Source organism: Bradyrhizobium sp. USDA 4011, from assembly GCF_054063415.1.
This window is the reverse complement of the sequence record NZ_JBSSGG010000002.1, coordinates 172,036-253,032: the sequence shown is the minus strand read 5'-3', so window position 1 is coordinate 253,032 and position 80,997 is coordinate 172,036. Positions and strand designations below refer to the sequence as shown.

The window sequence follows — 80,997 nt, the reverse complement described above, 5'->3', positions numbered from 1 at the left end:
AGCCAATCGCCAAGAAAAACTTTTTGCTCAGATCGGCGTAATGAATCGACACGTCGTTCGTCGCAAACGATGCTGAGCTGAGTGAAAAAGAATTTGAACGAACTCTGTAAGAATACATCGTCTCTTGCGTCGCGTCTCCGCGCCTTCAATTTGTGCATCGACTACATCATCCACACGACGATTATTGATCTCGCTCAACTACTCCGACCGATGTTCGCGCTGCATTGTCTCCGCTTCAGACATCTGGTTTGATCGCTTGCGATCATCATCAAGACCGAACAGGAGAATCATATGAACGCGCGCAAGTTGCTCGTGGCCACCACCGTTTTGTCCTTCGCCATCGCCCCCGCCATGGCACAAACGACTCCATCGAACGATGGTGGTCACCACTATTCGGGCGGGCCGAAGACGGAATCGCATCACATGGGCAAGAAGAAAAGCACGGGGTCGAAGAGCGGATCGGGCGGCAGCCATCACTACGGCGGAGGTCCCAAGACGGATGTGCCGCATCACATGGGCCCCAAGAAGGATCAGTGATCGCAGGGCAGTGATCCTTCGGTCCGAACGCGTCGGATCACTGCCGTCGGTCGGGATTGGTTCAAGCCAACAGAGCTTCCTGACCCTGCTCCGGAACGAGACTGGTCCAACCGAGTTCGGCCGAAACTCGCGCCTGTAGCGCCTTCGAGGCTCGCAGCTCACCGTGAGTGATGAACGTCGTCTTTGGAGCGCCTCCGATGCTCTTTAGCCACGTCAGGATCTCATTGGCGTCGGCGTGCGCTGACAGAGCTTCTATGTTCCGGACCTCCGCAGCGACAGGTACATCCTCGCCATGAATACGGACTGACTTCGCTCCCGACGTCATCGCGGCCCCCCGAGTGCCCTCGGCCTGGTAGCCTACGAAGAGGATCGTATTTTTCTGATACGGCGCGAAACGCTTCAAGTGATGAAGCACCCGGCCGCCGGTAGCCATTCCGCTCGCGGAAATGATGACCTTGGGAATCGGGCTGCCGCCAAGACGCTTCGAATCCTCGACCGAGCGGATATAGGTCGCGACGGCGCATGTCCTGCGGCATTCCTCATGCGTGAGCTTGTGATCCGATTTGAACCTGCAGAAGATATCGCTGGCGTCGACCGCCATCGGACTATCCAGGAAGATCGGCACGTTGGTAAGCCCTCCGGCCGATTTGATGCGTTCGAAGTAGTGGAGGAGCACCTGGACCCGACCGACCGCGAAGGCCGGAATGACCACCGTGCCGCCTCGTTTGGTCGTCGTTGCGACGATTTCCTCAAGTTCGCGCTGCGGATCGATGGTCGGATGAGAGCGGTCTCCGTATGTCGATTCGACGATAAGGTAGTCGGACTGCGTAGGGGCTTCCGGCCGCAACATGATAGGATCGTCTTGCCGCCCCAGATCCCCCGAGAAGACGATCGACGTTAGATTCCACTCCAGCTCGACCGATGCTGCACCAAGGATGTGCCCAGCGTGTCGGAGCACTGTGTGTCCTCCGCCAGGCAGGGCATGTTCGCGGCGAAACGAGATCGGCCTCAGTAGCCGCAGCGCAGCTTCGGCATCCTTCACGCCGTAGAGAGGAAGGGCCGGCTTGTGTCTCGAGAACCCATGCTTGTTGGCAAACAGTGCGTCCTGCTCCTGGATGTGGCCCGAATCGCGCAGCAGTACCTCGCAGAGTGCGGCGGTCGCCTCCGAACAGACGATAGGACCCGCGAAGCCCTGCTTCACCAGCAGCGGCAGTGCGCCCGAATGATCCAGGTGGGCATGAGTAAGGACGACGGCCGAAATGCTCGCTGGGTGGACGGGGAAGCTTGTCCAATTCATTTCCCGGAGAGTCCGCTTTCCTTGAAAGAGGCCGCAATCGACAAGAATGCGATGCGATCCGGAGTCCAGAAGATACTTGGAGCCTGTAACGGTCCCTGCCCCACCCAAGAAAGACAATCTTAGAGTCATTCGGTCCCCCCTTCGTTTCCTTGCCCTTGGCCCATTCGCGGGCTCGACCGCAGTTTCGTTCGTGCCTTGGCGGCTCGAACACCTACGACCGCGTTTGCGGGAATATACGAACGGATTCCGCGAGTTCGTTGACGTAACTCAAGAATTGCGATTGGAGGACGGAATAGAAGGCAACGAGCAGTGGCATAGGTGCAGCGATGGAAGACAAGCCGACAAGGTCGACTGAGAACTCGTCGACTTCCAACGCGGAGCAGATCCGTTCGCCGGCCTATTCGCTGGCTGCGCTCGATCAGGATTTTCTGCTCGGCGATTCCATGCGCGGCATGCGTTTCATGCTGGAGTACGCCAAGGCTGAGGAATACCTGAGGTCGTGGGGGGTGCGCTCCACCATCGTCGTCTTTGGTTCTGCGCGGGTGCGAGAGGACGGACCTGAACCGCACTCGCGATGGTATCGAGAAGCGCGCGCCTTCGCGCGCCTGGCTTCCGAGCGTGGTGGCGCCTTGACCTCGAACGGCGGCATCCGAGACAACGTGATCGCGACCGGCGGCGGTCCCGGCGTCATGGAAGCCGCAAACCGCGGTGCATCGGATGCGGGAGCGCCTTCCATCGGGTTCAACATCACGCTTCCCAAGGAGCAGCAGCCCAATCCCTACTCCACGCCCGCCCTGACGCTCCGATTTCACTACTTCGCGATGAGAAAGATGCACCTCGCCATGCGCGCCAATGCGCTCGTCGCATTCCCCGGCGGTTTCGGCACGCTCGATGAGCTGTTCGAGATCCTTACGCTGAGACAGACGGAGAAGTCGCCCGCCATTCCCATCGTGCTGTTCGACGAGCACTACTGGCGGTCCGCCGTCAACTTCGAGGCGCTGATCGAAAGCGGCACGATCGACAGATCCGACTGCGACCTTTTCAAGTTCGCGGAAACAGCGGAGGAAGTCTGGTCGAAATTGCTTTCGTGCGGTCTCGGCGTTCCGGGTCTTACCTGTGAGAGGTCGCAATTCACTCGCGTCAGGTCATCTCTATAGGTCAAGCGGAAGGCACAGCGGCTCAGCGAAGCCGGTAATTGACTTGGATCAATGATCGATCGGGGCAGGTCCCTATGTCCCGGGACAGTAAGGGGCCGCCAATGACGGAGCAACAAGCGCAATTTCCCGGCGTTCATCTGCCTTGGTTCGTTGCTGGGGCCGAGCAGCGGGATCCGTTGATGATCGCCATGGGAATATTCCTGGTGCTGTTCGTCTTCATGTTCGGCGTCTTGATGTTACGTCTGCACCATCTACCGGAGCACATCGCTCACACGGAACAGAAGGTGCAATATCAGATTGTCGCCACCCTGGGGCTTTTAGGGATGTTCACCCACGAGAACCTGTTCTGGATTGCTGGGCTGCTACTGGCTATGGTCGATATCCCCGATTTTACGACCTCGCTCACGCAAATCTCTAAGTCCGTCGAGCGCGTTGCTCGGCGGGGACGATCGGCTCGGTAAAGGAGAGCGCGATATTTTTCCCTCCCCGGGCGGAGTCAACTGCTCGGTCTTGCCGACTGGCGCCATCCTGGGTCTTCGTAACGTACACCTGACATCGCTTTCGCATGCGATAGAAGTGAAGTCGTGGCGAGTTCATCCAGGGCGTCGCTTCGTTCGCGATCAGTCAATCACCTGCTTGCCGACGAAGCGCATGAAAGGCTTTTGGCCATCCGCCCCGAACAGTATGACCGTATAGGGTTGCGGCGGATGTCCACTTTCCATACCGGGCGATCCCACCGGCATGCCCGGCACGGCGATGCCCTTCGCATCGGGAGTCTCCGAGAGGAGGCGCCGAATGGCATCCGCCGGCACATGGCCCTCAACGAGATAGCCACCGACCTCCGCCGTGTGACACCCAGCCAACCTCGGCGGAATGCCGAGACGAGCCCGAACCGACGCAATATCCGCGGTTTCCTCGACCCGAACGGAGAATCCGGCGTCGCGCATATGCTGCACCCAAAAAGTACAGCATCCACAGTTCGGGTCCTTGTGCACCGTGATTGCGGTTCCTTGTGCGATCGCCTCGGCGGGCTTGATCAGGGCCGCCGCGGCCAACAGTGTCACAAGCGATCGCCGGGTCATAATAGAGGTTCGTTCTTTCACGTTTCGCTCCGTTTTGTTTTGCCACTCTTCTGCCAAAGCCGGTTCGGACCATGATCGTGCGCTCGGGCGAACGCATACGCCGCCGTCCGCCTCGATCGTTGCAAGCCCATTCATGTGCCCTCGCGATGCCGTTCTGTCCAAATTCCCGATTCACGCAGCCCTTGGCACATCCTGCGGGTCGTCAGTAGCAAGCCCGGTCGTTGCGTCGCCCTCCGGAAGCCCGCGTCCCTTCACCAGGCCGAAGATCGCCGGAATCACGATCAACGTCAGCAACGTGGAGGACGTCATCCCGCCGATCATCGGCACGGCAATGCGCTGCATGATCTCCGATCCCGTTCCCGTGCTCCACATGATGGGCAGTAGTCCCGCCATGATTGCCACTACGGTCATCATCTTGGGGCGGACGCGCTCGACCGCCCCCTCCATGATGGCAGCATGGACATCACGTCGGCTGAAGGCTCGGCCCTCCGCGCTGCGCCTGGCCTTCATCTCGGCCAGTGCATGATCCAGATAGATCAGCATCACCACGCCCGTCTCTGCGGCGACTCCCGCCAGTGCGATGAACCCGACGGCGACGGCGACGGAGAGATTGAAGCCGAGCCACCACATCATCCAGATTCCGCCCACCAGCGCGAACGGCAGCGAGAGCATCACGATCAGGGTTTCAGTCAATGCCTTGAAGTTCAAATATAGCAGCAGGAAGATGATCGTGAGCGTCACCGGAACCACGATCCTTAAACGGGCAGCCGCGCGCTGCATGTATTCGTATTGACCGCTCCAGACCACATAATAGCCGGCTGGGAATTGGATACTGTCGGTGACGGCGCGCTGCGCGTCCGTCACGTAGCTTCCGATGTCGCGATCCCGAATGTCCACGTAGATGTAGGTCGCAAGCTGCCCGTTCTCCGTCCGGATCGACGTCGGCCCGCGGGCCGGTTCGACTTTGGCGACTTCGCCCAGCGGCACGGCGCCGCCCGCCGGCATCGGAACCAGGATGTCATTGGCAATGGCCTTCGGATTGTCGCGGAGATCGCGCGGGTAGCGCATGTTCACCGTGAAGCGCTGCCTGCCCTCCACCGTGGTGGTGACGGTCTGACCTCCCAACGCGGCCGCGATGGTGTCCTGCAAGTCTTGGATCAGGATCCCGTAGCGAGCCAGCGCCTCGCGATCCGGAACGATCTCCAGATAGTAACCGCCGATGCCCCGCTCGGCGTACGCCGACGAAGTGCCGGGCACGGCTTTGATCACGCGTTCGATCTGTTTGGCGAGCCGATCGATCTCGACCAGGTCGGTGCCCATCACCTTGACTCCGATCGGAGTGCGGATGCCTGTCGACAGCATGTCGATGCGCGCCTTGATCGGCATGGTCCAGGCGTTGGAGACGCCCGGGAATTGCAATGCCTTGTCCATTTCCGCAATCAGGCCGTCGACGGTCATCCCGGGCCGCCACTGTTCCTTTGGTTTGAGATTCACGACCGTTTCGAACATCTCGGTCGGCGCCGGGTCCGTCGCTGTGGCCGCCCTTCCCGCCTTGCCGTAGACGGACGCGACTTCCGGGAACGACTTTATGATCCGATCCTGCATCTGCATCAGTTCGGCGGCCTTCGTGACCGAGATTCCCGGCAGCGTGGTAGGCATGTAAAGAAGGGTCCCCTCGTTGAGCGACGGCATGAACTCGGTACCGAGCTGTCGCGCGGGCCAGACCGAAGCTGCAAGGACTCCCACCGAAGCGAGGATGACCAGCGTCTTGGCTCGCAGGACGCCCTTGATTACCGGCCGGTAGATCCAAATCAGGAAGCGGTTGATGACATTTCTGCTCTCGGGGACGATCCGGCCGCGCACGAAGATCACCATGAGAGCCGGCACCAAGGTGACGGATAGCAGAGCCGCGGCCGCCATCGAGAAGGTCTTTGTGAATGCCAGCGGACTGAACAGCCGTCCCTCCTGCGATTCCAGCGTGAAGATCGGCATGAAAGACACCGTGATGATCAGCAGGCTAAAGAACAGCGCCGGCCCGACTTCGGAGGCAGCGTCGATCAAAATCTGAACCCGTGACTGATCCGGCTTCGCACGTTCGAGGTGCTTGTGAGCGTTTTCTATCATGACGATCGCGGCGTCCACCATGGCTCCGATCGCTATCGCGATGCCGCCGAGACTCATGATGTTTGAGCCCAACCCCAGCAGCATCATGGCGCCGAACGCCATTAAAACGCCGACCGGCAGCATAAGGATCGCGACCAATGCGCTGCGGACGTGCAGCAGGAACACGATGCAGACCAGCGCGACGACGATGCTCTCCTCGAAGAGCGTGTGCTTGAGGGTATCGATAGCGGCGAAGATAAGGTTGGACCGATCGTAGACCGGCACGATCTCGACCGAATTCGGCAGGCTGCTCGCGATCTCCTTGAACCGCTTCTTGACGTTCTCGATGACGTCCAGAGCGTTGACGCCGAAGCGCTGCAGCACGATACCGCTCGCGACCTCTCCCTCGCCGTTCAGCTCGGCGATACCACGCCGCTCGTCCGGCCCAAGCTCGACGTTGGCGACGTCCCGGAGCAGCACCGGGGTGCCTCCGGAGGTCTTCAGCACGATGTTGCCGAGATCGTTGATGTTCTTGACGTAGCCCTTGCCGCGGATGACGTACTCGAACTCGGACAGTTCGACAGTGCGGCCTCCGACGTCGGCGTTACTGGCGCGGATGGCCTCTCGGACCTTTTGCATGCTGATGCCACGGTCCCGCATCCGCTGCGGATCGAGCACGACGTTGTACTGTTTGACGAACCCGCCGATGCTGGCGACCTCGGCGACGCCCTCGGCCTTGGCCAGTGCGAACTTGAGGTTCCAATCCTGGATCGTGCGGGTGTCCGCGAGATTCAATTCCTTGGACATGACGGCGTACTGGTAGACCCAGCCGACCCCCGTGGCGTCAGGACCGATGGTCGGAGTGATACCTGCGGGCAATCTCGACGTCGCGCTGTTCAGAAACTCCATCACGCGCGATCGCGCCCAGTAGATGTCGGTGCCGTCCTCGAAGATCACGTAGACGAACGATACCCCGAAGAACGAAAAGCCGCGCACGACCTTCGATTTCGGTACCGTCAGCATCGCCGTCGTCAACGGATAGGTGACCTGGTCCTCGATTACCTGCGGCGCTTGGCCGGGATACTCGGTGTAGACGATGACCTGCGTGTCAGAGAGGTCCGGAATCGCATCCAGTGGAAGGTGGACGAGCGCGTATAGTCCGGCCGCGGCCGCGAAGCCGGTGCCGAACAGTACAAGCAGCAGGTTGCGGGCGGACCAGGCGATGATGCGGGTGATCATTTGTGCTCTCCCATTGCGTGGTCGCCGGCGGCACTGGGATCTTGTGGCGCAGCTTCTGCGAACCCCTTAAGCGCCGCTTTCAGGTTGCTTTCCGCATCGATCAGGAAGTTGGCCGAGGTAACCACCGCCTCGCCGTCGGCAAGGCCGTTCCGCACCTCGATGTAGCCGCCGCCGCGGCGGCCGAGCTGCACCTCCCTCGGCTCGAAGCGCCCTTCTCCCTTGTCAACCAGAACCGCCTGCCGGCTGCCGGTGTCGAGCACCGAGCTGTCCGGCACGGCCAGAACTGGCGCGGCATCCGCGGTGTCGATCGTGGCATCGACATACATATCGGGCAGCAGCGCGAAGTCCGGGTTGGTGAGTTCGATCCGGACGCGTGCGGTCCGCGTGTCGCGGTTCACCTGCGGGTAGATGACCGAGATCTTTCCGGCGAAGCTCCGCCCGGGGAAACTCCGGGCGCGGACCTCGACCGGCTGACCGACCGCGATGTTCCCGAGATCGCGTTCGGCCACGTCGACCAGGGCCCAGACCACCGAGATGTCGGCGATCCGGAACAGCACGTCGCCTGGGTTGGCCCGCATACCCTCGATGGCGTTGCGCTCGAGCACGATGCCGTCCCGCGGAGCCAACCACTGCACGTTGACGGGCGCGACGTGAGATTTCTCTATCTCGGCGATGAATTGGTCGGGCACATCAAGGTTCGTAAGTCGCTGGCGCGACCCACGGCCATACACTTCGACGCCCCCTACCGTCTTGGAAGTGACCGTCGCAAAGTATTCCGCGGCCGCGGAAGCCACCGCCGAACTGTAGATCTGCATCAGCGGCTGGCCCGCCCGGACGCGCGTTCCGGTGGTCACGTCCGCGACCTTCTGGAGGAAGCTTTCGGCTCGCATGGCGATTACGGACACCCGACGCTCGTCCAGCTGGATCGTACCGGGCACCTTCACCGAGACTCGGATCGCGCGCCGCTCGACCGGCTCCGACTTGACGCCGGTGCGCTGAATCTTGCCGGGCGACAGCTTCACGGACCCGTCGTCGGCGTCATCGCCTTCGTAAACGGGGACGTAGTCCATCCCCATCGGATCCTTCTTCGGCACGGCCGAGGTGTCCGGGAGACCCATCGGATTACGATAGTAGAGGATCCTGCGGGAAGAATTCGCCTGCTGCCTTGGCTTTGCCGGCTCGTCGACCGTCTGGCCGTCATCGTAGACGGGCAGATAATCCCGTCCGTGGTCGTCCTTTTTCGGTCCGGCAGACCAAAACGGCTCTCCGCCCGGATCACGATAGAAGAGCGGCGTTCGGTCTGCCGCTGCGGCAACCGCAGCCATGTCGGTACGGACGGGCCAGCGCCCATCGTTCAAGTACCAGTAGGCCCCCAAGCTCAAGCCGCCGCCCACCGCGAGAGTAGTCAGAAAACGAAAGGTATTCATGGCGTGTTGTCCTCGCGCGCAGCAGCGCGCATCCGAACGACTGAAAAACGGGATGTCGGGCGCCGGCGAGCGGCACCCGATGGGTGCTACTTGATCGCCTTGACGATCAGCTTGCCGGTGACGGTCTCCGCCTCACCCTGAACCTTCGCCGAGAGCGTGACCTGGTAGCGGCCGGCCATCGGCAGATCGGTCTTGAAAGCGTAGACGCCGGGCTCCTTTGACGGCAGCGGCTCGACCGGCGATTCCATTTCGGCCATCCCGTCCGGAGCCATGTCGACCCGTGTCCTGAAGATCACGGCGTCCGATACCGGCTTGCCGGTCTGCTTGTTGGTCAAGCGAACGGCGAGCGTGACATCGTCGCCCTTCTTCATCTCCGGATTGACGGGTTCGAAGGCGTAGTCGCCGGCGCCCGCCATGGCGGCCGACGCGGCGAGCGAAATCGTGGCGGCCAAAGCCGCGGTGCTGAACTTGGAAAGCATTGTCCTGTCCTCATGATGTGATCTCGGTCGTGGCGCTAGGAGCGCGCACGTCAGTCGTCGCAGGCTGCTGCGCGACGTCGGGCTTTGTGAGATCAGATTCGAGGAGGTCGAAAAGGAGGATTGCCTGCCTGGACCGTGACGATCTGGTCCGCCGGGATGGCTGCTTTACGTTCCGCGGCAGGGTCGAAACGGAACGCGATGCTTCGCACGTCTCCAAGCGCGGTCAGGCTGCCTACGCAGCAAAATCCCGAACCGCACTTGTGGTGTTCGCTGTGGATGGGCGTGCCTGTCGTGTCGTCCGGGCAGCAATCCATCGACATGTCGGCCGACGCTTCCATTTGCATCGTGGAAGTGCTGTCCGACGCGGTCATAGCCAAGCCCGTCGCGGACGCGCCGAGCGGCGCCAGCGCCAAGGAGGCGGCAATCGCGAATGCCAGAATCGTTCGGACGAACCGCATCGTTGTTACTTGCTCGCCATCACTTCCTTAGCCGGACAACACCTTATCAGCCCGGAGGATACCATAGCCCAGGGACATGCAGAATCTTTGATCCAGCTCAATCATTGGTGATCCCATCGGCGCTACCTGTTCGCTCGGCCCACGACGTCCATCAGCTCGGCGATCTTTCGCCTTTGATCCGCCTTGTCGCCGCTGCGGATCGCATGTTCCACGCAATGGGACACGTGATCCCGCAGGATCTCTTCCTCGACGCGGCGAAGCGCCGCCCTGACCGCCGAGATCTGGGTGACGATGTCGATGCAATACCGATCCTCTCCGACCATCTTCGCCAGGCCGCGAACCTGACCTTCGATGCGGTTCAAACGTTTCTGGCACGTAGCCTTGATGTCGTTTCTCATGCCACGTATATACCCCCCTAGGGTACATTCCGCAAGATGGAGCTGACGATGGCTCGGCCAGACACGCCGAATTCCGAGAAGACCGACAAGAACTGCTGCGGACACTGCCAGTCCACCGCATCGGCTTCCGAGCACCATGCTCACCACCATCATCATGGTGGCGCGCAGGGGACCACGGTGGATCCCGTTTGCGGAATGGAGGTGGACCCGGACACGGCTCGTCACAAGGCCGAGCACGGAGGTCGGAGCTTCTACTTCTGTTCGGACCGTTGCAGGACGAAGTTCGCGGAAGATCCGGCGAAATATCTACACGGAGAGATGAAGAAAACGCAGGCTGACGTGCCCGAAGGCACGATCTACACCTGCCCGATGCATCCGCAGGTCCGCCAGGTTGGACCAGGCAATTGCCCCATCTGCGGCATGGCGCTCGAACCCGAGCTCGCCACCGCGGACGCGGGGCCCAATCCCGAGCTGGTCGATATGACCCGTCGGTTTTGGGTGGGTCTCGCCCTCTCCGTTCCGGTCGTGGTCCTCGAGATGGGCGCTCACCTCGTCGGTGCTCACGGTTGGATCGACCAGTCGCTTTCCAATTGGATCCAGTTCGTTCTCGCGACGCCGGTCGTCCTATGGGCAGGGTGGCCGTTCTTCGTCCGCGGCTGGCAGTCGGTCGTGACGCGCAATCTGAACATGTTCACGCTGATCGCGATGGGTACGGGAGTCGCCTGGGTCTACAGCGTGGTGGCGACGGTTCTTCCCGCTGCGTTTCCTTCGACGTTCCGGGGTCATGACGGCGCAGTGGCCGTGTATTTCGAAGCGGCCGCGGTCATCACGGTACTGGTGCTTCTCGGGCAGGTGCTCGAGTTGCGCGCGCGAGAAGCCACTTCCGGAGCGATCAAGGCGCTATTGGACCTCGCGCCGAAAACGGCACGCCGCATCCGGGAGAACGGCTCTGACGAGGAAGTCCAGATCGCGGAGCTCCGGCCGGGCGATCGTTTGCGCGTCCGCCCGGGGGAAAAGGTGCCAGTCGACGGCGAGATCGTCGAGGGCCGATCTTCGCTCGACGAGTCGATGGTGACTGGCGAATCCATGCCGGTCAGCAAGGAGGTCGGCGGCAAGGTGATCGCCGGCACGCTCAACCGCTCCGGCGGATTCGTCATGCGGGCCGAAAAGGTCGGCAGCGATACGATGTTGTCTCAGATCGTGCAGATGGTGGCGCAGGCGCAGCGCTCGCGCGCGCCCATCCAGCGTTTGGCGGATCAGGTCGCGGGTTGGTTCGTTCCGGCGGTCATCGTGATCGCTGTCGCGGCTTTCGCCGCTTGGGCCGTCTACGGTCCAGAGCCCCGCCTCGCCTTCGGTCTCGTCGCGGCGGTCAGTGTTCTCATCATCGCCTGCCCGTGCGCGCTCGGCCTGGCGACCCCGATGTCCATCATGGTCGGGGTCGGGCGCGGCGCACAAGCGGGCGTGCTCATCAAGAACGCCGAGGCGCTTGAGCATATGGAGAAGATAGACACTCTTGTCGTCGACAAGACCGGCACTTTGACCGAAGGCAAACCGAAGGTCGTCGCGATCGTACCGGTCAGTGGATATTCGGAGGCGGACGTGCTGCGGCTCGCCGCCAGCGTCGAACGCGCCAGCGAACATCCGCTGGCGGATGCCATCGTCAATGCGGCCAAGGATCGCGGAATTCAGACGGCCGACGTCAAGGACTTCGACTCGCCGGTCGGCAGAGGCGCCCTCGGAACGGTAGAGGGCAAGAAAATCCTCCTCGGCAACGCGACTTTCCTGCGTTCGGAGGGTGTCGATACATCTGCCCTCGAAAGCGAAGCCGAGCGTCAGCGCGGTGAAGGTGCAACCGTCATCAACATGGCCGCCGACGGCAGGCTCGCGGGCATTTTGGCCATCGCCGATCCCGTGAAGCAGTCGACGCCCGAGGCGCTGCGCGACCTGGCCGCCGAGGGCGTGAGGGTCATCATGCTGACGGGCGACAACCGGACCACGGCCGAGGCGGTCGCCCGGAGACTCGGCATTGCGGATGTCGAAGCCGAGGTACTGCCCGATCAGAAGAGTGCGGTCGTCGCAAAGCTGCAGAAGGACGGACGAAGCGTCGCCATGGCGGGCGACGGCGTCAACGACGCGCCGGCTTTGGCGGCGGCCGAAGTGGGCATCGCCATGGGCACGGGAACGGACGTGGCGATGGAGAGCGCGGGCGTCACTCTTCTCAAGGGAGATCTCAACGGCATCGTCCGTGCGCGGCGGTTGTCACGCGCCACCATGAGGAACATCAGGCAGAACCTCTTCTTTGCTTTCGCCTACAACGCCGCAGGTATCCCTATTGCGGCCGGAGTCCTGTATCCGACGCTGGGACTGCTGCTGTCGCCGATCGTCGCTGCGGCCGCGATGGCGCTGTCCTCCGTCAGCGTGGTCGGCAACGCGCTGCGACTGCGGACGACGCGGGTCTGACGGGTCAAAGAAGTCGCGCGATCGCCTGAATGCCTTTCATGCCTGTCCCGAAGCGGGCGATCGCATCCTTGTTCCGCTCCAGCTCGCCATACGGCAGGTAGCGTACCTGCAAGTCAGCGACGCGACTGAACGCCGGCCGACGAAGTTGATTACGCACCTCGTCCTCCCTGCCGTCCGGAGCGACCAGAAACAGTCCGCCCGCGGTATGCAGGTCGCCGCTTAGCGCCAGATCGAGCATGCGGACGATCCCGGAATAAATCGAGGTCGTGTGTTCGACCTCGAAAGCAGCGACCACGCGATCGCTCGCGGCATCCAACCAGAGCACATCGATGAGCCGGATCGATTCTGCGCCCGCGGCATCTTCGATTGATGAGGGCAGACGGTCGATGCAACCGGATGCCAACATGGCGCCATTGTATGAGCGTCCCCGATCGTTCGAAGCGATCCATATCCGATAACCGAGCGCCAGGCCCAGGTCGCGGAGCCAGGCTTGGACTTCCGTATGGGTAAGATCGTTCTCGCGCGCCGCCGCAATGGGAGCTTCGAGCCTTTTTGCGGTCTCGCGCGCCTTCGACAACTCGGATAGCCAAGCGTCTCTTGCTGTCTCGCCATTGCCGACAGGAGGCGCGCTGAAGCGCCCGGTACCGACATCGAACAGAAATCCCGCGATTGCGCCGAGATCGTTGGAGAGAATATCCCGATAAGCGCGGTTCAGCTCCAGGATGCCGCTTCGCATCCCAAGATATTGATCCCATCGGCCGAGCTTCACCTTGGCGCCCGTGATCGCATTGAAGCCGTTCACGATCGCGGTGTTGAATGGCGGCATCAGCGTCGGGTGCAGGAAGTACAGGAGATTGGCGACAGCGGGCCCGAGACCCTTGATCTTCAGTCGATCGATCGTGTCGATTCCTTCGACGAGCTCCTGCTCGGTACTGCAGCAAGAACAGTGATGCAGGAGTTGACCGAAAGCCCGCTGATTTCCGGCATCCTCATAGATGTCCGGGATCCGAAGCTTCGGTTTCCATAGGAAGGCGTGATCGGCTCCTTTGAAGATCTGCCTCTGCTCCGCGATCGACCCCACGATCGTTTCGAGGGAGGAGCCCCTGTACACGTTGCCGAACGTTCCGCCCCCGATCTCCTCGACCACCTGAGCGATGCCGCGCCGAATCGACCGGAAGTTCTTCAGGCGCTCATCCCACAAGAACCACGTGCGATAGGTCGACCCAGGGTCCTGTCGCCATCGCTCGATCAACACGCGCAATAGGTCCGTCGAGCCCGGATACAGCATCGTTTCAATCATGCTTGTCGATCCACATCGCGCATATCCGAGCGCCCGCGACGTTCGCGGGTCAAAAATATTACAGCAAAACCCAACATTTTCTCACTTCGAGTCAGAAAGGAACGAAGACCCTATGCGACGGTTTCGTCACGAACAACGCATTGGAGCAGCCGTGATCGCCCTTCCCTACGATTATTTTCTGCTCGGCTGGTTCGTTATAGCAGTCATCTCGACCGCCTACGTCGCGTACGACCAGTTCGCCGGAAATCCCGAGCCTGCCGTGATGAAATGGGCGTTCGTCCTCATCACGCTCTACATGGGGCCGTTCGGCCTGCTCCTCTACGTACTCGCCGACAAAGAGCCGCGGCCAGGAGAACACGAACGATTCACTTCCCCGCTGTGGAAGCAGGGGTCGGCAGCACAATCCACTGCGTGGCCGGAGACGCGACCGGCATCATCTTTGCCGCAGCGACGACGGCCTTCCTCGGATTGCCGATGTGGATCGATCTGATCGTGGAATATCTGGCGGGATTCTCGTTCGGGCTCTTCATCTTCCAGTCGCTGTTCATGAAGCGGATGATGGGCGGTTCGTACTGGCAGAACGTGAAAATGAGCTTCATGCCGGAATTCATCAGCATGAATGCGATGATGGCGGGAATGGCGCCGACGATGAGCTTCCTGATGATGGGGCGTGATATGCGCGCCATGGATCCCCTCGAACTGACGTTTTGGGGCGTGATGTCCCTTGGCGTGATCGTCGGGTTCATCACGGCCTATCCGTTCAACGTTTGGATGGTACACGCCGGCATCAAGCATGGGCTCATGACCGAACGGTCCGACGCACACGGCGGACATCACGATCGGCACGGTGATGATCATGGGCGCGCCGGGATGAGGAGCCAGGCGACCGTTCCGCAACTGGCCGCTTTGGCGGGGGTGACAGCATTGCTGCTTGTCACCGGAATGGTATGGCCGGGCTTCTACGTGAACCTCACCCTGAGCGCGCACGATGTGGACGGCCCGATCATGCCGCCCGGAATGATCAACACGTTCGACCTGCCGGCCGCTGCCATGCGGGATATGGCAGCGGTGAAGCCGCGACAGGTCGGCTACGAAGCGCCGCCGACGGCGCGCGGCGACCAGGTGCTTCAGCCAAGGCTGGAGAATGGCGTCAAGGTGTTCGATATCGAGGCTTCCGCGATCCGCTGGAATATCTTACCGGACGTTGCGGTTCAGGCTTACGCGTATAACCATCAAATTCCGGGGCCTCGGCTGGAATTGACGGAAGGCGATCACGTCCGGATCAACTTTCACAACGCGCTGCCCGAGAGCACGACGGTGCATTGGCACGGACTAATCGTACCAAATGAGATGGACGGGCCGGCAAAGATCACCCAGCCGCCCGTCCCGCCCGGCGGTTCACACAGCTACGAATACACCGTCGGACAGCACGGCACATACTTCTATCACAGCCACGATCATCCCGACCGTCAGCAGGCACTCGGTCTCTACGGTGCGCTCATTATCCAGCCGGCGGACCCCTCGTCCGAGGTCAAAGCGGACCTTGAATACACGATACAACTTCAGGAGTGGCTGAAGCGCGAATGGCTCACCTATCCCGCGATGCTGATGGAGGGCGCGCTCCCCAACTACTTCACCATCAATGGAAAGGCCTTTCCTGCGACCGACACCGTGCAGATGAGGGTTGGCCAGACGATAAAGTTGCGTTTCATCGGCACCAACAACAACTTCGTCCACCCCATGCATGTGCACGGCGGCCCTTTTGAGATCGTGGCGGTGGATGGCGTCACGCTCGCCGAAAGCGCCCGTTATCAGGCGGACACCGTGAACGTTGGTCCGGGCCAACGGTACGACGTTGTTTGGACCGCTCGCCGGCCGGGGAAGTGGTTGGTCCACTGCCATATCCCTCATCACACGGCCAACAACAACGTCGAGCAGGGCGGTGGGGGTGGGCTGATGTTGGTCTTAAACGTTCAGTGATTCCGCGTGAGGTCAGCGGCGGAAGGACGTTGCCGGTTCGCGACTCTCGTCGAACTCATCCACCACTGGCGCAGCGACCCAATCATCGCGCCATCTACCGCGATGGCAGAGGCGCTGCAGCCGATGTCGCCTGTCGGGGACGGCAGCCCACTCGGCGCGAGCAGCACTATCGGCTTCGCACCGTCCGGCCGGAGCATGATCACGCCGATATTGGCCGCCTGATGTTGGCGAAGGCTGCGACGGCTGTCTCGGCTCGCTCCCGGTCGCTATCCTCGGAAAAAACCAGGAAATAGCGGCGGAAGAAATGTGGCGGCCAGGGCAGCGCAGTTGAGGCGTTCGGCAAACGGCGCAAAGCGCATTGCGTGACGAGCAATGTTTTGCCGATCTCGATGAGATTCTCGCCCAGGCGCGACTTCCGAACGTCGCTGTCAAGGCAAGCTCGCTGCCTTGCTCTACCGACGACTCCTATCCGTTTCGCCGGCTAATGCCCTATCCGCAACGCACCTTCGACGCCTTCGGTACGGACCGCATCATGTGGGGCTCCGATCTTACCCGTCGACCGTGCACCTATCTTGAATGTCTTGATCATATGCGGTTCGGGCTTCCCTTCCTGACGCACGCCGATCGCGCTCGCGTACTCGGTGGCACCGCGGCGAGACTACTACGCTAACCGGAACGGCAGTGCTAGATATCCGTGAAAGGCCCCCTGCGGCGCATCAGATCATCGGCGCGGCGGACTATAGGTCGGATCCGGCATCCTTCTTAGGCCCTGCAGCGGCGGGCGGCGCAAGGCAATCACGACGTCCGAAGACGACCTGATACCCAGGCTCGCCCCGGAACGCCGCTGAGACCCCAGTTTCCGCCGACGAAAGAGGCCTCGCTGCGGCTGGTGGCTCCCCTACCTGACCGGTCCCTATATCTTCCAGTCAGGACGGACAAGCCGGCAGAGCCGGATTCGACGTAGCGGTCCGCATTGAAGCGAATGGGCCCGGTCATGACCGCAGGATCATTTGTTGCCATCAGCAATCTCGGCGGCCGCCCGCCTGATCTCGCTCTGGCGCTTTTCCAGCCATTCCGCAATGGCGGTCTCCGCAAGCTCGTACGCCGGCTGCCCCATCGCCAGTGCGGCGAGCTTGAGCTGACGGATGAGAGTCGGCCGGAGGTAGACAAGGAGTTGGCTCCTCTTGTCCGATCGTTTCCGAGCCTTGGACGCTCCCTTCTTCGGTGCGCGCACGATCCTCTCCTTCGACGTTAGATAGCTGACTATCTGATACACTCTCTAACATTGTGCCACTTTGGGCGAAAGCCCGGATTTTCCGCTATTTGAAGATATCCACAGGCCATCAGCATTCATAGATAGCTACCCATCCAGTTCTAGATAGCTAACTATCTTGACTCCCTGCACTACACCTGCTCTCTATCTGCCCACGCAAGGACGAAGCCTGGTGACCCCATGCGAACACGTCGCCTTTGCGAGACTTCGCCTTCCGAACAGGTCGGAGACATTGGTGGCGCATTCAAAGTCCCAAGCTCGATATCGGGCGATCGATCTCCTTTCGGCGAGCGGCCGAGCCAAGATCGGTTCCGGCCGCGCCACGAATCTTCACAGACTCGCTGTCCAGCTGACGCTCGATCCGGATGTGCTCTCATTAGAGCTTGTGGAGTCGTTGTCGGTCGCAGGCCGGGATGTCGAGATCGGGATGTTGGTCGCGCAATTCAAGCAGACAGCGGTCGCATACGACATCGTGGACGAGCGCGAGTACCGCGATCTCGATTCCGAGGGAATGCTGCTGATCGCGCTCGACCTGCATCGCATCGCTCGGGTGGAGGTCGACGCGGATACTATCCAGGCGGAGCCTCGCGCAACCAACAGCGACCGCATCTGGGGTCACCGCGGACTGGATGTCGGTCGTAGCCTGCGCGCCGATATCGAGACTGCCCTGAGCTACCAGCGCATGTCGATCAAGGAATTGGGCAGTGCGATCGGCTTGAACAATGCGTTCCCCGTCGTGTGCTCGCTGATGTGCAGGCGCGCTCTCGTCTCCGACCTTTCCATGAAATTCGGGCCCGATGCCTTGATCGCGTTGCGCGGCCAGTGCTTTGCGGCAGCAGAGAACAGGCCGACGGAATTCGTGAAGCCGCCAGTTGCAGGAGCCAAGAGATGACATGGCAAGACGACCTCATCCGGAGATATCCGAATCTGTTCGTGCGATCCTTTCGCGGCGTGCCGTTCGCACCCGGCTATCCAAGGTGTCACGATGGCTGGCAGAACGTCGTGGCGCGGCTCGCCGAGCGCGTGGCCGCCGTGTCGGGCGATGGCACCGTCTACTTCACGCACATGGTTGCTGAGCACGGAGCTCTCCGCGTCCACTGGACCAGCCGTTCGGAGCTCCCGCAGCGGTCGGCGCTCAAGGTCGAAGAAGCCGTTGCTCTCGCGGAGGCCCGATCGCTTTCGACATGCGCCGAGTGCGGCGCCCAGGGTCGCCTGTTCGCGAGCGCGTTCCGTATCTTCCCGGCCTGCAAGGGCCACCAGCAGGGTACTGCCGTTCCGGTCATTTCGGGATTCCACGATGTCTTTCTGCGCCGGGGCATCGTGAGACGGCGCTCCACTCTCGAACGCGTCCGATACGACTGGGCGTCGGACGCGTTCGTGCACGCGCCGGCGGAGAACATCGCGAAGGAGAAGCGCCATGGCTGACCGCAGTCGGGACTGGCGCGCCGATCTGGTAACGACCTACGCCGACCTCTTTCAGCCGGTCGGCGATCCCCCGCGCGCCCAGGGCTGGCCGTCGGTCGACGACGGCTGGGAAGACTTGCTGGCACGTGCGTGCGGGCGGATCCGAGCCGCGGTGCTGGCGGACGGCGGCTCTTTCCATACGATCCAAGTCAAGGAGAAGTTCGGAACGTTGCGTTTCTATTGGGAGGGCGACCTCTCTCCCGAGACCGCCGCCAAGGTCGAGGAGGCTGTCGATCTCGCCGAGGCCCGGAGCGCTGTCACCTGCGAGGTCTGCGGCGGACCCGGCAGGCTGCACGGCGGCCGCTGGGTGACGACCCGCTGCGGGGCCCACGCGGAGGGCCGTCGACCGGTCCGGGTTCAGCCTGGTGACGACACTTACGTCTTCGAGCGCGTCGTGGGAAAGCGTCGGAGTATCCTGCATGGCCGATACGACCGCGAGAGCGACACGTTCGTCGACGTCGCTCCGTTCGGCACCGAGGAGACGTGAAGATGGGAGCCATCGATTGGCAGCGCGGGTTGCGGCTTCCGCGCCTTTTCCGTGCCCTGGCGGAAGAACCCAGCCACTCATTCGGTTATCCGCACGGCGAAAGTGGGTGAACTCATGCGCATCGAAAGGATGAGTGGCGGCTTCGACCGCAAGGGTCAGTTCGTGTCGGCAAAATGCGGCCGAGCGATACCAGTGCGGCATCATCTTATGCGGGACGCGCTGGTACAGGCCTCGCTCGACCCCACTGTTAGATCGATCGAGTATCTGTCGGAGGATCAGATCGCCACCGCGCTGACGAAGATAGATGCCGTCGTCATCCAGCGCGACGACGGTCGTTATCATTTGGATGTCGTCGAAGCCAGGCCACGCCGCTCCACGGCGCAGCGCCTACTCGTCGCGCAGAGCCTTCTCGATCTGGGTCTTCGCCCTTTGGTCCGGACGGAGTCCGAGATCCTCAACGAGCCCGGCTGCACGAACGCGAGGATGGTCTGGAAACACGCAGACCACTCGGTCGAAATCGGCCTGCGCCTGCAGATCCTCGGCGCCCTGACGGACGAAGGAGCCATGCCGCTCGCGGATCTCTTGAAAAGCCTGCGGACCGACCGCGATCCGGTGCCGTCGGTGATGGCTCTCGCCTGCATCGATCTCATCGCACTGGACCTTGTATCGGCGCCGCTCGGACCGAGAACTCTGACGAGACTGCGCGAGTGAGCTTTCGGGATCTGCGTCCGATCGAAGTCGACATTCCGGAGAGTGAAATGCCCGGCGACAAAAAACGCCTGCCGACCGACGCTATCCTCGAAGTCGCATTCGAGGAAGCGTTGACGTCGGCGCTGCGGCGCTCCGTCTCCGGCAAGGCGCCGTTAGCGATCATTGTGATCGTGCCCGCTGCGACATGGGTTTCCCCCTGTGAAAGGTTCTGGAAGCGTCGGTACGGCGATCGTTGGCACATCATCGCCAGGGACGGGTCTTCCCGCTCCGAACACAAGGGGACGGTCGGAAACTCCAGCGTGTCTGGGGTTCTGGTCGACGGCCGCTCGGTCGTAGGCATCGCCACGTCGTCAGATATCCTCCCCTCGACGCTGATCGCGAGCGCGGACCACACGATCCGTTTGTCCTCGCCAACCGGCGAGGCCCTCCGGCAGGTGCTCGAAAGGCATCTAAGCCGTACCGTCACCGCGGACGTGCCTGCTCTTGTGGGCACCGGCCTGGACATCAACGATTTGGCTGCCGCCTTCCGGCCCGGATCGACCTCCCGCCAGATCGTCACCCGCATGGAGCGAGCCACAAGGCGGCGGATCGGTTCTGAAGGCGACGATCGATTGCCGTCACTCCAGACAGCCATCGAATACGGCGCGGCTCGCCGATTTTTTTTAGACTTGGCTACCGATCTGAAAGACCGTGTTCCTTTCAGCCAATTGAGCCGTTCAGTAGTGCTGTTCGGCGAAACCGGAACCGGTAAGACGACCCTGGCAAAACTGGTGGCGAAGCATATGAATCGCCCCCTCCTCGCTTATTCGGTCGCAGATCTTTTCGCTCGGTCGGATGGAGCGCTCGGCGGGGTCGTGCAGGCGACCAATGCCATGTTCGAAATGATATCTACCCATAGTTGTGTTTTTCTATTGGACGAGCTTGACGCGTTGCCAGACCGATCCACAATTTCTAGTAGAGGCCGTGACTGGTGGTTACCCGTTTTGACCAACTTCATGCTCAGGTTGGACGATGCTTTTTCGCGCGGCGGCAGCGGTCGTGGCGAGGAGACAATTTTCATCGCCTGCACAAATTATCTCGATCGCATCGACTCGGCGCTCTTGCGCCCGGGACGCTACGAAAAGGCCATCGAGGTCCGGCGTCCTGATCTCGCCGGCACGATCAACATTCTCTCCCACTATCTGCCGGAGATCGAGAGCGGCGAGCGTGCCGAGCTCGGACGGCTCCTCGAGGGATCAACGGGCGCCGAACTCATGATGGTGACGCGCGATGCGAGACGGATCGCCCGTCGCGAGGACCGGTCGCTCCGCGCCGATGACGTCCGTGCGGTCGCGCTGCCCGACGAGGCCATTCCACCCGCGCGCTTGCGCCGAATCTGCGTGCACGAGGCCGGGCACGCCGTCGGCATCCTGGTCCTGCGTTGCGCCACCCTGCGCGGCATCGTCGTCCGGACGCGGGATGGCGCCGCCGGACAGACGACGTCAGTCCAGGATGACGGCGATCTTCCGACAAGACGCGACTTCGAGGCCCGCGTCGTGGCTACCTTGTGCGGTCGGGCTGCCGAGCATTTGCTGATTGGAGAAGTTTCCGTTGGCAGCGGTCTTGATGAGGAGAGCGACATGGCGATCGCCACTCGGATGATCGCATCGCTTCATGCGACGGGTTTGGGAGACGATCTCGCTTTTACGTCGGATTACCGTCGCGTTCTCAAGGCCGTTTCGCGGGACAAGACGCTGCGCCGGCGCGTAGAAACCGATCTGGTCCGCCTGCAGAAGCGGGCCGCCCGGCTGGTCCGGGGTAATCAAGACGCCATCGTCGCCGTCGCAAATGCCCTCGCCGAGAAGCGGCACCTGTCCGGCGAGGCGATCCGAATCCTGTTCGAGGACAACCGTCGTCCCGGAACTCAAAATCCCTAGGCAAATGATGGAGGCGTATATGCTTTGCGTAACAGTGGAGATCGGCCCTGGCGGGTTCGAACCAGGCGGGCGTGTCGTAGGTTCGCTCCGGATACCGAACGTTTCCGCTTCTGCGTCGATCTCGAGCTGCGAAATCGACTTGGCGGAGGCCGCCAATCATTTGACCGGCATGCCGGCCCCGGGTCGGCGCCTGCCGCGTCGAGAGGCACGACCGCCATCATTCGGTATGGCCGCTTGCCGAACGCGCTACGGCGGTGGCTCGGGCGCCTGACTTTTGAAGTCTAACTTGGCGAGTTTCCATGGTCACGCAGGAACAGACGCTACCTTTCGTTCCAGACAGCATTTTCTGGCTCGACGCCATTGCCACGGCGGGCTCGGCCCCGTCGACGGTCGACTGTTACGCTCGAGATCTAAGGGATGTCGCCGAGGCCATCGGTAGCATCGACATCTCCGCAGTCGTCGCGATGGACCAGTCGGCAGCCGACCGTGTCGCGGAGCTTTGGAGCGCTGACGGCGCCGCCGCCTCCACCATCTACAGGCGGTTTGCAGGTCTACGAAACTTCGCACGCTTTCTTGCTCAGGAGGGGTCGCACGACTGCTCAAAGCTCTTGAGTTGCCGCCTTCCTCCTTGCGGCAGGGTGCACCGAGAACCGGTCGAGAAAGAATCCATCGAGACTATTCTCTCGACTTGGGACCACGAGGATAGCTGGACGCGCATGCGCGACTCGGCTGCGATCCACGTCGCAGCCACTTCAGCCTTGACGACGGCCGAAATCGTTGGGTTGAACCTTCGCGACTTCAGCCCGATCCTTGCCGCCGTCCTCGTCCGCCAGTCGCATCTCGAGCCTCGACCGGCCACGATCTCGCAAGAAGCGATCGATCGGCTAAACGGATATCTCGATCACGTCCCGTTCGAGCTCGGCGACGACGATCCGCTGTTCGTGACCAAGCGGCGCACCCGGCTTTCGGCGCGCTCGTTTCAACTCGCCTTCCGTCGATCGAGGAGCTTAGCCGGGGTCTCACGTTCGGCCGTCCCGACTTCGCTACGTAACACGATCGGCTTCGATCTCGCGCGATCCGGAGCGGCGCCCGAGGTCGTCGCAGCGGCGCTGGGAATCGGCATCGCGAGTGCGTGGCGATATTTTACGACGAGGGACGCTTAGCGCCTGGGGTGCCGCATACTTCGCGCGCGCGTGCAGCAAACGAAGACAAGAGTCAATAGGCGCAAAATTTGGCGACACTATCAGGACCACTCAGATGATTTTCCGCAAAACGACCGAAAAACCGCATCCGAAATCCACCAGATTCATTTCGATAGGATTCCAAAACGCGCATGTTATTCAATGCGATGCGCCATACCGGCGCGGCAAGGACAACATCATGCACCAGCTTGCGTAGACGCGCGACCGGAGCGGACTCCGATCGCGCGTAGTTAGAAAGGTCTTCGGCGCCCACAAAAGCCAGCCTTAGACCCATGTCCGCCAATATCCGGATTGTCTCCGGTCACCATTCGGCAGAACGACCAAGATATCCTCTTGGCCGACCGAGAATCGCACGTCCGATTCCAAGTCGCAAGAGTCTTTCTTGGTGATCTTTTGCCGGACCGAATCCGTGCAGCGTCAAGCGGCTGCACGTTCCGACTCTCTGGCGAAAAGGTCTTCCATGCCCGTTATCCCTTCGCTCACCCGCAAGACTGAAGCCGAGCGCTTCTTCGCGAAGCTCGAACGGTTCGTAGATGGACACGACGGTCAATTCGGTAGGCCGGCTCGCATCTACACCGATGGGTCGATCGAGTTCATCAGCGTCAGGTACCTGACGGCGTTTCTCGATCATATCGAAGAAACGCGGGCCATGCGTCTTCTCGACGAAGGTCGCGATGCCACGTAATCGTCGAAAGATCGCGCCGGTCTGGGAGCATCTCTGCGACGGCGTCGAGGTCTTCCGTTTGGAAGACAACGAGGCCACGCGGCAGGTGATCACTGGCCGGCGCAATCACGTGGTCGGGGGCCATTTCAGCCGCAAGATGGGGCGTCACTTGATCCATGAAGGAGGGTTCGAGGAACGTCTGGTCAGGGCGGCCGACTGCCTCCTGCGCGTAAAGCGGGTCTGGGCTCAACCGGAGACGATCCGGATGAATCTGTTCGGCGAACATCGGAACGAGATCTACACCCCGGACTACCTGATCGAGGAAGACGGGGCGTTCGTGCGATACCCCGTCAAGGTTGCCCGTTTCGTGCGCTACGAAGTCAAGGGTTGGGAGGAGCTCAGGCCGCCAAGGCCCGCGGATTGGGACGAGGACGGAAGGGCGAGATGGGAGGACGCCAAGCTTCTGCGGGCTCGCCTACGCCGCGTCCGGCTCGCTTACCGGCTCGCTGGCGTGCCTTGGCGCGTGGTCACGGAGCGCGGGCTTGCAAAGCGCTGGGGCGATCCGGATATCGTCGATGAGATCATCGCGAACGATCGTTGGGACATCGAACCGGAGGACCTGAACCGGCTCGTCTCGGCATTGATGGAGGCAGGCGGCTCATTGCCGATGTCTCACTGCGAAACCATCCTGGCCGAGACCATCTTCCCGCGCGGCGTGGTGCTCTCGCGCATCCCGGAAAATATCGTCTCGATCGACACGTTCTCGCCGATCGACGGCGACACGATCGTCCGCAAGGGACACGTCTGATGCTGGATATCGTCACCGAACAACCGCAAACTGCGCTTCCTTATCATGCGACCGAAGGCAACGACATCGAGCCTTCATTGGATTCGATCCTGTTCGACGGTCTCGAGGCCGACCAGGTCGTCCTGATCGACAACGCTGCGCACAGATTCTTGCGCAAGATGCCCGACCAGGGCCCCCACCTCTTCCTGAATGTCGATCGCGGCGAAGTCGCCCGCTATTCGACCACCAGACTCTTCGAGCTGCTCGACGAAGAAAAATACTATCATCCGGGCCGAATGCGGCTGACGTTCGACGTCTCCAAATCATTGGACGAGGCCCGCGCGCTGATCGCGAAGGCCTACGGCACTATCAACCAAGGACCGCGAACCCTCGCGGAGACGAAATACCGGTACATCGCCGCCTTCGTGAACCGGATGCTCATCGCGCCGCCGGGGAAGCCGTTCGATCGAAGCCACCATAACGCCGACCTCATCATCGAGCAGGTCAACGCCGAGATCTTCGCGGAGAACCAGGCCCTCCCCGCCGGCAGGAAGATCTTCCAGCCGAACAATTCGAGCCGCTCCTTGCTGCGCTGGGTGAAGAAGGAGCTGGAAACGCAGATGCAGGAACGCGCCTGCGTGCACCTGAACGCGATCAAAGCCCGGAAGCGCAAGCTGCCGGACGAGATCTTCAGCATCATCGCCCTGGAAATCAGGAAGATGCTCGACATCTCGCCAAAGTTCGGGCCGACCAAGATTCTCATTCGCGTCAACCTCGAGATATCAAAACGGAATGCGCCCCTATTAGACAGGAATAGGGAGACGGAGGCGCGCAACGCCGCGAACGAGGAGCGGATTGCGAACGGAGAGGCCGAGAAGGAGCCGCTCGAAAAACCTCTTCCAGAAGCCAAACTGACGACGGTTCAAACCGAATTTCGTCGCTACAACGCTTGGATCAGGCTGGCGAAAGACAAAGGCAAACAGGCGGCCGACCTCGAGTTCGGCGGCTCGGGCAAGTTCGAGCGGCCGACGCGCATCTTGGACGTCGCCGAAATCGACCACCACAAGTTCGATTTTCTCGGCATTCTCGGACAGACGCCGTTTGGCAAAGCTTGGTCGGCTGCAGCGATTCCCCGCTTTTGGGTCTGCGTCATCTTGGACACCCACTCGGGCTATCCGCTCGGTTTGTTTCCATCCTTCGAGCCGGGCGGCCTCTACCCCGCTCTGATGGCGTTGGACAACGCCATCAGGCCGAAGCATTGGCTCGCGAAGCGATTTCCTCAAATCAGAGGTTCATGGCTCGCTTACGGTAAGCCGAGAAAGATCAGATACGACAACGCGAAAGAGTTCGTTAGCGAGCAGATGCGTAGGGCTCTCGCGCGTGTCCAGATCGGTTTCGAGCATGCCGTCCCGCACCAGCCTGACACGAAACCGTATGTGGAGCGCTGGTTTGGAACCTTGGAATCGGACTTCATCGACTGGCTGAAGGGATCGACCGGATCGAGTCCGCAACATCGGGGCGCCAGACGGCCCAAGCTGGAAGCCATCATCACCATCGACGACTTCATCATGTTGCTGCACATGTGGCTCATCGAGGTCTATGCGCGCCGCAAGCAGCGCGGAATGGACTACGATACCCCCGAGGAACGTTGGCTCGCCGGCGCGACGTCTCCTTCGCATCGACCCCAGGTCATGACCAAGGAGGAAATGGAGCGCTGGGATCTGATCCCGTCACTCGAAGTCGATGCGACTACCGACCGGCACGGCATTCAACGCGACAACATCGTGTACCAGTCCAAGCAACTACAGGCGATGAGGGCTCGATCCGGCTGCTTCGGTCCGAGAGAGCAGGTGCCGACGCCTGTTAGGATCCGCATCCCACTCCTCGACGTCGGCCGCGCTATCGTTGCCGACCCGACCGCCCTTGATCATGGGAACGAGCATCTTCCGAAAGAATTCGATGTGAAATCGACGGATGAGCGGGCTCATGGCCTGAATCGCTTTCAGTGGCAGATGCATCGGAAGTTCATTCTGGCGAAAAAGCACGCCCCGACAGGCCACGCCTCTCACCAGGAAGGATTCAACCATCTGTTCGACACTGCACTGGAGACGATGGGCATGGTGCCCCTGGACCAAGTGCCGCCGAAGACCTCCGATCTTCCGGATGCACGACTTCCGCGCCTGACTGGAGTGCTGGCCTATGGTGCCGAACAACCGGCGCTGGCGCGCACGGAAGAACTGATCGAAAAATTCGGGACTTTCAAGCCGCGCTCCGTCGAGATGACCCACAACGGCACGCCGGTTGCGCCGCTTCCGCCGTCCATCGTCAACGGAGAGACCGCTGCCGTAACGCCCTCGCCGTCGACGCAGCCGCGAAAGAAGCTGAGGTTTCCGGTCGACGAAGTGCGGAGCGACTAGGATATGGACGGCAGATATCAAAGCATCCTCTCTTCGCCGGTATTGGCCGCGAAGCGGAAATCGGTCCGGGAGATCTTCGTCGAGCACCCGCAAGCGAAAGAGACCCGCGACATGCTTCGCCTGTCGCTCGGATCGGCTCGCGACGACGGCGAGAACGCCAGTGCGTACGTCATAGGGTGGTCTCGTTGCGGCAAGAGCGAGATCGTCAAGCGCCTTTTGCGGGAACAGACCGGCAAGAAGATATCGAAAGCGAAGGTGCAATTGTTGTCCGGCAATGGAAAGCGGTTCATCTACGCTGATCTTACGGGAGGCGCCACGCCGCGCACTTTGGCACGTCTTATCAACGACAAGATCTTCAACGATCGGAGCAGCCTTCGTTTGGGTGAAGACGAGGGTGTCGGAACACTCATAGAAAACGTCAATCACAACGGCATCGATGGCGTCTTCTTGGACGAAGCTCAGAACATGGCTGACGACAGAAAAGGCATCGTGAAGCTCGGCCGCCTCATTCTTTCGTTCGAAAACCAATGCAATGCGCCTCTGTGCGTCATCGGCGCGCCCGCCCTCGAGACCATGAGAGATGAAGTCGACGCCACCCGGCAACGATCCGGGGGCTTCAAGAAGTTGGAGCCGTTCGGATTCAACACCGAGGAGCATGATGCGTTTGTAGGCACGTTCTCAGATCGGCTCCCGTACCACAAGAATTGGTTCACCGAAAACGAAGACGATCCCCTCACGATGCGCGCTACTTTCTACGCTCAGCGGGGACGGCCGGGCCGACACGCCCTTCTCGTCGACGCGGCGACTGTTCATGCTTTCATCCGTACCGACGGAACGGACCCGGAGGAACTGACGAAAGCAGACATCGCCGCCGGGTTCGATCGTGTGTTTCGCAACGAGAAGATCATGCTCGGTCTTAATCCCTTCCTGGACGAGCATCTCAACCGGCTGCCGGAAGAGGTGTTCACCGCGAAACATCACGTGGATCTGCACATATGAGAGCCAACACTCCATGGTTGCGCACGATCGAGCAATTCGAAGACGAGGCAATCGCCTCGATCGCCGTACGTCTTGCGCCAATGGGCAGAATCGATACGGACACCTTGCTATCGTTACATCTCGGGATGACCGACCAATCGGTTCCGACGATCGCTTCGAGAACTGACGCGATCGCTGAACTCGCGGCCTTGGGTTCCTTCGACCACACAAAGCTGTCGAAAGGTGCGTGGCGTATGTTCAAGGATCGCACCGAGTTCATGGGATGCGTTTTGCCGGTGGGATGGCTGGCTCCCGAACGCCGCCGTCTCGCTCCCGGGCGAATGGCCGCCGATGGCAAAAACGCCCGGATAAAGAACGCCTGGCTTCTGTCGGGGCTGATTTGCGACATCGAAACGGGTGAAACGCTGCTAGACCGGTGTCCGAAGTGTCTTAACCTGCTGGCGTGGAGAAACCTTCCGAACGTCTGGTCGTGCCAAGTCTGCAAACTTGACCTACGTTCAGTTGCCCCCAGACAAAGTCCACCGGAAACTGTCGCTGCAGTCAGGGAGCTCGCTCGTTACCTTTTCAACCACGATTTCCGACTGCCCGCCCCGGTCAGCAACCTGTCTTGCCTGGACGCACTCAAATTTGCCGCGTGGTTAAGCTACTTTAGATGGCTGCCGGAAGATCTCAGCCTTGCAATCTCTCCCAAGAACACGCCGGCGGGATTCCTCCAATTGAAGCGATGGCCGGCCTCCTTTGATGAGATCGTTCTGCAAAAGATGAAGGCATCCGCTGCGGAAGACCTGACCAGGGGCGACGTGATCTCTCGGATCAAGGCCGCGGGCACTTTGTCGGCGGCTGTCGCCCGCCTGCCCTCTGCGGCTGCCCAGGAAATCGTCAGGTCACGCATTGAGGCGCTCTTCGGCTTCGCGGACGGTTCCAGCGATGGATTGAAGGATGTGATGATGCCGATCTCCGAGCTTAATTCTCGCTCTTGATCGGATCGCCGGCGATCGAGTCGACGCGATCGAGCCAAGACTGTGCGAGGTTCAAGCCGGTCCGGTTAAGGAGATAGACGGTGGCTGTGCCCCCTCTATCCTTCCCTTCGGACACCAGACCGACCGTCTGAAGGACTTGGATGGCCGCTTTAATGCGAGCTTCCGTGCTGTCCATGACTTGCAAAAATTCGCCCAACGAGCGTGGTCCTAACGCCAGTAGTTCGACGATCTTGCGGGTGTTGGGGTTGGCGAGACACTGAAACAGCCGGGTCAGGAAGAGCTGGCTATCGGCATTCTCCGCGTCGAACATTCGAGGCTCACGATCTGGGGTGCATCAAACGAACCCAACCACCCACCCGAAAGTAGCCCCAAGTCAACGGCGCTCTCATCAGAAAGCGGGGAAAACCAGCTCAAACGCGGCGGCCATTTGTGCCACGTCATTGCGCACATGACAGGCCAGTGCCAGATTTGAGTAGCGCCTAGGCTCTCAATGCCAAATTTCGGTCTTTCGTGCCAAAATCAACCAACGGCTCGGAAAATCGGCACAGTGAAATCAATAGGTTAGGTTGCTGAAAAAGCTGGCGCCGTGCCAAAATCAGGCGCGTACTACAATCGAAATCGAAATCAGATCACGGCTGTCTTGGAGTCTGGGGTTGGAGTGGGCTGCGGGCGTCGTGACTCTGAGCGGGCTGGGTCAGTGCAGATCGCTGACGAGAGCCCGCGGCGATGACGGCGCCAGCCGCAGCGACTGCCCGATGGTCGCGGAAGGATGTCCACGCCAGCGTGTCGGTGTGAGTACGAGCACCCCGGCGGCCGCCGCCACGTGGCCATCCATCACGCGAAATACTGGGTGAGCCACGATGTCAGTCTCGGTCCGATTGACTGCAGTTCGGCCCGGTCGAGGTTCATGTACCGAATGTCCTCCGGCAGCAGCGCAGGCCGGAGGAAAGGAAGTAATGCCGACTCCGATCAACAAAACACCGATCCATGCCATTCCGGATCAGCCGTGGTGAACGCTGCTGCTGGAAGCGCCGGGTCCGAGAATTCGGCTCAGGCGCGGGATGAAGCCCGGGACTTCGGCCGCGTACTTCGCGTAGGCCTCGCCGAACTCGGTCCGAGCTTCGCGTTCCTCGTCGCGCGCGAGCTTCACGTACATGATCGTTAGCACGGGAAACATCGCTAGCGTGAGGATCGTCGGCCACTGCAGCAGGAAGCCGAACATGACCAGCACGAAGCCAACGTACTGCGGATGGCGGACGTAACTGTACGGGCCGGTGGTGGCCAGGCTGCGGGTCTGCTGCGCGTCGTACAGCACTCTCCAAGCAGCCGAGATCAGAATGAACCCTGCCCCGATAAAGATGAAGCTCAGGATGTGGAACGGACCTGCGTGCGGATTGGTCTTCCAGCCGAACATCATCTCGAGCAGGTGGCCCGCGTCATGGGAGAACCAGTCGACGCTCGGGTAGTGCGACTGCAGCCAGCCGGAAAGGAAGTAGATGGTGAGTGGGAAGCCGTACATCTCGACGAACAGCGCAACCAGGAAAGCGCTGAAGGCTCCGAACGAGCGCCAGTCCCGGGACGTCTGCGGCTTGAAGAAGCTGTAGGCGAACAGGATGAACACCGCGGAATTGACTATGACGAGGCTCCAGAGACCGTAGGCGGGTGCCGTGTCATGCATCACGCGCTCCTTGAATCGCTCGGCCGGCCGCCGCCGTGATCGTGGCCCTCTCCCCCGTGCATGAAGAAGTGCATCAGCGGACAGGCGACCAGCGGCAACCAAACCAGCAACCCGAGCACGTGGGCCCGATGCTCGGTGAACAGGAGCGCGCCGGTGATCGCCAGAAATCCCAGCAGAACCATGCCGGCCTTGACCTTGGTGGACATGCCCACCTGAGGGCGTTCTCGATACCCGGGATGATCCTGCACCGACATTTGCGCGCTCCTATGGTCTTTCGAAGCATAGAGGGAGCACCGCGTCCGTCGTTGATGCAGATCAACCGCAGTAGCCAGAGTGCCGCAGACGCTCTAGTTGACGTTCAAGACAAGCATCAAGCCGCCCCCGCCATTCTGCTCGACGTTGTTGTTGGCCGTGTGATGCGGGATATGGCAATGCACCAGCCATTTCCCTGGCTTGCGTGCCGTCCAGAGGACATCATACCGCTGGCCAGGTCCGACGTTGACAGTATCCGCCTGATAGCGGGCGCTCTCCTGCAGCGTGACCCCGTCGACCGCAACCACCTCGAAGGGACCGCCATGAATGTGCATGGGGTGCACGAAGTTGTTGTTGGTGCCGATGAAGCGGACCTTGATGGTCTCTCCGACCTTCATGTTGATGGTGTCCGTTGCCGGATACGCCTTCCCGTTAATCGTGAAGTAGTTTGGGAGTTCTCCTTCCATCAGCATCGCGGGATAGGTCAGCCATTCGCGCTTCAACCACTCCTGTAGCTGAATGGTGTAGTCGAGATCGGCCTTGACCTCGTCGGCGGCGTTCTTCGGCGCGATGATAAGCGCTCCGTACAGCCCGAGCGCCTGCTGCCGGTCCGGATGATCGTGGCTGTGGTAGAAATAGGTCCCGTGCTGGCCGACGGTGTAGTCGTACGTATACGTGCCTCCAGGAGGTATGGGCGGCTGGGCGACCTTGGCGGGACCGTCCATTTCGTTTGGCACGATCAGGCCATGCCAATGGACGGTCGTCGATTCCGGAAGGTGGTTCGTGAAATTGATCCGGATGTGATCTCCTTCCGTCACCTGCAGCCGGGGCCCGGGAATTTGACGATTGTAGGCGTAGGCATCGACCGCGACGTCCGGCAGGATGTGCCAACGGATGATGGAGGCGTCGATATGGAATACTTTTACGCCGTTTTCGATGCGTGGTTCTAGCGGCTGGTCCCCACGCGCGTCGGACGCCGCTTCGAAGCCGGCCTGCCGCGGTTTGACTGCCGCCATGTCCTTCATCGCGGCGGCCGGAAGATCGAACGTGTTGATCATGCCGGGCGGCATAATCGAGGCGTCGACGTCGCGCGCGCTCAAGCGCAAATTGACCGAGAAGCCGGGCACGATCATGCCGGTCAGCAGCAGGAAGGATGTCACGCCGGCAAGGGCAGCCAACTGTGGCGTCGTCGCCTCGCTTTTCATCTTATGGCCGCCGCCATGTGACCCATGTCCATCACCGCCGTCCTTCTGCTGACCTCCCTCCTTCTCGGGCCTCTCTGTCATCAAGCCATGCTTGATGCCCTTTTTCACCATCCAAACGTTGAACGGATAGGCGGTCGTGAAGCCGACCATCACCCCGAGCGACATCACGCCCCAGAAGATAAGCTCAAGCGGGTCCATCGCCCGCATGTCCCGGCCCATCATCAGATAGCTCATGGTCGGTGCCATGCCGGCCATCATTGCGTTCATGCTGATGAACTCGGGCATGAAGCTCATCTTCACGTTCTGCCAGTAGGTACCGCCCATCATCCGCTTCATGAAAAGCGACTGGAAGATGAAGAGCCCGAAGGAGAAGCCCGCGATATACTCGACGATCAAGTCGATCCACATCGGCAGACCGAGCGACGCAGTGATAACAGCCGCCATGATGATGCCGGTCGCATCTCCCGCCACGCAATGGATGGTGCTGCCGACACCCTGCTTCCAGAGCGGCGACGTGAATTCCTCATGCTGGCCTGGCCGCGGCTCCTTGTCGGCCAGCACGTAGAGCAGCAGTCCGAAAGGACCCATGTATAACGTGACCAGGATGAAGCCCCACTTCATCACCGTCGGCTCGGGATTGTTGCCGAACTGATCGACGGCGACGTAGGCCGTCGACGCCAGCGCGAAGGCGAACCAAGCAACGAGGAAGTAGTCGTAGGGGAAAGCGATCATGGCGTTTCTGTCGGCGACGGCTCGGCGTCACTTGTCGTGCTTGGCGAGCCATTCTCCAAGCTGCTTCTGCTCTTCCTTCTGCTCCTTGATGCCCTTCTCGGCCATCTTGCGGATCATCGGATCCTTAGTTTCCTTAAGAACCGTCTCGTTCATCTCAATGGCGCCTTGGTGGTGCGCGATCATCATCTTGGCCCAGGACCTGGTGGCGTCGGGATCGTCCATGCCCTTCTTCATCTCTGAATTCATCTTATCCATCGACTGCTTGTAGGCGCCCATCGTGTCTTGGGCGACCACCGCTGTCCCCAGTGAGGAGAGCAGGACGATGGCGGCGGCAGCCGCGGCGGATTTCTGGTACATGTTTGCTCCTTGATTTCCAATTGCGTTCGGTCGCAACGGCTCCGCAAAGCCGTTGTTCCTCGGTTGAGCGCAAGGGGTGAAGACTGCGGACCATGCTTCGGACAGCCGTCAGCGGTGCCGCAGACGACGATCGATTACCTTCGAAGGGCGGTCGCGACAAGCTAAAGCCGGTATATTGGCCTTCAACCGACCTTGTAAGATGCGCCCTGTAAGTCGCCAGGCGCTTCTTGTGACAAGCCGCTACGCGAGGTGCCAGTCGGCGTGCGTTCCCTGGAAGATCATATTGCTGCCCTCGGTGCTGATCGCCGGGTCAGGCACGAAGGCTCCGCCCTCCACCGCGTTGAACATGAAATCGTCCTGCGCCATCTGGCTCTTCTGGATGCCTTCCAGGAAGATCGATCCATCGCCCCAGCTTACGAGCACGCCCGTGTGGCCATCGCCGTGTGTCGACACGGAATCGGTGACGGTCACCTCCTTGGGCATAATATCCATGAAGGCTATATGATCGAACGCGCCCGGTCCGGGGTCGAACCCCGCCACCACGACGTCATCGCCGCTGCCGTGCGCGACCATGAAGGCATCGGCGCCATCGCCGCCGTTGTAGACATCGTTACCCGGCCCACCTTCCAGCATGTCATGGCCCGCGCCGGCGCTCAGATAGTCGTTACCGGCTCCGCCCATCAGGTTATCGGCCATGGCTCCGCCGTAGAGACTGTCGTTTCCCTCGCCGCCGCGAAGATCGTCACGTCCATTCCCGCCGCTCAAGAGGTCGTTGCCGGCGTCTCCAGCGAGGTGATCGTCTCCCTCTCCGCCATACAGGCGATCGTCGCCCCCCAGGCCAAAATAGATGTCGTTTTTGGCGGTCGCCTGGAAGACGTCGTTTTGTCCATCGCTGCCGTACTTGATAAGATTGTCGTCGACCGTGCGTTGGAATTGCGCCGGCGTCTCGCCCGGCGTCGGCAGCGCACTCTCGTTGCCCTCGTCCTTCACGAAGTGTTCCGCGGTGACGCGGTCGGAATGAGTGCTCGTCGGATCGATCAGGTGGCGGTCGTCGACGAACATGAAGTCGTCCTGCGCGAGGTCCGCCTTGAAAACGCCTTCGAGCAGCACCGATCCGTCGCCCTTGTCGGTATTCCAACTGATCAGGACGCCGTCGTGCGTGTCCCTGAAGCGGAATTGCTCGGGCTCGATGTCCATGACCGCAAGATGGTCGAACACCCCCGGACCGGCGCGGAAATCCGTGATGATGTCGTGCCCGCTATCGGGAGAGATCATGAATGCATCCGCGCCCGGACCGCCGGTGAGAACGTCGTTGCCTCGCCCGCCGTCCAAGTCGCCATGGCCCGCACCCTCGTTCAGGACGTCGTTGCCATCGCCTCCCATCAACGTATCTGCTTGATCTCCGCCGATCAGGTGGTCGTTTCCCGCACCTCCGACCAGATGATTGCTTCCCCCGCCGCCGATGAGATGATCGTTGCCCGCACCGCCGTTGAGGTCGTCGTCCATCGCTCCGCCGACCAGTCGGTCGTTTCCGTCCCGGCCGAAGGCGATGTTCATGCGATCGTCGGAACCCGTGAACCGGTCTGAGTGATGGTCGCCGATGAAGAGGAGATAGTCGTCGAAGGTCTGCGTGTTCCCGTCGTCTCCCGAGTGATGATGTCGATTTTCAAAACGCCTGCTCATTTGGTTGCTCCGGTTGAACGCGACGACGAGCATCGACCCCGCCGGGCGGCACTCCGCCGTTCGTAGGAACCTTCGCACCGGAGCTACGTTCCTAATTCCTTCCGGCCACAGAGAAAAAATGCGCGGTTGATAAATCTGAATTAAGCGAGGGTGCCGGCTTCATGCACGAGCGCCCCCAAGGCACGCCGCGAGTCATCTTCCCTTGGGCGTCAGCTTTTCAACGAGGCTCAGCGATCCAGTACCCTGTTGCGATAACCTCATCGAACCGCAGGGCTGCTGCTGGCTATGGTCGATCTTCCGGACTTCACGGGACCACTCGGCCGTATAGCGAATTCGGTCTCGCGTCTTGCAATTAGAAAAGGGGCGAAAGCTCACGAATTCAGACGTGAGGTGTTGACACGTCCGCTGCGCTCTGAGGCCCACGAAGCGACGAAGCCCTCTCCTCTTCTCGATGCACCATCTCCGCCCGCAGAATTAGGCTAACCAGTACACTGTTTTCCCCGACACACAAGAGAGCGGCGCAACCACAGCGGTCGGTCCCCAGCCCCACTTCACATTGTCTGGATCGTTCGGAGTCAGCCAGAGTCAGTTCTTTGGAGATCGCGGCGTGTTGTGCCGACAGCGAAAGAACAGCCGGAAACTTGATCTGGCTCAATATGAGATCTGTCACTCACTGGCGCCATCAACTGAAGAGATAGTTCATGGATTTCACCTATGTGGACTCAAGCAGCGTCGACCAAATCGCATACGACGAGGACCAGGGTGAGGCACACGTGATCTTCAAACGTGGAGCCTATTACATTTACAGTGGCGTTACCCGAGAGGTTTGGGAGCAATTCCGCGACTCGACGTCCAAAGGAACGTTCGTGAACGAGGAGTTCAAAGCGAAAGGCTATTTGGTTAGGCGCGCGTGAGCAAAACTTGCTCGAAGCGCTTATTTCAGCAGTTATGATAAGGTATTGATTTTATTCGCATAATTTTCATTATGGAATATCCGAAGTCGAGTTCGCATCAAGATCGTGTTGCCAAAAGCCCGTCTGGTTAGTTACTGAGCTAGAGGGATTCCACGTGTGACCTTAGCACGTCAACAGTCTCAATCAGCCCCGCAGCTTCCATCACGAGCAAGAACTCCGCCGGCGTCATTTCCGGTTTCTTGAAGCGTTCGCGCATACGCCGAATGGCTGCAACGGCGCGAGCTTCGTCGAGTGCGATAGTATCCGCAATGAAAGCGTCGGCCGATTTCGCCTCCATGTTCAGGTCGGAAAGAACTGCCGCGGGAAAGTCCTTAAGGTTTTCCGTTACGATCATTGCGGCTTGCGTCTTGGCCGCCGCAGCAACAACGTGGTGATCGCCAGGATCGGGCAGACCCGCCGCAACCGGCAAGAAGTTGTCAAAATCCGTAACCATGGCGTCTTCGAAGGCAGCTTCCATACTGGCGCGCGCCCGCTCTGCGCGCGCTGTGGCATCGGCAAAGCCTTTGCCGCTCAAGATTTCCTCGATAGCTGCTTCGGTCTCATCCAGGACGCGGCTCGACCAGCGGAGACGAAAAAACTCCGCTTCCGCCAAGGAGAGAAGCAGGTTCCTTTTGAGCGCGCTTGCAAGTGAGCACGCATCGACGAATGCGGTGAAGCGGTTTGCAAACAAGCTTACAGGTGCTCCGCGTCCTGCTCAGCGAGATTCGCAAGCGCTTTGCCCCGCTTCTCATCACGCGTGCGCTTATAGGCGAATAGGTCCTCTGCCTTAATCCTGCGATGACGCCCCACTGTCACGTGCTGAATTTCGTTCTTCTCGAGCAGCGAGACCAGAAACGGACGCGAGACATTCAGAATGTCGGCAGCTTGCTGCGTGGTCAACATCTCATGCACAGGCACAAGCGTCACCGCATCGCCGCGACCGATATGCCGCAGCAATTCCATCAAAAGACTCGATAGCGCCGGCGACAAGGTTATCTCTGCAGCCTGTTGTGCATCGTCGAGCACTCGGAGTTTGGCATCTCCCGTCGCGTGCGAAGCGAGTATCTGACGAAGCTGGTTGGCTGCCGCCTTCTCGCTCGCAGAAGGTAGGCGAGTACCTCCCAGCTCTTCAACGTAGGCTGGCATCGTCATCGTATTTTCTCCCCTGTATGGCCTCTTGTATAGGCCATATTCGAAATAAACGCAACAAGTGAAATAAACGAAACCGCCTAAGTTCCTGACTAGCTGGACCCCCTACCCTTTGTCCCAGGCCGATCTTGGGACTTTTGGCGTTTGCCGCGCCTCCTGAGCTGGTCGGCTAGGAATAGATTCCAAAATCTGTGCTATGCGAAGGGAAATCTGCAGCTCATTCAAAGTACATGTGGAACATATCGTGGCCACCGGCCTTAATTCGCCTCGAGCCCGCGGTCCGGACGCTGCGCGGCTAGGCCAATGGTCAACGACGCCGGAGCCACAGGGAATGTAGGGAGCACGGCTGGATGCAGGATCGCGGCTTTACCCTCACGCCCGGGAACGTGCGTTCGATGTCGCGCGTCGGGATGCGCGGGTCGGCGTCTCTCCCGAGGCGGCCGCGGGCGCCATCGCAGAGGTCTTTGATTCGATCGGCGATACCCGCCCGGAGTGTCGGTCGGACCAACCTGGTCTAACGGCTGCGACGACTCGACTGGTAACTCTATAATCCGTCTATGGCCCCGATCCGATCGGAGCAAGTCGTCTCGACGGCGCCCCATCGCAAGATCATCCATATCGACATGGATGCGTTCTATGCTTCCGTGGAACAGCGCGATAATCCGGTCCTGCCCGGCACGGCAAAGCCGAATGGCCAAGCTACTTGACCACGCCCGGCGAATGCGCCTCAGGCACTGCCGCAATACTGCCTGCTTGTAGCTTTCTTGATAGCATGAGTGTTCTCCTGAAAGCGAACGAAAGCCGATTTTGCGATTTGGCGAGAAGAGCGCGACTGAACTGCGCGGAAGCATACGGTGTTACGCAGGCGAACGAGAGGTGAATTTGTTCTGTTCGGCTTCGATCACACGCGCTCGAAGGTCCTCCAGTTCGGCCCATTGATAAGTCAGAGCTTCGAGACGCTTTCGAAGAAAGACAGCAACGTCATCCCTTGATCCATTGCGGGGCCCCATGTTTCAGGGTGGTTTCGTTCGCGTGCTGCGGGGTGGCCATATTATGCAAAAGGGTATTGCATTCTCTGAAGTGCTCAAGCAAAGCCGCGCTGGCCAAGTGCTCCCAGTACTCCGCCTCTGCGAGCAGCTTCCAGCTTCTATCTGGATGATACGCGGCGGCCTGTCGGCACAGTAACGCCCTGGCACGCAAGCGGCGAACGGTCTCCATCCCCTCCTCCCTTGGTTCTTTCCCACCCTATTTCTGTTTTTACGTCGGAGTCATTGATTGTTGTCTCAAAAAGCTAATTTTGCCTCTCTGAGCTACCGTCCGCGCATTTGACGCAAAGGACCCGTCGAGCTGGACGGCGCGTGATCGTCGACGGCATAGGGAGCCGAAGCCATCACGATCGCGGCGGCCGAGACCAGGGCGAATGAAATGAGGATTCTAGTCGTTGACTGCATGCTCATTCTCCTTCGTCAATCTGCTCCTATTTTTCTCTGAGGAATTATCAGGCGTTTCTCTATCAAGGATCAGTTCGGTAACAGGCGCCATGAGCCAGTCGAACGCACGCCGGAGCGGGCCGGGCGACGCTTGCAAGTTGGATCGATCGGGATCTTGCCGCTGACCGAGACGTCCGCCGGTATTGGTCATGACGGCGCGCAGCGTCGCGGCGATTTCTGGCGAATCCCATTCGGCGGGACCAATGGCGCGCCCAACTTCCTGACCAGCACGATCGATAACGAGCGTGGTCGGCAAGCCGATGGCACCCACGGCGCGCAAGGCCTGTCCGGAAGGGTCGGTGTAAATGGCAACATTGCGAAGGTTGATCTCGGAATAGAATTTGCGGACGGTTTCGAGGCCACCGCGATCGACCGAGAGAGGCACGACCTTGAGCTCGGCGCCGCCCAGGGTCCCTTGCAGCCGGTCGAGCGCGGGCATTTCCTTTCGGCAGGGCACGCACCAGGTGGCCCAGATATTGAGGACCACGACCTTTCCCCTAAGATCGTCCAGACTTCGTGCGCGGCCTTGCTGATCGGTGAACTGGACAGCAGCGACAGATCGTGGGCTGTCATGCAGGACCAGCCTTCTTACTGGTTCCTGAGCTGCGGCTAATGGAGTAGCCGTTGCGATTGCGATTGCGACAACAACCGCGAGCTGGATACCTCGGATGCAGGAGACAAGCGTCATTGCTGCTCAAACCCTCTGATCGCTGGCGACATCGTTTCACAAGCACTCGGACGATACTGGGCCAACGTGCTTGTGGGCGGTGCTGGTTGACCTCGCCGGCGCCTACCGATTACACGCTGGCGTAGATGGTCGGCGCCTTGCCTTCCTTGGTCACGACATAGATGACGAATTTCTGCGTCTTGGGGCCGGTCATACCGGGGGAGCCGGTGGGCATGCCAGGCAGCGTGATCCCCGCGATCTGCGGCCGCTCGGATAGGAGCTTGCGGACCACGTCCGCAGGAACATGCCCATCGACCACGTAGCCGCCAACGAACATGGTGTGACAGCCCTGATATTTCGCTGGTACGCCGGCGTTCTGGCTGATCTCAGCGAGATCATTGGTGGGTTTTACCTCGACGTCGAACCCGTTCTGCCGAAGATATGCGGCGTAGCCTTCACAGCAACTGCATTGCGGGTTCTTGTACAACGTCGCCTTGATCGGCTCGGCAAATACCGGCAGCGGCAGCACAAGCGTCGTTAGCGCAGTGCCAAGGCAGAATGTCCGTCTATTCATGTCGCTTCTCCTTCGCAGTATTAGAATTGGTTAGGCAACGCGCAGCATGGTCATCATTCCGGACGCTTGATGGTCTGTGACGTGACAATGCAGCATCCAGTCGCCGGGATTGTCGGCGACAAAAGCGATTTTGACCGTCTGTTTCGGTCGTACGAGAACGGTATCCGCCCATTGCCGGTGCGGCACCGCTGCGCCATTGCGACTCAGGACGCGGAAGCTGTGGCCGTGGAGATGCATAGGATGCCACCAAGCTGTTTCGTTACGCATCGACAGCACGCAGCTTCGTCCGCGCCGCAGAGTGAACAGCGGCGGCACGCCGACGTGACCGTCGCCTGTCATCGAATGACCATTGATGGCCCAGCTGGCTTCGCTGCCCATGCCCATCATTCCGCCCCTCCCCATCATGCCTCCACCACTCATCATCCCGCCCTGAAGCCGGAGTTCGTGCCGCTCGGCGGTGGTCAAGTCCGGCTCCGGCACCGGATTGCGCGGCAAACGCAGCGGTCCATCGAGTGGATGGGCGCGGAGCGGCGGCTCGTCGTTGTAGGCGAGCTGAGTGAGCCAATAAGACAGCTCATCGTAGAAGTCGTCGACCACCCGGTATCGTCGACCCGGTTCACCTTGCATATCGAGGATGAGATCGACCCGCATTGCAGGAGCGAGAAGCAGACGCCCATTGTCCGGCTCATGCGGGTCGCAAGGCTGACCGTCGGTCGCGACGACTATTGGGCGGTGGCCTTCGAAGCGCAGGGCCATGATGCGCGCGAGCGAGGCGTTGACGAGGCGGAGGCGAATGCGCTCCCCTGCCCGTACTGGCTCCTCTTCGGACACCCCACCGTTCACCGTGACCGTGTTGCCGACGCGACCGGACATGGCGGCTTCCATGCCGCTGCCGAAGCCGGGCGCGATTTGCGCATCGGATCTAAGTCGCCAGTCGCTCAATACCCAGACAACGTCGCGGTCGACCGGAACGGGTTCCGGCTCTTCAATAATCAGAGCGCCAGCCAGGCCACGCCCCAATTGCTGCAGGCTGTCGGCATGCGGGTGGTACCAGAACGTGCCGGCGTCGGGGGGCGTGAATTCGTAGGTGAAGCTCTCGCCAGGCTTGATCGGCGGCTGCGTGAGGCCGGGAACGCCGTCCATGGCATTCGGCAGACGTATGCCGTGCCAATGCACAGTCGTATCTTCCGGTAAGTTGTTTCGGACGGCCAAGCGAACGGGCTCGTCCTGACGGAGCCGGATTTCGGGACCTGGGATGCGGTCCCCGTAGCACCACACATTTGTGCGCGGGTAAGGCGAGCCAACGAGGGACGCGCGACCTGGCGCAGCGGTGAGCTCAATTGCCTTGGGTACTGCCGCTGTGGCTCGTGCTATTCGCGGGAACAGGGCAGAAGCCGCAACTGCGGTGCCGCCTACGAGCAGTGCGCGGCGATTGATCGCCGGACCTAAACTGGAGTGCATGAAAGCCAATCCTGGATATTGATCCGCTGCCCATGGCCAAAAACCACGTGCAACATCGCGACGCGTCATCGATGCGGTGGGCATCGCGCGCACCAGAGGACACATCGCGACCCGCGATGCGCCTCAGCTCAGGATGAGAGGTCTGGGAGGATATGGATCAGGCGGGATCGTATGCCCTGCGAGAGCTGGGCCGGAGAAATCTTGCGCCATCTCGACAAGAACTGGGTCAAACAGCGAAACAAAGACGGGCAAGGCCACGAAACTTCCGCAAGAGGCGGAGCATGCTGCGGCTGTCATTTCCTTCTGACTGTCGCCGCAACCATTGTACTTGCCCTTCATTGGCATGTCGGTCGCGGCAGCCATGACCATCTTCACGTCCGCATCCGCTGCACGTATGCCATGCGGAACCAGCCCCACGATGAACGTGAGCGCCAGTGCCAGTCTCATGATGCGGCCGATCTTCTCCAACATGTGAGCTAAGATAACAACCAACCTAGCCAAAGGCTAGGCCGTTGGCAGCACGCGCAAAATGCACTGCGTCACGGCAGTTCAGTTCACGGGTTTGTGAGCCCCACGTCCCTATTGATCGCGAGTAGCGGGCTGACGCTCCATCCGAGATCTGCACCCGAGCCGCATGACGTCACGACCTCGAGAGATATTTGACGAGGGCGGCAATGCCGAGGAAGCAGGACGAGGATGAGAATCCCAACCAGGCCCATCCCCCATCCCATCCCGTCCATCATGTTCATCATGACAACCATGCGTGATCGGCTGACGCACCAGAGGCTTGTGCCGAGTTCTTAGCGTCCTCTCGGCCTTCTTCACTGCCCAGTCGACCGGCCGGTCTTCTGTGATTTTACAACCCAATTGGCGGGGTTGCCCGTCGGCGACGCGTGGTCAGTCCTGCTTGGCGCCTCGCCGAATTGCTTGCCTGGCCATAAAGCCGCGCGTCACTGGGCAATTCGGAGACCGTGAAGGAGCAAGCGGCCTGCTACTGCTGTGGAACCGACTTACCCGGCCGCCCGTGCATGAAAGCTTGCATCTCCTCCTGGGTCACTTGGCCATCCTTGTTACTGTCCATTGCCTTGAAAATTCGTTCATGGGCGGCCTGAAACTCCTGCAATGAAATTTGCCCGTCGCCGTCGTCCATCAGAGCGAACATCATGCGGAACATCATCGGGCTCCCCATCGCGCGGCTCCCCATCATGCTGCTACCCATCATCCCGCCACCCATCATCCCGCGGCCCATCATGCCGCGACCCATCATATCTCCGCACATCATACCTCCCTGCCCCGTCGTACCGCCCCCATCCTCCATGGAATGGGATTGAGCCTGTTGCTGATCTGGCTGCGGCTTCATTCGCTCCTGTGCGGTCGCATCGACCGCGCCGTATGCCAGAATGAGAGCAGATATCGTTAGTCCCAGGCCGCGCCACGTGCACATTTCGAACCTCCTCGGAAATTCGCCCGTCCGCTCAACTCCGTCCGGCCGAGATCGATCCTCCGGCGCCAGGGGATCGCCCGCGTCGGAGGATCGAGCCAGCGCCCACCTACTACCAGACTACCTCTCCCCTTAGGTCTGGAAAGAGACCGTAGCGGAAAACGCCAACTGCCACGGCCCACTTGCCAAGTTCGCAGGAGCTGAGTTGCTCGGGCGCTCAAAGACACGCTGGTCAGGAGCCTAGTCGTATTGACCTACGTCGACGTCCTCCTCCACCACCTCGACGGCTGCAGCAATGGAACTCAGCGGCATGCCGTGGTGCAGTCGGCGCTCAAGGTCAGCGATTCGGTGCAACGAGTGCAGTGAAGGAAATTCAATATGACGCGCGAAACGATCGAAGGCATCATCCAATTCGGAGCGAAGTCTTCGTAGCAAACGGTGCATTCGCGGGTGCCGGTCGGCCTCCTCCGGAGTTTCGGCCTGTCTCTCTGCACCTCAACTGTGGAACGTGCCATGACAACTGCTCTTGGCCGTTTGTTCTTCCGAGACTGCAAGCATCGAAGCAATGCTCCTGCAAAACTTTGAGCTAGAGCAAGCTCTAAGCGGCGGAGAGATTAGTTCTGCAAATACTTGATCGACATTAAAGTCTCGGCTGCGACTCTGCGAAGAGATGATCACCCACGAGAGCCCGAGGGTGATGCGAAGTTGCACTTGCCGACTTTGCAGACTAACGAGGCGTGCAATGCCCCTGCAGAGTCACACCCACGTACATCCAGCAGCGCTTCCGGCTGCGGCCGTCCATGAACTCGCCAAGGATCCCATCTGCGGGACTATGGTCGACAAGGCGACCGCCTTTACCCCGGAGCGCTGTGGCCGGACCGACTATTTTTGCCGCGCGACTGTCAGCGTACCTTCGAGGACCCTGAGCGTGAACTCAAGTCGATGCGCCGGCGCGTAACGATTGCGTTCTCCGATGAACTCGGACGGCTTGCTTTGCCGTACGACCCGATCTCTACCCTACGCTGGCGTTCTATGGGCGGATTTCGTTCCTTAAAGCCGGCATCTGCTGGGCTGACGCGATCACTACCGTCAGCCCGAACTGCAGGCGGGAGGTGCTGACGCCCGAGTATGGCTCTGGCTTCGACGGCCTGTTGCGCGAGAAACGTAATCGCTTGCGCGGGATCATGAACGGTGCCGATTATGGAATTTGGGATCCCGCCAACGACGTCCATCTCACGATGACCTTTACGCCGCGTCAAGTGTCTCTTAAGCGGGCTTGTAAGGCTGCCAGAAGGAGCTGAACCTTGTACGGTCGCCCGATACACCCCTCCTCGCCTTCAGAAGATGCCCGACATCGTCCCAGAGGCACTCCCGTCGCTGCTCGCTGAGGGGATTCAATTCGCACTTATCGCAGACGAGACGCTGGCTACGAGAGCGGTTTCCGTGAACTGGCAACACGCTATCCCGGCCAAGTCTCGGTCGGGATCGGCTACGAGGAAGGCGTCGCCCACCGCCTTTTCGCGGGCGCCGACATGCTGCCGCATCCCTCACGATTCGAACCCTGGGCTCACGCCGATTTACGCCATGCGCTACGGGACGTTGCCAATCGTGCGAGGCTGCGGAGGATTGGTCGACAGCGTGGTCGATGCCGATCAGAAGAACATCAGAAACGGGATCGCCACGGGCTTCTCCCTTAGCGAACCGACCGCCTCCGAATTGATTGCGTGCATAAGGCGCGCGCTTTCGCTTTTAGACCAGACCATAGCTTGGCGCAAAATCCAATCGAACGCCATGCGGCAGGAGTTCGGGTGGGACCGCTCGGCACACGCCTATGCGGAACTCTATCGCGGACTGGCCGGCGCCCCCGCTGAAACGGAGATGAAGGCGCAGCCGAAACGGCGGACGGTTTGATAGCCGCAATTGCGGTTATGGAGCGACTGTCCTCGGAACCTGGAAACCTCAAATGATTCCAGTTTCCATGTAACGCAATAGACGGTCGTGTGGGGCACAAAAGACGGTCACAAAGCCAGGTGGGACGTAAGCCAAAGCTCGTTGTTGACGACGCCATTCGCCAGCAGTGACACCCCCGAATCGTGATGTCTCCCCCAGATGCGGCCGAAAGGACCGGGAATGCCTTCCCGATTCATAGCGGAGCCTCCACCCGCCTTGCCGTTCTCCACCCGCGGTCCTTTTACGAACAGAGTGTTCATCGCGTCGTTGAGGCCGACATAAAGTTCAGAGAACGCCGCCGATAGATCCCGTCTACCATATGACACGAGAGGGAACCCAACGGCGACAGTTGACCTCGATCAACAAGCCACGCTCAGAGCCTTCTTATCATACTAATATGACAACGATTTCGCAAACGGCTGGGTACACCGATCTTCAGACAGCACTGAAGGTCAGAGCTCGCAACCCGGCGCTCGATCGCTTGCGCTGCTTCCTGACGCTGGTGGTGCTGCTCCACCATTCTGTTATTGCCTACACCTATTTCGGCCATACCGACCCCAAATCTTGGATCGGCTTTGACGCGATCATTCTTTCCACTGACAGCTTCTTTATGGCGACGTTCTTTTTTCTGTCGGGACTGTTCATCTGGCCAAGCCTGGCCCACAAAGAACCATGGATCTTTTTGCGCGACCGACTGCTTCGGCTCGGCCTGCCGCTTGCGATCGCCGCACTTACCATCATTCCGATCGCCTATTACGCCATTGCGCTGCGACGAGCGCCACATATAAGCTTTGCTGATTTCTGGTGGACAACGGTGACCGTCGGGCCGTGGCCAAGTGGACCGGTCTGGTTTATCTCAGTCCTGTTGGCGTTCGACCTCGCGGCCAGCACACTACATCGGCTCTCACCGAAGCTGGTCGACCCGATCAATCGCCTTTCCTTGCGCGGTTACGAGCGGCCGGCCGTGTTCTTCGTGTTCATGCTCATCGTGACCGCCATCGTCTATATACCGGCCCGGGTCTACTTCGGTGCGAGCCGCTGGTTCGAGTTCGGGCCGCTCTCTCTACAATCCAGCCGCGTGCTTCTTTATCCCGTCTACTTCTTCATCGGTGCCGGTGTGGGTGCGGCGAATTTCGATCGCGGCCTCTTGAGTGCGGACGGCCGCCTGGCGAAGAGCAATTGGGCTTGGATCATCGCCGCAATGATCCCGTATTGCCTCTTGTGGGTGCTAATCTACATGAAGCGCGAGATCTTGGGGAATCCCGTGTGGCTGCCGGACTGGTATGAGATCATCTACGGCCTGCTCTTCGCCGCCTTCAGCGCCGCCATCCTGTTCGCTATTCTTGCCTATTTCCTCCGATTCAAACGCTTGGGCTCGAGCATGCTCGATCCTATGCAGGCGGCGGCCTACGGCATGTTCCTGGTGCACTACCCGATCGTGCTCTGGCTGCAATACTGGCTGTTCGACGTCGATATGCCAGCGATCGCCAAGGCGTTGATCGTCTTCGTACTCACGGTGCTATTGAGCTGGGGTGCGACGGCTGCGTTGCTAAAGATCCCTGGCGCCACTCGGGTGCTTTAGCTTGCAGGGCTTACGGCCGGCCAGCACTCACTTACCGCCACGGGACGCCAACCGATCTATGTCTCCTCGCACTCATGTCACGCCGTCGAGGAACGGACGCGACGTGATAGCCTTGCAGAAGATGTACGTACGTATTGTCTCACTTGCAGATGTTACCCCGGTAGCGCCGTGGCCGATGACGATGCGACGTCGACTGATGGGTGGCGCCAAGTAGCTTTTCCCGCTTGCTCGGGGAGAGGGGCTGTGGGCGGGTCGGGCCCTGCATAGCCCGAGTCATCCACAGCCCCGGGCAACGGGGCCACAGTCGCGGCGTCGCCAAGCAGCTTCTCCGCGACCAACTGCTTAGCAGTCTTCCGTCCAAGCACCCTGACGCTGCACAATAGAATGCTGTCTCGGCCCGAACTCCTCAGAGCATTTATCGCTCAGCCGGCCGACAATGGCGAGCGCGGTTAGCTGCGGCTCCTCAGCGAGCCAACCCTGATCGTGGCAATGCGGGTCGAGCTTGGACGGCATGCGAACTCTGGTCTTATAGGGCCGACGAGTTCGCCGGTGTGTGACACGCGGCTCGCCGAGTTGTCGGTCTTGCCGAGCGTCTTCGCGAACGTCGCCGCGGTCGCTGGGAGGATGCTAGTGTGAGCGGGTTGCAGGCCGCGCGCCTGTCCGGCACGACGATCAACGCGATTGCCTATTTCCTCTTGGGTCGCGCGAATCTCCGCCAACAGCGCAACCGGATCGAGCGAGCGATACTGATCGCGTAGCCATTTCTTCACGGCCGCGGTCACCTTGAGATGCGCCAAGGCTCGCTCATAGGGCGTCGATGGGAGGTGATAGCGCTTGATACTTTAGTCCCTTCGCGACGCGTCTCCTTCAGCTTGAACGACGGCTGGAAGAAGTTGACGTAGAGCCGTGCCGCCGCATACAGGCGGCCCATCATACGCGCCGTCTCGACGCCATCGAAGCGGCCATAGCTCCCAGCATCCGCTTCTGCGGGATCCTCGCCTCCGGAATGGCCATCAGCGCGCGGCGAACCATGTCGTACCTGCCTCCATAGAGCTCTCAAGGCCAGGCGAGCGCCGTAGAAAACGCATTGGTCAGGATTGGCCAGTCCTTATGGATGAGGCTTACCCCAATATTCTCCGCGACGAGCCTCTCCAGACTTGGCGCGGCCGCTTTGCAGAAGCGCGCGGCGGCATGTCGGCTCTGCGCCGAAGAGTGCGAGAAGCACGGCAATGGCATTTACTCCTGCGGGACAAGCTCCTGCTTAGCGTGATCAGCACGGTCCTCGTCATCCTTTCGCTGGCGATGTTCGGGTTCTTCGAAATCCAGCTGCCGGCCGCCTTTGTCGCGCGGATGTCGGGTGCGGCCTCCGGAGGCGGTGCGCTCGGGGCACGACCGATCGTCACGGTGGTCCCCTCGTGCCTTGACGTAGCGAGGTGTGACGCAGGGACCGGCCATCAGCGCCGATCCGCGATCCGATCCTGTCTGATGGTCTGCGAGCGGGCGCCGGAAGCGCAGCCACCGCCTATCGCTAGTATTTCGGCACGCAATTCCTGATCGCGAACAGTCGATGGAGGTTCGTCTCGATGGGCATGGCGACTAGCGCGCAATGACATTGGCCTCGAGCGCGGCGGTTACGATTTGCTCGAGCGCACCACGGACGACCTGCGGATCGTCGCTGCCGCGAACGCCCCCTGACCCGCGTAGCTCTGCCGCCCACTCATTAACCTCGAGGATGGCATCCCGGTGACGGTCGAGGATGCTTACCCCCTGAAGCAGGGCGCGATCGAGGCCCGGACCTATTTCAGGTACGACCGGACTCGGGACGTGGAGGGAAAGAATCGGTACTGGACGGTGCCGCGGGTCGAGTACCGAATCTTTCCCAATGCGCAGATCAAGATGAGGCACCCTACCGGTTCGCGATGCCAGCGAAACCGCCAGGGGGACGTCCGCGTCCAGGGGCTCTACAATTTTAACAGTGAGAGCATTTGGGTTCCGGCGCTGTCCGTCGCCGCCGGAGTGACGAAGCCGTACGGCCGCGATGCGGGCGGTACCGAGACAGAACTCAAGTTCTTGGCTACGAAACCCATCGGCACCTTCGACTTGGGCGGCTATTCGCCTTTCAGCTACGTGCCACGTCGAATACATTTCAACGCGTCATGGTTCCACAATCATGACCCTCTGCCCGGGCACGATGGGCGAACGGAGCGATCGGTATCGGGTAGGCTTGGGCTACAGTCAGCCGGTGATCAATGATCTCGTCATAGTCGCAGACGTGTATGGCGAAACGGCCCGACGGCTCGGAGACGTCACCAACATGGCCGAAATTGGCGCACGATATCAATTAACTCCCCAGACCGTCGTGTCTGGAAGCTTCGGAGTTGGGTTCGCGAATTCATCAGAAACGTTCCGTGCTGTCTTGGGTATACAGCACACGTTGAGCTTTCCCTATTGATCGGTCATGGAACGGCGGTTGTGCAGCTCCCGAACAACTGTAAGCGAGGGCGTTTCGATGATGGTGGCATGACAAACTTGACGAGGCTTTAGGCAAGTCTGCAGTTTGGCTGACGCTCGCGCCGCGCTTGGTCCATGGCCCGAACCGAGCAAACCCCTACTGCGGCGCGCGCGGCGGCAGATCCTTCGCATCGTCCGGGACCGGTTTCTGCTCGAGTTCGGCGATCAAGTTCTTCATCTCGCCGATCTCCCTGACCTGCGCTTCGATGATCCCGTCCGCCAGCTTTCGGACGCGCGGATCCCTGATGTGCAACCGCTCGCTGGTCAGGATCGCGATCGAATGGTGCGGAATCATCGCTTTCCTGTAGGAGACGTCCGCGACGGTCTGCTGGCTGCGCACCAGCCACAGCGCGCCTGCGAAAAGGAGGGCGCTCGTGGTCACGTGCCCAGATTGGCCGCGCGGTTCTTGTACATGCCCCACATGAAGCCCAGCATGATGATGGCCATCACCGCGCCCATGAGGAGCGCCATCCAGGTGCGGGTCTGGCTGTACCAGACGTAATCCGTAGCGAACGTGTTCAGGTACATCAGTCCGAACATGATCACTGTGGTGGTGGCTATCATCGCGGCGAAGCGGCCTAGGACATTCACTGATCCTTCTGTGGATTGCGAGGGACGCGATCATCCACCCGTTTGATCTCGTTCGACTGGCGGCAAGACGGTGAAATCCGGTGCCTACTTCAGCGCCGTTTCGAGCGGTCGGCGCTCCTAGACCAGATGCCACTCGGTGTGGGTTCCCTGGAAGATCATTTCGCTGCCTTCGGTGCTGATCGAGGGGTCGGGTACGAAAGCCCCACCCTCGACGGCGTTGAACATGAAGTCGTCCTGGGCCAACTGGCTTTTTTGGATGCCTTCCAGAAAGATCGAGCCGTCGCTCCAGTTTACCAGGACGCCGGTGTGACCGTCGCCGTGCGGGGATAGCGAATCGGTGACACTTACCTCATTGGGGAGAATGTCCATGAACGCGATGTGGTCGAACGCGCCCGGCCCCGGGTCGAAACCCGCCACCACGACGTCGTTGCCGCTGCCGTGCGAGACCATGAAAGCGTCGGCGCCGTCGCCGCCGTTGTAGACGTCGTTTCCTGCCCCGCCTTCGAGCATGTCGTGCCCGGCGCCGGCGCTGAGATAATCGTTGCCCGCTCCGCCCATCAGGTTGTCGGCCATGGCTGCGCCGTAGAGCTGGTCGTTCCCGTCGCCGCCGCGGAGATCGTCCCGCCCGTCTCCGCCGCCCAGAACATCGTTGCCGGCATCTCCCGCAAGGTGGTCGTCGCCTCTTCCGCCGTACAGATGGTCGTCGCCTCCCAGACCGAAGTAGAAGTCGTTCTTGGCCGTGGCCTGGAAGACGTCGTTCTGTCCATCGCTGCCGTATTTGATGAGATTGCCGTCGACGGAGCGCTGGAATTGCGAGGGGGTCTCGCCTGCCGTCGTCGGCGCGCTCTCGCTGCCCTCGTCCTTGACGAAGTGCTCGGCGGTGACGCGGTCCGCGTGGGCGCTCGCCGGGTCAATCAGGTGGCGGTCGTCGACGAACATGAAGTCGTCCTGCGCGAGATCCGCCTTGAACACGCCTTCGAGCAAGACCGACCCGTCGCCCTTGTTCGTGTCCCAACTGATTAGGACGCCGTCCTGCGTGTCCTTGAAGCGGAACTGCTCGGGCTCGATGTCCATGACGGCGAGATGGTCGAACATCCCGACGCCAGCGCGGAAGTCGGTGATGACGTCGTTGCCGCTGTCCGGAGAGATCATGAACGCGTCGGCGCCCGGGCCGCCGGTCAGAACGTCGTTGCCGCGCCCGCCGTCGAGATCGCCGTGGCCGCCTCCCTCATCCAGCACGTCGTTGCCGTCGCCGCCCATCAGCGTGTCGGCCTGGCCGCCACCCACCAGCTGGTCGTTGCCGGCGCCGCCGACGAGATGGTCGCTTCCTTCGCCGCCGATCAGACGGTCGTTGCCGGAACCGCCGATGAGATCGTCGTCCATCGCTCCACCGACGAGGTGGTCGTTCCCGGCGCGGCCGAAGGCTATGTTCATCTGTTCGTCGGCACCCGTCAACCGGTCCGAATGATGGTCGCCGATGAAGAGGAGGTAGTCGTCGAAGGTCTGGACGGTAATGTCGTCTCCGGAGTGATGATGCCGATCCTCGAAACGCCTGCTCATTTGGTTGCTCCCGGTTCGAACCCGACGAAAAGCGATCGGCCCGTCGGGCCACGCTCTGCCGGTCTTTCGAACCCCCGCGCCGGAGCTTTGTTCCTAGTTCTGTCCAAGCCGCACCCCGGGAAGAGCGGCCGATTAACGTAGGTTGATCGGCGATATTGTGCTTGAAGCGCGCCTGTCAAACAGGTCCGCCGATAGCCCGGTCCCTCGAGCGGCGGCGTTTGCACGATTCGATCATGCCCTCCTTGGCAGGCCTTGGCCCGCTGCGGTCGACCGCTCTGCCGGCAGGAAATCCGGCCTATGATCGGCGGGCACCGCCGCCGGACCCGACGACCGGGCCCCTGCTGGGATTCGACAAACGCCGGCAGCAGCATTAGCAAACGACGCCGGCAAATTGGACGTGGAAGCCAATTAAGTCTTCCGTCGGCCTGTTGGCTTCGAACTGCGCAGATAGAGTCCGCCATGGTCGCGTTTGTGGCGTTCGCCGCTTGGGCCGTTTACGGGCCGGAGCCACGACTCGCGTTCGGCCTGGTGGCAGCGGCAGCGTTCTCATTATCGCCTATCCGTGCGCGCTCGGCCTGGCGGCGCCAATGTCGATCATGGTGGGCGTGGGGCGCGGTGCACATGCGGGCGTCCTTATCAAGAACGCGAGGCGCTGGACCGCATGGAGAAGATTGACACGCTCGTGGTCGACAAGGTCGGTACGCTGACAGAGGGCAGGCCAAAGGTTGTCGCAGAAGTACCCACAAACGAGTACTCGGGGGCAACCGTGTTGAGGCGCGCTGCAAGCGTCGAGCGCGCGAGCGAGCATCCGTTGGCGGATGCGATCGTCAGCGCGGCCAGGGATCGCAGTATCCAGACGACCGACGTTAAGGATTTCGACTCGCCAGTCGGCAAGGGGCCCCTCGGAACCGTCGAAGGCAACGAGGTGCTTCTCGGAAACGCGACGTTCCTGTACTCGCGGGGCGTCGACACCTCCTCGCTGGAAGCGGAAGCCGAACGCCAGCGTGGCGAAGGCGCAACCGTCATCAACATGGCCATCGATGGCAGCCTCGCAGGCATCTTGGCCATTGCCGACCCGGTTAAGCAGCCAACTGCCCGAGGCGCTGCGCGAACTAGCCGTCAAAGGGGTCAGGGTCATCATGCTCACCGGCGACAATCGGACGACCGCTCAGGCGGTGGCGCGGAGGCTTGGTATCCCGCATGTGGAAGCCGAGGTTCTGCCTGACCAAAAGAGCGCGGTTGTCTCCAAGCTACAGAAGGAGGGTCGAAAAGTCGCAACGGCGGGCGCCGGCGTCAATGATGCGCCGGCATTTGCGGCCGCCGAAGATGGTATCGCGATGGGTCGGGCACGGACGTGGCAATGGAGAGCGCCGGAGACACCCTGCTCAAGGGAGCCTCACCGGCCTCGTGCGGGCGCGGAGGCTATCGCAGGCCACCATGAGGAACATAAGACAGAACCTCTTCTTTGCGTTCGCCTACAACGCGGCAGGAGTCGCGATCGCGGCCGGCGTGCTCTACCCGACGCTTGGATTGCTGCTGTCGTCGATCGTTACTGCGGCTGCGATGGCCCTCTCCACCGCCAGCGTGGTTGGCAACGCGCTGCGGCTGCGAACGGTGCGGATCTGACGTCGGAGCATGCGCGCCGTTGGCTTTGGCTTGCGTTCCGCATTCGGAGCATGACCGCAAGGCCGGCATCGCGAAATTGGCCCCGCTGGTTGCTGTCGGAATTGGTCAGGGAGACGATGTGATCGGGGAATGCGTGGCCCGCCGCACGCGTCCCTTGGGAACACCGTGCGCGAACAAACTGGACGCGGAGAGGCTGCCAAGAAGCTCTACCTTGGCATCATTCAGCGCTCCGCACGCCTCCTGTACGGCTTTCACAGCCTCGAGTTGATCGCCCTGATGCGCGTACCAGACCTCCTGCACGTGCTTCCCATCTCGTAGTTCAGGCCAAGTTACCAGGATGGCATAACCGTCCGCGGGAATCTCGAAATCGTGAAGAGTGGGCTTGGTTCGCTCGGCTGACAACGCATCTCCTTCCAAAACGACATCCGTTTCCACAAAGCGGCCAGCCAATCATGGTTCCTCAGTCTGCGACACAGGCGCCCTAAGGACGACGCGGTGAATATTTCCCAACCATTTGCCCATAAGAACCTTACCGCTCCTCGGGAATTGGTGTGCTTTGGTCCACAGCTCTTGGAGTTCCCAATGCATGTACATCAGATGATCAGCACGCACCCTCGCGTTCGCGGAGAGACGAATGACGCGCTCATCCGCTGCATCGAGGAGTGCTATTCCTGCGCGCAGGCATGTACGTCCTGCGCTGACGCGTGCCTGGGCGAGGAGAAGGTGACATCGCTGACCCAATGCATCCGGCTGAACCTGGATTGTGCCGACATTTGCAACATCACGGGACGGATCGCTACCAGACGTACCGGTTCGGACGAAGAGATGATCCGGAGGATGCTGGACGCCTGTGCTGCTGCGTGTCGGCTTTGCGCCGAGGAATGCGAAAAGCACGCCCAGATGCATGAGCACTGCCGAATCTGCGGAGAAGCGTGCCGCCGATGCATGAGCGCCTGTGAGGAGGCGGGACGAAGCATGAAGCACTAAGTGAGAATGGGGGACACCTTAAGACTTTGCTTCCCGCGCTAAGTACGGCAGATGCGGGCTGAAAGCGATGGAGGCGGACGAGGCCGACGCGCGCCGCTTAGAGCAGGCGCGCGATGCCCTGAATACCCTTCATTCCCGTTTCGAAACGGGCGATCGCGTCCTTGTTGCGCTCCCAGTTCACCGTAAAGCAAGAAACGCACCTGCAGGTCTGCCACACGACTGAAGTCAGACCGGCGAAGCTAGTTTCGCACCTCCTCCTCCCTGCCGTCAGGAGCGACCAGAAACAGTCCTCCCCGCGCATGCAGGTCTCTGCTCAGCGCAAGATCGAGCATGCGAACGATGCCGGAGTAGATGAACGTCGGCTCGACCTCGAAGGCGGCTGACACGCAGCTGCTCGCGCCGTCAATCCAGAGTGCGTCGATCAATCGAATCGACTCCGCGCTGGCGGCGTCTTCGACGAACGGCGGAAGATGATCAAGGCACCCGGCGGCCAACGTCGCACCGTCGTGGGCCCGCCCTCTATCGTCTGCGGCGATCCAGATCTTGTACCCGAGGGACAAGCCTAGGTCCCGGAGCCAAGCTTGGAATTCGGTGTGCGTGAGGGCGTTCTCGCGCGCGACCTCGATCGGACCTTCCAGCCGCTTCGCGGTCTCCCGTGCTTTCGAAAGTGCGGAGAGTCGCCTGCTCCGAGGCGAGGGGGTAAAGCGCCCGCTACCGACATCGAACAGAAATCCTGCGATTGCGCTGAGACTACTGCGCTGCTTGGACCCCCGCTGTGGGTCGATCTCCTCGTGGAATATCGGCCGCGCCAACGATTTCCTCGCGCGCAGTCATGCATGTTTCTCCGTGACAGAAGCGATGATCGCAATCAGCACTTCGCGGCTTACCGGCTTTGGCAGGAATGCCGCCGCACCAAGGGAGGCCGCTTTGTTCGCGATGGCCTTGTCGTCGGCTCCGGTCACGACAATAGTCGGAATGTTTATTCCCAGTCTCAGCAGTTCGCGCTGCAAATCGAGACCTGTCATTTCTGGCATATCTACATCGAGTATGAGGCATGCGGGCATTGCAAAGGGCAGCGCCGCTAAGAAGGCCCGAGCTGAGGAATAGGTGTGGCACTCGACACTGTCCGCCGCGAGCGCTCGCGCCAGAGCTACTCGCGTGGACGCGTCGTCGTCGACGATAGCAACATGGTCCGAAAGCTCTTGCATTGAACCGCCGCCAACTCGGTTTCTCCTGGCTTCGCGAAGCTGATGCTATTGAAGGCCGAAGGAGGTCTTTTGATCCAGATCAATGTCTCAAGAGGCTACTTCGCAGGAGTGAACGTCCTCAACAGTTCGCCTTTGCAAGAATGCAACCAAAAATGTCGCAAGTTTCTGCGCAAAAACATTTGGCTGAAATCTCCAAAAGTTGCTGTTATGAATACCGAGCATTTTGCGCCAAATTCCGCGCTTGTCCGCGTTCGGAACTACCGCCAAATCAGCTTCACACGCCATCGCGGCTGCGGACTACGGCAGTGTTCCGACGGGCAGCTAAAAGTCCTGTCAATCAAGCAGTCAACGCTCAGCCGCTCGATTCAATTGCTTGAACACAGAGTTGGAGCGGCAACATTCGAATGATCGAGAGATGGCGTGCGAGCGACACCGACCGGCCGGCACTTCTTGCGCATAGCACGCTCCATTCTTTAGCAACTGGATGCGCTTGCAAGCCTTACGCACGCCGCCGGGTTCTGCACATCACTTACAGCTGTAACCTCCGAGCTTCGTTGCTGGAGTTTCGTGGAGATACCCTGGTATTGAACTCTCAGAAGTCGAACGCTGGCGCACGCATCTGGCAACCACGTCTCGCAATGGTTTGATCGATGTTCTTATTTTGACGGGAACCTTCACAGATTTATCATCGACAATCACCTCAAGCTTAAGTTGTGCCAAATTGTTCATACTCGATAAGGTTCCAGGATCAAGTCGCGATTGACGATAAGCCGGGACGGACCGTCAGCGTTGGCTGGCGATTGAGATTGCGTCGAGCCACCTGCTGACCTGTTTGGTTTACGGATTCACCTGCGCCGCGTCGTCGTGCCTGGGCAACCGCTGTTGCCATTCTTGTTGAAGTCAGATCCGGCATTCACCTCCGTCCTTAGGGCAGCAGAGTTGACAGCGCGGCTACGGCCCTTATTTGCCAGGATCGCCGCTTGGCGGCATCGATCCGATGAGACCTGCGATCGCCGCCTTGGGCTCTAGGCTACCTTGTTTCCGCTCGCGCGTTCGCCAGCGGCTCACGCTCGCCGCCTCGCCCCAAATCGCTCGGCAGCCCTGCCGGCCGGAAATGCCCCCTGCAATACAGGCAAGGACGTTCGCGAAGGTCCATCGACAGCGGTTTCGCCATGCCCGCCGGCCTCCCGGCGAACAGCTTGAATCATCAAGAGTTCGATTCCGTAGTGCGCACCAAGCTCAACTGATTGCCGCTGCGTTTTTTGGCTCGACTCGGGACGACAGGTGCGAGTTAGATCAGCGTGTTCTGCCGCTCCTCGTATTGGGTGCAGCGATGATCGCCTCGTCGCACCCGGACAATTTCCGGAAACGGGGGATCACAACGAAGCAAACTGTGCATAGCCGCGGCGATGGCAAAGGTCCGCTAAGCGCGGCTGTCCGCGGTGTAGGTTCGCAGTCGACGCGAGCTTGATCGAGCCGGATGCTAATCGGCAGAAGGGGATCGAACTGACCGCTGTCGGAAACGTCCGTCTTTTGGAAGACCGCCTTGCCGCCGACGGCCGCTGTATCACGCGCGGTGCCTTCTACCCGCGGATCGACGTCGCCAATCACGACCGCAGCGCGCGCCGCTGGGAAGGCAAGCGCCGTCGCGCGGCCGATCACCGTGCGGCGCCGGTGATCAGCACAGTGCGGCCGTCCAAATCAATTTCGGGTCCTGGCCTGCACAAAGAGCTGGCGCGCAAAGCGATCGCGCGCCCCTCCTGACGCTAAGTGGTCGGGTCGTGATTCATAGGGCGGGAACCGACCGACGCCAAGATAGCGCGAGACCTTGGGCGCGTGCTCGCCATAACGGTACCTGTGCGCCTTCCCTTGAATATGTGATGAAGCTGCTCGCCCCAGGATTCGACGAAGAACTATTCGACCATACGTTCCGGGCCCTCCGCGTCCGCACTCACGGCCCAGCGTAGGCGCCGCCGCGTCAGCCTGGTGCGATTAGCTCGTGCAAAACCGCTATGAAGGCCGGGCCTCTCGCCGCGGACCCGGGCAGTCTACCAGCGGCGACTTGCGGGGAACTCGATTTATGCTCACAATAGACCGGACTGAGGTGACAAGGAACCCAGTCGCTCTGAAAACCTACTGACGGCAGACTGGGATGATAGGCGCCTGAAGCCAGGCTCCATGCCGTCATATGGTCGGGAAATGCCATCGTGAATTCAAGCAAGCATGGCCCCCACGGCGCGGAGCATCTTACGCGATCAAGGCCTGATTCGGCTGATCCGCAGCGCTCGTCCCAGAACGCGGAAATAGGCAATACTCACCGTCGCGCGCAGACCGATCATAGCGGCCACGACAAGCACGCTGGCCACAGCGTCGAGATGTTCCGCAACAGGTTTTGGGTTTGTTTTGCACTGACCATCCCGGCACTGGTCTGGGATCCGATGATCCAAGATTGGTTTGGCTTTCGGGCTCCGGCGTTCCCCGGCTCGGCTTACGTTCCTGCCATTTTCGGAACAGTTGTCTTTTTCTATGGTGGATGGATCTTCATCGAAGGTGGGGTCCGCGAATTGATGGCCCGGCTGCCAGGCATGATGACCCTGATCAGCTTGGCTATCAGCGTGGCTTTTCTCTACAGCGCCGCCGTCACACTCGGTCTCCGTGGTCACGCGCTGTGGTGGGAACTAGCGACTCTTGTGACAATCATGCTGCTCGGCCACTGGATCGAGATGCGCTCGATCTTCCAGGCACAAGGCGCGCTCAAGGAGCTTGCAAGGCTGTTGCCCGACAAGGCTCTGCGGTTCACCGACGATGACCAAACGGAGGAGGTTACAGTCGACCAATTACGCGTCGGCGATCTCGTTCTGATTCGCCCTGGCGCAAGCATTCCCGCCGACGGCATTGTCAAGTCCGGCAAGAGTTCGGTGAACGAATCGATGATTACCGGCGAATCCCGCCTGGTGTCGAAAGGCGAAGGCGACAGAGTGATTGCCGGTACCGTCAACAGCGAAGGTTCGCTGCGTGTCGAGGTGACAGGGACCGGAGAGAAGACCGCTCTCGCGGGAATCATGCGCTTGGTGGAAGAGGCGCAGACCTCGCGGTCGCGGGCGCAGGCGCTTGCCGACCGGGCAGCATTCCTCCTGACGGTTGTGGCAATTGCGGCTGGCGGAGCCACCCTAGTAGTCTGGCAAATACTTGGGGCATCGCTTGATTTCACCATCACCCGAGTGGTGACGGTGCTGGTGATTGCCTGTCCACACGCGCTCGGTCTTGCCGTTCCGCTGGTAACCGCGATCTCCACCACTATGGGAGCAAAGTCCGGCCTACTTGTCCGGGATCGGCGCGGATTGGAGGAGGCGCGCGATCTTAACGCGGTGGTATTCGACAAGACCGGCACGCTGACGCTTGGAGAGCACCGAGTAGTGGAAACCGTCACGGTGGCGGGAATTGAGGAAAACGAGGCTTTGAGACTAGCCGCAGCGGTGGAGCACGACTCGGAGCATCCCATCGCGCAAGCACTCGTCAAGAGCGCGAAGGAGCGCAATCTCCAGGTGTCCCGCGCGGGAGGACTTTCAGGCCATGGCGGGTCACGGGGTCCAGGCTATGGTGGACGGCCGCGAACTAAAAATGGGCGGCCCTGCACTGCTGAAACGCCTGGGCGTGCAGCCGGCGCCCGAGCTGCGCGAAGCCGCGGAGCGTTTCGGGCAGAAGGGGCAGGCTGCCATCTATCTGATCGAGGGTGACGGTGTCGTCGCTGCCTTTGCTATCGCCGATGCGATTCGCCCGGAATCATACGAAGCGGTTGAGCGGCTGCACCGGGAGGGCATCGCGGTCGCCATGCTCACCGGCGATTCCGAAGCCGTGGCCAGAACCGTGGCCAAGGAATTGAGGATCGACACCGTCTTTGCTCAGGTGCTGCCCGAGGACAAGGCAGAGAAGATCAAGGAGCTGCAGGCGCAGGGCAAGCGTGTGGCCATGGTTGGCGATGGAGTCAATGACGCGCCGGCACTGGTGACTGCCGACATCGGAATCGCCATCGGGGCGGGAACCGATGTTGCAGTTGAGGCAGGCGACGTCGTGCTGGTTCGGAGTGACCCTCGCGACATCCCGCGCATTGTCAGGCTCAGCCGGGCGAGCTATCGCAAGATGCTGCAAAATCTTTGGTGGGCGGCGGGCTACAATATTTTCGCAATTCCTCTCGCGGCGGGTGTACTCGCCTGGGCGGGAATTCTCCTCGCGCCCGCTGTCGGCGCGATTCTCATGTCGGCGAGTACGGTAGTCGTGGCGATTAACGCGCAATTGCTGCGGCGAGCGGAGCTTTAGCTTAGAACGCACATCGAATTCGCACCCGTCGTCCCAAATCGATCCGAAAACCGCAGCGGCAATCAATTGAGCTTGGTGCGCACTATCGAATCGAAATCTACTGCCGCTCCTCGTATTGGGTGCAGCGATGGTCGCCTCGTCGCACCCGGACAATTTCCCGAAACGGGGGATCACAACGAAGCAAGGTGTACTCGTCCTTGGAAAACGGAGGTGGCACGCGCCAGCAAAGGGCCTCTCCAACAGGTACCGCGTACGAATGCCCGTCCTTTAGTTCGTAGCTGCACGAGTCAGATTTCTTGATCGCTTCTTGAGCGTGTGCATGGGCCAACGAAGCCAATACAAAAGATACCACGAGTAACACGCGCATGTTCTGTCCTCCGCGCATTTCACGAGTGGGGCCAGAGAAGGAGCGAACGACAATGCGCCCGCATTTGTCAGCTGGCATCAGAGCGACGGAGCAGCCCCGATGTCATACTCTGATCCAGAACTCGTTCAATTCAGTACGAGGTAACAAGTTAGATCAATCATCAAACGCGCTTTTGACGCAGATCAATCAGTTTTTCCAAATCCATCCCACGGCGTACCCCCCCCCCCGCGGTCATGCCCACGGGTGCAAGGCCAAAGAGGTCGGGCGTCTCATGGTGAGGTCCCGGTCGTTGTCCAGCAAATGGCGGCCAAGTTTCTTGCCGGGCGGGGCCCGCCAGAGCAGATTAGAGAGACCCTTTCAGCAACCTCGCGCGGAACGACTGAGCGGAACCTCGACTCAACCTAAGCGCCCCTGAGTAGGGCAATGTGAGAGGCGCGTGGCGTAGATTCCCACCATTTGCTTATGGGAGCCGATAGCCGCCGCGTTTGTCCGGCGGTCCAAAAAGAGCACGCCTCATCTGAGGCTTTGTTGGTCGTGAAGGGGGGGCGGACCGACGAAGGGCACAATTTTCCCAATTCGCGCATCGCAAGATGAAGAAGGGCGACAGATCTCTCTCCCGCCCTTCGATCCTGTCAGAGTCGGATGCTTACTTCAGATTCGTAATTGCCGTCAGGTCAGCCGAGAGCTTGACAATGCCTGCGGCGCCGCACCAATTCGAGCCAACTCCGGTCGGATTGATCGGGGTGAAGCTGCCATCAAACTTGGCCGTGTAATCCCCAGTGAAGGCATTACAGTTGCCTTTGGACAGGTTGGTGTCGGAGTAACGCAGGTCGAGCGTAAAGACCTTGTAGGTGAAGCCAACACCTATGTTCCAGGTATTGTAGTCGGCATAGTGGATCCCCAAGGGAGAAGCTGGCACCCCGTAGAATGAATCGGTCGTTCCGAACCATTGCCGCCCGAACTCGCCGGACACATACATGCCGACGCCACTGCTGCCGAAGATCGTGCTCGGGGCGGTGTACTTGCCGATGATCGAGGTATAGTTGCCCCATGCGCCGGAGTTCAAAAAGCTAGGACTGTAATATTCGTTCAGACCGAATTGCCAGTTATCGTTAACCGTGTAGTTGACCTTGCCATAAACTTCGAAAAAGCTGACATCCTTCTTCATCACATTGCCATTAGGTACGAAGTTGGCGGCGCATTCGGCACCAAGGGGATTTCCCGCGAAATCCGCGGCAGCGCCGTAAACGCAGGTACCGCCAGGATACAGATAGCCCCAAACGCCGAAATCAAAGGCAAAGGCTCCGAACGTTGGGCGGATACCGCCATAGATGTCAATTTCCGCGGCAGGACGGTTTGTGAACGAGATGCTCTCTCCGGCCAGACCGACGTAGAGTTGCAGGTCTTTCGTGACGTTGAATCGAGGCTCGAAATAGGCGGCCACCGAGGGCTTATGGTTGGACTGCGTCACGCCACGGAAGATATAATCATTCATGATTGCGCTGCCGAACGCGATATCCCATGGGTCGAACGCAGCCGGGGGTGGCGCCTTCACGGCTTTGACCGGCATATCCGCGGCGAAAGCCGAACCTGATATCATTGCTAGCGCCGTTGCCAGCAAAGCCCCTGTTTTCATGATGTCCCCTCAACTTTAAGTTTCAGTTGCCGGAGAATCTGAGCGAGTGAGTGCGGCAACGGATAGGACACATTGTCGCTGAAGATTGACAGGCCCGTGAAGCAACAAACGTAGGCACGTGCCTAAGCATTGGGCGATTTCCGGCATTTCAGGCTGATTTCAGGCGTTCGTTGCATTTTCATCACACCTTAGGCTCCTATTCCGACGATATCATGAGCCGTGATGGGCCAACTTTCCGGTTCGGGAGACTTGCGGATGAACGGGGTTGAGTTGAAGGAGTGGCGCAGGGCCATGGGCTTCACACAGCAGCAGGCCGGAGACGAACTCGGCGTGACCAGGGCGACGATCCAAAATTGGGAGTATGTAATTACTCCCATTCCACTCACCGTGCCCTTAGCCTGCAGGCAACTCTTACGCCGAAAAAAGCGTCGCCCCGAGTTCGGACCGGTGACTTTGGTCTACTCGATCATTCCGCTCCCGAATGGGTCAAATCTTGCAAGCGAACCGGCTGCACTCACTTGCAAGGGGTGCGTCAATAACATTGAGGCCTTCCGAAGGATCAATGAACTCAGCGAAAATTCGACCTTCTTCAACGCGATGATATTAGATGACCTTGGAAGTGCCATCTGGAGCGGCAACGAGTTGACGAAGCAATGCGAAGATTTTAGGTCGGCGTCAGTGCACGCGCCTCTTGGTCTGTAGATTACGCCCGAACTGGATGACGCCGGTGGACTCGTGGGATCTGAAAAAGTGGCGAAAAAGATTTGGATATAACCAGTTTGAGGCGGCAGAGAAACTCGGAGTAAACCGCGGCGCAGTACAAAACTGGGAGCGTGAAATCAGACCAGTACCCAAGGCAGTCGAGCTCGCCTGCGAAGAACTCAGCCAGCTCGCGAACCGACATCCAAGCGTTGGTCCGGTCTTGCTTGTTTATACGGATGGCCCCCTCTTGCAGGCTTCGCAGGAGCCCTATCAAGTCTCAGTGTTGCGCTGCGAATCCTATCCAACCAACGAAGCCGCCATTCAACAGGCATGGCGTTTGACCCGAGATCCATTGTTTGTTGATCCGTTCATTCTCGCCGAAGACGGGTCTGTCATCTGGGATTCGCCGGCGCTTCTCAAAGAGTGCGACAGACGCTTCACTGACAAATCCAGATGCAGATAACCTGCAGACCAAGGGCGGTTAAGTATGGCTGATGTCTGGTCGGAACCCGCCTCCATCGCTGTCGCCGCTTCGTCCAGCAGCAGCATCAGCGGAATAGGTGAATAGGTCGGATGAATGCCAAGTGCTGGGGCGCACTCGATGATCACAGGCCTTCACTCTGGATTTTGCTTTCTTCCTTTCTACGCCAAGGCAGTCGTCCATCGACTTCGATCTGAAGCGAGAAGCTCAAAAGCGTCCGGATCATAATAATCACGGCGAGTATGCCAAGACGTTCAAACGTCGGTACGATCGCGACCATTCCGATGATATCGGCCGCGATGAAGAACTCGAGACCGAGCAGAATCCCTCGCCCCAAATTGGCTCTGTAGGAACGATAGGCTCTCGTCCACTCTCCGCTCGCAAGATCACGCGCCATCCATGTGGTAGAGACAAGCACCCCCAACAGGATGACGGCGACACCAAGTATTTCGATCCCTGTTGCAATCCAATGAAGGGTGTGGCCTAGCCCATTCCGAACTTCGCCGCTGAGCAATAGATCCGACATTCGTGAGCGTCCTTCAGGTGGCTCGACCGCGAGCCCCACCAGTGGCACCGGTCGAAAAAGACCTTCTCAGCTCAACGTTCCCAAACGTAAGATGTCGCCGCGGGCGGCTGCAGGGCCAGTGCAGCCAGCACCGGGGCCAGGTTCGATTGAGGAGAATGCTTCTCGCTCACGGGACGATCGCCGGCTGCATGGTCCCCAGTATACTTACAACGAACAGGACCAAGAGTCCCAACAGCTGCTCGCTCACGATGTGGTTCCGCAGCTGGCGAAGGTAGTCGATGGTACCCGAGCGGCATGCAACGGCAGATGATTTCTCCAGCGCAGGAATAAGCCAGAACCTGTTGGCTACGGCAAGGCCGAGCATACCTATAAAAAGCACAAGCTTCACCGCCAGAAGCTGCCCGTACCCGGACGTCAATAGGGCGTAAACCGAACCGACCAGCAGCCAACTGTTGATCAGACCCGTTCCGACGAGAGTCGCGACCGCCAAATAGCCCATACCGGAAAAGCGGACGAGGACGTCGTCGAGCGGGGACACGTCATCAGGTGTCTTGCAGTAATGAGAGACCAGGTAGGCGAGTGGCAACAATCCTCCAAGCCAGGCTCCGGCGGCAAGAAGGTGCACCCCGTCAGCCAAGACATGAACAATGCCGGCCCATCCTTCCTCGACTTGGGTATGGCCAGTACCTGCTAACGAGAAGAGAAGTACGGCCGCGAGAAGGGATATCATCACACTTCCCGCGACATACGTCACCCCACTGCTCATCAGGACCACTATGAGCAAGGCAAGCAGCATGCGCCAGGTCCAGAGAGTGCCAAAACTCGTGTGCTCCGCGAGCAAGAGAGTGTCCGGATCGAGCAGACCGGAAACATCGCCGGTCATGCTTGCGACAGAAAAAAAGAACCATGCGATTCCGCTCACTATCGCCAGAAGTGCCGCCAAAAACAGCAGCCGCCCTCTCCAACGGAAGATTCGGTCTGGCTCTCGGCCTCGGTATGCGTAGAGGGGAAATAGCGCCATGCCAAACAGGGTTGTTGCCGCTATGTACTGCAGCAGTCGCGATGCTACGAGTCCAATATCTATCATCAGCGTCCCACGCTGAATGAGTAGCTTCCCTTGACGCGATGGGTATCGTCGGAGACCGCGTGCCAATCCACCTTGTAGTCTCCGGGCGCGAGGTCCTGCTTCATTGGGACGATCAGAATCTTCTTGTTTGCGCGATCCGTATCTGACTTCCCGACTGGAATAAGCTTACCGCTTGGATCCCTGAGCTCGATGCCTGAGAATTGCGGAATGACAGCTTCGTTAAATATGATTCGGATCTGCTTCGGCGCAGGCGCGGTCGTGCCAGCAGCCGGCTCCGCAGACTGAAGCTGCGGGTGAGCTTGCGCCAGCGAGGTAAACAGGAGGACCGCAACTCCAGCCGCGGCGCCATATTGAAATGCCTTCGACATTCTTTCCTCTTCCTTGTGAGATCTGGACTGGACGGCGCCGTCTGCGCAGCGACGTCCAGGATCAGGATCACTTGCCCTTCTGGATTTTGGTTACCGCGAAACCGTTGTCTGATTTCTCCGCCTCGAACGTAACCTTGTCACCCACCTTCACCTGCTTAAGCATCGCAGGGTCCTTGACGCGGTAGACCATCGTCATCTCCTCATCCATGCCAATGCTCTTGGCAGGTCCATGCTTCAGGGTGATCTTGCCCGCGCTCTCGTCGATTTTCTTGACTTCGCCCTTGATGTCTTCCGCCGCAGCGGCTGTCACCAACATGGCCGCCACGAGCACGGCGCCTGCCGTTTGGATCAGTTTGTTCATCGCATTCTCCTTCAGATGTCTTCGTTTGTCCCAGTCATAGCTCTGCGTTACATTTTCATCCCTTTCATCGCTTTATTCCCGCCATTCTTAGTCGGTGATTTCGGAGCTCCCTGCTCTTCCCGAACTGGCTGCGCCGCCGGCGTCTCAACTTCATAGGCAACGGTGCCTTTCGGGAATTGATAAGGACCGGGATCGCGGTAGTCGTCTTGCGCAAGTTCTTCCCGGATCTTCATGACCGTAAACATGCCCCCCATCTCGATCGGACCGAACTGTCCGGAGCCGGTCATCATTGGCAAGGTGTTGTCCGGCAGTGGCATTTCCATCTCCCCCATCGCCATGCCCGTCGATCCCATGGCCATGGAATCGGGCGCGAGCTTCTTGACCGCTTTGGCAATTGCTTGCTTGGGGACCCCGATCAACGTCCTGAGATCGTGACCCATCGCATTCATAGTGTGATGCGATTTGTGGCAGTGGAAGGCCCAGTCACCAGGGTTGTCGGCGATGAGGTCGAAGGCGCGCACCGCACCGACGGGCACGTCGATCGTGGTCTCCGGCCATTGCGCACTCTCCGGCACCCAACCGCCATCCGTACAGCTTACGGAGAAGCTATGCCCGTGCAGGTGAATCGGGTGATTGGTCATGGTGAGATTGCCGATTCGCACCCTGACCCGATCGCCAAGTCTAACCGGCAGCGGGTCGATCCCCGGAAACACTCGGCTATTCCAGGCCCACATATTGAAATTGGTCATCTCGGTGACCTTAGGAAGATAGGTTCCGGGATCCATATCGTAGGCGCTCATGATGAACACGAAGTCGCGGTCGACAGGGCGGAACGCGGGATCCCGCGGATGGACGATGAACATTCCCATCATGCCCATGGCCATCTGCACCATCTCATCGGAATGCGGATGGTACATGAACGTGCCACTCTTCTTCGTCTCGAATTCGTAGACGAAGGTCTTGCCCGGTTTGATGTGCGGCTGCGTCAAACCACCGACACCATCCATTCCGCTCGGCAGAATCATGCCGTGCCAGTGCACGGTCGTCGCTTCGGGAAGCTTGTTGGTGACGAAGATGCGGACCTTGTCACCCTCGACCGCTTCGATCGTTGGTCCCGGCGACTGCCCGTTGTAGCCCCAAAGGAACGCCTTCATGCCTTCCGCAAATTCGCGCACCACGGGTTCAGCAACCAGATGGTACTCCTTCCAATCTCCGTTCATGCGCCACGGCAGCGACCAACCGTTCAGAGTCACGACAGGTCTGTAATCCGGGCCACTGCTCGGATGAAGCGGCGGCTGCATCGTGACCTTGTCCATGATTGGCGCTTCCGGGATTGCAGCAGCCTGAACGCGGCCGCTGATCGCGGTCGCACTGACGAGCGCAGCAGTACCTAAGAAACCTCTTCTCGAGATCATCGCTCACTCCATTGGTTGACTGCCAATACTTCGATTAATTGGGAGTCGATGCTACGGCAGACACTGTTGTGATTCGTCCTTCCCTGCCGGAGTCGCCGGACCCGCCGCCGTTGACGGCTGTCTGGAGATCGGCCGTTGCTAGCCAGAAGTCGCGTTTTGCTTCCGTGGCGGCGCGGAGAGAGGCAACACGCTGTCGCGCTTCAGCCAGCACCGCAAAGACGTCGACCTGCATCGCGCCGTAACGCAGCTCCGTTTCGTCGGCGATCACCTTGCGCAGCGGCAGAACCTCGCGTTGATAGTGGCCGGCGATATCGTAGAGCGAGCGATAATTGCGATAAGTTTCCCTCGCCTCCGAGCGCACATTGACCGCCCGCTCCGTCAAGCGATTGAATGCCTGGTTATAGATCTCAGTTGCTTGCCTGACCCGAACTTCCCCTCCATCAAAGATAGGGACCTGAAATTGCAGCTCAAAGCCGCGCTGTCGAAACGGGCTGCCCTCTGGCTCCTTGGTGCGACTATCAATTCCCGCCAAATCCAGGAGCGTCACAAATCGGGTTGCCTCGGTCAGATTTTGCGCCCTGGCTAACGCGCCGAGCTCGATCCGAGCGATCTGCAGATCGACGCGATGTGCAACCGCATCGACCTCTATGAACGGCAGACTCTTTGGCCGTCGCGGCAGGTCAGGCAGGCGACTGGGAAGCTTGAAGTTCAGCTTCTGGTCCCAGAGCCCCATCGCCCGCGCAAGCCGCTCTCGTGAGCTCGCGGCCTCTTGCCGCGCGGAGGCAACATCCGCAGTGATCTCTGCGTAGAACACCTGCTCGCGCGCCTGGTCGAGCTTGTTCATCGACCCGGTCTTGCCGAGTTTCTCGGCCAATTCGGCGATCGCTTCCGCAGAGGTTTTCGTATCGTTCAGCACCACGGTAAGTTCATTTGCCCCAACCGCCCGGTAGTAGGCTCGCCGCGTCTCGGCTGCAGTTCGAAGCGTTTCAAGGATGGCCCGGAATTGGGCTGCACGAAACCGTTCCCGTGCAATCTCGGCGCGAAAAGGAAGCGTCGCGAGAGCCAGAATATCCCCAACTACCTGACGGCTGGTCTCGAAGGCCGCGTCCCCACTCACTCTTGAGATCGAAAAGACCGGATTGGGCGGAAGGCTCTGCTCGACGGAGTCTGCTTCGGCCAGGGCCAGTTCATTAAATGCAGCCTGCAGACCTTTGTTGTTGAGGAGGGCGATCTGGATCGCCGTTTCGACGTCGAGAGTCCGGCCGAGCAGCCTCTTTACCACTGCTTCCGTCGTGTCGGCGTCCTCGGCCGTGCGCACCGCAACCACGTCTTTTTGGATCGTGGCGCCGACACCGTCTGCGACGAGCGTCATGCCGTGGTCCGGAGAGAAGTTTGCACAACCGGCCAGCATCAGCGTCAGCACCAGCAATGACGAGCCGGCGATGACGCGAGGGTGCATCGAGTATGAAGTTCTCATCGTTTCCACTCCTACTCGGACTTGGCGGCCGGAGGGGTCACGCCCTGATTGTGCTCCTTCCAACCGACTGGCGATGCCGGCCGCAAGCTGGTGTAGGGAGCGACAGTCGAGCGATAGGAAGCGCCGCGGACTCGCACCCCGGGGTCCGCGGGATCCGGTCCCGCCAGCGGCGGTGCAATCTGAACACAGCCAGCTAGGACGGCGGCGGGTATCAGCGCCAGCGCTGGATTCCGCAGCTGCGCCAAGCGCTGGCATGCGACCGCACGTATTCGGACGCGGACCGCTCCGAGAAAATCGAACATGGATAGGAATCCTGACCAATTGACATGAATCACCTGGCCCGCGCTGGTGCGCTGGGCCATGCGTCAGCTTAGTCCGTTTGGTCAGGAAATCGGAGGACGGTAGTGCCGAGGCGGCGCGTTATCCCTCAAGCGGAGGTACGCCTCCGGCAGGTAGGAAGAGCGCTGTGGGGTCGGCGTCAAGATCTCAGCACTTCCGGCTGGCAGCCCGGGCACTGAAATCAAGCTGCAGCAGGTCGCGCCGCGAGGAGCCTTGGCCGGCTGATCTTGGTCGACGCGCCCATTGTTATCGGCCGATGCGTCGTCGGTGACGACGCTCGCTCCTGAGGCGGCTACATGATGATAAGCGTCACCATGCTCGTGATTGTGCACCACGACGCCTTGCTCATGACTGTCGCGGGGCGAGCAGTGCGATGACGCAACAGCAAGGCTAGGGGCGAATGCGCAAAACGCATACACGAGAGCAAGGACATATCCCGCTCTTCGCCGACCCGCGTTCGTCAACCACGACAACATACAACCGTCTCTACCATCGTTCGCGCGTGCGGAAAAGCCGACAACATCGAATTGCCGCGTACTGGACCATGCGCTCCGCCCGGCTCACGGTAGCCGAGGTGTGTCGCATATATACCCGTTCGGGGTACCTGTTGCAATATATCGCAGGGATCTCTCCCGCGAATCATGCGCCCGCCCCATCGCTGCGGACGGACTGCACACATGAATATTGATGCAAATCAACAACGTAGAACCAACATATAATAGGCTTGTTCTATCATCGCCTTGAAGGAGCGGAGTCATGATGGAACCTCGAATTCAAGTCCAAGAATGGCTACCGGTCTCTATAGTCGCGCCGGATGGGGATCTGGAAATCGGAGTCATGGATTATGATGGCCTGATCGTCGCGCTTCCCTATCCATGCCACAGAAGCGGAGTGGGCTTTGTGGACGCCGCAAACAGGAGGCACGTTGATATTCAGCCGACCCATTGGCGGAAATGGAATGCCTCTCGTGAGGGAGGCGGTCCGGTGGAGCTCCCGCGAGCGGAGCAAAGCTGACGATTGTATCCGGATCGCCTTCTTAGAGAGCGCTGGCATTACCTGCTGCAGGGCCGACCTCGCGCGCACGCTTCCTGAAAGACACCCCGGCGTAAACGTAGCGCTGACCATTGGGGTTACGTCCGGAGCAATCTCTATGAAAATGGTGTTTAATTTGGGTGCGGCCGCGATCGGTTTGCTCTTCGGCGTGTTGCCGGTAATAGCTGCGAGCGTTGTGAGCGACCGGCACTGGTCGACCAATCATCTGGCGCAACTTCCCGCTGAGCTACAACGTCGCGTGTTGGTGCTGCAGAGAACCTGCGGGTCCGAAATCTCCGCGCAACACTACTTTTCGACATCGATTGAGATCGGCAAGGAAGGTTTCCGGGCCCTTCACTTCCAAGATCAAGTTGCCAAAACAGGCAATCGATTTGCACTGAAGGCGGCTGTTTGCACGAGATCTACAGGCGACGCAACGGCACCTTCGGAAAGATCTTCGGCCTATTCGCGCAGGATGTCCGAATGGAAAGCTATTCGGGAACCCTATTGATCAGAGCTACGCTCGGCAGCGAAACGCAAAGCTTTCGCTGGACCGGACGCACGTTCGTTCGAGCGCACTAATTCGTCCTCCACGTTCATCGAGCGCCGCTCCGGGCGGCTTTCCCTTTGCGACTTTTGATAGGTATATATTGTGGATGATGCGCGGGGTCTGTCCGCTGCACAGCAGCTACCTCCCGTCGCGGCGCTGTATGCATACCTCTCGGCCAAGCTCTGTAGGTCCATTGCTATTGATCAAGCTTCGCGACGATTGCATGGCTGGCCCGGCCGAAACCGCGACTCTGAAGCGCCCCTCCTCGCCTCATACGGTCTCTGCTTCAATACAATTCTGTAAGCTCTGTGCCGATTCGGGTCCGTGAACTGCAATGATCAGGTGTTCGCTCGCTCGTCACCGGTCGACACATCCGGTTCATACCAAAGCTCCTTGATCACCTTGAGAACCTTCCTGCTGACATGCAGATTGCAATAATGTCCCGGCTGGCCGGAAACCGTGCCCGACTTGCGCCTGGGATTGTAGGTACAGACCTGCTCGTTTCCGCCCTGCGTGAGCGCACGCGAGGTCGCGATGCTGATCGCGCACTTTTCGAGGTGCGCAGGTGGTATTTTCGTTAATTCAGGATTGGTGCCGTCCTTGGTGATGAGCTGCCCATAGAAATCGAGCTCTTGCTTGACGCCGGCCGCGCGTAGCCTTTCGACGAAATTAAGCGTCTTTACGCGATCCTTTACCAACCCTGTTCTGCTCACCCAGACGTACATCATCAGCAGTGGATACGGACCAAAGAAGAAACGCGATCGTTTTCGGATTGGCTCAGCCAACAGAGAGGCAAGACCTGCTCCAAATCCGATCCCAAAAATCGCAAACCCAGAATACATCCAGACTCTGTGATAATCTGCAGGCAAATGCTCTCCCAGCATCAGGGGGAACAATGCCAATATGATCCCGATCAGACACAAGGAAATGCCAATGCGATTCATGATTGTACCCGGGTGAGTCGCGAGGCCACCGAACGGATGGATGCGGCTCCTTAAAGTTCTAGCCTTCATCGGCTGGCAATTCACTCTCTTGTTGGACGTCTCCCGGTAGACTAGACCCAGCTAAGACAGTACTCAACTCCTGCTCGGGCAACGCGCGAGATCGGAAGCGTTGGTTTCAAGCAACGGGATTCCTGCTGATTACTCGTAATGGCTGCATCAGCTGCAGCTGCCCGAAGGCGCTATGTTTCAACAAGGATGGGTCCTCGTTGGTGGATCCGCGAACTGACAAGTTCGGCGTGCCTGGTTCGCCCAGATGATCTAGTACCTAGGGTCGATGGTTGTAGGGCCCGCGCCAGGGCGCTCCACAACATTTCACTCTGTAGAGGTCGAACACGGGCAGATCGAAGACTCCTCCACACGCTGCCGCCCCTTCCTGCATCGGCGTTAACTTCTGCCTGCCACCATCTGCGATCCCGGCCGTGAGAACTCGACGCTCACGACGGCGTCCGCAATTCGCACAGCATTTCGCTGCATTGAACAGCGCCGCAAGGATCTGGTATTCGTGCGGGGTGCCTAGGCACGTGGCCACGCAGCCCTTGTTCAGCGGCGCTCATGATCAGTTCCTTGATGTTCCGCAGGCACGAGACTGAAATAGGCCGTCACCCCTCTTCGGGTGTTCAGTTGCTGGGTTTGCAACTCTGTCCTCGCCGTTGATGGCTCATTCGAAATATACGCGAGGCTCCCAGTCCGACCGCGAAGGCTCCAAGGAGAAGCGCAATCGCGTAGGCTGGCTAACCATGGCGGCAGCTTTCGGACGCTACACTTAAAGACTCGCTGAGCTTCGGATTCGGAGACAAAGGCGAACCCTATGGGCGTTGACACCATCGCGTTCGATCTTCAGACTACGGAATCACCTCGATAGCACATCATTTGGCCCCGGTAACCGGCCGTAGAGCAACTCGAACCATCGCTCATAAGTCGTATCGCGCTGCCGTCGCGCTTCGGTAATGGCGCCGCCTATCGTGTCGAAAGCCTTGAGCTCTGCAGCCTTGTAGGGGTTCGTATCAGGGGCAACATGCCGGTCCTGTCGAATGGACGACGCGAGCGGCATCAAGATCGACGACAATGGATTGAAAGCGGTAGCGAACATCAACCGGCTGGTTCGCATCGGGTGGAACCATTCGAGCAGCAGGGCAGACAAGGGCGTCGAGGTGGCTCTCACCCAATTTCCGAGGGTTGCTGAGTAGAGTTCATCCAGCCGCGACGAAACCTCGGCCACGCGCCGAAACGCAGCTCGGTTCTCCGGAAAGTGCAACTCCTCAACGCGCCGCTCCTCGAAGTGGATGGTATAGGCTTCGCGTTTGCAATCGGGATTGCCGGTCGGATTGTCGATCCTCATCTCATAGAGACCGGGCGCAAGCGCGGAGATTCGATCAAGGTGCTCGAGAATCGCGCGGTGTTCGAGACGCGCAACGCTGGCAGAGACAAAAATCCCGAGATGCCCGACGTGAGGATTGATGAGATACACGATCCGCTGGCCGGCGCGCTTCAAGTCTTCGGTGCTGCCGTAGACCGTCGGGATCCACCCAAGCGCCTGGTGGGGTGGGGTGATGTTGTCGCCCTGCGAGGCAAAAATGACCATCGGATTACGGACGCGGCGCAGATCGGCAAAGCAGCATTCGCACACCCGCAACAGGCCTTGTTCGAACTTATTGCCGATGAAGAGATTTTGGACAATGGCGAGCATCTCTTCTCGGCTGAGAAAATAGAAGCCGTTCCACCACCGCTCGAATTCAAGAAAGCGGTCGCGCTCCTCATCGACGTGAGCAAGGAGATTGGCATACTTGTCCCAAACCGCCTCGGGCTTCAGGTTCTCGAAATTCTGCACGAGCCATGCTCCATCGAACCGGCCGTTGCCGAGATCGGCGGTCAGGTGCGTGAGCCATGCCCCGCCCAACAATCCGCCGGACACGCGAGCCGGGTTGATGCCCGGTTCACCACTCCAATAAGACAAGGGCGAGCCGTTCAAGACGGCTGGTCCGGCGAGCCCCTCGCAATCCGCCGCCAGGATGGCGATTGCCCATCCGGCCTGACAGTTGCCATAGAGGATCGGAGGCGTTCCATCGTGCCTCCTCGATACCTCCACGACGAACCGGCGAAGCGCATGCAGTACGTCGGCAATGGTCTGGCCCGGGGCCGGATCGGGATAGAACAACACGAAGTAGACGGGATGCCCCTCGTGCATGGCGATCCCGACTTCCGAGTCGCGTTTGAAGCCCCCGATGCCTGGACCATGCCCGGCGCGTGGGTCGACGATCACAACCGGCGGCTTTGCTGGATCGAGACAGTCGTCGACGCATTTGTCTCCATATTTTCTTATCGCTGCCAACGCGTAGTTGACGGGCCGTTCAAACTGACGCGCGTCCAACAAGATTTCGTAGTCGAAATTGAGCAACGGCGGTTTGCCGGCTCGCTCATGAGCAATCATGTTGTCAGCACGTTGCCGGAGCGCGTCCCAGAACAGGATGGTTCGCTCCCACAAATCGCGTCCATACGCGAATGCGGTGGATACGCTAGGCTCGCCTGCGCCCTGCGGGGCGCCAAAATCCGGTCTTTGCAAATATGCCGGTTGTTGAGGCTCCGAAATTGCTTGCAGGCGAGCGGCTTGCACCGTCGTCGTCGGAACGACCTGATCGACTGTTGGGTTTGCGGCGGGAGCAGTTGGCATGGGTCGCCTCGAAAGCTGTTCGACACTCAACAATCGACCGGTTTTGCCTGCCGAGATTTGCGCCAAATCAACCCCATGCTTCTTCTCATAACACACCTTGGTAGGAGGTCTCGCAACCGGCTCCCCGCAAGCATGCGGCGCATTTTGCTGAAATTTCAGGCAGCACAGAGGGTGCTAACAGAATGCGCTTTTGACATGAATCAACTGGCAGAGGTTCGATTTTGCTTTTATCTTTAGACCTAAGGTCGCAATTGTCGTTGCCAGGAGAAGGAAATCATGAACTTGACAAAGATGCTCGCCATCGCTGCCGTCGCCGCCCTCGCCGCGGGGTCTGCTCTTGCCCAGAGCACGCAAACGACTCCCGATACCGAGAAGAATGGCCACCATTATTCCGGTGGCCCGAAGACCGAGGTCCCCCATCACATGGGAAAGAAGGACATGGGCATGTCTTCCGGTAAGAAGAAAGGTGCTGGCGGAAGCCATCATTACAGTGGGGGGCCAAATTCGGATGTCCCGCATCACACGGGTGCGAAGTAAGGCTGAAACAAAGCAGCTGCAGGCGCTCAGCGCCTTTATCCGTCGCAGTCCCGCTACCCCGTGGCGGCTGGGCCTAGAGTTTGGCGCGTTTACGGGAGTGAATGGCACGGCATCAAACGGGGAGCAGGGCTCCCGCGGGACCGATTTAGGTGCGCGAGCCTGGGCGCGACCCTGTCATAGTCACGATACCGCCCAGTGTCACCAGCGCTTGCGTTAAGAGATTGTTCCAGGCCATTCGCAAGAATGGCCTGACCTGAGAACGATAGCAGCATACTTGCGCAACACACCGCGAGTGGGTGCTCGCCACACCAAAGCACCGAACGCAAGTAGTGCTGCCGTTGGATGATGTGCCATGAAGCTACAGGACTCTCGCCATTCTCAGGCACGCGCGCGCCACAGTGTAACAGCCAGCAGTACATACGCAGCGCAAGTCCACAACGATTGCCAATTGGCCGGCCCCTCGTTGAACCCTATGTAGATCGCCGCTCCAAGAAAAACGCCGGCAAAAATCGATTCCGCCAAAGGGCGGTTTCCTTTCCTCGGGGGATTGAGCGCCGTCATAGCCGCAAAAGGCACCGCCGCCATGGTCAGCGCCGCGAAAGGAAAGTCAATGAATCGTGGATCAAACACGAGGCCGAGTGCGGTCGCCGTGCCGATCACGACGATTACGATCAAGACCAATCCGTGCATGATCGCCAGCAGCGATTCAGTCCGGTAGCCCCTCGGACCCAGCACGTCCAGAAAACTCGGCGACGGGCGACCCGACATAAGGGCGTTGGCGCCAAAAACCGGCGAAGCAGTTGCCGCGGCCAGAAGCGAGCCCCACAGAAGCCAGCCTCCCGCTCCGTAACTTTCATCGAACATCTTCTGGGCGGCCACCCCAAACAGGATTCCGGCTGTGCTTGCCGATAGTCCGACCGCAAGCCATGAGATGAGCCGGGGCTCCCCCGGCTTGCGGCGCAAGGTCAGCCAGGCCGCGCCGAATACGAGGACTGCCAGCGCCATTCCGCTGTACATTTGCAGCTTCCAGAGCGGAAAATTGCTGATCGGAATGCCGGGCGGATATTTCAGCGTGCGCTGCACGGAATCGAACAGGCCCCAGGAGCCGCCGACCGTGCCCTCGATGTCTCGCTTCCACGATTCATCGTAGGCCTCGAACGGGTTGACTCGGAAATTCTCGCGCCGAGCGAGATCGAGGACCTCGGAGACCACACGAGCCTGATTGACGCGCGAGGGCAGCGCTGACTCGCGCATCCGCCCCTCGCTTGGCCAGCCAATTTCTCCGATCAGGATTTCCTTGCCCGGAAAAGCCGACGCGATCCGCCGGCGGATGGTATCGACGTGCGCGGCAGCAAATTCGGCCCGGATCGGCACATTTTCCCAGTACGGCAGGATATGAACCGTGACGAAATCGACCGCGTCGTAAAGTTCGCGGTTGCTCAGCCAGAACTCCCAGACGTCGGCATAGGTGACGGGAACGGCAACCTGCGCCTTGACCGAGCGGATCGTAGCGGCGAGATCGGACGCGGTGATGTCATGACGCAACAAGGTCTCGTTGCCGACCACGAGCGCGATGATGGTTCCCGGAAACTGTTTGGAGAGGCGTATCGCCGTTGCGATCTGCGTCGCATTCTTCTGCCGGTCCTTATCAAGAAAAATGCCCTGAATGACCTTGAGGCCGGCCTTGGCCGCAAGTTCGGGAATTTGATCGAGACCGAGATCGGTCGCATAGGTGCGGATGCAGTCGGATATTTTCGCAAGCTGGACGAGATCTTCCGCGATCTGTTCGCGCGACACTTGCGTCGCTGGCGACAATGACGTCTGACGGCTGCGGAAGGGCGCGTACGATATGCATTGTAGCTTGTTGTTCGGATCGATCGGTGCGCGCACCAAGCTGACGGGTGTGCCCAGCCACCACCACACCGCGGCGACAACGCCGAGGGATATCAGGAGAAGCGTCAGCGGCGCGCGAAGAAAAAACGGGGGCCTCCTTACAGAACTGATGCGCCAGGCTTCTTCAGTGTGCGAGTCGGCACGCCGCCCACCGTATTTCGGGAGTGCGGTCGCGGGCAGCCGCCAGGCATCAGTTCGGTTCTCAAACAGCATATTGAGATGCCCTAGAAGGTGGCGCACCTTACCGGCGACGTTCCGGACATAGTTGATCCGGATCAACCCACGATTGACCATTGTTATCGCCCATTGCCGTCGGCTAGGCCCTTCCCACTTAGAGAATGCGAAGAAATGTCGGGGCGCACTCTACACGACAGAACCCGCATTTAATGGCAGCGACATAATGCCGCCGGCCCACACCGGTATCGGCCTGCTGATCATGAGCACGACAATCTGCCGCGCCGCTCCGTCGCAGATACAATGCTCCTTTCCGCAGGATCATCGTGATGACCTGGGATGATGCGTGTGGGGCGCAAGCTTCATGGGCAACGGTCGAAACCGGCTGGAACAAACGCCGGGATGATGGCGGGATGGCTGCGACTTCGCCGTTGTGAAGACTCCCGTGGGATTGCAGATGCAGCTCCCTGATCCGGTCGCGGCCGTATTGATCGCGGACCGGCTTGCCATCCGTGAGGCGGCGGCTCCCGGTTCCCTTGGCGAAAAGCTGGCGGTCCAGGATCTCGCCCCGAGTGGTGTCGGATCATCCAGCCGAGGTTCTGCCTCAGCTTGTCATAGTTGGGGATGGAAATCTGGCAGGAGTCCGCAGCCATCAGCACTTTCGAGCCGGAAAAGGCGCGGTTCCACTGGCTCGCCGTCTCCAGATGGGCCTCTCGACCTTCGAGGGCGCGACGCGTCGCGCAATCCTTCTCGCGTACTGTTGCGGCAAGCCCGAACAGGTACTCCACACGGTTCTGCTCGCACCGCGCCATCCCTCGCGCGCAAAGCGATGCTGCCCGCACTGGGTCGATGTCCGAGGAGCGCAGCTTGGCTGCCAACAGATGCCGACTGCAGAACACGCAGAGCGGTCGATAACGCAGCAATCGGAACAGCCATGGAAGAAGCGTCCCTCCTGATGCCCGTACGGCGGGCCGTCGGTGGCGTCGAAATCGAGGATGATCCTGCGCCGGCGGTCGCGTGTGCGCTTCCAGGAACAGCGCACGGGCAGCGCCTCGATCCCCGCTGCATCATGGGCGAGCCTCTTCCTATCCAGCGCGAGAATAGCCGTTCCAGCTACAAGACGGTGCCGAGGGGACTGCTCAAGATATGGATTCGCCGCTTTTCGGCGTCCTCTTTCGCTTTTTGGCGTGAATCTCATCGTGAATGCTCCCTTTGAGAGCCGGGCCAGGCGAGGTTAGGACTTTCGCCGGCCTGCTCTGTCTCGCCGGCAAGGAGCATGCCGATGCTCCGGCTTCTGTAAGCAAACCGTTCAGGAAAAACGCCGATATGCCTTCGCAATCTCGCTCGCATTAACCATGCAACACTCGGGATGCCAGTCAATCAGGCTTGGCCCAGCATCTTGCGCTGCGACACATTGCGCTTCTGCATCATTCGCTCTGCAAGAAAGACCGCAAAGATGCTATCCGTCATAGCCATCTTTGCGGACTAGTGATGCTTCAGCCATCCGATATCTTTGATGTCATTAAACGAGTCGGTTCGGTGACAAAGATGACACTGGTTGACTTCAGCATGCTCTTGACCGGTGATCATGCGGTCCATCATTACGAAGTGCTCCATGTAGTGGCTGGGCGGAGCCTGATGGCATTGGGCGCAGTCCTTCGATGTCACAGACGGATGAACGTAGCCCGCGACCTGCCACGCGGTAGTTTCGTGGCACGCCGCGCAGTCCTTTCCGAATAATTCGCGGTGCGGATCCCGATTGCTGTGGCAGTTCATACAATCGAGGCCGGTTCTCTGCTCTGACTGCGAAGCAGGAATTCCCAAAACGCCCTTGAGGTCGTCGACCATCTCTCGGGAGATGGAGAGATGTTGCGGCTGGCCAGCCGGCGAGCGAGCGGCTATTTTTAACAGCGCGGAATGATCCATCGTGATCAGTCGGCCCGTACCCTTATGTTCGGGGTGGCAGTCGCGACATTGCTGTGCAGAAGCGTGGAAGGCGGTCGACTGCTTGCCTAAATCGCCCGCTGCGGTCGCATGACATGAGATGCAGGAGGCCGCCTCGATGCCGCGCAACGGGGTATGGCATGCTTCGCATCTTCCGCCGATAAACTCATGCTTGGCAGAGAGTGGCAGCGGCTGAACAGCGCCCGCAAAATTGGCCGTCACCATCGAACCACTTCGATATAGTGGGATGCTGATAAGCCCTGCCGCAAAAACTCCGGCCGCGATCAGCCCGACATAGAGAGGCGCGAACCTCACGATCGTTCCCTCGGTGTTCGAGAACGTCGCCTCGTGTAGAATTCTTCAACGCCATCAGCGAGAGCAAGCGCCGCCTTCTTCGCTCCAAGCTCTGTGCCTCTGAGCGTCTTCATGCCATTCTATCCCTTCGTGGCGCGCGCTTCGTGATGCGCGGACTTGTCGACGCGCTTCGACCAGGACCTATAGTACGCGATAGTGGTTAGTATCCAAAGCCCAGCGACCCCCACGATGAGCTGAGCAATCATGCCATCAGAGGTCAACTCAAGGACGACATGCGCCAAAAAGGAGAGGAATACACCAACGCAAAAGACCTCAAGCGATTGCTGACCACACTTGATCAAGGGCCGCAGCACCGGCGATGTTAACACTCGCGCGTGCGAAGGCAGGAAATGGACGACGACGAGCGCAAGGCTCAACAGATGCAGAACGCGATAGGGCGCCAGATTCGTCTTGTCATTCGGCGTGAACAGTTCGAACAGTGCGTCCGGGAAGAGCTCTCGCAGCAGAGGGATCGGCTGAGCCAGCGTCATCAGAAGACCGAAGATCAAAAAGCTCATGCTGACCGCGAGCGCAGCGCGCGACCTCACCAGAAACTGCACGGTCTGCGCCCCGCCCACAGCAAGCCAGCCGCCCAGAAAAAAGACGAGCTGCCAGGTAAACGGGTTGAAGTACCAAACACCGGCGGGATAGGACGGCAAGTTCCACTGGAAGTGGCGCGCCGCGAGGTAAAGCAACACTGAGCCGATCAGCACGCCGTTCCGGAAGCGCAGCATCAGCCACAGAATGGGTGGAAACGACGCCATCAAAACGATGTAGAGCGGCAGCACGTCGAGATTGAGGGGCTTGAACTTCAGGATCAGGCCCTCACCCAGCGTCTCCACCGGATGGTCCATCAAATTGCGGACATTGAACTGGTCCATCAGGTGCGGCACGTCAAAATTGTGCGCCAGATAGTGCACCGCAACGGTATAGACCAGGAAGATGAGCAAATGCGCTACATAGAGCTGCCAGACCCGGCGCATCAGGCGCGTGGCACCAATCAGGAATCCACGCTCCAGCATCATCCGCCCGAAAACGAGCGTGGCGGTGTAGCCCGAAATGAACACAAACAGATCCGCACCATCGCTGAAGCCGTAGTTGCGCGTCGTAAACCAGGAAAGGACGGCATCCGGGATGTGCCCGAGGAAGATCGCCCAGTTTGCGAAGCCCCGGAATAAGTCCAGCCGCAGGTCCCGCTGGCTGGTGACGAAAGCCGCCCTCACCCGCGTCCATCCTCTCAGCGCGGACTGGCTTGCGCCGGCTTCATGAACGCCATCGTGCACGGATTCACCACCGCAGCTGATAGGTTGAGAGACACGAGCGAGCAGGCTCGGGGGATGATGATGTCGCTGCCATGTCTTTCGAGAGCCCCTCAAGTTCAGGCGGCAAACTTGTAGTGTCCATTACGGATGGCCTCATTCGGCTGGCTCGGGAACAAGGCGAATACGGGCAGTTGGCTTGCTGACCGACGGACGTCCCGGCTTCTGGTCGCGATCTTCATCAGGTAATCCAACACCCCGGACTAGGCCAAAAATGGCCGGGATGACGATCAGCGTCAACAAGGTCGATGAGATCATGCCTCCGATCATCGGCACCGCAATCCGTTGCATGATCTCGGACCCCGTCCCCGTGCTCCACATGATCGGGAGCAAGCCTGCCATGATGGCGACGACGGTCATCATTTTCGGTCGCACCCGCTCGACGGCGCCTTCCATGATCGCAGCGTAAAGATCGTTGCGAGTTAATGCGCGACCTTCGAATTCCCGCTTGATCTTCATCTCGGTGAGTGCGTGATTGAGGTAGATCAGCATCACGACGCCGGTTTCAGCTGCGACCCCGGCCAGTGCAATGAAGCCGACGACGACCGCAACCGACAGGTTGAAGCTGAGCCACCACATCATCCAGAGCCCTCCGACGAGCGCGAATGGCAGGGACAGCATCACGATGGCGGTCTCAGTGAGTGAGCGGAAGTTGAGATAGAGCAGGAGAAAAATGATGGTGAGCGTGACCGGGACGACGATCTTCAGCCGCGCGGCGGCGCGCTGCAGATATTCGTATTGGCCACTCCAGACCACATAATAGCCAGGCGGAAACTGGACGCTTGCCGCTACCGCCTGCTGGGCATCGGCGACATATCCGCCGATGTCGCGGTCGCGGATGTCGACATAGATGTAGGTCGAGAGCTGTCCATTCTCGGTCCGGATCGATGTCGGACCGCGCTTTGTGTCGACCGTTGCGACCTCTCCGAGCGGCACCGCGCCACCGGCCGGCATTGGCACCAGAATATCGTTTGCGATCGCCTTCGGATTGTCCCGGAGATCCCGCGGGTAGCGCAGGTTCACCGTAAAGCGTTGCCGCCCCTCCACTGTGGTGGTGACGGCTTGGCCGCCCAGCGCACTGGCGATCGTGTCCTGGACATCCTGAACCATCAGGCCATAGCGAGACAGCGCCACCCGGTCCGGATTGATCTCCAGGTAATAGCCACCAAGGCTGCGCTCCGCGTAGGCGGAAGACGTGCCGGGCACCGCCTTCAGCACCGGCTCGATCTGCTTGGCCAGCCTGTCGATCTCGGCGAGGTCGGTGCCCATCACCTTCACACCGATCGGCGTGCGAATTCCGGTCGAGAGCATGTCGATCCGCGCCTTGATCGGCATGGTCCAGGCGTTGGAAACGCCCGGGAATTGGAGCGCCTTGTCCATTGCTGCAATCAGGCTGTCGATCGTCATGCCCGGACGCCACTCCTCCTTCGGCTTTAGATTGACGACGGTCTCGAACATCTCGGTCGGAGCAGGATCGGTGGCGGTCGACGCGCGGCCGGCCTTGCCATAGACGGAGGCGACCTCCGGAAACGATCGAATGATCCGGTCCTGCATCTGCATCAATTCGGCCGCCTTGGTCACGGAAATGCCGGGCAGGGTCGTCGGCATATACAAGAGTGTGCCTTCGTTGAGCGCAGGCATGAACTCGGTACCGAGCTGGCGGGCCGGCCATAGCGTCGCAGCGAGCACGGCCACCGCGAGCAGGATGACCAAGATCTTGGCGCGCAGCACACCTTTGATGATGGGCCGATAAATCCAGATCAGGAAACGGTTGATGAAGTTCTTGTGCTCGGGAACGATCTTGCCCCGCACAAAAATCACCATTAGAGCGGGCACGAGGGTCACTGATAACAGGGCTGCGGCTGCCATCGCGAACGTCTTGGTGAACGCAAGGGGACTGAACAGGCGCCCCTCCTGCGACTCCAGGGTGAAGATCGGCATGAACGAGACGGTGATGATCAGAAGACTGAAG

Annotated in this window: 74 protein-coding genes and 3 pseudogenes (1 of these 77 only partly in view); 32 read left to right on the top strand and 45 right to left on the bottom strand. The window is 60.0% G+C overall.

The genetic code is table 11. From position 1 onward, the window contains the following. The first annotated feature begins 291 nt into the window (after window positions 1–291). On the top strand, window positions 292–537 hold the full coding sequence (locus ACVW1C_RS41540) for a hypothetical protein (protein WP_028133000.1): 246 nt from the start codon (window positions 292–294) through the stop codon (window positions 535–537). 61 nt (window positions 538–598) lie between these two features. Here the strand turns inward: ACVW1C_RS41540 and ACVW1C_RS41535 are convergent, their stop codons facing one another. After that, on the bottom strand, window positions 599–1,963 hold the full coding sequence (locus tag ACVW1C_RS41535) for an MBL fold metallo-hydrolase (RefSeq protein WP_028133001.1): 1,365 nt from the start codon (window positions 1,961–1,963) through the stop codon (window positions 599–601). A 197-nt stretch (window positions 1,964–2,160) separates the two neighbouring features. Here ACVW1C_RS41535 and ACVW1C_RS41530 point away from each other — a divergent pair, with 197 nt between their 5' ends. Both ACVW1C_RS41530 and ACVW1C_RS41525 read left to right on the top strand, forming a co-directional pair. Further along, on the top strand, window positions 2,161–2,991 hold the full coding sequence (locus tag ACVW1C_RS41530; protein ID WP_049819833.1) for an LOG family protein: 831 nt from the start codon (window positions 2,161–2,163) through the stop codon (window positions 2,989–2,991). 101 nt (window positions 2,992–3,092) lie between these two features. Continuing rightward, the gene (locus ACVW1C_RS41525; RefSeq protein WP_155253157.1) at window positions 3,093–3,452 is read left to right on the top strand and encodes a hypothetical protein; all 360 of its coding nucleotides are present in this window, start codon (window positions 3,093–3,095) and stop codon (window positions 3,450–3,452) included. Between the two features lie 159 nt (window positions 3,453–3,611). On the opposite strand, the gene ACVW1C_RS41520 is transcribed toward ACVW1C_RS41525, so the two are convergent. The 6 genes from ACVW1C_RS41520 to ACVW1C_RS41495 all read right to left on the bottom strand — a co-directional run bounded on the left by ACVW1C_RS41520 (window position 3,612) and on the right by ACVW1C_RS41495 (window position 10,177). Next, entirely contained in the window at window positions 3,612–4,208 is a 597-nt protein-coding gene (locus ACVW1C_RS41520) for a DUF411 domain-containing protein (RefSeq protein ID WP_311765986.1), read from the bottom strand. Window positions 4,209–4,244: 36 nt separating this feature from the next. Beyond that, a complete protein-coding gene (locus tag ACVW1C_RS41515; protein WP_028133003.1) occupies window positions 4,245–7,415 on the bottom strand; it encodes an efflux RND transporter permease subunit in 3,171 nt (1,056 codons plus the stop codon). Next, window positions 7,412–8,842: an efflux RND transporter periplasmic adaptor subunit gene (locus ACVW1C_RS41510; RefSeq protein ID WP_028133004.1), complete on the bottom strand. Its 1,431-nt coding sequence runs from the start codon at window positions 8,840–8,842 to the stop codon at window positions 7,412–7,414. Before ACVW1C_RS41510 ends, ACVW1C_RS41515 begins: the two co-directional genes overlap by 4 nt. Before the next feature lie 86 nt (window positions 8,843–8,928). Then, a complete protein-coding gene (locus tag ACVW1C_RS41505; RefSeq protein ID WP_028133005.1) occupies window positions 8,929–9,321 on the bottom strand; it encodes a FixH family protein in 393 nt (130 codons plus the stop codon). 92 nt (window positions 9,322–9,413) lie between these two features. After that, on the bottom strand, window positions 9,414–9,779 hold the full coding sequence (locus ACVW1C_RS41500) for a hypothetical protein (protein ID WP_028133006.1): 366 nt from the start codon (window positions 9,777–9,779) through the stop codon (window positions 9,414–9,416). A 122-nt stretch (window positions 9,780–9,901) separates the two neighbouring features. Further along, a complete protein-coding gene (locus ACVW1C_RS41495; RefSeq protein WP_028133007.1) occupies window positions 9,902–10,177 on the bottom strand; it encodes a metal-sensitive transcriptional regulator in 276 nt (91 codons plus the stop codon). Window positions 10,178–10,225: 48 nt separating this feature from the next. On the opposite strand from ACVW1C_RS41495, the gene ACVW1C_RS41490 reads away from it, so the two are divergent. Then, window positions 10,226–12,637: a heavy metal translocating P-type ATPase gene (locus ACVW1C_RS41490; protein ID WP_028133008.1), complete on the top strand. Its 2,412-nt coding sequence runs from the start codon at window positions 10,226–10,228 to the stop codon at window positions 12,635–12,637. A gap of 4 nt (window positions 12,638–12,641) precedes the next feature. Here ACVW1C_RS41490 and ACVW1C_RS41485 read toward each other — a convergent pair whose 3' ends face one another. Then, window positions 12,642–13,937 (bottom strand): type II restriction endonuclease, encoded by a 1,296-nt coding sequence (locus ACVW1C_RS41485; protein ID WP_210164224.1) that lies wholly within the window; start codon window positions 13,935–13,937, stop codon window positions 12,642–12,644. A 151-nt stretch (window positions 13,938–14,088) separates the two neighbouring features. On the opposite strand from ACVW1C_RS41485, the pseudogene ACVW1C_RS41480 reads away from it, so the two are divergent. Both ACVW1C_RS41480 and ACVW1C_RS41475 read left to right on the top strand, forming a co-directional pair. Continuing rightward, a pseudogene (locus ACVW1C_RS41480) lies at window positions 14,089–15,917 on the top strand (DUF4396 domain-containing protein). Between the two features lie 358 nt (window positions 15,918–16,275). After that, complete coding sequence (locus tag ACVW1C_RS41475; RefSeq protein ID WP_080672073.1) at window positions 16,276–16,587, top strand: amidohydrolase family protein; 312 nt, start codon at window positions 16,276–16,278, stop codon at window positions 16,585–16,587. A 336-nt stretch (window positions 16,588–16,923) separates the two neighbouring features. On the opposite strand, the gene ACVW1C_RS41470 is transcribed toward ACVW1C_RS41475, so the two are convergent. Further along, the gene (locus tag ACVW1C_RS41470) at window positions 16,924–17,151 is read right to left on the bottom strand and encodes a hypothetical protein (protein ID WP_049819883.1); all 228 of its coding nucleotides are present in this window, start codon (window positions 17,149–17,151) and stop codon (window positions 16,924–16,926) included. A 274-nt stretch (window positions 17,152–17,425) separates the two neighbouring features. Here ACVW1C_RS41470 and ACVW1C_RS41465 point away from each other — a divergent pair, with 274 nt between their 5' ends. The 6 genes from ACVW1C_RS41465 (at window position 17,426) to ACVW1C_RS41440 (ending at window position 22,931) form a co-directional block, all read left to right on the top strand. Further along, entirely contained in the window at window positions 17,426–18,082 is a 657-nt protein-coding gene (locus tag ACVW1C_RS41465) for a hypothetical protein (protein WP_028133010.1), read from the top strand. Continuing rightward, window positions 18,079–18,615, top strand: coding sequence for a hypothetical protein (locus ACVW1C_RS41460; protein WP_028133011.1), 537 nt, complete (start codon window positions 18,079–18,081; stop codon window positions 18,613–18,615). The genes ACVW1C_RS41465 and ACVW1C_RS41460 overlap by 4 nt, the downstream gene beginning before the upstream one ends. Then, complete coding sequence (locus ACVW1C_RS41455; RefSeq protein WP_049819836.1) at window positions 18,608–19,141, top strand: hypothetical protein; 534 nt, start codon at window positions 18,608–18,610, stop codon at window positions 19,139–19,141. The genes ACVW1C_RS41460 and ACVW1C_RS41455 overlap by 8 nt, the downstream gene beginning before the upstream one ends. Before the next feature lie 114 nt (window positions 19,142–19,255). After that, window positions 19,256–19,852 carry a hypothetical protein gene (locus ACVW1C_RS41450; RefSeq protein ID WP_245269295.1) on the top strand — a complete coding sequence of 199 codons (597 nt, stop codon included), beginning with the start codon at window positions 19,256–19,258 and terminating at the stop codon, window positions 19,850–19,852. After that, the gene (locus tag ACVW1C_RS41445; RefSeq protein ID WP_049819837.1) at window positions 19,849–21,768 is read left to right on the top strand and encodes an AAA family ATPase; all 1,920 of its coding nucleotides are present in this window, start codon (window positions 19,849–19,851) and stop codon (window positions 21,766–21,768) included. Before ACVW1C_RS41450 ends, ACVW1C_RS41445 begins: the two co-directional genes overlap by 4 nt. 299 nt (window positions 21,769–22,067) lie before the next feature. Further along, complete coding sequence (locus tag ACVW1C_RS41440) at window positions 22,068–22,931, top strand: tyrosine-type recombinase/integrase (protein ID WP_028133013.1); 864 nt, start codon at window positions 22,068–22,070, stop codon at window positions 22,929–22,931. Window positions 22,932–22,983: 52 nt separating this feature from the next. Here the strand turns inward: ACVW1C_RS41440 and ACVW1C_RS41435 are convergent, their stop codons facing one another. Next, window positions 22,984–23,244 carry a hypothetical protein gene (locus tag ACVW1C_RS41435; protein ID WP_155253159.1) on the bottom strand — a complete coding sequence of 87 codons (261 nt, stop codon included), beginning with the start codon at window positions 23,242–23,244 and terminating at the stop codon, window positions 22,984–22,986. A 186-nt stretch (window positions 23,245–23,430) separates the two neighbouring features. Here ACVW1C_RS41435 and ACVW1C_RS41430 point away from each other — a divergent pair, with 186 nt between their 5' ends. The 5 genes from ACVW1C_RS41430 to ACVW1C_RS41410 are packed head-to-tail and all read left to right on the top strand — an operon-like array spanning window position 23,431 to window position 28,817. Beyond that, a complete protein-coding gene (locus ACVW1C_RS41430) occupies window positions 23,431–23,655 on the top strand; it encodes a hypothetical protein (RefSeq protein WP_028133014.1) in 225 nt (74 codons plus the stop codon). Between the two features lie 58 nt (window positions 23,656–23,713). Continuing rightward, complete coding sequence (locus tag ACVW1C_RS41425; RefSeq protein ID WP_155253161.1) at window positions 23,714–24,442, top strand: hypothetical protein; 729 nt, start codon at window positions 23,714–23,716, stop codon at window positions 24,440–24,442. Continuing rightward, the gene (locus ACVW1C_RS41420) at window positions 24,442–26,838 is read left to right on the top strand and encodes an integrase catalytic domain-containing protein (protein ID WP_456763317.1); all 2,397 of its coding nucleotides are present in this window, start codon (window positions 24,442–24,444) and stop codon (window positions 26,836–26,838) included. The genes ACVW1C_RS41425 and ACVW1C_RS41420 overlap by 1 nt, the downstream gene beginning before the upstream one ends. Window positions 26,839–26,841: 3 nt before the next feature. Then, on the top strand, window positions 26,842–27,837 hold the full coding sequence (locus ACVW1C_RS41415) for an ATP-binding protein (protein ID WP_028133018.1): 996 nt from the start codon (window positions 26,842–26,844) through the stop codon (window positions 27,835–27,837). Then, entirely contained in the window at window positions 27,834–28,817 is a 984-nt protein-coding gene (locus ACVW1C_RS41410) for a TniQ family protein (protein WP_028133019.1), read from the top strand. The genes ACVW1C_RS41415 and ACVW1C_RS41410 overlap by 4 nt, the downstream gene beginning before the upstream one ends. On the opposite strand, the gene ACVW1C_RS41405 is transcribed toward ACVW1C_RS41410, so the two are convergent. The 6 genes from ACVW1C_RS41405 to ACVW1C_RS41380 all read right to left on the bottom strand — a co-directional run bounded on the left by ACVW1C_RS41405 (window position 28,801) and on the right by ACVW1C_RS41380 (window position 34,757). Beyond that, window positions 28,801–29,127 carry an ArsR/SmtB family transcription factor gene (locus ACVW1C_RS41405; protein ID WP_049819838.1) on the bottom strand — a complete coding sequence of 109 codons (327 nt, stop codon included), beginning with the start codon at window positions 29,125–29,127 and terminating at the stop codon, window positions 28,801–28,803. The two genes, ACVW1C_RS41410 and ACVW1C_RS41405, sit on opposite strands and share 17 nt — an antisense overlap. A 690-nt stretch (window positions 29,128–29,817) precedes the next feature. Continuing rightward, window positions 29,818–30,495 (bottom strand): methyltransferase family protein, encoded by a 678-nt coding sequence (locus ACVW1C_RS41400; protein WP_028133020.1) that lies wholly within the window; start codon window positions 30,493–30,495, stop codon window positions 29,818–29,820. Beyond that, entirely contained in the window at window positions 30,495–30,749 is a 255-nt protein-coding gene (locus ACVW1C_RS41395) for a DUF2933 domain-containing protein (protein WP_028133021.1), read from the bottom strand. The genes ACVW1C_RS41400 and ACVW1C_RS41395 overlap by 1 nt, the downstream gene beginning before the upstream one ends. Window positions 30,750–30,842: 93 nt before the next feature. Then, window positions 30,843–32,684: a DUF4396 domain-containing protein gene (locus ACVW1C_RS41390; protein ID WP_028133022.1), complete on the bottom strand. Its 1,842-nt coding sequence runs from the start codon at window positions 32,682–32,684 to the stop codon at window positions 30,843–30,845. 27 nt (window positions 32,685–32,711) lie between these two features. Beyond that, a complete protein-coding gene (locus ACVW1C_RS41385) occupies window positions 32,712–33,041 on the bottom strand; it encodes a DUF305 domain-containing protein (protein ID WP_049819839.1) in 330 nt (109 codons plus the stop codon). A gap of 240 nt (window positions 33,042–33,281) precedes the next feature. Continuing rightward, entirely contained in the window at window positions 33,282–34,757 is a 1,476-nt protein-coding gene (locus ACVW1C_RS41380; RefSeq protein WP_245269296.1) for a calcium-binding protein, read from the bottom strand. Window positions 34,758–35,425: 668 nt separating this feature from the next. Between ACVW1C_RS41380 and ACVW1C_RS41375 the strand changes: the two genes are divergently transcribed. After that, on the top strand, window positions 35,426–35,638 hold the full coding sequence (locus ACVW1C_RS41375; protein ID WP_028133024.1) for a KTSC domain-containing protein: 213 nt from the start codon (window positions 35,426–35,428) through the stop codon (window positions 35,636–35,638). Between the two features lie 139 nt (window positions 35,639–35,777). On the opposite strand, the gene ACVW1C_RS41370 is transcribed toward ACVW1C_RS41375, so the two are convergent. The 8 genes from ACVW1C_RS41370 to ACVW1C_RS41335 all read right to left on the bottom strand — a co-directional run bounded on the left by ACVW1C_RS41370 (window position 35,778) and on the right by ACVW1C_RS41335 (window position 42,462). Further along, window positions 35,778–36,368 (bottom strand): PIN domain-containing protein, encoded by a 591-nt coding sequence (locus ACVW1C_RS41370; protein ID WP_028133025.1) that lies wholly within the window; start codon window positions 36,366–36,368, stop codon window positions 35,778–35,780. 2 nt (window positions 36,369–36,370) lie between these two features. Further along, window positions 36,371–36,829, bottom strand: a complete 459-nt coding sequence (locus ACVW1C_RS41365; protein ID WP_028133026.1) for a helix-turn-helix domain-containing protein — start codon at window positions 36,827–36,829, stop codon at window positions 36,371–36,373. A 978-nt stretch (window positions 36,830–37,807) separates the two neighbouring features. After that, window positions 37,808–38,044: a hypothetical protein gene (locus tag ACVW1C_RS41360; protein ID WP_049819840.1), complete on the bottom strand. Its 237-nt coding sequence runs from the start codon at window positions 38,042–38,044 to the stop codon at window positions 37,808–37,810. Between the two features lie 216 nt (window positions 38,045–38,260). Then, window positions 38,261–39,004 carry a TlpA family protein disulfide reductase gene (locus ACVW1C_RS41355; protein WP_155253165.1) on the bottom strand — a complete coding sequence of 248 codons (744 nt, stop codon included), beginning with the start codon at window positions 39,002–39,004 and terminating at the stop codon, window positions 38,261–38,263. A 109-nt stretch (window positions 39,005–39,113) separates the two neighbouring features. Further along, window positions 39,114–39,557 carry a DUF411 domain-containing protein gene (locus ACVW1C_RS41350; RefSeq protein ID WP_028133028.1) on the bottom strand — a complete coding sequence of 148 codons (444 nt, stop codon included), beginning with the start codon at window positions 39,555–39,557 and terminating at the stop codon, window positions 39,114–39,116. A gap of 30 nt (window positions 39,558–39,587) precedes the next feature. Beyond that, window positions 39,588–41,018, bottom strand: coding sequence for a multicopper oxidase family protein (locus ACVW1C_RS41345; RefSeq protein ID WP_028133029.1), 1,431 nt, complete (start codon window positions 41,016–41,018; stop codon window positions 39,588–39,590). A 123-nt stretch (window positions 41,019–41,141) separates the two neighbouring features. Further along, a complete protein-coding gene (locus ACVW1C_RS41340; protein WP_028133030.1) occupies window positions 41,142–41,489 on the bottom strand; it encodes a hypothetical protein in 348 nt (115 codons plus the stop codon). A gap of 520 nt (window positions 41,490–42,009) precedes the next feature. Beyond that, a complete protein-coding gene (locus ACVW1C_RS41335; RefSeq protein WP_250173574.1) occupies window positions 42,010–42,462 on the bottom strand; it encodes an EF-hand domain-containing protein in 453 nt (150 codons plus the stop codon). 1,019 nt (window positions 42,463–43,481) lie between these two features. Between ACVW1C_RS41335 and ACVW1C_RS41330 the strand changes: the two genes are divergently transcribed. The 3 genes from ACVW1C_RS41330 (at window position 43,482) to ACVW1C_RS41320 (ending at window position 45,991) form a co-directional block, all read left to right on the top strand. Further along, a complete protein-coding gene (locus tag ACVW1C_RS41330; protein WP_080672075.1) occupies window positions 43,482–43,760 on the top strand; it encodes a glycogen/starch synthase in 279 nt (92 codons plus the stop codon). A gap of 325 nt (window positions 43,761–44,085) precedes the next feature. Next, window positions 44,086–44,370, top strand: coding sequence for a hypothetical protein (locus ACVW1C_RS41325; protein WP_155253166.1), 285 nt, complete (start codon window positions 44,086–44,088; stop codon window positions 44,368–44,370). Window positions 44,371–44,806: 436 nt separating this feature from the next. Then, the gene (locus ACVW1C_RS41320; RefSeq protein ID WP_028133034.1) at window positions 44,807–45,991 is read left to right on the top strand and encodes an acyltransferase family protein; all 1,185 of its coding nucleotides are present in this window, start codon (window positions 44,807–44,809) and stop codon (window positions 45,989–45,991) included. Between the two features lie 449 nt (window positions 45,992–46,440). On the opposite strand, the gene ACVW1C_RS41315 is transcribed toward ACVW1C_RS41320, so the two are convergent. Further along, window positions 46,441–46,788 carry a hypothetical protein gene (locus ACVW1C_RS41315; protein ID WP_155253167.1) on the bottom strand — a complete coding sequence of 116 codons (348 nt, stop codon included), beginning with the start codon at window positions 46,786–46,788 and terminating at the stop codon, window positions 46,441–46,443. A gap of 313 nt (window positions 46,789–47,101) precedes the next feature. On the opposite strand from ACVW1C_RS41315, the gene ACVW1C_RS41310 reads away from it, so the two are divergent. After that, complete coding sequence (locus ACVW1C_RS41310) at window positions 47,102–47,545, top strand: cytochrome c biogenesis protein CcdA (protein ID WP_028133035.1); 444 nt, start codon at window positions 47,102–47,104, stop codon at window positions 47,543–47,545. Window positions 47,546–48,599: 1,054 nt separating this feature from the next. Here ACVW1C_RS41310 and ACVW1C_RS41305 read toward each other — a convergent pair. From ACVW1C_RS41305 to ACVW1C_RS41295, 3 genes are all read right to left on the bottom strand, one after another. Beyond that, window positions 48,600–48,884 (bottom strand): DUF305 domain-containing protein, encoded by a 285-nt coding sequence (locus ACVW1C_RS41305; RefSeq protein ID WP_433994189.1) that lies wholly within the window; start codon window positions 48,882–48,884, stop codon window positions 48,600–48,602. Further along, window positions 48,881–49,093: a hypothetical protein gene (locus ACVW1C_RS41300; RefSeq protein WP_433994190.1), complete on the bottom strand. Its 213-nt coding sequence runs from the start codon at window positions 49,091–49,093 to the stop codon at window positions 48,881–48,883. Before ACVW1C_RS41300 ends, ACVW1C_RS41305 begins: the two co-directional genes overlap by 4 nt. A gap of 117 nt (window positions 49,094–49,210) precedes the next feature. Further along, window positions 49,211–50,653 (bottom strand): calcium-binding protein, encoded by a 1,443-nt coding sequence (locus ACVW1C_RS41295; protein WP_409898441.1) that lies wholly within the window; start codon window positions 50,651–50,653, stop codon window positions 49,211–49,213. A gap of 462 nt (window positions 50,654–51,115) precedes the next feature. On the opposite strand from ACVW1C_RS41295, the pseudogene ACVW1C_RS41290 reads away from it, so the two are divergent. Then, window positions 51,116–52,279: pseudogene (locus ACVW1C_RS41290) on the top strand (heavy metal translocating P-type ATPase); the annotation flags it as partial. A 105-nt stretch (window positions 52,280–52,384) separates the two neighbouring features. Here ACVW1C_RS41290 and ACVW1C_RS41285 read toward each other — a convergent pair. Beyond that, window positions 52,385–52,729 (bottom strand): hypothetical protein, encoded by a 345-nt coding sequence (locus tag ACVW1C_RS41285; RefSeq protein WP_155253168.1) that lies wholly within the window; start codon window positions 52,727–52,729, stop codon window positions 52,385–52,387. Between the two features lie 132 nt (window positions 52,730–52,861). Between ACVW1C_RS41285 and ACVW1C_RS41280 the strand changes: the two genes are divergently transcribed. Continuing rightward, entirely contained in the window at window positions 52,862–53,266 is a 405-nt protein-coding gene (locus ACVW1C_RS41280; RefSeq protein WP_028133040.1) for a four-helix bundle copper-binding protein, read from the top strand. 239 nt (window positions 53,267–53,505) lie between these two features. On the opposite strand, the gene ACVW1C_RS41275 is transcribed toward ACVW1C_RS41280, so the two are convergent. Continuing rightward, window positions 53,506–54,078: a hypothetical protein gene (locus ACVW1C_RS41275; protein ID WP_049819842.1), complete on the bottom strand. Its 573-nt coding sequence runs from the start codon at window positions 54,076–54,078 to the stop codon at window positions 53,506–53,508. 18 nt (window positions 54,079–54,096) lie between these two features. Continuing rightward, window positions 54,097–54,474, bottom strand: a complete 378-nt coding sequence (locus tag ACVW1C_RS41270; RefSeq protein WP_049819843.1) for a response regulator transcription factor — start codon at window positions 54,472–54,474, stop codon at window positions 54,097–54,099. Window positions 54,475–54,543: 69 nt separating this feature from the next. Here ACVW1C_RS41270 and ACVW1C_RS41265 point away from each other — a divergent pair, with 69 nt between their 5' ends. Continuing rightward, the gene (locus ACVW1C_RS41265) at window positions 54,544–54,882 is read left to right on the top strand and encodes a hypothetical protein (RefSeq protein WP_155253169.1); all 339 of its coding nucleotides are present in this window, start codon (window positions 54,544–54,546) and stop codon (window positions 54,880–54,882) included. A 317-nt stretch (window positions 54,883–55,199) separates the two neighbouring features. Here ACVW1C_RS41265 and ACVW1C_RS41260 read toward each other — a convergent pair. Next, window positions 55,200–55,406 (bottom strand): annotated as a pseudogene (locus ACVW1C_RS41260) (TrbI/VirB10 family protein); the annotation flags it as partial. Between the two features lie 535 nt (window positions 55,407–55,941). Here ACVW1C_RS41260 and ACVW1C_RS41255 point away from each other — a divergent pair. The 3 genes from ACVW1C_RS41255 (at window position 55,942) to ACVW1C_RS41245 (ending at window position 58,791) form a co-directional block, all read left to right on the top strand. Beyond that, on the top strand, window positions 55,942–56,238 hold the full coding sequence (locus tag ACVW1C_RS41255) for a hypothetical protein (protein WP_028133041.1): 297 nt from the start codon (window positions 55,942–55,944) through the stop codon (window positions 56,236–56,238). 443 nt (window positions 56,239–56,681) lie between these two features. Further along, complete coding sequence (locus ACVW1C_RS41250; protein WP_456763316.1) at window positions 56,682–58,211, top strand: HAD-IC family P-type ATPase; 1,530 nt, start codon at window positions 56,682–56,684, stop codon at window positions 58,209–58,211. Further along, window positions 58,096–58,791 (top strand): HAD-IC family P-type ATPase, encoded by a 696-nt coding sequence (locus tag ACVW1C_RS41245; RefSeq protein WP_456763315.1) that lies wholly within the window; start codon window positions 58,096–58,098, stop codon window positions 58,789–58,791. Before ACVW1C_RS41250 ends, ACVW1C_RS41245 begins: the two co-directional genes overlap by 116 nt. A gap of 1,013 nt (window positions 58,792–59,804) precedes the next feature. Here the strand turns inward: ACVW1C_RS41245 and ACVW1C_RS41240 are convergent. After that, the gene (locus ACVW1C_RS41240) at window positions 59,805–60,794 is read right to left on the bottom strand and encodes a TorF family putative porin (RefSeq protein WP_028133043.1); all 990 of its coding nucleotides are present in this window, start codon (window positions 60,792–60,794) and stop codon (window positions 59,805–59,807) included. A gap of 255 nt (window positions 60,795–61,049) precedes the next feature. Here ACVW1C_RS41240 and ACVW1C_RS41235 point away from each other — a divergent pair, with 255 nt between their 5' ends. Beyond that, window positions 61,050–61,496 (top strand): helix-turn-helix transcriptional regulator, encoded by a 447-nt coding sequence (locus ACVW1C_RS41235; protein WP_049819844.1) that lies wholly within the window; start codon window positions 61,050–61,052, stop codon window positions 61,494–61,496. Between the two features lie 25 nt (window positions 61,497–61,521). Further along, complete coding sequence (locus tag ACVW1C_RS41230; protein ID WP_080672099.1) at window positions 61,522–61,959, top strand: helix-turn-helix domain-containing protein; 438 nt, start codon at window positions 61,522–61,524, stop codon at window positions 61,957–61,959. Window positions 61,960–62,101: 142 nt separating this feature from the next. Here ACVW1C_RS41230 and ACVW1C_RS41225 read toward each other — a convergent pair whose 3' ends face one another. The 6 genes from ACVW1C_RS41225 to ACVW1C_RS41200 form a co-directional block, all read right to left on the bottom strand. Next, window positions 62,102–62,503 carry a DUF1622 domain-containing protein gene (locus ACVW1C_RS41225; RefSeq protein ID WP_028133045.1) on the bottom strand — a complete coding sequence of 134 codons (402 nt, stop codon included), beginning with the start codon at window positions 62,501–62,503 and terminating at the stop codon, window positions 62,102–62,104. Between the two features lie 166 nt (window positions 62,504–62,669). Further along, window positions 62,670–63,590, bottom strand: a complete 921-nt coding sequence (copD, locus tag ACVW1C_RS41220; RefSeq protein WP_028133046.1) for a copper homeostasis membrane protein CopD — start codon at window positions 63,588–63,590, stop codon at window positions 62,670–62,672. Then, entirely contained in the window at window positions 63,590–63,958 is a 369-nt protein-coding gene (gene copC / locus ACVW1C_RS41215) for a copper homeostasis periplasmic binding protein CopC (protein WP_028133047.1), read from the bottom strand. The genes copD and copC overlap by 1 nt, the downstream gene beginning before the upstream one ends. A gap of 67 nt (window positions 63,959–64,025) precedes the next feature. Continuing rightward, window positions 64,026–64,319, bottom strand: a complete 294-nt coding sequence (locus ACVW1C_RS41210) for a copper-binding protein (protein ID WP_028133048.1) — start codon at window positions 64,317–64,319, stop codon at window positions 64,026–64,028. Window positions 64,320–64,366: 47 nt separating this feature from the next. Beyond that, a complete protein-coding gene (locus ACVW1C_RS41205; protein WP_028133049.1) occupies window positions 64,367–65,734 on the bottom strand; it encodes a multicopper oxidase family protein in 1,368 nt (455 codons plus the stop codon). Between the two features lie 34 nt (window positions 65,735–65,768). Further along, complete coding sequence (locus tag ACVW1C_RS41200) at window positions 65,769–67,211, bottom strand: TolC family protein (protein ID WP_245269298.1); 1,443 nt, start codon at window positions 67,209–67,211, stop codon at window positions 65,769–65,771. A 1,489-nt stretch (window positions 67,212–68,700) separates the two neighbouring features. Between ACVW1C_RS41200 and ACVW1C_RS41195 the strand changes: the two genes are divergently transcribed. Then, complete coding sequence (locus ACVW1C_RS41195; RefSeq protein WP_155253171.1) at window positions 68,701–69,093, top strand: hypothetical protein; 393 nt, start codon at window positions 68,701–68,703, stop codon at window positions 69,091–69,093. A gap of 377 nt (window positions 69,094–69,470) precedes the next feature. On the opposite strand, the gene ACVW1C_RS41190 is transcribed toward ACVW1C_RS41195, so the two are convergent. Next, entirely contained in the window at window positions 69,471–70,076 is a 606-nt protein-coding gene (locus ACVW1C_RS41190) for a hypothetical protein (RefSeq protein WP_155253172.1), read from the bottom strand. Between the two features lie 910 nt (window positions 70,077–70,986). After that, window positions 70,987–72,804, bottom strand: coding sequence for a DUF3141 domain-containing protein (locus tag ACVW1C_RS41185; protein WP_080672078.1), 1,818 nt, complete (start codon window positions 72,802–72,804; stop codon window positions 70,987–70,989). A 276-nt stretch (window positions 72,805–73,080) separates the two neighbouring features. Here ACVW1C_RS41185 and ACVW1C_RS41180 point away from each other — a divergent pair, with 276 nt between their 5' ends. Beyond that, the gene (locus ACVW1C_RS41180) at window positions 73,081–73,341 is read left to right on the top strand and encodes a hypothetical protein (protein WP_028133053.1); all 261 of its coding nucleotides are present in this window, start codon (window positions 73,081–73,083) and stop codon (window positions 73,339–73,341) included. A gap of 378 nt (window positions 73,342–73,719) precedes the next feature. Here the strand turns inward: ACVW1C_RS41180 and ACVW1C_RS41175 are convergent, their stop codons facing one another. The 4 genes from ACVW1C_RS41175 to ACVW1C_RS41160 all read right to left on the bottom strand — a co-directional run. Continuing rightward, window positions 73,720–75,528 (bottom strand): glycoside hydrolase family 17 protein, encoded by a 1,809-nt coding sequence (locus tag ACVW1C_RS41175; RefSeq protein WP_245269299.1) that lies wholly within the window; start codon window positions 75,526–75,528, stop codon window positions 73,720–73,722. Between the two features lie 1,365 nt (window positions 75,529–76,893). Further along, entirely contained in the window at window positions 76,894–77,577 is a 684-nt protein-coding gene (locus tag ACVW1C_RS41170; protein WP_080672079.1) for a cytochrome c3 family protein, read from the bottom strand. A 209-nt stretch (window positions 77,578–77,786) separates the two neighbouring features. Further along, complete coding sequence (locus ACVW1C_RS41165; protein ID WP_080672080.1) at window positions 77,787–78,989, bottom strand: OpgC domain-containing protein; 1,203 nt, start codon at window positions 78,987–78,989, stop codon at window positions 77,787–77,789. Window positions 78,990–79,121: 132 nt separating this feature from the next. Continuing rightward, window positions 79,122–80,997 carry the 3' portion of an efflux RND transporter permease subunit gene (locus ACVW1C_RS41160; protein ID WP_028133056.1) on the bottom strand. It continues 1,319 nt past the right edge of the window, so only the last 1,876 of its 3,195 coding nucleotides appear in the window; its start codon lies beyond the right edge, outside the window — the gene reads right to left on this strand; its stop codon occupies window positions 79,122–79,124.

What these genes read in the sequence shown, in the direction of transcription:
- ACVW1C_RS41420 (WP_456763317.1), top strand. Translation starts at nt 24,442, where the DNA reads ATGCTGGATATCGTCACCGAACAACCGCAAACTGCGCTTCCTTATCAT.
- ACVW1C_RS41240 (WP_028133043.1), bottom strand. Translation starts at nt 60,794, where the DNA reads ATGAAAACAGGGGCTTTGCTGGCAACGGCGCTAGCAATGATATCAGGT.
- ACVW1C_RS41175 (WP_245269299.1), bottom strand. Translation starts at nt 75,528, where the DNA reads ATGGTCAATCGTGGGTTGATCCGGATCAACTATGTCCGGAACGTCGCC.
- ACVW1C_RS41485 (WP_210164224.1), bottom strand. Translation starts at nt 13,937, where the DNA reads ATGATTGAAACGATGCTGTATCCGGGCTCGACGGACCTATTGCGCGTG.
- ACVW1C_RS41295 (WP_409898441.1), bottom strand. Translation starts at nt 50,653, where the DNA reads ATGAGCAGGCGTTTCGAGGATCGGCATCATCACTCCGGAGACGACATT.
- ACVW1C_RS41340 (WP_028133030.1), bottom strand. Translation starts at nt 41,489, where the DNA reads ATGTTGGAGAAGATCGGCCGCATCATGAGACTGGCACTGGCGCTCACG.
- ACVW1C_RS41460 (WP_028133011.1), top strand. Translation starts at nt 18,079, where the DNA reads ATGACATGGCAAGACGACCTCATCCGGAGATATCCGAATCTGTTCGTG.
- ACVW1C_RS41440 (WP_028133013.1), top strand. Translation starts at nt 22,068, where the DNA reads ATGGTCACGCAGGAACAGACGCTACCTTTCGTTCCAGACAGCATTTTC.
- ACVW1C_RS41455 (WP_049819836.1), top strand. Translation starts at nt 18,608, where the DNA reads ATGGCTGACCGCAGTCGGGACTGGCGCGCCGATCTGGTAACGACCTAC.
- ACVW1C_RS41310 (WP_028133035.1), top strand. Translation starts at nt 47,102, where the DNA reads ATGGATGAGGCTTACCCCAATATTCTCCGCGACGAGCCTCTCCAGACT.
- ACVW1C_RS41435 (WP_155253159.1), bottom strand. Translation starts at nt 23,244, where the DNA reads ATGGGTCTAAGGCTGGCTTTTGTGGGCGCCGAAGACCTTTCTAACTAC.
- ACVW1C_RS41350 (WP_028133028.1), bottom strand. Translation starts at nt 39,557, where the DNA reads ATGAATAGACGGACATTCTGCCTTGGCACTGCGCTAACGACGCTTGTG.
- ACVW1C_RS41200 (WP_245269298.1), bottom strand. Translation starts at nt 67,211, where the DNA reads ATGAGAACTTCATACTCGATGCACCCTCGCGTCATCGCCGGCTCGTCA.
- ACVW1C_RS41530 (WP_049819833.1), top strand. Translation starts at nt 2,161, where the DNA reads ATGGAAGACAAGCCGACAAGGTCGACTGAGAACTCGTCGACTTCCAAC.
- ACVW1C_RS41345 (WP_028133029.1), bottom strand. Translation starts at nt 41,018, where the DNA reads ATGCACTCCAGTTTAGGTCCGGCGATCAATCGCCGCGCACTGCTCGTA.
- ACVW1C_RS41535 (WP_028133001.1), bottom strand. Translation starts at nt 1,963, where the DNA reads ATGACTCTAAGATTGTCTTTCTTGGGTGGGGCAGGGACCGTTACAGGC.
- ACVW1C_RS41245 (WP_456763315.1), top strand. Translation starts at nt 58,096, where the DNA reads ATGGGCGGCCCTGCACTGCTGAAACGCCTGGGCGTGCAGCCGGCGCCC.
- ACVW1C_RS41195 (WP_155253171.1), top strand. Translation starts at nt 68,701, where the DNA reads ATGAAAATGGTGTTTAATTTGGGTGCGGCCGCGATCGGTTTGCTCTTC.
- ACVW1C_RS41360 (WP_049819840.1), bottom strand. Translation starts at nt 38,044, where the DNA reads ATGGAGACCGTTCGCCGCTTGCGTGCCAGGGCGTTACTGTGCCGACAG.
- ACVW1C_RS41400 (WP_028133020.1), bottom strand. Translation starts at nt 30,495, where the DNA reads ATGCATGACACGGCACCCGCCTACGGTCTCTGGAGCCTCGTCATAGTC.
- ACVW1C_RS41515 (WP_028133003.1), bottom strand. Translation starts at nt 7,415, where the DNA reads ATGATCACCCGCATCATCGCCTGGTCCGCCCGCAACCTGCTGCTTGTA.
- ACVW1C_RS41205 (WP_028133049.1), bottom strand. Translation starts at nt 65,734, where the DNA reads ATGATCTCGAGAAGAGGTTTCTTAGGTACTGCTGCGCTCGTCAGTGCG.
- ACVW1C_RS41180 (WP_028133053.1), top strand. Translation starts at nt 73,081, where the DNA reads ATGAACTTGACAAAGATGCTCGCCATCGCTGCCGTCGCCGCCCTCGCC.
- ACVW1C_RS41170 (WP_080672079.1), bottom strand. Translation starts at nt 77,577, where the DNA reads ATGGTGACGGCCAATTTTGCGGGCGCTGTTCAGCCGCTGCCACTCTCT.
- ACVW1C_RS41190 (WP_155253172.1), bottom strand. Translation starts at nt 70,076, where the DNA reads ATGAATCGCATTGGCATTTCCTTGTGTCTGATCGGGATCATATTGGCA.
- ACVW1C_RS41375 (WP_028133024.1), top strand. Translation starts at nt 35,426, where the DNA reads ATGGATTTCACCTATGTGGACTCAAGCAGCGTCGACCAAATCGCATAC.
- ACVW1C_RS41355 (WP_155253165.1), bottom strand. Translation starts at nt 39,004, where the DNA reads ATGACGCTTGTCTCCTGCATCCGAGGTATCCAGCTCGCGGTTGTTGTC.
- ACVW1C_RS41225 (WP_028133045.1), bottom strand. Translation starts at nt 62,503, where the DNA reads ATGTCGGATCTATTGCTCAGCGGCGAAGTTCGGAATGGGCTAGGCCAC.
- ACVW1C_RS41380 (WP_245269296.1), bottom strand. Translation starts at nt 34,757, where the DNA reads ATGCTCGTCGTCGCGTTCAACCGGAGCAACCAAATGAGCAGGCGTTTT.
- ACVW1C_RS41505 (WP_028133005.1), bottom strand. Translation starts at nt 9,321, where the DNA reads ATGCTTTCCAAGTTCAGCACCGCGGCTTTGGCCGCCACGATTTCGCTC.
- ACVW1C_RS41430 (WP_028133014.1), top strand. Translation starts at nt 23,431, where the DNA reads ATGCCCGTTATCCCTTCGCTCACCCGCAAGACTGAAGCCGAGCGCTTC.
- ACVW1C_RS41280 (WP_028133040.1), top strand. Translation starts at nt 52,862, where the DNA reads ATGCATGTACATCAGATGATCAGCACGCACCCTCGCGTTCGCGGAGAG.
- ACVW1C_RS41320 (WP_028133034.1), top strand. Translation starts at nt 44,807, where the DNA reads ATGACAACGATTTCGCAAACGGCTGGGTACACCGATCTTCAGACAGCA.
- ACVW1C_RS41510 (WP_028133004.1), bottom strand. Translation starts at nt 8,842, where the DNA reads ATGAATACCTTTCGTTTTCTGACTACTCTCGCGGTGGGCGGCGGCTTG.
- ACVW1C_RS41335 (WP_250173574.1), bottom strand. Translation starts at nt 42,462, where the DNA reads ATGTGCACGTGGCGCGGCCTGGGACTAACGATATCTGCTCTCATTCTG.
- ACVW1C_RS41390 (WP_028133022.1), bottom strand. Translation starts at nt 32,684, where the DNA reads ATGATCGCTTTCCCCTACGACTACTTCCTCGTTGCTTGGTTCGCCTTC.
- ACVW1C_RS41495 (WP_028133007.1), bottom strand. Translation starts at nt 10,177, where the DNA reads ATGAGAAACGACATCAAGGCTACGTGCCAGAAACGTTTGAACCGCATC.
- ACVW1C_RS41415 (WP_028133018.1), top strand. Translation starts at nt 26,842, where the DNA reads ATGGACGGCAGATATCAAAGCATCCTCTCTTCGCCGGTATTGGCCGCG.
- ACVW1C_RS41405 (WP_049819838.1), bottom strand. Translation starts at nt 29,127, where the DNA reads ATGTTCGACGCGGAGAATGCCGATAGCCAGCTCTTCCTGACCCGGCTG.
- copD (WP_028133046.1), bottom strand. Translation starts at nt 63,590, where the DNA reads ATGATAGATATTGGACTCGTAGCATCGCGACTGCTGCAGTACATAGCG.
- ACVW1C_RS41235 (WP_049819844.1), top strand. Translation starts at nt 61,050, where the DNA reads ATGAACGGGGTTGAGTTGAAGGAGTGGCGCAGGGCCATGGGCTTCACA.
- ACVW1C_RS41395 (WP_028133021.1), bottom strand. Translation starts at nt 30,749, where the DNA reads ATGTCGGTGCAGGATCATCCCGGGTATCGAGAACGCCCTCAGGTGGGC.
- copC (WP_028133047.1), bottom strand. Translation starts at nt 63,958, where the DNA reads ATGTCGAAGGCATTTCAATATGGCGCCGCGGCTGGAGTTGCGGTCCTC.
- ACVW1C_RS41365 (WP_028133026.1), bottom strand. Translation starts at nt 36,829, where the DNA reads ATGACGATGCCAGCCTACGTTGAAGAGCTGGGAGGTACTCGCCTACCT.
- ACVW1C_RS41210 (WP_028133048.1), bottom strand. Translation starts at nt 64,319, where the DNA reads ATGAACAAACTGATCCAAACGGCAGGCGCCGTGCTCGTGGCGGCCATG.
- ACVW1C_RS41540 (WP_028133000.1), top strand. Translation starts at nt 292, where the DNA reads ATGAACGCGCGCAAGTTGCTCGTGGCCACCACCGTTTTGTCCTTCGCC.
- ACVW1C_RS41385 (WP_049819839.1), bottom strand. Translation starts at nt 33,041, where the DNA reads ATGTACCAGAAATCCGCCGCGGCTGCCGCCGCCATCGTCCTGCTCTCC.
- ACVW1C_RS41525 (WP_155253157.1), top strand. Translation starts at nt 3,093, where the DNA reads ATGACGGAGCAACAAGCGCAATTTCCCGGCGTTCATCTGCCTTGGTTC.
- ACVW1C_RS41185 (WP_080672078.1), bottom strand. Translation starts at nt 72,804, where the DNA reads ATGCCAACTGCTCCCGCCGCAAACCCAACAGTCGATCAGGTCGTTCCG.
- ACVW1C_RS41490 (WP_028133008.1), top strand. Translation starts at nt 10,226, where the DNA reads ATGGCTCGGCCAGACACGCCGAATTCCGAGAAGACCGACAAGAACTGC.
- ACVW1C_RS41270 (WP_049819843.1), bottom strand. Translation starts at nt 54,474, where the DNA reads ATGCAAGAGCTTTCGGACCATGTTGCTATCGTCGACGACGACGCGTCC.
- ACVW1C_RS41500 (WP_028133006.1), bottom strand. Translation starts at nt 9,779, where the DNA reads ATGCGGTTCGTCCGAACGATTCTGGCATTCGCGATTGCCGCCTCCTTG.
- ACVW1C_RS41410 (WP_028133019.1), top strand. Translation starts at nt 27,834, where the DNA reads ATGAGAGCCAACACTCCATGGTTGCGCACGATCGAGCAATTCGAAGAC.
- ACVW1C_RS41520 (WP_311765986.1), bottom strand. Translation starts at nt 4,208, where the DNA reads ATGAATGGGCTTGCAACGATCGAGGCGGACGGCGGCGTATGCGTTCGC.
- ACVW1C_RS41450 (WP_245269295.1), top strand. Translation starts at nt 19,256, where the DNA reads ATGCGCATCGAAAGGATGAGTGGCGGCTTCGACCGCAAGGGTCAGTTC.